The sequence below is a fragment of the Corynebacterium testudinoris genome, assembly GCF_001021045.1.
In the GTDB taxonomy this organism is placed as follows: Bacteria; Actinomycetota; Actinomycetes; order Mycobacteriales; family Mycobacteriaceae; genus Corynebacterium; species Corynebacterium testudinoris.
The window spans coordinates 2,511,793-2,627,135 of sequence record NZ_CP011545.1 but is presented as its reverse complement, the minus strand read 5'-3'; the positions used below and the strand labels follow the sequence as shown (position 1 = coordinate 2,627,135).

At 63.1% G+C, this 115,343-nt stretch carries 93 protein-coding genes, 1 tRNA gene, 3 rRNA genes and 2 pseudogenes (2 of these 99 only partly in view); 57 read left to right on the top strand and 42 right to left on the bottom strand.

Going from position 1 to position 115,343, the window contains the following annotated elements; all coding sequences use genetic code 11:
• The 5 genes from CTEST_RS12515 to rrf form a co-directional block, all read left to right on the top strand.
• Nucleotides 1-627, top strand: the 3' portion of a protein-coding gene (locus CTEST_RS12515; RefSeq protein ID WP_047254017.1) for an ATP-binding cassette domain-containing protein. It extends 270 nt beyond the left edge of the window; 627 of the gene's 897 nt are visible here — the last part of the coding sequence; its start codon lies beyond the left edge, outside the window; the stop codon is at nucleotides 625-627.
• Entirely contained in the window at nucleotides 624-1,658 is a 1,035-nt protein-coding gene (locus CTEST_RS12510; protein ID WP_047254016.1) for a hypothetical protein, read from the top strand. The genes CTEST_RS12515 and CTEST_RS12510 overlap by 4 nt, the downstream gene beginning before the upstream one ends.
• Before the next feature lie 621 nt (nucleotides 1,659-2,279).
• Nucleotides 2,280-3,809 (top strand): 16S ribosomal RNA (locus CTEST_RS12505).
• A gap of 463 nt (nucleotides 3,810-4,272) precedes the next feature.
• Nucleotides 4,273-7,370: ribosomal RNA gene (locus tag CTEST_RS12500) — 23S ribosomal RNA — on the top strand.
• 194 nt (nucleotides 7,371-7,564) lie between these two features.
• Nucleotides 7,565-7,682, top strand: a 5S ribosomal RNA gene (gene rrf / locus CTEST_RS12495).
• The 16S, 23S and 5S rRNA genes sit together here, the layout of an rRNA operon.
• Before the next feature lie 115 nt (nucleotides 7,683-7,797).
• Here the strand turns inward: rrf and CTEST_RS12490 are convergent.
• Nucleotides 7,798-8,856 carry a pseudouridine synthase gene (locus CTEST_RS12490; RefSeq protein WP_144413330.1) on the bottom strand — a complete coding sequence of 353 codons (1,059 nt, stop codon included), beginning with the start codon at nucleotides 8,854-8,856 and terminating at the stop codon, nucleotides 7,798-7,800.
• Between CTEST_RS12490 and CTEST_RS13770 the strand changes: the two genes are divergently transcribed.
• From CTEST_RS13770 to CTEST_RS12475, 4 genes are all read left to right on the top strand, one after another.
• Nucleotides 8,792-8,935: a hypothetical protein gene (locus CTEST_RS13770; protein WP_169748260.1), complete on the top strand. Its 144-nt coding sequence runs from the start codon at nucleotides 8,792-8,794 to the stop codon at nucleotides 8,933-8,935. The genes CTEST_RS12490 and CTEST_RS13770 overlap by 65 nt on opposite strands.
• 132 nt (nucleotides 8,936-9,067) lie before the next feature.
• On the top strand, nucleotides 9,068-9,964 hold the full coding sequence (locus CTEST_RS12485) for a universal stress protein (RefSeq protein WP_047254014.1): 897 nt from the start codon (nucleotides 9,068-9,070) through the stop codon (nucleotides 9,962-9,964).
• A gap of 291 nt (nucleotides 9,965-10,255) precedes the next feature.
• Nucleotides 10,256-10,510 carry a GlsB/YeaQ/YmgE family stress response membrane protein gene (locus CTEST_RS12480; RefSeq protein WP_047254013.1) on the top strand — a complete coding sequence of 85 codons (255 nt, stop codon included), beginning with the start codon at nucleotides 10,256-10,258 and terminating at the stop codon, nucleotides 10,508-10,510.
• A gap of 184 nt (nucleotides 10,511-10,694) precedes the next feature.
• Entirely contained in the window at nucleotides 10,695-11,327 is a 633-nt protein-coding gene (locus tag CTEST_RS12475; protein ID WP_047254012.1) for a TetR/AcrR family transcriptional regulator, read from the top strand.
• On the opposite strand, the gene yidC is transcribed toward CTEST_RS12475, so the two are convergent.
• Nucleotides 11,254-12,489 (bottom strand): membrane protein insertase YidC, encoded by a 1,236-nt coding sequence (gene yidC, locus CTEST_RS12470; RefSeq protein WP_144413289.1) that lies wholly within the window; start codon nucleotides 12,487-12,489, stop codon nucleotides 11,254-11,256. The two genes, CTEST_RS12475 and yidC, sit on opposite strands and share 74 nt — an antisense overlap.
• Nucleotides 12,490-12,602: 113 nt before the next feature.
• Between yidC and CTEST_RS12465 the strand changes: the two genes are divergently transcribed.
• Together CTEST_RS12465 and CTEST_RS12460 are read left to right on the top strand one after the other, a co-directional pair.
• Entirely contained in the window at nucleotides 12,603-13,916 is a 1,314-nt protein-coding gene (locus tag CTEST_RS12465) for a sensor histidine kinase (RefSeq protein ID WP_047254010.1), read from the top strand.
• Nucleotides 13,913-14,551 carry a response regulator gene (locus CTEST_RS12460; protein ID WP_047254009.1) on the top strand — a complete coding sequence of 213 codons (639 nt, stop codon included), beginning with the start codon at nucleotides 13,913-13,915 and terminating at the stop codon, nucleotides 14,549-14,551. Before CTEST_RS12465 ends, CTEST_RS12460 begins: the two co-directional genes overlap by 4 nt.
• Nucleotides 14,552-14,554: 3 nt before the next feature.
• Here the strand turns inward: CTEST_RS12460 and CTEST_RS12455 are convergent, their stop codons facing one another.
• Both CTEST_RS12455 and CTEST_RS12450 read right to left on the bottom strand, forming a co-directional pair.
• Nucleotides 14,555-14,893, bottom strand: a complete 339-nt coding sequence (locus CTEST_RS12455) for a histone-like nucleoid-structuring protein Lsr2 (RefSeq protein ID WP_047254008.1) — start codon at nucleotides 14,891-14,893, stop codon at nucleotides 14,555-14,557.
• A 241-nt stretch (nucleotides 14,894-15,134) separates the two neighbouring features.
• Complete coding sequence (locus CTEST_RS12450) at nucleotides 15,135-15,770, bottom strand: DUF6474 family protein (protein WP_047254007.1); 636 nt, start codon at nucleotides 15,768-15,770, stop codon at nucleotides 15,135-15,137.
• Between the two features lie 219 nt (nucleotides 15,771-15,989).
• Here CTEST_RS12450 and CTEST_RS12445 point away from each other — a divergent pair, with 219 nt between their 5' ends.
• Complete coding sequence (locus tag CTEST_RS12445; protein WP_236686180.1) at nucleotides 15,990-17,444, top strand: TM0106 family RecB-like putative nuclease; 1,455 nt, start codon at nucleotides 15,990-15,992, stop codon at nucleotides 17,442-17,444.
• On the opposite strand, the gene CTEST_RS12440 is transcribed toward CTEST_RS12445, so the two are convergent.
• Complete coding sequence (locus CTEST_RS12440) at nucleotides 17,374-18,573, bottom strand: MFS transporter (protein WP_047254465.1); 1,200 nt, start codon at nucleotides 18,571-18,573, stop codon at nucleotides 17,374-17,376. The genes CTEST_RS12445 and CTEST_RS12440 overlap by 71 nt on opposite strands.
• Nucleotides 18,574-18,638: 65 nt before the next feature.
• On the opposite strand from CTEST_RS12440, the gene CTEST_RS12435 reads away from it, so the two are divergent.
• The gene (locus CTEST_RS12435; protein WP_047254006.1) at nucleotides 18,639-19,526 is read left to right on the top strand and encodes a LysR family transcriptional regulator; all 888 of its coding nucleotides are present in this window, start codon (nucleotides 18,639-18,641) and stop codon (nucleotides 19,524-19,526) included.
• Nucleotides 19,527-19,696: 170 nt separating this feature from the next.
• Here CTEST_RS12435 and CTEST_RS12430 read toward each other — a convergent pair whose 3' ends face one another.
• The gene (locus CTEST_RS12430; RefSeq protein WP_047254005.1) at nucleotides 19,697-20,296 is read right to left on the bottom strand and encodes a superoxide dismutase; all 600 of its coding nucleotides are present in this window, start codon (nucleotides 20,294-20,296) and stop codon (nucleotides 19,697-19,699) included.
• 126 nt (nucleotides 20,297-20,422) lie between these two features.
• Between CTEST_RS12430 and msrA the strand changes: the two genes are divergently transcribed.
• Nucleotides 20,423-21,094: a peptide-methionine (S)-S-oxide reductase MsrA gene (gene msrA / locus CTEST_RS12425; protein WP_047254004.1), complete on the top strand. Its 672-nt coding sequence runs from the start codon at nucleotides 20,423-20,425 to the stop codon at nucleotides 21,092-21,094.
• A gap of 3 nt (nucleotides 21,095-21,097) precedes the next feature.
• Here the strand turns inward: msrA and CTEST_RS12420 are convergent, their stop codons facing one another.
• Entirely contained in the window at nucleotides 21,098-21,781 is a 684-nt protein-coding gene (locus CTEST_RS12420) for an HAD family hydrolase (protein ID WP_047254464.1), read from the bottom strand.
• A gap of 174 nt (nucleotides 21,782-21,955) precedes the next feature.
• Here CTEST_RS12420 and CTEST_RS12415 point away from each other — a divergent pair, with 174 nt between their 5' ends.
• Nucleotides 21,956-23,506 carry an alkaline phosphatase D family protein gene (locus CTEST_RS12415; RefSeq protein ID WP_052844441.1) on the top strand — a complete coding sequence of 517 codons (1,551 nt, stop codon included), beginning with the start codon at nucleotides 21,956-21,958 and terminating at the stop codon, nucleotides 23,504-23,506.
• Here CTEST_RS12415 and CTEST_RS12410 read toward each other — a convergent pair.
• Complete coding sequence (locus CTEST_RS12410) at nucleotides 23,496-25,328, bottom strand: alpha/beta-hydrolase family protein (protein ID WP_083985624.1); 1,833 nt, start codon at nucleotides 25,326-25,328, stop codon at nucleotides 23,496-23,498. The two genes, CTEST_RS12415 and CTEST_RS12410, sit on opposite strands and share 11 nt — an antisense overlap.
• A gap of 169 nt (nucleotides 25,329-25,497) precedes the next feature.
• Between CTEST_RS12410 and CTEST_RS12405 the strand changes: the two genes are divergently transcribed.
• From CTEST_RS12405 to CTEST_RS13930, 4 genes are all read left to right on the top strand, one after another.
• Nucleotides 25,498-26,454, top strand: coding sequence for an L-lactate dehydrogenase (locus tag CTEST_RS12405; RefSeq protein WP_047254002.1), 957 nt, complete (start codon nucleotides 25,498-25,500; stop codon nucleotides 26,452-26,454).
• A gap of 219 nt (nucleotides 26,455-26,673) precedes the next feature.
• Nucleotides 26,674-26,925 carry a helix-turn-helix domain-containing protein gene (locus CTEST_RS13990; protein ID WP_047254001.1) on the top strand — a complete coding sequence of 84 codons (252 nt, stop codon included), beginning with the start codon at nucleotides 26,674-26,676 and terminating at the stop codon, nucleotides 26,923-26,925.
• The gene (locus CTEST_RS12395) at nucleotides 26,922-28,367 is read left to right on the top strand and encodes a HipA domain-containing protein (RefSeq protein ID WP_047254000.1); all 1,446 of its coding nucleotides are present in this window, start codon (nucleotides 26,922-26,924) and stop codon (nucleotides 28,365-28,367) included. The genes CTEST_RS13990 and CTEST_RS12395 overlap by 4 nt, the downstream gene beginning before the upstream one ends.
• A gap of 124 nt (nucleotides 28,368-28,491) precedes the next feature.
• Entirely contained in the window at nucleotides 28,492-28,614 is a 123-nt protein-coding gene (locus tag CTEST_RS13930; RefSeq protein WP_269082320.1) for a hypothetical protein, read from the top strand.
• Nucleotides 28,615-28,882: 268 nt separating this feature from the next.
• Here CTEST_RS13930 and CTEST_RS12390 read toward each other — a convergent pair whose 3' ends face one another.
• From CTEST_RS12390 to CTEST_RS12370, 6 genes are all read right to left on the bottom strand, one after another.
• On the bottom strand, nucleotides 28,883-29,398 hold the full coding sequence (locus CTEST_RS12390) for a DinB family protein (protein ID WP_047254462.1): 516 nt from the start codon (nucleotides 29,396-29,398) through the stop codon (nucleotides 28,883-28,885).
• 802 nt (nucleotides 29,399-30,200) lie between these two features.
• A complete protein-coding gene (locus CTEST_RS13955; protein ID WP_330217653.1) occupies nucleotides 30,201-30,443 on the bottom strand; it encodes a hypothetical protein in 243 nt (80 codons plus the stop codon).
• A gap of 751 nt (nucleotides 30,444-31,194) precedes the next feature.
• The gene (locus CTEST_RS12385) at nucleotides 31,195-32,478 is read right to left on the bottom strand and encodes a 5-methylcytosine restriction system specificity protein McrC (RefSeq protein WP_047253999.1); all 1,284 of its coding nucleotides are present in this window, start codon (nucleotides 32,476-32,478) and stop codon (nucleotides 31,195-31,197) included.
• Nucleotides 32,475-34,076 carry an AAA family ATPase gene (locus CTEST_RS12380; RefSeq protein WP_158408169.1) on the bottom strand — a complete coding sequence of 534 codons (1,602 nt, stop codon included), beginning with the start codon at nucleotides 34,074-34,076 and terminating at the stop codon, nucleotides 32,475-32,477. Before CTEST_RS12380 ends, CTEST_RS12385 begins: the two co-directional genes overlap by 4 nt.
• Nucleotides 34,077-34,225: 149 nt before the next feature.
• Nucleotides 34,226-35,083: a DNA adenine methylase gene (locus tag CTEST_RS12375; protein WP_047253997.1), complete on the bottom strand. Its 858-nt coding sequence runs from the start codon at nucleotides 35,081-35,083 to the stop codon at nucleotides 34,226-34,228.
• The gene (locus tag CTEST_RS12370) at nucleotides 35,076-35,381 is read right to left on the bottom strand and encodes a hypothetical protein (protein ID WP_047253996.1); all 306 of its coding nucleotides are present in this window, start codon (nucleotides 35,379-35,381) and stop codon (nucleotides 35,076-35,078) included. Before CTEST_RS12370 ends, CTEST_RS12375 begins: the two co-directional genes overlap by 8 nt.
• A 121-nt stretch (nucleotides 35,382-35,502) precedes the next feature.
• Between CTEST_RS12370 and CTEST_RS12365 the strand changes: the two genes are divergently transcribed.
• From CTEST_RS12365 to CTEST_RS12350, 4 genes and pseudogenes are all read left to right on the top strand, one after another.
• Nucleotides 35,503-36,801, top strand: coding sequence for a site-specific DNA-methyltransferase (locus tag CTEST_RS12365; RefSeq protein WP_047253995.1), 1,299 nt, complete (start codon nucleotides 35,503-35,505; stop codon nucleotides 36,799-36,801).
• Nucleotides 36,802-37,050: 249 nt separating this feature from the next.
• Entirely contained in the window at nucleotides 37,051-38,901 is a 1,851-nt protein-coding gene (locus tag CTEST_RS12360; RefSeq protein WP_083985620.1) for a pyruvate kinase, read from the top strand.
• Nucleotides 38,902-38,906: 5 nt separating this feature from the next.
• Nucleotides 38,907-39,682, top strand: a pseudogene (locus CTEST_RS12355) (glycerophosphodiester phosphodiesterase).
• A complete protein-coding gene (locus CTEST_RS12350) occupies nucleotides 39,654-40,568 on the top strand; it encodes a DUF5926 family protein (RefSeq protein ID WP_047253993.1) in 915 nt (304 codons plus the stop codon). Before CTEST_RS12355 ends, CTEST_RS12350 begins: the two are co-directional and overlap by 29 nt.
• Nucleotides 40,569-40,572: 4 nt before the next feature.
• On the opposite strand, the gene CTEST_RS12345 is transcribed toward CTEST_RS12350, so the two are convergent.
• From CTEST_RS12345 to CTEST_RS12335, 3 genes are read right to left on the bottom strand one after another with little or no spacing between them, the layout of a single operon-like run.
• A complete protein-coding gene (locus CTEST_RS12345) occupies nucleotides 40,573-41,829 on the bottom strand; it encodes an LCP family protein (protein WP_083985618.1) in 1,257 nt (418 codons plus the stop codon).
• A 17-nt stretch (nucleotides 41,830-41,846) separates the two neighbouring features.
• The gene (locus tag CTEST_RS12340) at nucleotides 41,847-42,584 is read right to left on the bottom strand and encodes a CPBP family intramembrane glutamic endopeptidase (protein WP_047253991.1); all 738 of its coding nucleotides are present in this window, start codon (nucleotides 42,582-42,584) and stop codon (nucleotides 41,847-41,849) included.
• The gene (locus CTEST_RS12335; protein ID WP_236686100.1) at nucleotides 42,581-43,849 is read right to left on the bottom strand and encodes an amidase; all 1,269 of its coding nucleotides are present in this window, start codon (nucleotides 43,847-43,849) and stop codon (nucleotides 42,581-42,583) included. Before CTEST_RS12335 ends, CTEST_RS12340 begins: the two co-directional genes overlap by 4 nt.
• Here CTEST_RS12335 and pheA point away from each other — a divergent pair.
• Nucleotides 43,848-44,789, top strand: a complete 942-nt coding sequence (pheA, locus tag CTEST_RS12330) for a prephenate dehydratase (RefSeq protein ID WP_047253989.1) — start codon at nucleotides 43,848-43,850, stop codon at nucleotides 44,787-44,789. The genes CTEST_RS12335 and pheA overlap by 2 nt on opposite strands.
• 1 nt (nucleotide 44,790) lies before the next feature.
• Complete coding sequence (locus tag CTEST_RS12325) at nucleotides 44,791-45,453, top strand: histidine phosphatase family protein (RefSeq protein ID WP_047253988.1); 663 nt, start codon at nucleotides 44,791-44,793, stop codon at nucleotides 45,451-45,453.
• 9 nt (nucleotides 45,454-45,462) lie between these two features.
• On the opposite strand, the gene CTEST_RS12320 is transcribed toward CTEST_RS12325, so the two are convergent.
• The 3 genes from CTEST_RS12320 to CTEST_RS12310 form a co-directional block, all read right to left on the bottom strand.
• Entirely contained in the window at nucleotides 45,463-45,810 is a 348-nt protein-coding gene (locus CTEST_RS12320; RefSeq protein WP_047253987.1) for a metallopeptidase family protein, read from the bottom strand.
• A complete protein-coding gene (locus tag CTEST_RS12315) occupies nucleotides 45,807-46,814 on the bottom strand; it encodes a septum formation family protein (protein ID WP_047253986.1) in 1,008 nt (335 codons plus the stop codon). The genes CTEST_RS12320 and CTEST_RS12315 overlap by 4 nt, the downstream gene beginning before the upstream one ends.
• Before the next feature lie 65 nt (nucleotides 46,815-46,879).
• The gene (locus CTEST_RS12310) at nucleotides 46,880-47,650 is read right to left on the bottom strand and encodes a GntR family transcriptional regulator (protein ID WP_047253985.1); all 771 of its coding nucleotides are present in this window, start codon (nucleotides 47,648-47,650) and stop codon (nucleotides 46,880-46,882) included.
• Nucleotides 47,651-47,815: 165 nt separating this feature from the next.
• Between CTEST_RS12310 and serS the strand changes: the two genes are divergently transcribed.
• From serS to glpK, 4 genes are read left to right on the top strand one after another with little or no spacing between them, the layout of a single operon-like run.
• A complete protein-coding gene (gene serS / locus CTEST_RS12305) occupies nucleotides 47,816-49,075 on the top strand; it encodes a serine--tRNA ligase (protein ID WP_047253984.1) in 1,260 nt (419 codons plus the stop codon).
• 2 nt (nucleotides 49,076-49,077) lie between these two features.
• Entirely contained in the window at nucleotides 49,078-50,019 is a 942-nt protein-coding gene (locus CTEST_RS12300; RefSeq protein ID WP_047253983.1) for a lysophospholipid acyltransferase family protein, read from the top strand.
• 7 nt (nucleotides 50,020-50,026) lie between these two features.
• Nucleotides 50,027-50,854 (top strand): HAD family hydrolase, encoded by an 828-nt coding sequence (locus tag CTEST_RS12295; RefSeq protein ID WP_047253982.1) that lies wholly within the window; start codon nucleotides 50,027-50,029, stop codon nucleotides 50,852-50,854.
• A gap of 3 nt (nucleotides 50,855-50,857) precedes the next feature.
• Nucleotides 50,858-52,372, top strand: coding sequence for a glycerol kinase GlpK (glpK, locus tag CTEST_RS12290; protein ID WP_047253981.1), 1,515 nt, complete (start codon nucleotides 50,858-50,860; stop codon nucleotides 52,370-52,372).
• Here the strand turns inward: glpK and CTEST_RS12285 are convergent.
• Nucleotides 52,369-54,453 carry an N-acetylmuramoyl-L-alanine amidase gene (locus CTEST_RS12285; RefSeq protein WP_047253980.1) on the bottom strand — a complete coding sequence of 695 codons (2,085 nt, stop codon included), beginning with the start codon at nucleotides 54,451-54,453 and terminating at the stop codon, nucleotides 52,369-52,371. The genes glpK and CTEST_RS12285 overlap by 4 nt on opposite strands.
• A gap of 168 nt (nucleotides 54,454-54,621) precedes the next feature.
• On the opposite strand from CTEST_RS12285, the gene glf reads away from it, so the two are divergent.
• The 5 genes from glf to CTEST_RS12260 all read left to right on the top strand — a co-directional run bounded on the left by glf (nucleotide 54,622) and on the right by CTEST_RS12260 (nucleotide 58,258).
• Complete coding sequence (glf, locus tag CTEST_RS12280) at nucleotides 54,622-55,821, top strand: UDP-galactopyranose mutase (protein WP_047253979.1); 1,200 nt, start codon at nucleotides 54,622-54,624, stop codon at nucleotides 55,819-55,821.
• A gap of 99 nt (nucleotides 55,822-55,920) precedes the next feature.
• Nucleotides 55,921-56,550, top strand: a complete 630-nt coding sequence (locus CTEST_RS12275; protein WP_047253978.1) for an arsenate-mycothiol transferase ArsC — start codon at nucleotides 55,921-55,923, stop codon at nucleotides 56,548-56,550.
• Nucleotides 56,551-56,570: 20 nt separating this feature from the next.
• The gene (locus tag CTEST_RS12270) at nucleotides 56,571-57,023 is read left to right on the top strand and encodes a phosphatase PAP2 family protein (RefSeq protein ID WP_047253977.1); all 453 of its coding nucleotides are present in this window, start codon (nucleotides 56,571-56,573) and stop codon (nucleotides 57,021-57,023) included.
• Nucleotides 57,020-57,427 carry a VOC family protein gene (locus CTEST_RS12265; protein ID WP_047253976.1) on the top strand — a complete coding sequence of 136 codons (408 nt, stop codon included), beginning with the start codon at nucleotides 57,020-57,022 and terminating at the stop codon, nucleotides 57,425-57,427. Before CTEST_RS12270 ends, CTEST_RS12265 begins: the two co-directional genes overlap by 4 nt.
• A gap of 198 nt (nucleotides 57,428-57,625) precedes the next feature.
• Nucleotides 57,626-58,258 (top strand): three-helix bundle dimerization domain-containing protein, encoded by a 633-nt coding sequence (locus CTEST_RS12260; RefSeq protein WP_144413287.1) that lies wholly within the window; start codon nucleotides 57,626-57,628, stop codon nucleotides 58,256-58,258.
• 102 nt (nucleotides 58,259-58,360) lie between these two features.
• On the opposite strand, the gene CTEST_RS12255 is transcribed toward CTEST_RS12260, so the two are convergent.
• Nucleotides 58,361-59,788, bottom strand: coding sequence for a DUF5129 domain-containing protein (locus CTEST_RS12255; RefSeq protein ID WP_047253975.1), 1,428 nt, complete (start codon nucleotides 59,786-59,788; stop codon nucleotides 58,361-58,363).
• A 74-nt stretch (nucleotides 59,789-59,862) separates the two neighbouring features.
• Here CTEST_RS12255 and CTEST_RS12250 point away from each other — a divergent pair, with 74 nt between their 5' ends.
• From CTEST_RS12250 to CTEST_RS12200, 11 genes are all read left to right on the top strand, one after another.
• Complete coding sequence (locus CTEST_RS12250; RefSeq protein ID WP_047253974.1) at nucleotides 59,863-61,857, top strand: glycosyltransferase; 1,995 nt, start codon at nucleotides 59,863-59,865, stop codon at nucleotides 61,855-61,857.
• On the top strand, nucleotides 61,854-62,357 hold the full coding sequence (locus tag CTEST_RS12245) for a phosphatase PAP2 family protein (RefSeq protein ID WP_201774812.1): 504 nt from the start codon (nucleotides 61,854-61,856) through the stop codon (nucleotides 62,355-62,357). The genes CTEST_RS12250 and CTEST_RS12245 overlap by 4 nt, the downstream gene beginning before the upstream one ends.
• The gene (locus CTEST_RS12240) at nucleotides 62,354-63,334 is read left to right on the top strand and encodes a decaprenyl-phosphate phosphoribosyltransferase (protein WP_047253972.1); all 981 of its coding nucleotides are present in this window, start codon (nucleotides 62,354-62,356) and stop codon (nucleotides 63,332-63,334) included. Before CTEST_RS12245 ends, CTEST_RS12240 begins: the two co-directional genes overlap by 4 nt.
• Nucleotides 63,335-63,364: 30 nt before the next feature.
• Nucleotides 63,365-65,335, top strand: a complete 1,971-nt coding sequence (gene zomB, locus CTEST_RS12235; protein WP_083985615.1) for a flagellar motor control protein ZomB — start codon at nucleotides 63,365-63,367, stop codon at nucleotides 65,333-65,335.
• Nucleotides 65,336-65,523: 188 nt separating this feature from the next.
• Nucleotides 65,524-66,540: an alpha/beta hydrolase gene (locus CTEST_RS12230; RefSeq protein ID WP_047253971.1), complete on the top strand. Its 1,017-nt coding sequence runs from the start codon at nucleotides 65,524-65,526 to the stop codon at nucleotides 66,538-66,540.
• 380 nt (nucleotides 66,541-66,920) lie between these two features.
• Nucleotides 66,921-68,864 carry an alpha/beta hydrolase-fold protein gene (locus tag CTEST_RS12225; RefSeq protein WP_047253970.1) on the top strand — a complete coding sequence of 648 codons (1,944 nt, stop codon included), beginning with the start codon at nucleotides 66,921-66,923 and terminating at the stop codon, nucleotides 68,862-68,864.
• Nucleotides 68,864-69,361 carry a hypothetical protein gene (locus tag CTEST_RS12220; protein WP_047253969.1) on the top strand — a complete coding sequence of 166 codons (498 nt, stop codon included), beginning with the start codon at nucleotides 68,864-68,866 and terminating at the stop codon, nucleotides 69,359-69,361. Before CTEST_RS12225 ends, CTEST_RS12220 begins: the two co-directional genes overlap by 1 nt.
• A gap of 4 nt (nucleotides 69,362-69,365) precedes the next feature.
• Complete coding sequence (locus CTEST_RS12215) at nucleotides 69,366-70,280, top strand: cutinase family protein (protein WP_047253968.1); 915 nt, start codon at nucleotides 69,366-69,368, stop codon at nucleotides 70,278-70,280.
• Nucleotides 70,281-70,428: 148 nt separating this feature from the next.
• Nucleotides 70,429-72,279 carry a FadD32-like long-chain-fatty-acid--AMP ligase gene (locus tag CTEST_RS12210; RefSeq protein WP_047253967.1) on the top strand — a complete coding sequence of 617 codons (1,851 nt, stop codon included), beginning with the start codon at nucleotides 70,429-70,431 and terminating at the stop codon, nucleotides 72,277-72,279.
• A 152-nt stretch (nucleotides 72,280-72,431) separates the two neighbouring features.
• Nucleotides 72,432-77,240 carry a polyketide synthase Pks13 gene (pks13, locus tag CTEST_RS12205; RefSeq protein ID WP_047253966.1) on the top strand — a complete coding sequence of 1,603 codons (4,809 nt, stop codon included), beginning with the start codon at nucleotides 72,432-72,434 and terminating at the stop codon, nucleotides 77,238-77,240.
• Between the two features lie 25 nt (nucleotides 77,241-77,265).
• Nucleotides 77,266-78,816 carry an acyl-CoA carboxylase subunit beta gene (locus tag CTEST_RS12200; RefSeq protein ID WP_047253965.1) on the top strand — a complete coding sequence of 517 codons (1,551 nt, stop codon included), beginning with the start codon at nucleotides 77,266-77,268 and terminating at the stop codon, nucleotides 78,814-78,816.
• A 241-nt stretch (nucleotides 78,817-79,057) separates the two neighbouring features.
• Here CTEST_RS12200 and CTEST_RS12195 read toward each other — a convergent pair whose 3' ends face one another.
• The 7 genes and pseudogenes from CTEST_RS12195 to trmB all read right to left on the bottom strand — a co-directional run bounded on the left by CTEST_RS12195 (nucleotide 79,058) and on the right by trmB (nucleotide 86,479).
• On the bottom strand, nucleotides 79,058-80,359 hold the full coding sequence (locus CTEST_RS12195) for an HNH endonuclease signature motif containing protein (protein ID WP_052844399.1): 1,302 nt from the start codon (nucleotides 80,357-80,359) through the stop codon (nucleotides 79,058-79,060).
• A gap of 129 nt (nucleotides 80,360-80,488) precedes the next feature.
• The gene (locus CTEST_RS12190; protein WP_047253964.1) at nucleotides 80,489-80,866 is read right to left on the bottom strand and encodes a DUF3054 domain-containing protein; all 378 of its coding nucleotides are present in this window, start codon (nucleotides 80,864-80,866) and stop codon (nucleotides 80,489-80,491) included.
• A gap of 46 nt (nucleotides 80,867-80,912) precedes the next feature.
• A complete protein-coding gene (locus tag CTEST_RS12185) occupies nucleotides 80,913-81,572 on the bottom strand; it encodes a suppressor of fused domain protein (protein ID WP_047253963.1) in 660 nt (219 codons plus the stop codon).
• A 10-nt stretch (nucleotides 81,573-81,582) separates the two neighbouring features.
• Nucleotides 81,583-82,626: a lysylphosphatidylglycerol synthase transmembrane domain-containing protein gene (locus CTEST_RS12180; protein WP_047253962.1), complete on the bottom strand. Its 1,044-nt coding sequence runs from the start codon at nucleotides 82,624-82,626 to the stop codon at nucleotides 81,583-81,585.
• Between the two features lie 194 nt (nucleotides 82,627-82,820).
• Nucleotides 82,821-84,962, bottom strand: a pseudogene (locus tag CTEST_RS12175) (MMPL family transporter); the annotation flags it as partial.
• Nucleotides 84,963-84,989: 27 nt separating this feature from the next.
• The gene (locus CTEST_RS12170; protein WP_047253960.1) at nucleotides 84,990-85,667 is read right to left on the bottom strand and encodes an NYN domain-containing protein; all 678 of its coding nucleotides are present in this window, start codon (nucleotides 85,665-85,667) and stop codon (nucleotides 84,990-84,992) included.
• A gap of 29 nt (nucleotides 85,668-85,696) precedes the next feature.
• Nucleotides 85,697-86,479 (bottom strand): tRNA (guanosine(46)-N7)-methyltransferase TrmB, encoded by a 783-nt coding sequence (gene trmB / locus CTEST_RS12165; RefSeq protein ID WP_047253959.1) that lies wholly within the window; start codon nucleotides 86,477-86,479, stop codon nucleotides 85,697-85,699.
• Between the two features lie 121 nt (nucleotides 86,480-86,600).
• Between trmB and CTEST_RS13165 the strand changes: the two genes are divergently transcribed.
• From CTEST_RS13165 to CTEST_RS12150, 3 genes are all read left to right on the top strand, one after another.
• Nucleotides 86,601-87,812: a hypothetical protein gene (locus CTEST_RS13165; RefSeq protein WP_144413286.1), complete on the top strand. Its 1,212-nt coding sequence runs from the start codon at nucleotides 86,601-86,603 to the stop codon at nucleotides 87,810-87,812.
• Between the two features lie 26 nt (nucleotides 87,813-87,838).
• Nucleotides 87,839-88,222, top strand: coding sequence for a DUF6802 family protein (locus CTEST_RS12155; protein WP_047253958.1), 384 nt, complete (start codon nucleotides 87,839-87,841; stop codon nucleotides 88,220-88,222).
• A gap of 120 nt (nucleotides 88,223-88,342) precedes the next feature.
• Entirely contained in the window at nucleotides 88,343-90,166 is a 1,824-nt protein-coding gene (locus CTEST_RS12150; RefSeq protein ID WP_047253957.1) for a phosphoenolpyruvate carboxykinase (GTP), read from the top strand.
• A gap of 46 nt (nucleotides 90,167-90,212) precedes the next feature.
• Here CTEST_RS12150 and CTEST_RS12145 read toward each other — a convergent pair whose 3' ends face one another.
• On the bottom strand, nucleotides 90,213-90,980 hold the full coding sequence (locus CTEST_RS12145) for a class I SAM-dependent methyltransferase (RefSeq protein WP_047253956.1): 768 nt from the start codon (nucleotides 90,978-90,980) through the stop codon (nucleotides 90,213-90,215).
• A 42-nt stretch (nucleotides 90,981-91,022) separates the two neighbouring features.
• On the opposite strand from CTEST_RS12145, the gene CTEST_RS12140 reads away from it, so the two are divergent.
• Nucleotides 91,023-92,144 carry a glycosyltransferase family 4 protein gene (locus tag CTEST_RS12140; RefSeq protein WP_047253955.1) on the top strand — a complete coding sequence of 374 codons (1,122 nt, stop codon included), beginning with the start codon at nucleotides 91,023-91,025 and terminating at the stop codon, nucleotides 92,142-92,144.
• Here CTEST_RS12140 and CTEST_RS12135 read toward each other — a convergent pair.
• Both CTEST_RS12135 and CTEST_RS12130 read right to left on the bottom strand, forming a co-directional pair.
• Nucleotides 92,065-93,453 (bottom strand): hypothetical protein, encoded by a 1,389-nt coding sequence (locus tag CTEST_RS12135; protein WP_236686099.1) that lies wholly within the window; start codon nucleotides 93,451-93,453, stop codon nucleotides 92,065-92,067. The two genes, CTEST_RS12140 and CTEST_RS12135, sit on opposite strands and share 80 nt — an antisense overlap.
• A 101-nt stretch (nucleotides 93,454-93,554) precedes the next feature.
• A complete protein-coding gene (locus tag CTEST_RS12130) occupies nucleotides 93,555-94,727 on the bottom strand; it encodes a DUF3068 domain-containing protein (RefSeq protein WP_047253953.1) in 1,173 nt (390 codons plus the stop codon).
• Nucleotides 94,728-94,915: 188 nt separating this feature from the next.
• Here CTEST_RS12130 and CTEST_RS12125 point away from each other — a divergent pair, with 188 nt between their 5' ends.
• Nucleotides 94,916-95,983, top strand: a complete 1,068-nt coding sequence (locus tag CTEST_RS12125) for an acyltransferase family protein (RefSeq protein WP_236686098.1) — start codon at nucleotides 94,916-94,918, stop codon at nucleotides 95,981-95,983.
• On the opposite strand, the gene CTEST_RS12120 is transcribed toward CTEST_RS12125, so the two are convergent.
• The 3 genes from CTEST_RS12120 to CTEST_RS12110 are packed head-to-tail and all read right to left on the bottom strand — an operon-like array spanning nucleotide 95,899 to nucleotide 99,738.
• Complete coding sequence (locus tag CTEST_RS12120) at nucleotides 95,899-99,075, bottom strand: alpha-(1->3)-arabinofuranosyltransferase domain-containing protein (protein ID WP_236686097.1); 3,177 nt, start codon at nucleotides 99,073-99,075, stop codon at nucleotides 95,899-95,901. The genes CTEST_RS12125 and CTEST_RS12120 overlap by 85 nt on opposite strands.
• Nucleotides 99,047-99,244, bottom strand: coding sequence for a DUF2613 domain-containing protein (locus CTEST_RS12115; RefSeq protein ID WP_047253952.1), 198 nt, complete (start codon nucleotides 99,242-99,244; stop codon nucleotides 99,047-99,049). Before CTEST_RS12115 ends, CTEST_RS12120 begins: the two co-directional genes overlap by 29 nt.
• A gap of 20 nt (nucleotides 99,245-99,264) precedes the next feature.
• Nucleotides 99,265-99,738 carry a universal stress protein gene (locus CTEST_RS12110; protein WP_047254454.1) on the bottom strand — a complete coding sequence of 158 codons (474 nt, stop codon included), beginning with the start codon at nucleotides 99,736-99,738 and terminating at the stop codon, nucleotides 99,265-99,267.
• Nucleotides 99,739-99,834: 96 nt separating this feature from the next.
• Between CTEST_RS12110 and CTEST_RS12105 the strand changes: the two genes are divergently transcribed.
• From CTEST_RS12105 to CTEST_RS13160, 4 genes are all read left to right on the top strand, one after another.
• Nucleotides 99,835-101,001 (top strand): glycoside hydrolase family 3 N-terminal domain-containing protein, encoded by a 1,167-nt coding sequence (locus tag CTEST_RS12105; protein ID WP_376701806.1) that lies wholly within the window; start codon nucleotides 99,835-99,837, stop codon nucleotides 100,999-101,001.
• A gap of 52 nt (nucleotides 101,002-101,053) precedes the next feature.
• Complete coding sequence (locus CTEST_RS12100) at nucleotides 101,054-102,760, top strand: VanW family protein (protein WP_047253951.1); 1,707 nt, start codon at nucleotides 101,054-101,056, stop codon at nucleotides 102,758-102,760.
• 91 nt (nucleotides 102,761-102,851) lie between these two features.
• Nucleotides 102,852-103,193, top strand: a complete 342-nt coding sequence (locus tag CTEST_RS12095; protein WP_047253950.1) for a DUF2200 domain-containing protein — start codon at nucleotides 102,852-102,854, stop codon at nucleotides 103,191-103,193.
• A 53-nt stretch (nucleotides 103,194-103,246) separates the two neighbouring features.
• Nucleotides 103,247-103,684 (top strand): hypothetical protein, encoded by a 438-nt coding sequence (locus tag CTEST_RS13160; protein WP_144413285.1) that lies wholly within the window; start codon nucleotides 103,247-103,249, stop codon nucleotides 103,682-103,684.
• Nucleotides 103,685-103,709: 25 nt separating this feature from the next.
• Here the strand turns inward: CTEST_RS13160 and CTEST_RS12085 are convergent.
• Nucleotides 103,710-103,783, bottom strand: a tRNA-Gly gene (locus CTEST_RS12085).
• A gap of 92 nt (nucleotides 103,784-103,875) precedes the next feature.
• Here CTEST_RS12085 and dcd point away from each other — a divergent pair.
• Together dcd and CTEST_RS12075 are read left to right on the top strand one after the other, a co-directional pair.
• Nucleotides 103,876-104,439, top strand: a complete 564-nt coding sequence (gene dcd / locus CTEST_RS12080; RefSeq protein ID WP_047253949.1) for a dCTP deaminase — start codon at nucleotides 103,876-103,878, stop codon at nucleotides 104,437-104,439.
• A gap of 58 nt (nucleotides 104,440-104,497) precedes the next feature.
• Complete coding sequence (locus tag CTEST_RS12075; RefSeq protein ID WP_047253948.1) at nucleotides 104,498-105,820, top strand: UDP-glucose dehydrogenase family protein; 1,323 nt, start codon at nucleotides 104,498-104,500, stop codon at nucleotides 105,818-105,820.
• On the opposite strand, the gene CTEST_RS12070 is transcribed toward CTEST_RS12075, so the two are convergent.
• The 4 genes from CTEST_RS12070 to CTEST_RS12055 form a co-directional block, all read right to left on the bottom strand.
• On the bottom strand, nucleotides 105,817-107,040 hold the full coding sequence (locus tag CTEST_RS12070; protein ID WP_047253947.1) for a YibE/F family protein: 1,224 nt from the start codon (nucleotides 107,038-107,040) through the stop codon (nucleotides 105,817-105,819). The two genes, CTEST_RS12075 and CTEST_RS12070, sit on opposite strands and share 4 nt — an antisense overlap.
• A gap of 11 nt (nucleotides 107,041-107,051) precedes the next feature.
• Nucleotides 107,052-108,308, bottom strand: a complete 1,257-nt coding sequence (locus CTEST_RS12065) for a pyridoxal phosphate-dependent aminotransferase (RefSeq protein WP_376701804.1) — start codon at nucleotides 108,306-108,308, stop codon at nucleotides 107,052-107,054.
• 46 nt (nucleotides 108,309-108,354) lie between these two features.
• Nucleotides 108,355-108,996, bottom strand: coding sequence for a DUF1707 SHOCT-like domain-containing protein (locus tag CTEST_RS12060; RefSeq protein WP_236686095.1), 642 nt, complete (start codon nucleotides 108,994-108,996; stop codon nucleotides 108,355-108,357).
• Nucleotides 108,997-109,073: 77 nt separating this feature from the next.
• Nucleotides 109,074-111,920, bottom strand: coding sequence for a (Fe-S)-binding protein (locus CTEST_RS12055; protein WP_047253945.1), 2,847 nt, complete (start codon nucleotides 111,918-111,920; stop codon nucleotides 109,074-109,076).
• Between the two features lie 818 nt (nucleotides 111,921-112,738).
• Between CTEST_RS12055 and CTEST_RS12050 the strand changes: the two genes are divergently transcribed.
• Complete coding sequence (locus CTEST_RS12050; protein WP_047253944.1) at nucleotides 112,739-113,164, top strand: pyrimidine dimer DNA glycosylase/endonuclease V; 426 nt, start codon at nucleotides 112,739-112,741, stop codon at nucleotides 113,162-113,164.
• A 12-nt stretch (nucleotides 113,165-113,176) separates the two neighbouring features.
• Here the strand turns inward: CTEST_RS12050 and CTEST_RS12045 are convergent, their stop codons facing one another.
• Nucleotides 113,177-115,132, bottom strand: coding sequence for an ABC transporter ATP-binding protein (locus CTEST_RS12045; RefSeq protein WP_047253943.1), 1,956 nt, complete (start codon nucleotides 115,130-115,132; stop codon nucleotides 113,177-113,179).
• Nucleotides 115,129-115,343, bottom strand: partial view of an ABC transporter ATP-binding protein gene (locus tag CTEST_RS12040; protein WP_047253942.1) — the 3' end only. 1,519 nt of this gene lie beyond the right edge of the window; 215 of the gene's 1,734 nt are visible here — the last part of the coding sequence; the start codon falls outside the window, past its right edge — the gene reads right to left on this strand; its stop codon occupies nucleotides 115,129-115,131. The genes CTEST_RS12045 and CTEST_RS12040 overlap by 4 nt, the downstream gene beginning before the upstream one ends.

Here is a 115,343-nt window from a genome sequence, read left to right as displayed (position 1 = left end):
TGGAGCCTGGAGAAGGTGTTCGCCGTCGGCGCCGCCCGCCACCACGGTTGGCGGGCCGAACGCGCCGAGCACCTGGCCTCGCGCTTCGAGGTGCCCCGCCGAACCACCTATTCTCAGCTCTCCCGCGGCCAGAAATCCGCGGCATCCATCGTGTATGCCTGCGCGAGCGGCTGCGAGCTCATGCTCCTCGACGAGCCCTACCTCGGCTTCGACGCAGACAAGCGGGATGCTTTCTACCGCACCCTCCGTGAGGAAATGGAGACCCAGCCCCGCACCATCGTCATGTCGACGCATCACCTGCACGAATCGGAGCGCCTCCTCGACACCATCCTCTATATCGAATCCGGCCGCGTCCGCATCAACGGCCCCGTCGAAGACATTGCCGAGCGCATCATTGAGCTCGCCGGACCCGGAGAGGAGATCGATCGCATGCTCAGTCGCTTAGGCGTGAGGGAGCTATCTCGAACCGACCTGAGTCTGGGCAGTCGCAGCATCGTTGACCTCCGCCAGAAACCAGAGCTTATCGACGCCGCCTTCGACCTCGCCCGCCACACCGGCGGTCGCGTGCGCGTCTCCGAGGTCACCCTCGAGAAGGCTGTCGCAGCCTTGGGTAAGGAGATGCGATGAACTCCGTAGCCCACCCGTGGAGAATGACCCGCCTTCTCCTGCTCACTCCCCAGAACATCATCAACTTCCTCATCTTTGCCCCGGCAGTGACCTTCAATGCCTCCATCGTCGGTGGCTGGTGGGCGCTCCTCCTTGTCGTGATCTATCCCGTCCTGCGGCCGACGTGGGAGCCCTATGCGGCACTGGGCCTGACGAGGGCCACCTGGCGCCGACACCGCCGCCTGGCCGTAACTGCGGTGGTACCGCTGCTGCTCATAGAAGTCGCATTGCTATCCACTGCCGAGCCCCGCTGGGTCCTCCCCGCCAGCATCCTCGCCCTGTGGCTCATCGCTATGGTGTGGCCTGGGCAGCCCACCCGTAGCATGGAGGAGCTGATCGCTGCACCGGAAACTCGCAGGTCATCGGCGCGGGCGGCCATTATCTACCGGCCGCAGGCGCTCGCCTGGCTGGTGACGTGGGGTCTGGGCTTAGCGACGTTCCTGATTTTGGCTGTGCTCCTTCGTAGCGGGACCAGCTTCGTCAATGGGGAGATGCACGTCAGGTTCTTCGTGTGGGTGGCAATTATCGTCGGGTCGTGTCTATCCGGGATGGGCGCCATCGGTCGCTCATTGCGGGACTGGCAAAGCCTGGGCGGGACCAGGAAGGAGTGGGCTGGCTCCACCGCGCTAGCCGGACTTACGAGCGTCGCGTTCGGCGTTCTGATAGCCGCCTTCGACTACTTCCTCCTCCTGCCTGGGCACGCCGGCGGATCCCTCGGCTTCGTTCTCATGGGCTTCTTTGCACCCCTGATCGCCTGCACCTTGGAGCTATCCGACCGTCAAACGTGGTGGATCACGGTTCTGTTCCTTGCTGCCGCTGGCGGAGTGGTGTTGCTCGCGGTGCTCGGCCTCATCAACGTCTGGATAGGTGTGGCGGGCGCAGCGGTGCTCTACCTCGTCTTCAGCGCCCTTCTCCCGACCATGGCCCGGCGGTTCACACCCTACGGCGGGGGCATGAGCAATTGGCTCGGATTGAACGCAAGAACTGCGTGATTGTGCAACCGATTTCTTACGTCTGACCTGGGGAGTTGTGTTGGTCTGTGTGGGTGTGTAACTTTAATCAGGTCAGCGCGACCGACAGCGCCCCGCAGACAGACACTTGAGAAGAGAGTCTGGATTGCGTGCCGGCGAGAGGAAAACAGGCCCTGACCAAATATCTTCAGTAGCTCATCTGCTCATATTGTCTACCCCTCTGTGGTGGTAGGTGGTGTGTAGGGGTGTGGTGATGTTGTGTGAGAACTCAATAGTGTGCCAATGTACTTTTGTTTGTGATGATGATTGTGCTGTTGGCCAGCTGTGCCTGCCGGCGTGTTGTTGGTGGGTGTGGTTGGTGTGTGCCGGGTGGTACCTTTTTTTGGATCGGGTGCCACGGTAAATAACGCGCCATGTGCATGACTCTTGCCTGTGTGGTGGGGGTGTGTGGGTGGTGAGTGTGTCCGGTGCGTGCAGTGATGTGAATCGTTGTCGTATATTTTTTTAAGCCCACCTCTTGTTTTGCCCCGTCGGGTGTGGGGGTGGGTGTGAGCAGTTGATGATTTTTTTAGAAAATCGTTGGTTGTTTGTTTTTTGGTTGGGAATTTGGGCTCTGCCTTGAATTGTTTCTTCTGAAATTTTTTTATGGAGAGTTTGATCCTGGCTCAGGACGAACGCTGGCGGCGTGCTTAACACATGCAAGTCGAACGGAAAGGCCCTGCTTGCAGGGTACTCGAGTGGCGAACGGGTGAGTAACACGTGGGTGATCTGCCTCGTACTTCGGGATAAGCTTGGGAAACTGGGTCTAATACCGGATATAACCTTCCTTTAGTGTGGGGGGTGGAAAGTTTTTTCGGTACGAGATGAGCCCGCGGCCTATCAGCTTGTTGGTGGGGTAATGGCCTACCAAGGCGTCGACGGGTAGCCGGCCTGAGAGGGTGGACGGCCACATTGGGACTGAGATACGGCCCAGACTCCTACGGGAGGCAGCAGTGGGGAATATTGCACAATGGGCGCAAGCCTGATGCAGCGACGCCGCGTGGGGGATGACGGCCTTCGGGTTGTAAACCTCTTTCGCTAGGGACGAAGCCATCCTTTGGGGGTGGTGACGGTACCTGGATAAGAAGCACCGGCTAACTACGTGCCAGCAGCCGCGGTAATACGTAGGGTGCGAGCGTTGTCCGGAATTACTGGGCGTAAAGAGCTCGTAGGTGGTTTGTCGCGTCGTCTGTGAAATTCCGGGGCTTAACTCCGGGCGTGCAGGCGATACGGGCAATACTTGAGTGCTGTAGGGGAGACTGGAATTCCTGGTGTAGCGGTGAAATGCGCAGATATCAGGAGGAACACCAATGGCGAAGGCAGGTCTCTGGGCAGTAACTGACGCTGAGGAGCGAAAGCATGGGTAGCGAACAGGATTAGATACCCTGGTAGTCCATGCCGTAAACGGTGGGCGCTAGGTGTAGGGGTCTTCCACGACTTCTGTGCCGTAGCTAACGCATTAAGCGCCCCGCCTGGGGAGTACGGCCGCAAGGCTAAAACTCAAAGGAATTGACGGGGGCCCGCACAAGCGGCGGAGCATGTGGATTAATTCGATGCAACGCGAAGAACCTTACCTGGGCTTGACATATACGAGATCGCCGCAGAGATGTGGTTTCCCTTGTGGTTCGTATACAGGTGGTGCATGGTTGTCGTCAGCTCGTGTCGTGAGATGTTGGGTTAAGTCCCGCAACGAGCGCAACCCTTGTCTTATGTTGCCAGCACGTTATGGTGGGGACTCATGAGAGACTGCCGGGGTCAACTCGGAGGAAGGTGGGGATGACGTCAAATCATCATGCCCCTTATGTCCAGGGCTTCACACATGCTACAATGGTCGGTACAACGCGTTGCCAGCCCGTAAGGGTGCGCTAATCGCTGAAAGCCGGCCTCAGTTCGGATTGGGGTCTGCAACTCGACCCCATGAAGTCGGAGTCGCTAGTAATCGCAGATCAGCAACGCTGCGGTGAATACGTTCCCGGGCCTTGTACACACCGCCCGTCACGTCATGAAAGTTGGTAACACCCGAAGCCAGTGGCCCAACCCTTGTGGGGGGAGCTGTCGAAGGTGGGATCGGCGATTGGGACGAAGTCGTAACAAGGTAGCCGTACCGGAAGGTGCGGCTGGATCACCTCCTTTCTAAGGAGCTTAAGTATTTTTTTCCCGCGCACCGTTGGTGTGGGTGATGGTCACAGTTGTGGTTGTTGCTTGACATCTGGTTGTGGTGTGTGGGGTGGTGGTTGGTGGTCACGAGTGTTGACCCGCTGCCGTTTTATTAATCGGGTGGATCGCATGCCACGTGTGGTTGATGGTGTGGTTGTTGTCGCAAGCGTTGAAAGTTTTTGTGCATTGGCATGCTGTTGGGTGTCTGGGACAACATTGTTGTTTCGACTGTGATCATCCATGTTGTTTACTTCCCTTGTGCCTCCGTGTGGGGTGGGTGGTGGATGGGTGGGTGGTGTGTTGTGTGAGAACTGTATAGTGGACGCGAGCATCTTTATTTTTTGTTGTGCTGTGAGTCTATGGGCTTATAGTGTTGTGTTTTTTATGCTCCGCATGCTGCGTGCTTGCCTTTTTGGGGTGGGTGTGTGGTGTGTGGGGTGTGTGTTTGTGTAAGGGCGCATGGTGGATGCCTTGGCATGCTGAGCCGATGAAGGACGTGTGAGTCTGCGTTAAGCCTCGGGGAGTTGACAACTAAGCGTTGATCCGAGGATGTCCGAATGGGGAAACCCGGCCATCGTTATGGGTGGTCACCTCACGATGAATTCATAGTCGTGGTGGAGGTTGACGCGGGGAAGTGAAACATCTCAGTACCCGCAGGAGAGGAAAATAAATAATGATTCCGCTAGTAGTGGCGAGCGAACGTGGATGAGGCTAAACCGTGTGTGTGTGATACCTGACAGGGGTTGCGCATGCGGTGTTGTGGGATGCATCTTGGTGGGGCTGTCACCTCATCGCGCATTATCTCAAGTTGAGCGGGAGTGGTCTGGGATGGCCTACCGGAGTGGGTGAGAGTCCCGTACGTTAATAGCTTGTGGTGTGTGTTGGTGTTTTTCCCGAGTAGCAGCGGGCTCGTGAAATCTGCTGTGAATCTGCCGGGACCACCCGGTAAGCCTAAATACTCAGTGTGACCGATAGCGGATAGTACCGTGAGGGAATGGTGAAAAGTACCCCGGGAGGGGAGTGAAATAGTACCTGAAACCATGTGCTTACAATCCGTCAGAGCACCTCTTGTGTGTGATGGCGTGCCTTTTGAAGAATGAGCCTGCGAGTCAGCGGCATGTCGCGAGGTTAACCCGTGTGGGGTAGTCGTAGCGAAAGCGAATCCTAACGAGGGTGTTGTTAGTGGCATGTCCTGGACCCGAAGCGGAGTGATCTACCCATGGCCAGTGTGAAGCAGAGGTAAGACTTTGTGGAGGCGCGAACCCACTTAGGTTGAAAACTGAGGGGATGAGTTGTGGGTAGGGGTGAAAGGCCAATCAAACTCCGTGATAGCTGGTTCTCCCCGAAATGCATTTAGGTGCAGCGTTGTGTGTTGCTTGCTGGAGGTAGAGCTACTGGTTGGTTGAGCGGGACGACAATCTTAGCAATGTCAGCCAAACTCCGAATGCCAGTTAAGTTGAGCATGGCAGTGAGACTGTGGGGGATAAGCTTCATAGTCGAGAGGGAAACAGCCCAGATCGCCGGCTAAGGCCCCTAAGCGTGTACTAAGTGGAAAAGGATGTGGGATCGCGAAGACAGCCAGGAGGTTGGCTTAGAAGCAGCCATCCTTGAAAGAGTGCGTAATAGCTCACTGGTCGAGTGGTTCTGCGCCGACAATGTAGTGGGGCTCAAGTACACCGCCGAAGCCGCGGCAACAACCCATCCTTTGGGGTGGGTGTTGGGTAGGGGAGCGTCGTGCACTGCTGTGAAGCGTTACCGTGAGGGGGCGTGGAGTGTGTGCGAGTGAGAATGCAGGCATGAGTAACGATTGATGAGTGAGAATCTCATCCGCCGGATGACTAAGGGTTCCTGGGTCAAGTTCGTCTTCCCAGGGTGAGTCGGGACCTAAGGCGAGGCCGACAGGCGTAGTCGATGGACAATCAGTTGATATTCTGGTACCCGTGTATGTGCGCCCATGTGTGAATCAGTGATACTAACCACCCGCGATCATCATCGGACTGCAGTTTTGCTGTGGTTGGTGGTGGGAGTGCGTGGGGCCTGATCTGGTAGTAGCCAAGTGATGGGGTGACGCAGTGGGGTAGCCGCGCCACTTATTGGATTGTGGTGTAAGCGTGTGGCACGAGGGGAGTGGTAAATCCGCCCCTCAATGTGTGTGAGGCGTGATGCGTAGCCCTTTGTGGGTGAATGTGGTGATCCCGTACTGTCGAGAAAAGCCTCTAGCGATGTATGTATATGGCCCGTACCCTAAACCGACACAGGTAGTCAGGTAGAGAATACTAAGGCGTTCGGGTGAACTGTGGTTAAGGAACTCGGCAAAATGCCCCCGTAACTTCGGGAGAAGGGGGGCCACTGTTGGTGATAGAACATTTCGTTTTTGAGCTGGTGGTGGTCGCAGAGAATAGAGGGAAGCGACTGTTTATTAAAAACACAGGTCCGTGCGAAAACGTTGAAGTTGAGGTATACGGACTGACGCCTGCCCGGTGCTGGAAGGTTAAGAGGACCTGTTAGATCTCCCTTGTGGGGGTCGAAGCGGAGAATTTAAGCCCCAGTAAACGGCGGTGGTAACTATAACCATCCTAAGGTAGCGAAATTCCTTGTCGGGTAAGTTCCGACCTGCACGAATGGCGTAACGACTTCCCTGCTGTCTCAACCACAGGCCCGGTGAAATTGCAGTACGAGTAAAGATGCTCGTTACGCGCGGCAGGACGAAAAGACCCCGGGACCTTCACTATAGCTTGGTATTGGTGTTCGGTTCGGTTTGTGTAGGATAGGTGGGAGACTGTGATCATGTGACGCTAGTTGTGTGTGAGTCGTTGTTGAAATACCACTCTGATCGGATTGGATACCTGAACCTTGGCCCATGATCTGGGTTGGGGACAGTGCCTGGTGGGTAGTTTAACTGGGGCGGTTGCCTCCCAAAATGTAACGGAGGCGCCCAAAGGTTCCCTCAGCCTGGTTGGTAATCAGGTGGTGAGTGTAAGTGCACAAGGGAGCTTGACTGTGAGAGTGACAACTCGAGCAGGGACGAAAGTCGGGACTAGTGATCCGGCACCTACTTGTGGAAGTGGTGTCGCTCAACGGATAAAAGGTACCCCGGGGATAACAGGCTGATCTTCCCCAAGAGTCCATATCGACGGGATGGTTTGGCACCTCGATGTCGGCTCGTCGCATCCTGGGGCTGGAGTAGGTCCCAAGGGTTGGGCTGTTCGCCCATTAAAGCGGCACGCGAGCTGGGTTTAGAACGTCGTGAGACAGTTCGGTCTCTATCCGCCGCGCGCGTAGAAACTTGTGGAAGGCTGTCCCTAGTACGAGAGGACCGGGACGGACGTACCTCTAGTGTGCCAGTTGTTCCGCCAGGGGCAGGGCTGGTTGGCTACGTACGGAAGGGATAACCGCTGAAAGCATCTAAGCGGGAAGCCTGTTTCGAGATGAGGTTTCGTGTGAGGTCCCCTGTAGATGACGGGGTTGATAGGCCAGATCTGGAAGCATTGTAAGGTGTGGAGGTGACTGGTACTAATAGACCAACAAAACACACACACATTTGACTGCTGTGGTGGTTGGTGGGTGTTTTTTACGCAACGTAACAAAAAAAATGAGATCATCTGATTGCCCTTGTTGGGGTGGTTGGTGGTTCGCGTCCATTATGCAGTGTCTGACACAGCACACTCGTGTCACAGAACGAAGCATGTCCATCGCCTTGTGTGGGTGGTGGGTGTTGTTCTGGTGGGTGTGTCGGTGGTTGATGGCAGCAGGGAAACGCCCGGTCCCTTTCCGAACCCGGAAGCTAAGCCTGGTTGCGCTGATGGTACTGCACCTGGGAGGGTGTGGGAGAGTAGGTTACCGCCGACACTAAAAACTTAACAATAGTGAGCTAGACCCTAGAGGGGGTTTCGTAGCGCCGAGGATATCGGGGCTACGGGACCTCCTTTTTGGCGTGCCCACACGAGAATGGGTGTGGGTGGTTCTAGGTCATGGTGGGAAACAGGCGCGAGGGAGCAGCGAAGTTGCACTCCTCGCCACTCAACGGATCGACGAAGGCGAGCGAGCTCGCTCTCAAGTGCATGGGGACGCGGAAGTTCTCCTCGGCCTCGGTGTGGATGCGCGGATACACGGGGTCACCGAGGATCGGTACGCCGGCGGCCCACATGTGGAGGCGGAGTTGGTGGGTGCGGCCGGTTAATGGCTGCAGGAAGTAACGGGCCTGGGGCTCCAGGGGTCCATGGACGGACGCTAGGGTGAGGTGCTCGTCGGGGGAGACAGGCTGGACGTCGAGAAGCGTTGTATGCGCGTTTGGTTCGCCCGGAGTGATAAAGCCTTGGATGTCTCCGGGGGTTTTAGTCATATGGGAGGACCACGTCTGCGGGACCGGCAGGTCGCGAAGCGGGGCAATGGCCTCGTAGGTTTTGGTCACGGCGCGATCGGCGAAGAGCCGTTGGTAGGCACCACGGACTTCCTTACGGACCGTGAGGAGCAGTACCCCGGACGTTAAGCGGTCGAGGCGGTGCGCGGGCACGAGCTCGGGAAGATCCAGGGAACGCCGGAGCCGCACCGTCACGGTCTCGGTGATGTGCTTTCCGCGTGGCATGGTGGCCAGGAAGGGTGGTTTGTCCACTACAAGGAGGTTCTCGTCTCGGTAGAGAATGTCGATGCCGTAGGGAACGAGCGGTTCGGGGGCTGGCATTCGGTAGAAGAAGACGTCCTCACCAGGCTGGACCATCGTGTCCGGCTCGTAAGGATCGCCGGATCGACGGACGACGAGGCGGGCGTCGAAACGCTCTTGGAGTGCGGCACTGTCGTCGGCAGGGTGCCGGTGACGTTGAGTAGTGATGAGGTGCTGCACGAAATCCCATGCCCGCATCGCGGGCACATCAACCGGTAGGCGGGCGCGCGTGGACGTCAGCCCGTCTCGGACGGGCAAGGGCGAGCGCTGAACGCGTTGTTGGGATACCCTGTTATTCATGAACTTTGATGCCATCCTCGAACAGGCTACCGCTTTCTCCTCTGAGGGTATCGGTAAGGTGATCACCGACTTCGCTAAGGTCATCTACGGAATCCTCTTCCCCGCTAACTCTGACTCCGCAACTCCCGTCCCGATCGGCTAAAAAGCCGGCCCGCACGGGAGAAGTACCAGCTTATCTATCTGGTACTAACATCCGCCCAAGCTGGGATAATCGGCGCTACAATTGACATAGACACCGAAGAATATCGATCCTTAACATGAAAGGGCGATCGAAATGACTAAGGAAGACATTGTCGTCGTAGCAGTCGACGGCTCCGAGGCCTCACATAATGCTGTTCGTTGGGCCGCCAACACTGCTAACAAGCGCGGCATCCCGCTGCGTCTCGCGTCTTCGTACACCATGCCGCAGTTCCTCTACGCCGAGGGCATGGTTCCGCCGCAGGAGCTGTTCGATGACCTTCAGTCCGAGACGATGGAGAAGATCGACCAGGCTCGCGTCATAGCTCATGAGATCGCTCCTGGCATCAAGATCGGACACACGATCGCTGAAGGCTCCCCGATCGACATGCTGCTGGAGATGTCCAAGGACGTCACCATGATTGTCATGGGTTCCCGAGGCCTCGGTGGCCTGTCGGGCATGGTCATGGGTTCGGTGTCCGCCGCTGTTGTGTCCCACGCTGAGTGCCCCGTCGTGGTTGTCCGCGATGACAACCCGGTGCAGGAAGCCACGAAGTATGGCCCCGTCGTCGTGGGCGTGGATGGCTCTGATGTCTCCCAGCGGGCCACGGAAATCGCCTTCGCGGAGGCAGATGCCCGCAACTGCGAGCTCGTCACCGTGCACACCTGGATGGACATGCAGGTTCAGGCTTCTCTCGCGGGGCTCTCGGCAGCCCAGCTGCAGTGGGAAGAGGTGGAGCGTGAGCAGATTGAGATGCTCTCTGAGCGCCTCGCCCCGATGACGGAGAAGTACCCCAACGTTGAGGTACGCAAGGTGATCACCCGTGACCGCCCGGTCCGAGCGCTCGTGGAGAACTCTGAGGGGGCACAGTTGCTGGTCGTCGGTTCGCACGGCCGCGGTGGCTTCAAGGGCATGCTTTTGGGCTCCACGTCTCGTGCGCTGCTGCAGTCCGCACCGTGCCCGATGATGGTTGTTCGCCCGATCGATTCCTAAACTTTCAACCCGACTGTTACCCGTGTCCCCGCAAAGGGGGATGCGGGTTTCGTCTTTCTAGGCATCGGTACTCGAACTAGTTACGCCCACCAAAACAGATCATTTCGGAAGCGAAGTCACAACGATCCGGTCACGATGTCGGTGTGAGCGTGCATCTCACCGTAATTCATGCAAAGCTATACATGTGATCACTGAGTGTAACTTTCACAAGCTTCTTCAGTGAACAACAAAGCTCAATCTTGGCCGGCGCCTCTGTCGACTGAGAAAGATAAAAGTGAGAAGGAGAACGACATGCTCGGTTTGGGAATCTTCGGTTGGATTATCATCGGCGGCCTCGCAGGCTGGATTGCTTCCAAGATCAAGGGCACCGACGCCCAGCAGGGCCTCCTGCTTAACATCATCGTCGGCGTTATCGGCGGCCTGCTTGGTGGTTGGCTGCTTAGCTTCTTCTTCGACGTGGCCGGTGGCGGAATTATCTTCAGCTTCCTGACCTGCCTCCTCGGCGCAGTCATCCTGCTGTCGATTGTGCAGGCAGTCCGCAAGTAGAAGTCCATCTAGAACGGCTTGTATCGCGCCCGTTGCTCCCCCTGGGGAGTGGCGGGCGCGAGGCGTTGAGGGGGTCGCGCCACCACGAAGGGCGGGGGTGCACGCTTGCTATACGTACCGGTTTGTCTATATTGAGTAGAAGCAACCGCGCATTCCCCTCGACCCTTGGAAGGACGGCTATTCCGTGGCACCCAGCACGCCCAAGAAGAAGACCACCGCTACTCGTCGGCGCAACCGTCCTAGCCCCCGCCAGCGCCTGCTGGATTCGGCGACTAATCTCTTTTCCACTGAGGGTATCCGGGTGATCGGCATCGATCGCATCCTCCGGGAGGCGGATGTCGCCAAGGCGTCGTTGTATTCGCTGTTTGGGTCAAAGGATGCGCTGGTGATCGCCTACCTGGAGGCACTGGACGAGCAGTCCCGGCAGGCCTGGGTGGATCGCACCAAGACGATGGCGGACGCCGAGGACAAGATCCTCGCGTTCTTCGACATGGCGATCGCGGAGGAACCGGGGAAGGATTTCCGTGGGTCCTATTTCCAAAACGCTGCCAATGAGTATCCGAAGCCGGAGACCGACTCCGAGCGGGGCATTATCGTTGCCTGTTTGGCCCATCGGACGTGGATGCACCAGACGATGACGGATCTATTGACCGCCAAGAATGGTTACCCGTCGTCGACGCAGGCCAACCAGCTGCTCATCTTCCTCGATGGTGGTCTGGCTGGTGCCCGTTTCGTGCGGCACGTTAGTCCTTTGGAGACTGCTCGGGACTTGGCTCGTCAGATGCTGCTGGCTCCTCCGGCGGACTACTCGATTTAGCCGTCGTTTCACCATTCTTTTTGGCGAGGCGCTCTTGGCGCTTGCGCTCATTTTTATCTTTGATCAGCTGGGTACGCGCGGCGGATTGCTCTTTCCGGATCCGTTTCCGCTCAGCTTTCTCGGCGGTTGATTTCTCGCGCCGCTCCGCCTTTTCGGCGTTGAGCTCGCGGCGGATCTCGGGGATCCTCCACGGTTGGATGGCGCCAAGAGCTTGTCGACGCCGCACTCCGCGCCGGTAGGTGCGTCTCTCCCGCAGTTCGGTGAGGAAGGCTTCCTTCGCTTCGTTGGTGGACGCTTGGTGCTCTTCCGATAGCGGCATGAGTTGGTCGACTCGGATGCGGATGAGGGTGGTTTGGGCGAGCGTCCAGAGGTTGTTGGCAAACCAGTAGGCGATGATGGCCACGGGGGCCTGGCCGGTCAGGCCGAAGCTGATGAGCATGATCGGGATGAACGGGATCATGAACAGGATGATCTTGTTCGCCACACGGGAGATCTTCGAGGTCCAATCCATGGTCAAACGGTTGCGGCGCACCGTCTGGAAAAGGTTGAACATGGTGAAGAAGACCGCTAGCAGCAGCGTGGGCAAGACGAATTGCAAAACCTCGTCGCGGGTGGTTCCCAAGGCCGCTAGGTGTTCCTCCGACATGGCCACGTAGGCCGGCAGCGGGTAGCCGAAGAGCTCGGCGTTGATAAAGGAGCGCATCTCGGTGGCATTGAGCAGGCCTACAGAGGCGCCATCCGGTACCTCGAGGGTTTCGGAGGGCCGGGACATCTGCACGACCACCCGGTAGAGCCCGAAGAAGATGGGGATCTGGATGAGCATGGGCAAACAACCGGCCAACGGATTGTAGTTGTGGCGTTGGCGAAGCTCCTTGCGCTTCGTCTCCAGCTCGGCGACTGATTCTTTATCAGTCCGGGTCTCGTATTCCTTGTTCAAGGCGGCGAGCTCGGGGCGCATGACGATGGAACGCCGCGAGGACATGTACTGGATCCACGAGATCGGCGTGATGAGGCCTCGGACGGTGACCACCAGGCCCAGCAAGGCGAATGCCCACGCAGTGGAGTCGTTGACTCCGAGGACGTTGTGGATGAGGAGATGCCAGAGTTTCAGGACCCCGGAGACCACATAAATAAACGGTTCCAGCACAGTCGAGTCAACCATCCTCACAGAAGTCAGAAGCAAGGCCACCGCAGCCGTGCTCACTATGTCGCTTTACCGATCCTATCCATGCACCTTCTCACTCACGAATGCACGGGCTGAGTAGGCTCATCGTTATGGAGACCAGCCTAGATTCTCATCCACAAGATGTGGAGGATGAGTCCCGGGAGCGCACCCCTGCTCCCGATGAGGAAGTGTTGACCGATGGCGTCCACATTCTCACCGCATTGCTGTTGATCGTCGCGCTGCTGAGTTCCATTCGCCTGCCCTTCGGGGAGGCAGCGTTGAACCTGTTGCTGTGTTCCGGCTTCGCGGTGCTGTATTTCTATGGGTCGGCCCAGTTGCCGAAGTGGCGGGAATCGACCCAATTGCTGTGGTTGGTGGGGTTGACCACGTTGTGGATCTTGGCCATGTTGGTCGCCCCCGTGGGCATCTACTTGGTCTTTTCCCTGTTCTTTTTGTACCTGCGGGTGATGGATGATGTCCGGGGTGTGGCCTCGGTGCTCTTTGCCACCGCGGTATCGGTGATCACGCAAATTCCCAATGGGTTGACGGTCGGCGGCGTCATGGGGCCGGCGGTGTCGGCGGCGGTGGTCCTGGCCATTCACTACGCCTTCCGCACCATGTGGCGCATCAATCGGGAGCGCGAGGAGCTCATTGATCAGCTCATCGCGACCCGCACGCAGCTCGCGGAGACCGAACGGGCGGCAGGCGTGGTGGAGGAGCGCCAACGCCTGGCGCATGAGATCCATGACACCGTGGCCCAAGGGTTGTCCAGCATCCAGTTGCTGTTGCATTCCGTGGAGCGGGACATTCAGGGATTCGGCCTGCCGGACGAGCAGACCGCTAACCCCCGAAGGCTGTTGGAGCTCGCGCGCACTACCGCCGCGGAAAATCTCGGGGAGACCCGCGCGATGATCGCCACCCTGCAACCCGCCTCCCTGTCAGAGACGTCGCTGGAGGGTGCCTTAGAACGGATGTCCCGGAGTTTCGCGGCGGCCGCGGACGTGGACATCAGCGTCATCATGGAAGGCCAGGAATCGCAGCTGCCCATGCGGACGGAGACCTGCCTGTTGCGGATCGCCCAAAGCGCGGTCGGGAATGTGGCCAAACATGCCAATGCCAGTCGCTGCCAGGTGACGGTGACGTACGCGCCCGAGGAGGTGCGTCTCGACGTCGTGGACAATGGCGAAGGCTTTGACCCGACGGAAGTCGAGGAGCGGCCCGCCAGCCTCGGCCACATCGGCCTTGACGCGATGCGGCAGCGCGCCGCGGAACAGGGCGGCGTGCTGGAGGTCGAGTCGACGCCAGGATTCGGCACCGCAGTGTCGGTGGCCATCCCGGTGAACACCGTGACTCATACTGAGGCAACACTAACTACTACACTTGATGAAAACCCCAACGACGAAGAGGAAAGGTGGCAAGCATGATCCGAGTGCTGCTGGCCGACGATCATGAAATTGTCCGGATGGGGCTGCGGGCCGTCCTCGAGGACGCCGAAGACATCGAAGTTGTGGGGGAAGTAGCGACGGCGGAAGCCGCCATCGCCGCCGCTCAAGCCGGCGGGATTGATGTGCTCCTCATGGATCTGCGGTTCGGGGCCGGGGTCGAAGGCACCCGGGTGATGAACGGGGCGGAAGCCACCGCAGAGATCAAAGCCTCCATGGCGAAGCCGCCCAAAGTGCTAGTGGTGACTAACTATGACACCGATGCGGATATTCTCGGCGCGATCGAGGCAGGAGCTGTCGGGTACATGCTCAAAGATGCCCCGCCGGTTGAGTTGCTCGCCGCCGTCCGCTCGGCAGCCGAAGGCGATTCGGCGCTGTCACCGGTGGTGGCGGATCGGCTGATGACGCGCGTGCGCACCCCTCGCACGTCGCTGACCCCCCGTGAGCTGGAAGTGCTCAAACTCGTGTCGGAGGGTTCCTCCAACCGGGAGATTGGGCATACCCTCATGTTGTCCGAGGCGACCGTGAAGTCTCACCTCGTCCACATCTATGACAAGTTGGGCGTGCGCTCCCGCACCTCCGCGGTGGCGGCGGCGCGGGAGCAGGGCATGCTCTAACTCTTAGGAGTGGGCCTTGTCGTAGGCCTCGTAGACGTGTGCGGGCAGGGTGCCGCGGTCGGAAACGGCGATTCCCTCCTCGCGGGCCCATTCGCGGACCTTGCGGGTGTTGGAGCGCTTGACTCCACCGGTGCCCCGGCCGCGGCGGCCGAGGGCCGGAGCCGGGCTGGCGACCTTGATGTAGGGGGCCAGTGCCTCGCGGAAGGCGGCGGCGTTCTTGGCGGAAAGATCAACGACGTATTGCGAGCCATCGAGGGCGAAGCGAATGGAGTCGACGTCCTCAGCGGAGAGCGGAGAACCATCGATGTCGTCGTAGTACTGGGTGATTTCGCGGCGTGCCATGGGAAACTCCTCAAGGTGAAATGAAAGCCCGTACTGGTAGAACGGGGGATTATATTACTGTATCGACCATTATGCCGAAAGTAACCAAACTCCGCATTCGAACATAGGCGACTGAGTTCAGTTCTTCAACATTCACATTGCCAGATGGGCAGGTAACGGCACTATTTCACAAGCATTTCACATGAGAAAAGGAGGTGAAAGCCACTTTGCTTCCACCTCCTCAGGGCGCCATCTCGTCGTATTACGGTCGGCGAAGACGGTCCTGAATCTCCTGAGTTACCGCGTCAATATCGCGCGAGATAGTGTTGTGCGCGCGGCGGCGCTGCTCCGGGGTCATGAATTCCGCGTTGTCGACGGCTTTGTCCAGCTCATCGAGGCGATCCTTGACATCGCGGACAAACCCCGCCGAGTGCTGCTCTTCGCTCAGTGTCTGCCGCACGCCGTGGGTGCGAGCTTTGAGTTCGGAACCGTGCCCGGCAAAGCGGGCCAATTGGTCCACGGAAACTCCGACCTTTCGGGCCTTCGCTTCGGCGACCTGTTCACGGCCGGCGGTAATCGCGCGGTAGATCAGCGGCAGTAACAGGGGCAGCGCCAGGCGGGCGGCGCCAGCCCATCGCCGGACATTGGCAGAATTGATCCGACCCTGCTTGATTTGGGCCAGGGTGTTTTCGGCCATCTTGCGCTCATGCTTGCGGCGATCTTTGAGTCCGCGGGCCTCGCGCTTGAGCAGATCCTTTTCCGCTTTGGCGAGTAGCTTCTCGCGGCGCAGCTCAAGCTTGGCGTCTTCCTTGACGGCTTGACGGGCTCGGGCTTTGGCGGCCTTGATTTCTGCCTTAGCCTTTGTGCGGTTTTTGCGGATCGATTTCATAATGCCCATGTGATTGCGACCTTAACTTCCCGGTTAATGGCGATTCATCGGTGTTCGGGTTCAACACTACCTGGGATAGTGGGATATGCTCACGCCATTGTGAGTGCTTCGGAAACCTGCGCAACGGTGACGGCGTCTGATCTGGTCGGTTGCCGTTACCGGCTGGTTCAGCGTGCGCGTCACCCGGATGTCCCCCGAACTCGCACCGCGGAGGCGAGGCAGGCTCGGATGCTTGTGGCCCGGGAGGCGGTGCAGGCGTTGTTGCCGCAACGCCGCGCCCTCGGTGATGGCCGTTCGCGTCGGTTCTTAAGGGTCGACATTCCGGGGGAGGACGCGTTCGCCGCCGAGTTGGCCACGCTTGAAGCATTGGCGCAGCGGGCCACACTCATCACGGGTGCAGTGTTTAGCACTGCCCAGTGGCGCGTGGAGGTGGACATTCTGGTTCGGCGCCCGGATGGGTTGTACATGCCGGTGATTGTGAGCAATCATCGCGTGGCCCGGGCGGCGCAGGGGCACTCGACGCCGGTGCTGGCCACGGGTCGGCTGGGTTTGGGCGAGCCGGTGGAGGGGCAGTTCCGGCTGCGTCATCACGCTATTGATGGCTACCGCTTGGGGTTGGCGGCCCGCGCGCTGGCGGAGATGGATTTGGACAGTGGGTGGGGAGGGACGATCGGCCAGGATCGGACGAGGGCTTTCCTTGAGCGCACCGCGTCCTTCCAACCGGCGTTGGATAAGGCCCTGGACCTGCCGCTTCCGCGCCGACCCCGTCGCGTGAAGGAATGCGCCACGTGTCGCTTCCGCCCGCTCTGCGACGTGGAGTTGACCGAACTCGATGACATCAGTTTGGTCCTCCCGGGCGATCGCGCGGAGCCGTTCCGCGAGCAGGGCATCACCACCGTTCAAGAGCTTATCGACGCCCGCTGGCTCGGCGAGCCCGCCGCCCTCGCCAAAGCTTGGCGCGAGGGCATCCCCCTGCTGCGCAGGGTGGATGCCGTGGACGCCCCGCGGGCGGACGTGGAAATCGACGTCGATATGGAGGCCTACCTCGACCAGGGCGCGTACCTGTGGGGCACCTTCGACGGGCAGGACTACCGGGCCTTCGCCACGTGGGAACCCCTCGGTGGTGATGCCGAGGCAGAGAACTTCGCGCGGTTGTGGGCGTGGCTTGAGCAGAAACGGGAGCAGGCCCACCGGGACGGCGTGACCTTCGCCGCCTATTGTTGGTCCGCGCACGGGGAGAATCACTGGATGCGGATGAGCGCCCGGCGCTTCGGCGGGCGACGGTTCACAGACGTCACCGTCCCCACGGAAGCCGAGGTCGTGGAGTTCATTAGCTCGCAAGAGTGGGTGGACATGTTCGACGTGGTGCGCCGCCAACTCGTGGGACCCTACGGCCTGGGTCTGAAGGTCGTCGCGCCCGTGGCGGGGTACACGTGGGCGGACGGTGATTTCGACGGTGAGGAATCGGTGAATGCGCGCCGGGTGGCGCGGGGCGTCGATAAGCAGGCGCTGGAGACGCGCAGCCGTCTCCTGCGCTACAACGAAGACGACTGCCGAGCGACCGCGCGAGTCCGGGAGTGGATGCGGGCGGGCGCGCCCGGCACGCCGCTGATCAGGCAGTACCTCGACGATGAAGCGACAGGCTCACCGCAACGAGGAGAAGCAGAATCGCCGCGAGGGTGAGCGTGAACCCGAACCACGACAGCTGCGCGAAGACGAGCCCAGTCATCGCCCCGATGATCGAAGACCCCGCGTAGTAGCTGAATAGGTACATGCTCGACGCCTCGGCGCGGTGCTCGGTGGCCGCCAAGCCAATCCAGCTCGACGCCAGGGAATGCATGGCGAAGAAGGCGGCCGTGAACACCAACAGGCCACTCAGGGCGAGGGGGAGCCAGCCGGAGGCAGTCGCCAGCGTGCTCACGACCATGAGAATGGTGCACGTGACCAGGGTCGGGCCCCGGCCGTAGCGGGAGGCAATGGCGCCGGCGCGGGCCGAGCTCCACGTGCCGGAGAGATACATGATGAACACCAGGCCCACGAGCGCGGGCGACAGCCCGAAGTGATCAATCATGCGGAAGCCGAAAAAGTTGTACATGGACACGAACACGCCCATGCCCAGGAACGCGATCACGAACAGCGCCAGCAGGTGGGGATTGCGCAGGTGTCCGACCATGGCGGAAAACTCCGAGCGCACGCCGATCTTCTTCGGCACGAAACGGCGCTGGCGAGGAAGGAGGAAGGCCATAGCAATGGCGATGGCGAAAGTGATCACGGAGCTGATGACCAGGGACGTGCGCCAATCAACGATCTCCAGCAGCCCGGCTGGCATGAGGCGTCCGGTCAACCCACCGACGGAGGTGCCCGCGACGTAGATGCCCATCGCGCGCGGGAGATCCTCAGGATGGAGCTCCTCGGCGAGCCAGGCCATGGCGACGGCCGGGACGCCGGCGATGACCAGACCCTGGAGGCCGCGCAGGGAGATGAGCGATGCGCCGTCGGGGGCGAGTGGCAGGAGCATGCCGATGGAGGTGGCCAGCAGCGCGGAGAGAATGAGGATGCGGCCGCGGCCGAAACGCTCGGACAGGATGGACGCGGGCACGATACACAGGGCGAGCATGCCCGTCGTGGCGGAGACGGTGAGGGCGGCGACGGAAGGGGTGATGCGGAGATCGTCGACAAGCGTGGGCAGCAGCGCCTGCGTGGCGTAGAGGGCGTTGAAGGAGGCGAGCCCGGCGAGGAGCATGGCAAAGACCGCGCGGCGGTAGAGTCGGTCGCCGCGGCGTAATCCTTGCTGCTCGGGAGTCATGCTCATCATGGTGGCTCGGCAGGAGGCATGTGTAAAATGTGTGTTTTTAGCAATTTCGATACGATAAATGCATGAGTGATTTCACCTTCTCTGACCTGCGGGGACTGCTGGCCGTGGCGGAATCCGGCCACCTCACGGAGGCCTCCGAGCTCCTCGATGTGTCCCAGCCCACTCTCACGCGCCGCATCCAGCGCATCGAAAAAGCCGTCGGCGCCGACCTCTTCGACCGCTCCGGCCGACGCATCGCCCTCAACGCCCGCGGCCGCGCCTTCCTGCCCCACGCGCGGACCATCGTCGCCGAACTCGCCGCTGGCACCGCCAAAGTCGGCCGCCTCATGGACCCCGCCCACGGCACGGTCCGCCTCGACTTCATGCACTCGCTCGGCACCTGGATGGTCCCCGACCTCCTCCGCGACTACCGCGCGCTTTACCCCCACGTGGACATTCGCCTCCACCAAGGCGCCGCCCGCGAACTCGTTGACAGAGTGCTTATCGACGCCGCCGATCTCGCCCTCGTCGGCCCCCGCCCGCCCGAGGCGGGCACCGGGATCGGCTGGCACCAACTCCGCGTCCAGCGCCTCGCACTGGCCATCCCCGAAGACCACCCATTGGCCCAACCCGGCCCCATGCCCATTGATATCCGTGACGCCCGCGACGAGGGCTTCGTCGGCATGCTCCCCGGCTACGGCACCCGACTGCTACTCGACCGCGTCACCGAAGAAGCTGGATTCCACCCCCGCCTCGTCTTCGAATCGATGGAGCTGACCACCGTCGCCGGGCTCGTTTCCGCCGGCCTCGGCGTAGCACTCCTACCGCTCGATGATCCCTACCTCGCTCCCCGAGGCATCGTCCTGCGGCCCCTCGACCCGCCCGCCCACCGCGAACTGGGGTTGGTCTGGCGCGCCGGGGCGTCGGAGGCGCCGCCGGTGGACAAGTTCCGGGAGTTCATCGTGGGTTAATCCTGCTCCGGAGCGAGGAGGCTGAAACCCGCTCTATCTAACAACTCTGGGGTCAAACCTCCTTCTAAACCGGCCAAGTTGTTAGCGAGTGCGGGTTTTGGCCGACTCAGGGCGCCAAAAAGCCGCCGGACACTAGGTCCGACGGCTGGTGGGGTTCTAGCTAGGGGGAACTACTTGGCGGAGGCGTAGCGCTGTGCGACGTCCTCCCAGTTGAAGACGTTCCACACGGCCTTGACGTAATCAGCCTTGACGTTCTTGTACTGCAGGTAGAAGGCATGCTCCCACATGTCGAGCATGAGCAGCGGGGTCAGGTTGATGGAGATGTTGCCCTGCTGATCGGTGAGCTGCTCGATGACGAGGCGGTCAGCGACGTGGTCATAACCAAGCACGGCCCAGCCGGAGCCCTGGAGGCCCAGTGCTGCAGCGTTGAAGTGCTCCTTGAAGGCGTCGAAGGAACCGAAGTCGCGGACGATGGCGTCAGCCAGTTCGCCGGTCGGCTCGCCGCCACCGTTGGGGGAGAGGTTCTTCCAGAAGATGGAGTGGTTGGTGTGGCCACCCAGGTTGAAGGCGAGGTCCTTGGAGAGGGCTGCGGCGGCGACGCCGATGTAGCCGTTCTCGCGGGCATCAGCGAGCTTCTCCAGGGCGGTGTTGGCACCATTGACGTAGTTCTGGTGGTGCTTGGAGTGGTGCAGCTCCATGATCTCTGCCGCGATGTGCGGCTCAAGAGCGTCGTATGCGTAATCGAGCTCGGGAAGTTCGTAGACAGCCATTTCCTCTTCGTCCTTTCGTAGACTTCGCACCGTCAGGCGGCGCGCTGCTCCCCATGATAGGCAAGTTCGAGAAATCGGCAACGATTGTGTTCCCAAATTGGTTTCAACTGGTACTACAGTGGGCTCATGGCATGGATGTTTCAACGTACTCCCGAACTAGTTCCCACCGACCAAGCTCTCAAGGGCGGCCGAGCGCCGGTCCTGCCGCACCCCCGTCCGCATGCCGTCCTGGGCACCCCCATTACCGGCCCGTGGCGCGATGACCAGCGGGTTCTCTACATCGGTATCGGCTGTTTTTGGGGTGTGGAGAAGATCTACTGGCAGATGGAGGGCGTGGAATCGACCTCCGTTGGTTATGCCGGTGGCGCCACGGTCAACCCCACCTACCGGGAAGTCTGCTCAGGCCGCACCAATCACGCAGAGGTTGTCGAGGTCGTTTACAACCCGGCGGTCATCTCCCTCAAGGAGATCGTGGTCGCCGCGCTCGAAGCACACGACCCGACCCAGGGCATGCGCCAAGGAAATGACGTGGGCACGCAGTATCGTTCGGCTTTCTACACCACGGGCGAGCACGCCGAGGAAGAGAAGCAGGAAATCCAGGCGATCGTCGATTCCTATGCTGAGCAGCTCGCAGATCACGGCTATGGCGAGGTAACCACCGAGGTGAAGACCCTCGCGGAGACCGCGTCGGGCGCGTACTACCTCGCCGAAGATGAGCACCAGCAGTACCTGCACAAGGTGCCCAATGGCTACTGCCCGCTGCACTCCACCGGCGTGGAGTGCCGCATTCCGGATTAGAGATCAGGCCCGGAGCTGGTCAATCACGCCCACCAGGGTGTCCATGGCTGGCTCATCGGGCGGGGCTGCCGGGTCGCGGGGTTGATCCGCCCGCTGCAACAACAGGGCGTCGATGCCGACGGCGCGGGGACCCGCGACATCGTTAGCCCAGGAATCGCCCACCACGAGCGTTTCTTCGGCGCCCACCCCTAAGCGTTCCAGGGCGGCGGCGTATGCCGCCGGATGGGGTTTGGCGACGCCGAGCTCGACGGTGGCGATGAGTAGGACGGCGTCGATAAGCAATCCTGTGCGTTCAAGCTTCGCACGCTGCAGCTTTTCCGCACCATTGGTGAGGATGCCCACGCGCACCCCCGCGTCGAGCGCCGCTGTGAGGGCCGGCCGGGCATCGTCGTAGGCGCGCCACTGGGAGCGATAAACGCTCAGGTATCCCTCGTACAGCTCGAGGGCCTCGTCGTCGGTGAGCGAAGGGCGGCCGAGGAACTCCTTGCAACGCTCGACCCGCTGGCCGACGTGGCTGACCTCCCCGTTTTCGAAGCGGGTGAACCACTTCTGCTCGATCTCATGCCAACGCTGCCATTGGCCCGTGGGCAGACCCAACGTCTGGCACCAGGCGTCAACGCCGATGCGGGCGGCGCTGGCGTGATCGACGAGCGTGCCGTCGAGGTCAAAGAGAACTGCACGGTACATAAGGCCACAGCGTAGGCGAGCGCCACGTGAAGCGGGCATGAGATGTCCTTCATGTAGAGCCCGATCCGCCTGAGGGCGGGTGACAATGTGGCCGTGACTACCAATGATCAGCGCGGACAGCGACAACTTACCCGGCGAGGGCTGCTGCAGGGCACCCTCCTTGCCGGGGCGGCGATGGCAGTGCCAGGGGTGTCCACGGCGAGCGAGCCCCGGGCATTCCTCCATGGGGTCGCCTCGGGTGACCCGCTGCCGACGTCGGTAATCCTGTGGACACGGGTAACGCCCACCCCGGAGGCGACGCCCGGCTCCGGGCTGGGGCCAGCCGTCGACGTTGGCTGGGAGATCGCCCGGGACGAGGATTTCCGCGTGGTGGAGCGGGCCGGAACGGTGACCGCGACCGCCGCCAGTGATCACACCGTGCATGTCGATCCCTTTCACCTGGAGCCTGCGACGACGTACTTCTATCGCTTCACCGCGCTCAGCGGGGAGGTTGCCGGGGAGATGTCGGCGGTGGGGCGCACGCGGACGCACCCCAGCGATGACACCGACCCAGGCCAGTGGCGCCTGGCCGTGTGCTCCTGCGCGAACTACGAATCCGGCTACTTCGGCGCCTACGCGGACATTGCGCGCCGGGCGCACGCGGGGGAGATCGATGTGGCCGTGCACATGGGCGACTACCTGTACGAATACGCCTCAGGGGAATACGCCGGCAAGCACGGGGTCGTGCGCCCGCATGTGCCGGCGTGGGAATTGACCACCCTGGCGGACTATCGTTCGCGCTACGGCCACTACCGGCGGGACGCTGATCTCCAGGCCGCACACGCCGCCCTGCCCTGGGTGGTGACCTGGGATGATCATGAGATTGCCAACAACGCCTGGGCCGGTGGGGCGGACAAACACACCGGGGCGAAGGGCGAGTGGGGCGAGCGGCGTGATCACGCCATGCAGGCCTACCTGGAATGGTTGCCGGTGCGCGGGACGTCCCCCTCGCGCGGAGGTCACATCTACCGCACGCTGCGCTGTGGCACCCTGGCTGAGCTACATATGCTCGATCTTCGCTTCTATCGGAGTGCCCCTGGCCTGCATAATCCTCAGTCGCGCGGCGATGATCGCACGATCATGGGCTCGGAACAGTTCAACTGGCTGTCGGCACGGTTAGCCACAGCGTCGACGCGCTGGAACCTCATCGGGACATCGGTGATGATGGCCCCGCTCAACCTCATCGACCTCGCGCCTGAGGTGAAAAGCCATCTTCTGAGCTTGGTTGGTGTCGACCTGGCGGGCACCCCCATTAACGTCGACCAGTGGGATGGTTACCAGGGCGACCGCGATCGGCTGTTGACTCAGTTGGCGCAAGCACATGGGCATGGCCGGACGGTGTTCCTGACCGGCGATATCCATTCGGAGTGGGCCAACCACATCTGGGTTGGTGACCAGATCGTTGCCGCCGAGCTGGTTTGTTCTTCCGTGAACGCGTCGAACGTCGATGACCTGCTGAGGGTGCCGGCAGACAGCGCCGTGTCCCTGGCCGCGGAGGCCCACGTGCGGGCGCACAATCCGCATATCGCTCACGTGGATCTCGATGCCCACGGCTATTCCACTCTCCTCATCCACCACGACGCGGTGGAAATGTCATGGCAGCGAGTGTCCGATGTGACCGTTACCGGTTCCGGAGTATCCACCGCTCACACGATGCTTTACGACGCCGCGCACATCACCGCGTGATCGCATCCTTGATGATGAAGTCCGCCGCTTTCGCGGCGAGGAAAGGAGTCAAGCGCACGGCGGCATTCTCGCCCAAGACGGCGTCCCAGTACCACAGCATTTCCTCGTGATAGTTGTGCCCGTGGCCCCCGGCGGTGGCGTTGGAGCTCAACTGATCCACGCCGATCTGCCAGGACGTGATGAAGGGAATCCAGCGGATTCCGGTCACCACGTCGAGGCGTTGAGCCCGCGGGGCGGGGCGCCCCCGACTGCCGGGCTCCGTCAGCCAGGCTGGTCGACGCCAGATGAGCGGAATATCCCACCAGACAATTGGGTCCGACGCATGTTGGGCAATAATAACCTTTGTCTGTGACCAATTATTGCGATACTCCAGGCCCGAAAAGTCCCGGTAGAGATGGTCTTGGTGGGCGGTGAACCTCACGAACTTACCGCCCTCGATGATGGGCAGGCGCTCAGGAGATCCCGGATCACGCGACGCGGTGAGCTCTTGGGTTAAGCGGGTAAAGCGAGGCGGGCCGGAAAAGACGGCGCCATCCGTCGTGGTGAGGAGGTCCTCCAGACCGTCGAAGGCGGTCATCATGCCATAGGCTCCGAGGGATTCGCCCGCGACATAAAGCTTCGGGCGATCATCAGGATCCATCTGCTCGAGGCGGGAGATGATGGCCGCCAGCAAGATTCGGCTGGCGCGCACGGGAGTGTCCCGATCCAAGTAATAGGACACCGCGGAGGGAAGGTAGGAGTACTGCATGGACATCGTCGCGCAGTTGCCGCCGGTGAGGAACTCCACCGCATCGACCGACCAGTCAGTGATCCAGCCCGTACCGGTAGAAGTTTGGATGACGAGGGTATCGCGCCTAAAAGCGCCCGTCCGATCCATTTCCGCAAGGACGAGCCGCGCCGCTGAAGCCAGGGACCGGCCCTGGACCAGGCCCACGAAAATACGGATCGGCTCATGGACCTCCTCCAAGCCGGTGACCGCGGCAATATCCTGAGCGCGAGGGCCGAGGGACAGCACGGCCCGGCCCTGAGCTCCCACCCGTATCCAATTCTCTCGAGACCACGGGCTCCCAGAGCGCTCCGGCTCCCACGGCATCGCCGTACCAGGAAAGACAGATTGGTTGAGGTAGGCGGCCCGACGCGCCAGGCGGGCGATGGTGCGGCGCATGAGAAGCCGGTCGCTGAGGAGGAATGCTGCGCCACCAACGCCGAATATCGCCAACGGCCAACCCAGCCACGGGGGCATGATGCGCGACAGGCGGCGACCCAGCCTATCGACGCTGAGCTGCGCAGCCTCCCCCATGAGAAGAAGCGCACCGTACCCGGCGGTGCCCACCGCGGCACCCAGCGCCGCCTGCTTCGCCCCCCGCACATGGCCCAGGCCCACTAGCCGAGATTGCTGGTCCTGCCGCCGGAGGCTAAGCCCCGCCGCCACGACGGTGATGGAGGCAATGGCGACGTGCCCGGCGTGCAACGTAGCCAACGTGATGAGCCGCTGCGGGCGGTGCCCTGCCCGATCGAAGGCCTTCGATATGGTCCACGCCGTTCCCGTGCCCACCGCATGACCTACCCCCTGGCACACGGCCACGTTGGCAGCGATCGCCCACCACGGCCGGGGAAGAAGCGAAGGAGACACGGCCCACCAGGTAGCGATCTCCGCCCCCAGAATGCCCGGAAGTAGCCGCTCTGAGAGATGGCGCCGCTTAGTCAGCCGCAGGCCAGGTGTGATATCGGCTACCACGGCGAGAGCAAAGGCGGTGCCCTTGAGTGTCCCGACGGCACCCCGGGCAAGGCCTCTGAGCAGGAAGGAGCGGGTTGAGCCCATGGTGTTCAGTCTGGCAGAGGGTGGCCTCTTTTGCAGCCCGGTTGACGCTCATCTCGAGGGAAAGGCGACAAAGGGTAGTGCGCAAACGGACAAAAAGGGAGATAATAGGAAGTAATCAGACTGATCGTCTGGTGCCCGAATCCAACCCCCCACGGGAGGACAGTCGTCAATGCGGAAGACAATCGGAAACAAGGTCGTTCTCATCGGAGCCGGTGACGTGGGAGTGGCCTACGCCTACGCCCTGGTCAACCAGGGAACCGTAGACCACCTCGCCATCATCGACATCGACGCCAAGAAGCTGCGCGGAAACGTGATGGACCTCAACCACGGCGTCGTGTGGTCGAGCTCCCGCACCCGCGTCACCGAAGGCACCTACGCCGACTGCGAAGACGCCGCCATGGTTGTCATCTGCGCCGGCGCCGCCCAGAAGCCCGGCGAAACCCGCCTGCAGCTGGTTGAAAAGAACATGCGCATCATGAAGGGCATCGTCGACGAGGTCATGGCCAATGGCTTCGACGGCATCTTCCTCATCGCCAGCAACCCAGTCGACCTGCTCACCTACGGTGCATGGCGCTACTCCGGCCTGGATAGCCACCGCGTCATCGGCTCGGGCACCGTCCTCGACTCCGCTCGCTACCGCTTCATGCTCGGCGAGCTCACCCACACCGCCCCCTCCTCAATTCACGCCTACATTATCGGCGAGCACGGCGACACCGAACTCCCCGTCGTCTCCTCCGCCACCGTCGCCGGCGTTCCGCTGTCCGCCAACTCCGACAAGGACCCGGACTTCGACGAGCGCATCGAGAAAATCTTCGAAGAGACCCGCGACGCCGCCTACGACATCATCGACGCCAAGGGATCCACTTCCTACGGCATCGGCATGGGCCTAGCCCGCATCACCAAGGCCATCATCAAGAACCAGGACGTCGCCCTGCCGGTCTCTGCCTACCTTGACGGCCAGTACGGCGAGCACGACCTCTACATCGGTACCCCCGCCGTGGTGAACCGTGGCGGTATCGGCCGCGTCGTCGAACTGCAACTCAACGAGCACGAGAAGGAGCGCTTCGAGCACTCCGTGAACACCCTGCGCGAAATCAAGAACGAGTTCTTCCCCGACGCGCCTTAAGAGCTTTGCTTTGTGGCCTTAAGACCTGCCCTGCGGTATTTCGCGGGTCAGGTCTTTTGGTTTTTGATGCCGCGGATGCGGTGGGCTGGCTTTGGCTGGGCTTACGGGTAGCGCGTTGTGGGGTTCGTGGGGCACATTATCCTGCGCTAACCCTTGTGGGCGCAGGATAATGTGCGTACTCTAGTTTGCACATGATGCTGTGCAAATGAGGGGAGCCGGATGTTCGTTCAATCGCCGATGATGTTCGCGGATTTCGTACGCTCGCAACGGGTCCAACGTGGGATGACACAGCAAGATCTCGGGTCACAAGCGGGGATGAGTCGTAGGTGGGTGCAGGACCTCGAATCGGGCAAACTCGTGCCGTCCCTGGAAGCCACGCTGAGAGTGGCTTCGGCATTTGGCTACGAGTTGCATCTAGAGCCGATGCCGAGCGCGTCCCCTCTAGACGCCTTGTTTGATGAGCTGGCATGAGCGGGCTTCCAGACATTCTTGATCTCTGGCTCGACGGGAGGTTGGCCGGCTCGCTCATGCGCGGCCCTACTGATGAGGTGGAATTCTCCTACGACGCGGAATACTTCAATAGCCGAGGAGTGACTCCGCTGTCGGTGAGCATGCCGCTCGTCCAGCAGCACTATGGCCCCAATGAAGTGATGCCGTGGTTGTCGAACCTGCTGCCAGACGCTGTGGAGGTTCGGGACCGATGGGCAGCCAAGTTCGGGGAGACTCGAAACGACCCCTTCACCCTCTTGCGGCATATGGGTCAAGATGCGCCGGGTTCAGTACAGGTGGTGCCATGGGGTGCGCAGCCTTCTCAGCTCGGCAGCATGTCGCACATCACCGATGCACGTATCGCAGAGCGGATTCACGAGATCATCGAAGATCCCGACCATTGGGTGGATGACGGCGACGAGGACCAGAGCCGTTTCTCTCTCAGTGGTAACCAGGGAAAGTTCGCGCTCGCAAAGCTCGATGGACGGTGGTTCGAACCCAATGGGCGAACAGCGAGCACGCATATTGTGAAACCGGGGATGGTCACTGTTCAAGGGCACACCAATGCCGAGGTCCAAGCGGTCGAGTTCGTCTCAATGCGTGCCGCGCGCTATTTAGGGCTCACGACCGCCCTGGTCGACATCGAGGATTTCAACGGCCTGCCCGCATTCGTCACGCAGCGCTATGACCGCCGCATCGACCAAAACCGGACGGTCACTCGACTACATCAGGAGGACTTTTGTCAGGCCCTCACATTTTTACCTTCTCGGAAGTATGAGGAGGACGGTGGCCCGACGATGGCGGACATGGTCGCCGTCGTCGATAAGCACAGTTCTCCACGCTGGCGCGATAGCGATCGATTGGCTCTCGCCCGGCTGTTCGCGTTTAACCTGCTCACTGCCGGGGTCGACGCGCACGCGAAGAACCACAGCCTCGTCCTCAGCGGAAACCTGGTGCGCCTCGCGCCTGCCTATGACCTCATCTCAGCACACGGAATGTGGAACAAGGACCGAGTGCGGTTTAAAAGCTCAGCCGCTGTCCGCTATGGCAAAGCGCGACCCTACCGCCAAATCACGGGAAGGAACCTGGCCCGCACTGCCGACACATTGCGAATGGACCGCCGCGAGTTCCACGAACAGCTCGTAGACATGCAGCGCAGACTCCCCAGCGCCCTTGACAAGGCGGTGAACGAACTCCCAGAGGAAATGCTGACGGAACGGGTGAAACGTATGCCCGAACGCGAGACAGAATTCGGAACAGATGTCACCTCACGTATGACAATGGGTGATATCGAAGACACCCCCACATTCGATCCACCATCTAACCGCAACCACCGCAGTCGCAGCCGGGTGTGGACACCAGGACAGCTGAAAGACGGCGTGTGGGAGTTGGGGAGCTACCGAAATCGAGGCCACTCACGATAGGCATCCACCACAGCAGTCAAAACAGAATCCACATAGCCGCTCGCTTCACTGCGGCTGCGTAATTCTCGAGCCCCTCGTTGCCACACTGCTTATCGCCCAACATTCGAATGCTCTCAGGCAAAACGTGGACGCAAAGGAGCAAATTACCGGCAATCCTGAAGAGATGACTGATTCGATCTCAACGATGGAACCTATCGAGCGCCGGGAAGCTGCGCTCGATGGCCACCAGAATCTCGCCATCGACTAATACTCAATCCGTCGCTTGGTACTCCCCTTACCTGTAGCGGGCGAACTGCTTCCGACTTCGGTAGGCCACGCCGAGGGGGCGCGGCTGCGCACCCTAGACGCCGCTCACCCGATCACACCTGGGCCCCTGAGGTGATTTCCGGAGAGTTCAGCGCATTTCTCTCCGACGTGTTGTGAGGGCGGGGCCGCGCCTCACAACCCACCGCTGAAACTCGCCTCCTGAGAAAACTAGCTCAGCCTAAAGGCTACTTCTCGGTCCAAGTGCGATGCTAAGCGTGGCCGCCAGCGAGGATTCCAAGGGCGTAGCCCACCTGGCCGGCATGTTGGGCAGCATCATCGACGATGCTGACCAGCCGGGTAGCGCGCGTCACCGGCGGATACCAGTCCTCATCCACCACGTCGGCCAGCGTTTCTGGGTCCAGCGCACTGAGGTAACTGCTCAAGGCCTCACCGGCTGCGAAGACGTAATCAACGAGCGCTTGGGGATCCGTCACCACGATCCTCCGAGCCTCGTCGCTCGTTTGGCCGTAGCCGACACCGTCGCCTAGTTCACCAAGCCCGAGCCGTTTCGCAAAGCCCTGACTCGTCCAGACCTCCGGCAGACCTGAAAGTGCGCTCAATTGAACGTCGATCTCCCGGCCCATGTGCCACAGCAGCCACCCGATGGAATTGTCGTGCCCGCCCGGGTGGGCGGCCAACAGTTCAGGAGTCAGCTGGCCACGAATAGACACAATCGCGGCGACAGGCCGACGGGCAAAATCGAGCAGAACCTCAGTGGGAAGCATGCCAATAGCGTAAATCGTCACTAAGTAAAGTGTCACGAAACTGTCGGAAGCCGTCTGATTGAGACAACTTGCCCCGACAATCAAGATGTCGGAATACCGAATGAACGATGTCCCGACACTTCGCGTCGGGGTCATTTCGTTGCGCGTTCAGCAGTATTCCCCGTCGGACGAACACCCAGGTTTCCCAGTGATACAGGGGCTTGTACGAAGGTGCGAATCGGGCATCGACCCCTGCGGTGAAGGACCAGCTGGATTCGATGGTCCGGGAATCTAGATGACTCGAACACTTCTCGCTGCCTCCGAGGTAGGTCGACCGACTGTTCGAGGACTAAATACGGGTATGAACGTTCGTGGACTGGCGACGAAGTACGGCATCTATCGCGCCACGGCGTCTACGCATCCGAGCCGACGGAAGAATCCTCGACATCGTCCGGGGTTTGACATCAGACTGTGCGTGGACTTTTCGCCGTTCGTGGTCACTGGCACTCGCGACCTGGGTGAGATCCCTTCAATTCCCGTCCGACGCATCGCCTTGGACACCGTCTTGCGGTTAACAACGATCCCCTCATCATGCAGGCACTAGTGACTCTCGGCGCCCTGTAGGTGTGATGTGTGTCCTTCCACGACTCCCAGATCTTCTCATCGAGTTCCTCGCGGAACTGCTTCCGAGGATTGTTACCAGCAGCCTTGTTGCCCTGCTGGTAAGCCCATTTGTAGTACCCGGACCGGGAGACCTACAGTAGCTGGGCCATACGGGAAATGCTGTAGTTCGCCTTCTCCTGACTCATCAGCTGGAAGCACTCTATTTTCGTTGCCTCGATGCGAAGAAGGCTGCTGCTTTTCCCAGGAACTCGTTGTCGAGTTTCAGCTCGGCGAGTTCCTTGCGCAGCAGGTCTGATTCGGCGCGTTTATCAGTGTCTAGCTCATCAGCTGGGATCTGACCGGAGCGTTCGCGTTCAGCCTTAACCCAGCGACCTAACAGTCCCGTGCCGATGCCCAGTTCCCAGGCGACTGCTGCGGTCGGACGTCCGGTGTCGATGACCAGCCGGGCGGCTTCCTAGCAGTATTTCGGGGTGTATCTTTCCTCGTAGTCATATTGGCGGACATCTTTAGTGATGGGCTGGCGTCCCATCCTTATTGGGGCTCCCTCATTCGGGGTAACTTTACCGCAACCTTGTGACAGTGGATACTCCCTAGGAAATCATGGGAGAACGGGGACAGGCAGACGGGTTCGAGAACCTATGCCGTTGCTTCCCATACTGTGTGTCTCACCCTGATCTGAGGGAAGGGAGTCCGTTTTGTTTCATCGGAGAACGCAGGTCCACGGCCCAACTAATGGTCGAGAGGACTCTCCAGTTCCCACACACGGCGGTAGATCGGACCTCCGCCTGTCCGGATCGAAAGCGCGCGAGCCTCTTCGAGGGTGGCACATGGCTCAGACCAGACGCACCATGAGCGGTCGAATACGTGCCAGTCGATGTAGGGTTGCGGGATTTTAGGATCTTGGTTCCAAGGCGTCATGTGAAATGACGCTAGTGCCTCATCTTGATTCTGGCAGGTGGACAGGAGGTCAGTTTGTTAGCTCTCGGAGGGTTTCGGGCTCTCGCGCTCTGGAAAGTAGTCATCGGAGATCTTCCTCACCTGGCATGGACGCTGCCTAGAATGCGCAATACGCCGCTGCTGCTGAGTCGTGTTACAGCCCCGATCCCCTGACTCCGTCTGATCTGAAACGGAGCGATGCACAGACCTTCATTGACCGGCATAGCGAGGTTGAACTCTCAGGCAGAGTGTGTGGGCTAGCTCGGGAGCAGAAGATCAGAGATCTGCTGCGCACGTTCCGCTACCCCCGTGCGCTTCGAATAGGCATAGAGGTTGAGCCCAACCGCGAACACGCTCTTTACCGGCGTGCGGCTGTCGACTGTATTCCAGTGGATCGGCTCGGATAGCTCGGGATAGACCAAGATTGCCTGCGGGCTTCCCGCGTGTGCCGCCGTGGTGAGCAGCTGGTACATGTGATTTCGGATTGACTCTGGCTTTTTGGGCCGACTGTACTTTGCTTCGAACGACGCGATGGGCCCGTCGGGTCCTATGATTAAGTTCTCTGGATACGCCTTGCGAATGGAAAGAAGACGCGCGAGGGACGCGGCTTCTGATGGAGCGGTACTAGGTTGAAGGATCTGGACTGCTGGGTGGCGCTGGTTGTGCCAGTCGTATCCGTCGACCTTGCCCTTCCGTACGACCGCTCGCACAGTGCGATCGAGAAGCTCTTCTAGTAGCACCCAAGGTTCAAGCGCAACCTCGACTCCGGATAGGGTTCCGTGACGTGAAGCGAAGCGGGAGTTCGAGAGGACGACTTGTGCGATGGACCACGCCTCGTTATAAGCGGACCATTGTTGTGGGAGAGGGCGTCCAATGACGGAGGGGTCGACGCTCACAGTGTCGGGTAGCCCCGGGCGGACTTCGTGTGAGAGCTTCACAAGTGCGTTGCGGACGGTGCCGTCGGTGACCGAGCGCGACAGGATTGTGGCGGCCAGAGAGAGCGCCGCCGTCAACTCGTTGTTGGTGTCGAGCACGGATCTGTGGACCGGAAAAGTTAACTGGCGGAACGGCTTCTCCAGCAGCCACCGATCGACGTTAAGCCGACCGGTAAGGGCATTGCTGTGAGGGAACTCAGTATGCAACACCTCGATTGGCCCCTCGGCTCGCATGGCTCGTTCCAGTCGCTCTTGGAAGATGGCGGCGAGCCCCGCCTCTAGGCTGTTCCTGCCGCCGGAGCGGGAGGCTTGACGATGGCCGGCGATTGAGGCACGCTCAGGCAGCATCAGATCAATTGCGGCGCCCACCCAATCTTGGTCGTCGCCCACTTTCGGAACCACGCGTAGACTCGTCCGTGCGTTGATCGAGATAGTACCTACGACGTTGCGGGGTACGATCCCCCGGGCTGAATCCTTGAACAGGCTCAGCCGGGGTTTGAGCCGACCCTGTAGGCGCGCCCGGGCGCGTGTTAAGTCGACTAATTCGACACCGGACAACGCTCTTACCGGCTCTCCCTCGACGACCTCGATGACCCGACGTCTCATGGACCGACGAGCGTTCCCAAGATGGCCCACGCCTCGACGGGCTCGGAGCCCACCAGAGTCATAATGTGTAGGCTGCGGGGCGCGTACTGATCCAGGTCTGAGGGCGCGTCAACCCAACTGGCGAACCGCGACGTGTCGGGCACCCCAGCGCTGGCCTCGGGTGCCTTTAGGATCGCGCCGAGAGTTTCTGGATCGTCGCGGTATGACATGCGCAGGGTGGCGATGAGGCGCTGGTCTACGGCGTGGGCGAGCGAGTCCATTGCCGCATCGACGTTCTCGCCAGATACCTTCCAGACGAGAGAATGACCGAGCTCGAAGTCGGGACCCGAGACCGCGCGAACTCGTTCATTGAGCATTTGAAGGAGCCGAATCGCCATTAGCTTCACGTCGTCGGGTTCTGCCGGAGCTTCGGGGAGTGGGCTGGCCGGGTCGATGCCGAAGTGGTCTGCGAGTACGTCGTAGTCGGGAGCGACTTCGATAATCGAGAAGCGGCGGCGCATCGCGCTGTCGAGGACTGCGACGCTACGGTCGCTGCTGTTCATGGCGGCGACCAGCTTTAGTTGGCGCGGAAGAGAGAGCTGTGCAGGCACGCTGCCATCGTCTTGGGCGTCGTGGCGGAAGTCCTCGGAGACAGTCACCTTCTGAGTCGGGTAGCGACGGGTAATCTGGGCGCCGGCAATGCCGGTCGCCAGGTGGGAGCGCTTGTCCTCGTCTAGAAGGGCGAGCGTGTCGCCGAAGATCGCAGCAGCCTGTCCGCGGTTGAACTCATCCACGATGAGAAGGCCGACCCGGCCCTCGGCCTCGGCGAAGTGAGCGAGCTCTAGCAGCGGACCAGGAATCACTTGCACTCCTCCGGGTTCCTGGGGATGCGGGAACACGCCAAGGACGAAGTTCTCGTAGCTGTACCCGGGGTGGAAGACAAGGGAGACTGTCTGGACGCGCTCTGTCGGATTTGGCCTTCCTCGCCACGAGTCGTGGTTGCGTTCGGGGCTGAACTCCCACTGATCAAGCTGGCCTTCCATAACGGAGCGCAGATCCTCAAGAGCGACCGTCTTTCCGGTCCCCGGCGGGCCCGTGAGTAGGACATTGGGACCGTTTTGGAGGGCGTTCTGGATCTGATTTACAAGCCGCTGGGCCCGAACTGGCGGCCGAAAGACGTGGAGCAGGGCGGAATCTTTTCCGCCATGAATGAGAGTCTGGACAGCTGGCGGCAGTAGGTCAACTGAAGCCCATTCATACCCCGGAGGCGGGTCGACGAGGTACATGCGAGTGTGGACCTGGTGTTCTTCACCTTTTAGCTTTACCGCCACCGCCCACGCGTGGATGCCGGCGGAATTTGCGGCGTCCCATTGGCGGTTAACAGCGGCGGCGGCGTCAACCGGCTCCAGACCTTGTGTGAACACGTTAGGGTCGCCAGGGAAGGTCTCAATCGTGCCAGCGTCCGGTATGCGAGTGGCCCTCCACGGCCGGGGGGCGTTTCCATAAGGCCAGCTCATCCGCAGGCGCCGCTCGCTCGACGACTTGCGGATTTCGTCACTGAGTTTGCCGCCGGGCCAAATGTAGTCGATCTTCGCATTGGTGCTGCCGTCTCCGTCCATGAGAAGGCGAACAGTGTCGTCGTAGATCGAGCCGGGTATCTGGAAGTAGTCCTTTGTGAAATCCCCATGTCTGACGCGACCGTAGGATGCTCGGTAATTTGCCTTCGTGATAGGTATGCACCATATGGCTTCAGCTGGTCGCCAACTCATCAAGACCTCCCGATCACGATCGCTTCGAGCGAGTCGCTAGGCTCGACGTCTCGCTTATTTTGCGCCGCGACCGAGCGGCGCGTCGTCAGGCTGACGATCTCGTGCCCGGCGAATAGCTCCCGAACAAGCGGGGTGTCACGGTTAGACATCATCCAGGCGACTCCGCGCTCTGAAAGATCTTCGCACAATTCAGCCAGCTCTAGCAGATCCGGCGCGCGAAAGCGTTTTTCCGTGTAGAGATAGAACTTGGAAGTGTCACTGATCGGCAGGTAGGGCGGATCGAGATAGACGAAGTCGCCGGGCTGGGCAAGTGTGACTGCGTCACGGAAGTCTCGCATGCCAATGTCGGCTGTCTCGAGACGCAGGCTGACAGAGTCGATCTGATCGCGCGTCAGCCCTCGGAAGGGTCGGTTCCCCCAGGGAACGTTGAACTTACCCCAGCGGTTTACGCGCCACAGTCCGTTCCACGAAGTCTGATTCAAGTAGAGGAAACGCGCCGCACGAGGGACTACCCCGGTCGGCTCCATAGTGCGTACGCTGAGATAGAAGTCCTTGCCCCCAGCTACGTCCTTTATGCGATAGTCCTCCAGAGCTGCTTCCAGCTCGTCCCGGTGGTTACTCACCGCGAGCCAGGCATTTACAAGCTCTTCGTTGAGGTCGCTCAGATACGAGACTTTCGAGACGCGATCCGCCAGAGCGAAATACATGGCTCCACCGCCGAGGAAAGGCTCATGATAGTTCACGATCGTTTCGGGGACATATGGCAGTAGCTTTGCGAGCAAACGAGTCTTGCCTCCCGCCCATTTAATGAATGGTTTCCTAGCGGGCACGGCAGTGCTGAAAAGAGGTTCAGCCACGACTCCCCCTACGGGCGGGCTCCGTGGTTGCGTCATTGGGGACCGGCAGTATGTCGCCCACCTTGGCTTGTCGGTAGCGGATAAGCATGTTGCGCAACTGCACTCCTGACATGGCGTGGGACTCGACAACAAGAGAGGCCGTGAGCTCCCTACGATTGCAGTTAGTTCCCGCCTCGTTGGCACGCTTTACGAGAACGTCGAGCAGCTGATCGACTGCAGTGGGCCAGCGGATACCGATCTGACAGGGGGTGCCATCGCTAAGGCGCTCGTCCGGCGGCGGGCACTTGGGTGTCGACATAACAGTATGATAGCATGTAGATATCAAATAGATACCTTTCAACTCGGAGTACTGGCGCGTGGTGATGCTGCAAGCGTCCCGTAAGCGTCATTAGGTTGTGAAGGAACAGGGAGAGATAACGATGGCGGATCAGATTACACTCAGCTGGCCCGGCAAGGAGCTACTGCTAGCACCCTCGGGCGATAGCAAGTACGAGTGGGTCGACCCCAAAGCGCATCATCCTCGCCCTCTTGATGCACTCCACGTTGAGGCAGCAGTACCAGGCCAAAGCCATGGACTCGTGATCTGCGGAGATGCGCTTGACGTTCTGATGCAGCCGCCCTCGCTGATCGCTAAAAAGTCGGTGCGCCTCGTGTATGTTGACCCACCGTTCAACACTGGCTACACGTTTGGGGACTACGATGACGCGATGGATAGTGGTCAGTGGCTGTCCATGCTGAGGGACAGGCTCGCCGCAGTCAAGCCCCTCTTGCGAGACGATGCAAGCGTCTGGATCCACCTTGATGACTCTGAAAGTCACAGGGCACGGTGTGTGCTTGACGAGGTTTTCGGCACGAAGGCATACGTGGCAACCATTGTCTGGCAGCGCCGCACCACACGCGAGTCGCGCAGCGCCATTTCAACGAACCATGACACAATCCTGGTTTACGCGCCTGCGGGCCCCGTGTCGTGGAAGAAGCGTCGGAACTTGCTGATGAAGGGTACTGAGGACTTAAGGAACCGTGACCACGATCCCCGGGGCCCGTGGGCTGACGCGCCATTCACCGCACCAGGTTACCGAGCGAACCAGCAGTACACGATCGTCACTCCGACCGGGCGCAAGCTCTCGCCGCCGCGGGGCCGGAGTTGGTACGCGACCGAGGAGACGTATCGGCAACTCGTTGCCGATGACCGCATCTGGTTCCCCAAGGGCGGAGCAGGCTCTCCGCGGCTGAAACTGTTCCCACACCAGCTGCGCGGCCTAGTGCCGTTTTCGGTCTGGTCGGCCGCGGAGACCGGGACAAACGACGACGGGAAGCGGCACCTGCAGGCACTGTTTCCCGAAGGATTGGTGTTCGCCACGCCGAAGCCCGAGGAGCTGCTAGAGCGGATCATCCATGTGGCGACCGATCCGGGTGAGTTGGTTCTTGACCTATTCGGCGGGTCTGGCACGACCGGTACGACGGCTCACAAGATGTCGCGAAATTGGGTCCTTGTGGAGCGCAACCCCCGGACCGTGTCAAACGTGATGCTACCCAGGCTTGCTAAGGTGCTCATGGGCCACGACCAGGGTGGAGTTTCGGCGTACCACGGATGGGCCGGCGGTGGCTCCGTATCGGTATACCGAGCCAAACCAGCTAAGGGTAGAGGTGGAACTGTCAAGATCCCTGTCGAATTGCTCGCTGCGCGTACGAAGGTAGTCAGTCAGGCAACGGCCTGAGCTATGCCGCCTAATCTCAATGCTATCGAACTGAATCTAAGGACATTCGCTGTCTGCGATTTTTGGTAAGCCCCACTTTGCCCCCAGTTGGTTGAAACTCCAGACTTTGCAAATTCCATCGCTTTTGCACCCGGCAACTCGCTTATACAGGAGTGGGCTTGACCACCAATTCCTGGCTCTCCCAATGTGCCGAATCTCCCCGGCACAGGCACAATGTGGTGAGTAGTACTCACGAGGGAGACGAGGCACGTGGACGAGTCCAGGCTGCAGGAATTGATCACCAAGGTCGACAGGCTCATCGTCGATCTCAATGAGGATGCGAAGCTTCACGGAGAGGCGATTGCTCGGGTCGCTGATACGCATCGGGATGGTGCGCTTAACCTTGTGCACTATGCGGCTCTGCGGCAGCATGATATTCGTCCTATCCAGGGTGGATTGTCGTCGGTGGGGGCGACTCGTTTGACCACGACGGAGCCTTCTGTGTTGCCGCGCCTCCAGGCGGCTCGCAACGTTCTTTCGGCTTATGCGGGGGAGGAGTTGAAGTACACCTCCTCTGAGGTCGGAACAGCTTTTGCCCAAGCGGATGACATTTTGGAGCAGCACGCGGACACTCTGCTCGGTGAGACGTTGGAGGAGACGAGTTCGCGCATCATGGTCACCCTCCCGTCGGAGGCGGCCACTGACCTGGAGCTCGTCCGTGGGTTCGTTGATGCTGGCATGGAGCTGGCCCGCCTCAATTGCGCTCATGATGGCCCAGATGCGTGGGAGCAGATGATCGCTAATGTCCGCGTCGCCGCCAGCGAGGCGGGTCGTGAGGTCAAGGTTGCCATGGATCTCGCGGGTCCGAAGGTCCGGACGGGGGCTATCGTCCCGGGTCCCGAGGTGGGACGGGCGCGCGTCACCCGCACCGAGACCGGCCTGGTGACCACCCCGGCGAAGCTGTGGATCACCCCCACCGGCGCAGAATCACCACAGATGCCGGTCCTCGCTGGCCGCCCGGCGCTACCGGTGCAGGTCGATGAGGAGTGGTTCAATGCGTTGGAGGTGGGCAGCGAGATCACGCTGGTGGATAATCGCGATGCCAAGCGCACCTTCACCGTGACAATGCTTGTCGACGGCGCCGCCCTCGCCGAGGGCCAGCGCAACGCCTACATCTCCAATTCCACCCTCCTGCAGCATGAATGGCGGAAGGCCCGCGTCAGCGGCATTCCCGCCACGGAGCAGAAACTGCGGCTCCATGTTGGTGATCGCCTCATCCTCACCGATGATCCGGCACCTGCGGCGCCCGCGCCGGGCTGGACCCCGAGGATCAGCTGCACCCTCGCGGAGGCGGTCACATCCATCGATACCGGCCAGCGGGTGCTGTTTGATGATGGCTCGATTGGTGCGCGGGCCGTCGATAAGCATCGCACGGACGAGGGATTTACTGAGGTCGCCCTCGACATTGACTATGCCGGTGCCAACGGCACCAATCTGGCTGCGTACAAGGGCATTAACCTGCCCGACACGGACTTGCCGCTGCCCAGCCTCAGCGCGGAGGACATCGATGCGCTGCGTTTTGTGGCGCGCCACGGCGACATCGCCAACGTCTCGTTCATCCGCAACCCGGCGGACGTCGCGTTCCTCTTGGACACCCTAGAAAGCATTGCGCAGGAGTCCGAGGACCCGGAGCGGGTGCGCAACCTGGGCATCGTGCTCAAGATTGAGACGATTCCGGCTTTTGAAAACCTCGCGCTCATCCTGCTGGAGGGCTTGCGGCACGCCAACCTCGGCATCATGATTGCGCGCGGCGATCTAGCTGTGGAACTGGGCTTTGATCGCATGGCTGAGGTGCCGCGCCTCATTGCCCAGATGGCCGAGGCCGCGCACGTGCCCACCATCATGGCCACGCAAGTCCTGGAGAACCTGGCCAAGTCCGGCCTGCCCTCCCGGGCGGAGATCACCGACGCCGCGTACGCCCTGCGCAGCGAGGCCGTCATGTTGAACAAGGGCCCGCACATCACCGATGCGATTCGGGTTCTCAACGTCCTGTCCACCAAGCTGGGTCGCTCCCAGCGCAAGAACCGCCAGCTCCTCCGGAAAATTGGCAGCTGGTCTTAAAGGCCATGAAGATCATTGCTCACCGCGGCTATTCCGCGCGTTTCCCCGAACTGACCCGCCGAGCCTTCGAGGCGGCCCTCCAATTACCCATCCACGGCGTCGAGTGCGACGTGCGGCTGACCCTCGACGGCGAGGTGGTGGTCATCCACGATCCCATCATCGACCGCGTCGCCGATGGTTCTGGGCGGGTGTCCGCGCTCACTTTGTCACGGTTGCGGGACTTCAACTTCGGCACCGCCCTCGACCCGCAGGAGGTGCTCACCCTCGGCGACTTGCTGGACATGGTCACGGAGTACGACGACAAGCACATTTATATCGAAACGAAGCACCCCATGCGCTACGGGCGGATGCTGGAGGAGCAGGTCGTGCAGTGCCTACGGCACCGCGGGCTTGTCGACGACCCCCGCATCCACCTCATCACCTTCGCAGCGTCGGCGGTGGTGAGGATGAAACAAATCGCCCCCCAGATTGACCGCTTCCACCTGCGCCGCAAGATCGAACGCTGGCTTAACCCCATCGATACCCATCCTGGGGCGCCCACCGGGCTGGGATTGTCCCTCGCGCGGGCGCGAAGCAAGCCGGAGCTCATCGGCAAGAATGGCCTGCCCACCTACGTGTGGACGGTCAACAAGCCCAAGGACATGTTGTGGGCCCGGGACGCCGGCGTCGACATGATTGCGACGGACGAGCCGGAGCTGGCACTGAGGGTGTTGGGTCCAAGCTCGTCGTAGCGCCCAGGTATCTTGGACGCCATGGCCAAGAAGAACAAGAAGAATGCTGAGGTTCTGCCTGAGGGCATGAGCCGTCGTCAAGCCAAGATGGCTGCCCGCGCCGCTGAGCGCGCAGCCCTGGAGCCGGACCCGCGCCCCTATGGCGGGCTGGCGGCAGAAGCCGACCTGGTGGCGTTGCAGGAGTTCGTGCCCTCGGCCGTCGCCAAGCTTGATGTCACCGGCATCGACCGGGACGTATACGTGGCGACGGTGCTGCCCGGCGGCGGAGCCGCGCTGGTGCGGGAGACCGGCGAGGCCTTCGTGGCCCTCCAGCTGCCGATCCGCAGCGCCAACCCCGGCCGCGACCTGGCCAAGGCCCTAGCCTGGGTGAAGGGTGCCCAGCCTGGGCAGACCCTGGACAATGGTCAAGCCGACGGTACGGAGCCTGCTCTGAGCGAGCTCATCCCCGCCGACGCTGAGCTGGAGATCACCGAGCACCAGGACTTCAACTGGTGGATCCCCGAAGGAACCCAGCTTGACGCCGCGACTGCTCAGGGCATGCAGGCGGCGAACGACGCCGTAGTCGAGTCGCACCGCATCAACGTCGAGATCCCCGGCGCCGTGTGGTGGGTCGATCCGGGCAGCGGCAAGGCCCACATTCGCTGGGTCCGCCCGGTGGACAACGAAGACGCCCTGCTCAGCGCCTTGGCCCGCATCGCCGCCCGCGGTGAGCTCAACCTCGGCGAGGGAACGAAGTTCGCCGGGGTCTTCCGCACGCACGGCATCGTCGTGCCCGTGTTCGACCTCGACCCGGTGGTCACCCACCTGGAATACGACGAGGAACTGCAGCGCGTGTCCAAGGCCGTCGACGCCGAGCTGGACAACGATTCCCAGCTCAGCGCCGACGAGCGCAAGCAGCTGCAGAACATCAAGTCCCGCCAGGTGACCATCCGCTAGCGGACTACTTCATCGAGCTCCACAGCGCCTGCGCGCCGGCCTGATCCCACAGCACCACGTTGCCCACGGCGTAGTCGGCGAACCCGCCGACGGGAACGGTCTCCGTGGTGACGCCGCCGCGCATGGCCAGCGCCATCCGCGCCAAGTGCCACGCATGGTCGCCCTTGCCCACGGTGAAGGAGTTGGCCGTGTTGGACACGAGCGGGAAGAAGTCGAAGGGATTGAGCAACGTCGACGGGCGGGTGGCCTCGGACATGAGCGCCCCGAAGAACTCCCGCTGGCGATCCACCCGGTCGAGGTCACCCATGGCGGTGGCGCGAGTGCGCACATAACCCAAGGCGGAGGGCCCGTCCATCTCTTGGCAACCCGCGACGATGTTGAGGTTGGCCAGTGGATCATTGATGGGCTCGGTGGGGCAGAGCTCGACCCCGCCGATGGCGTCCACGACGTTGGCCAGCCCGCCCATGCCGATCTCTGCGTAGTGGTCAATTCGCAGGCCAGTAGCCTGTTCGACCGTGGACGCCAGCAAGGTTGGCCCACCGTAGGTGAAGGCGGCGTTGATCTTGTCCTCGCCGTATCCGGGGATGGAAACGTAGCTGTCGCGGGGCAGGGACACAAGCCGCGCCTGACCACCATTGGGGATGTGCAGCAGCATGATCGTGTCCGTGCGGCCGATGCCAATGTCACCGCCGGTACCCAGCCGGGCGACGTCCTCCTCGCTCATGCCCTGACGGGAATCGGAACCCACGAGCAGCCAGTTCGTTCCGGCGGTGTTGGCCACCTGCGGGGAAGGAGTCGCCTCGACGCGGGTGAGCTTGGAATCCACCCAGAAGAGCATCGATATGCCGAGGACCAACACCACCGCGAGTAGCCCGCCGAGCGAGCGGAGGTAACCACCCGGCCGGGGAGCCCGTCGACGCTTACGGGGTGCTGCGGCCGGTTGGGGGCGAATGGATCGCGGCACTGGCTGCCCTGATTGCGCAGGTTGGGGCCTACGGGGAACCTCGCGCGGGGGAATGTACTGCCGAGGAGCCTCGAAGCGGGTCGGCTCGGCAGCGGGAGGCGGGGCGTCGCGACGCGGGCGACGCTGCGGGGTGCTCCGCGCCTCCGGCCGAGCTTCCGGGCGGCGGCGAACGGGGCGGCCGAAACGATCGACGAGGGGACGGCCGTCGCGCCCACGGACGATGTCGCCCGAATCGCGTGGGTCGGTAGATCGCGGGCGGGGTGGCCTGCGGTCGTCTCGGTAGTCCCGTTCATCCATGGATTAGAGGTTACCTGTCACAGTCCCAGAAATGAGAGGTTGCCGGCCAGGAGGGAGTAGCCGACGAAGGCGAAGGCATCGATGAGGAAGTGAGCAATGACCAAAGGCCACACGCGGCCGGTGCGCCAATAGAACCACCCGTAGAGCAGGCCCATGAGGATATTGCCGAAGCCGGCGGATACCCCCTGGTAGAGGTGGTAGCTGCCCCGCAGCACACTCGAGGTAGCCAGCGCGGCGGGCATACCCCAGCCGAGACCACGCAACCGGGTGAGCAGGTAGAAGACGACGACGATTTCCTCGCCGAAGGCATTCGCCCCGGACCAGAGCAACTGCACGGGCACTTCCGTCCACGGGTGCGTCAACGTGGTGGGGATCACTTCCCGGGAGAGGCCGAGGTGGACCGCGGAGGCGTAAAAAACCAGGCCGGGGAGCCCAATGATCGCCGCCAAACCAGCGCCCCAAGCCACGTCGCTCCAGCGCGGGGGATGGAGCGTGATCCGATCAGCGGCGAGGAGGAACAAGGCGAGGCAACCGTAGGCGACGAGGACCCCGGCCGAGCACAATTGCAGAGCCAGGTCGATCCACGCCGACGAGGACATGGTGGTGTTGAGCGTGACCTGCTGCTCGTTGAGGGGAGTGGGGTCGAGGAGGGCATCGATAAGCCGGAGCGAAGCCCGCAGACCCGAGATGCCAAAGGTGATGGCCAGGACGAGCAGGATTTCCAGGCGCACCCGCTGCAGGCGTGGCGTAGTCATCGCTCCAGCTCCCCGGCCAGCTGCAGTAGGGAGGCATCATCGAGGGTGATCGACCCGAGGTGCACGCCCACCGGCGGTCCGCCTGCCACGGTCCACGGCACCGAGATCGCCCCGCGCCCGGACATGTTGAACAGCGAGCCCCACGGCGACCAGCGGGTCTGGGCGAGAAAATTCTCCTCGGGCTCCAGGTCGGTGAAGTAGCCGATGGGTGGGGGAGCGGCCGTGGTGGTCATGGGGGTAACGATCGCGTCGACGCCCCAGTTCACAGCAAGTAGTGATGGCAATGCCGCCGCGTGAGCCGTGGCCTCGGCGAACTGGGATCGGGTGACCGCGCGACCGTGGGCGCGCAGCCACGCCACGATGCCCTCGGTGGGGCCGCGCAGCCCGACGAGCTTGGCGGTAAAGATCGTGCGGAAGGCCGCGAAGGTCTCCGCCGCCTGCGGATACGGGTCCACCGCCACGACCTCGTGCCCCGCCGACGCCAACACGGACGCAGCTGAGGTCAACGCCGCCAGCATGAGGTCATCCACCTCTGCCTCGGCGAACAACGGCTCGGCTAAGACCCCGATCCGCCGGCGGGGACCCACGCCCACGGGATGACCGTGCAGAAACGCTGCATCATCGACGGTGCGCGTGATAAACCCCTGGGCGGCCAGCTGCGGGGCGGAGGGCTTAAACCCGACGACCCCGCAGGCGGCCGCCGGAACGCGGATCGAGCCGCCCCCATCCGACGCATGGGCGGCGGGAAGAATACCGCGCGCCACCAGCACCGCCGCCCCACCGGATGATCCAGCGGGGGTGCGCCCGGGCCACAGCGGATTATCGGGGAAAGCCAGCCCCGGCGGCTCGGTGTAAATGGTCAACCCCAGCTCCGCGGCAGCCGACTTGCCCGGGATAATCACCCCCTCGGCCAACAACTCCTCCACCACAACGTCGTTGTGGTGGGCCAGCCGGGCGCGCCGGGCCGACCCGGAGGTGGTGGGCATCCCGGCCACGTTGGACAGATCTTTGATGGGCATGAGCACACCGTGGAGGCGGCTGCGGTGGGCGGGAGGGACGGCGTCGATAAGCATGGCCGCCGAATAGGCGGCATCGAGGTCGAGATGACTGAGGCCATGTTCCGCAGGGGTGAGGCCGTCCAGGCGGCGCGCCAACTCCTCCACCTGGGAGGTGGCGGTGAGCTCACCACGACGAAGTGCGGCGACAGTCGCGCGGACGGAGGAAACCATGCCGACCACATTACGACTGGATAGGCTGTCAGTCATGACCACCACTGTCGCTTTCCTCGGACCCGCCGGAACTTTTACGGAGGCGGCGCTCCTGCGCTTCGCCGAGGCGGGTGCCTTTGGGGAGGCGGAGATCGTCCAACTGCCGGTGAGTTCGCCGCGGGAGGCGCTCGATGCGGTGCGAACGGGGGCCGCGAGCTTCGCGTGCGTGGCCATTGAAAACTCCGTGGATGGGTCGGTGACCTCGACGTTCGATGCCCTCGTTGATGATGGCGGAGTGCAGATTTACCGGGAGTTGGAGCTGGAGATCGCCTTTTCCATCATGGTGCGCCCCGGCATGGCGTTGTCGGACGTGCGGACCTTTGCCACCCATCCCGTCGCTCATCAGCAGGTGCGCAAATGGCTGGCGGAGAACATTCCGGAGGCGAAGTTTGTCCCGGCCTCGTCCAATGCGGCCGCCGCGGAGGCCGTCGCGGAGGGCAGAGCTGATGCCGCCGCTGCCCCTGACCGTGCCGCCGCCCTGTTCGGGCTGGACGTGGTGGCGGATAACGTCGCTGACCTGGCCGGGGCTCGGACGCGCTTCGTCGTCGTCGGCCCCCGCGGCGTCCCCACGCCGCGCACCGGGAACGATTCCACGACGGTCGTGTTCACCCTCCCCAACGAGCCCGGCACGCTCGTCGGCGCGCTCACGGAATTCTCCTTGCGAGGTGTGGACATGAGCCGCATCGAGTCGCGGCCCACGCGCCAGGAGTTCGGCACCTACCACTTCTATGTCGACCTCAACGGGCATATTGATGATGCGCCGCTCGCCGAGGCCCTCCGCGCCCTCTGGCTGCGCGCCGACGACATCACCTATCTCGGGTCGTGGCCGATCCCGCGGGAGGAGGGTCGCCTGGAGGAACTAGAAACCAACCTCACCCGCCTGCAGCTGGCAACGGATTGGGTGCTGGCGGCGCGCGAAGGCCGGGAGGGCATCTGACATGGCCGGACGCCTCATCCTCCTGCGCCACGGCCAGACCCACAGCAACGTCAATCGCCGCCTGGATACCCGCCCGCCCGGCGCCGAACTCACAGCCAATGGTCGCGCCCAAGCGCGCGAAGTCGGCCTCGAACTAGCCACCTACAGTCGCTTATCGACGGTCGCTTCCTCCGTCGCCCTGCGCGCCCAACAGACCGCAGTCCTCGCCGTCCGGGCCTACGAGGAGGCCTCCGGCCTCCCCGAAAACAGCCAACGCATCGACGTCGTCCCAGGGATCCATGAAGTCTTCGCAGGGGACCTCGAGCTGCTCAGCGACGAAAAGTCCCACCTGCACTACTTCCAGGCCCTGCGGGGATGGCTGGCCGGGGACGAGCTCGCCGCCACCCCCGGCGGCGAGACCTTCGTTGACGTGGTGGGCAGGTTCCGGCCGGTCCTGGAAAACCTCGTGGCAGAAAACCTCGCTGACGGTCAGGAGGGCGATGTCCTCGTGGTCAGCCACGGGGCGGCGCTGCGGACCGTGGCCACCCATGCCACCGGGGTCGACCCCGACTACGCTTTCGCCGGCTACCTAGGCAATTGCCGCTTCATCGTGCTCGACCCGGTGGGCAAAGAATTCGGGCAGTGGGAGATCCTGCGTTGGGCGGATGGGGATCTGCCGGGCTGAGATGGTGGGCTAGCCCCAACCGAGTTCGTGCAGCTCGTGTTCTTCCAGCCCGAAGTAGTGCCCGACCTCGTGGAAGACGGTCACTTTGATCTCCTCCGCTAGCTGCTCCTCGGTGTCGCAGAATTGCTGAAGCGCGCCTTTGTAGATGGAGATCGTGTCGGGCAGGAACCCGGTGTGATCAAAGGTGCGCTCGGTGAGCATCACGCCCTCATAGAGCCCGAGGATGCCCGGGTTGGCCTCGTTGAACTCTTGGACCAGGAAGACAACGTTGCCCAGGTGGCGGGCGAATTCCTCGGGGATGAGGTCAATGGCGTCGTTGACCATCTCCTCGAAGACGGAATCGGAGACCTCGATCACGGGGTTGCGGCGGACTCTCGGAGGGGGTCACGCTCCGGCGGGGCGGCCGGGGTCTGGCCATCAACCCTCAGAGCGTCGCGGCCATCCTTGGCGGAACCGGTGACGGTGGCAAACGCTCCATCCTCGCGGGCGAAGGTGAGCGCGCAGTTCACCGAGCGGGAGCCGCCGATCCACGAGGCCTGCTCCAGGGTTCCCCAATACGGCTGCAGGGTGGATTGGTAGAGCTGTTCCTCCCCGCCCAGATAGTCCATCGCGGCTTGGGTGCACACGCCGGAGAGGTAGCGGTCCTGGTCTTCTACGGAGGGAACGCCCTCCGGGAACTGCGAGCTGAGATCAACCACCTGGGTCACTTCGAGGTTGTGGTCCTCGGAGCAATTCACTGTCCGCAGCGATGCGGAATTATCTACGAACACGCACTCCCCGGGCTTGGATACGCGCGCTTGATCCTGGGTGGTGGCACTGCCGACGGTGAGCATGGGCATGCCGGAGGAATCCGTGGACTGCAGCCCGCACAGCATGGTCCGATCGCCGGCTTCCCAGGCGGCGGCCGGGGGCAGGATCGGGGCGATGGAGTAGCGACCCACCGGGTCAAAGCGGCCATTGAGGAACCGCAACGTCGGGGCCTGGCACAACTCCTCGCGCAGCTGGGCTTGGCGGGTGAGGTCCGGGCGAGGGGCCTCATCGCCGAATTCAGACGAGGGGTAGGTGCCCAGGTTCTCCCGGGCAGAGACCTCAAAACGGTGCTCGCTCTCGCACGGGGTCTGTTCGAAGTTGGTGACCTCGCCCGACTCGGCGACGTTCCACGTCAAGCAGGCGCCGACATCGGCCGTGGTGAAGGAGGCGGGCTCGTCGGCGGACGCGGACACGCCACTGCCGTGCGTGGCATCGCCGCCGACCGGGTGGCCCGTGAAGTAGCCGTAGGTGCCGATCGCCGTGGCGGCGCACAACGTTGCCACGAGGCCGGTGCGCACGGCTATCGCTGATCGAGCGGATCGCAGGTTCATAATTCTCCCATTGTGCCCAGTTGGAGTTGACGATACCAACGCGCCACGCGATCTTAAGGAGAATTTCAGAGGCCTTCCGCCCGCACAACCCGGGTATTCAACCGGTAGCGGTCAGTGCGGTACACCGAGGAACACCACTCGATGGGCAAGGAATTGGAGCGGGAAAAGCGCACGATGTGGAGCAGCGCGGTACCCGGAGGAACTTCGAGGAGCTCGGCCTGGTGGTCGTCGGCTTCGATCGCGGTGACGATCTGGTCCGCCTCCGTGATGGGCAGGTCGTAGTCCCGTTCCACGATGGCATAGACGGAGTTGTAGACATCGTTTTCCAATAAATTGGGTACGTAGGCGGCGTTGTACCAACCATCATCAATGGAATAAGGCTCGCCGTCGCCCAACCGGAGGCGGCGCAGGTGCGTGTGCAGCAGGCTCGGGCTGACCCCGAAGAAGCTGGCGACGTCGGGCGGGGCGCAGGCCCGCCCGGCCATGAGGATCTTCGATGAGGCAACGACGTTCTGGGATTTCATCTCGGAGCTGAACGAAGCCAAGTGGAGCCTGGACACCAGGGGGCTGGGCGCGACGAAGGTGCCGCGCCCGCGGACGCGACGCAGGCGATTCGACGCGACGAGGTCGCCGATGGCCCGGCGGACAGTAATCCGGGAAACTCCGTAGGCCTCTTCTAGTGCGCGCTCGCCGGGCAGGATGTCGCCGGGGCGCAGCTGTGTGGTGCACATTTCTTCCAAAATCGACCTGAGCTGAGCGTGCTTGGGAATCGGTCCATCGACGATGATTCGGTTCGGGAGCTCGGGCGGAGGTGACTTCCGAGAAGAAGTTGGCATAGTCCTATTCTAGAGGAGTGGTTATGACCAGTGTTCATTTGGGACCCCGGAAACTATGTACATCATATGAATGAGAGTGGGTTTTAGCTCAAAATAAGATGAGAGGGACGCAGACCCGGCGGCTGCCTTCTCCCGATGGCCCCAGCGCGCGGTAGGCTCGGGAGCGTGATTGATCTCAAATTCCTTCGTGAGAATCCCGATGTTGTCCGCGCGTCTCAGGTCACCCGCGGCGAGGATCCCGGGCTGGTCGACGAATTGCTGGCTGCGGACGAAATTCGCCGCGAGGCCATCCAGGCCGCCGATGGCCTTCGCTCCGAGCAGAAGTCCTTTGGCAAGAAGATCGGCCAGGCTGCGCCGGAGGATCGCCCCGCGCTGCTGCAGGGGTCCAACGAGCTGAAGGCCAAGGTAAAGGAAGCTGAGGAGGCTCAGAAGTCGGCCGAGGAGAAGGTCAATGACATTCAAATGCGGCTGTCCAACGTCGTCGCTGGCGCTCCAGCTGGCGGCGAGGATGATTTCGTCGTCCTCGACACCGTCGGCCAGCCCACCACCTTCGATTTCGAGCCTAAGGATCACTTAGAACTGGGCACCAGCCTCGGGCTGATTGATATGGAGCGCGGTACTAAGGTCGGCGGCTCCCGCTTCTATTACCTCACCGGCGACGGCGCCTTCCTGCAGCTGGGCATGATGCTCCTGGCCGCCCAAAAAGCCCGCGCGGCTGGGTTCCAGCTCATGATCCCCCCGGTGCTCGTGCGCCCAGAAATCATGCAGGGAACCGGGTTCCTGGGTGACCACTCGGAGGAGATCTACTACCTCGAGCGCGACGATCTCTACCTCGTCGGCACCTCTGAGGTGGCCCTGGCTGGCTACCACAAGGACGAGATCATCGATCTGAGCAACGGCCCGCTCAAGTACGCCGGTTGGTCCTCGTGCTTCCGCCGGGAGGCCGGTTCTTATGGCAAGGACACCCGCGGCATCATTCGTGTCCACCAGTTCGACAAGGTGGAAATGTTTGTCTACTGCAAGCCCGAGGAAGCGGAAGCACAGCACCAGGCCCTGCTCGCCATGGAGCGGGAGATGCTCGCTGACATGCAGGTTCCCTACCGCGTTATTGACATCGCCGGTGGCGATCTCGGTGCTTCGGCCGCCCGCAAATTCGATACGGAAGGCTGGGTGCCCACCCAGGAGACCTACCGTGAGCTCACCTCTACGTCTAACTGCACGACGTTCCAGGGCCGTCGGTTGCAGACCCGCTTCCGGGATGAAAACGGCAAGGCGCAGGTCGTGGCCACGCTCAATGGAACCCTCGCCACTACTCGGTGGCTCGTCGCCATTCTGGAGAACAATCAGCAGGCTGACGGCTCCGTCGTCGTCCCCGAGGCGTTGCGCCCGTTCGTGGGCAAGGACGTCATCGAACCGAAAAGGTAGTCATGAGCGGAAACAAACGATTTGAACGCCGCAGCGGCTTCTATGTCCCGCGTGGTCTGCCCACCGTGCCGGACCACCCGCAGGAGGCGAAGGAAGCCCCCTATAACCGAGTGATGATTCCCCTGCTGCGCCGCATCATGTCGGCGCAGGGCCTGACCATCACGGTGTTCGGGGCGGAGAACATTCCCACCACCGGGCCTGCTTTGCTGGCTATCAACCACACCGGTTTCTATGACTTCATCTTCGCGGGCATTCCCGCCTTCCTGCGTGGCCACCGGTTGGTTCGGTTCATGTCGAAGCAGGAAGTGTTCAAGGTCCCGGTCATTGGCAAGCTCATGCGCTCGATGGATCACCTCCCGGTTGATCGTGCCGCCGGTGGGACCTCCCGCACCGAGGCAGTTGAGCGGCTCCGCCGTGGTCAGCTCGTGGGTATTTTCCCGGAGGCGACGATTTCGCGGGCCTTTCAGCTCAAGGACTTCAAAAACGGTGCCGTCCGCATTGCCGATGAGGCCGATGCCCCGCTGTTGCCCGTCGTCATCTGGGGTTCGCAGCGCGTGTGGACGAAGGATCTGCCCAAGCACCTCGGCCGGAGCAACACGCCGATCTTCATCCGCGTCGGGGAGCCGGTGGCTACGTCGGGGGATCCGGATGTTGCCACCGAGCGCCTCAAGTCAGTCATGAGTGAGCTGCTGGACGTGGTCCGCGATGACTACACCCGGACCTACGGTCCGTTCCCGTCCGGGGAGCCGTGGATTCCTTCCGATGAGGGTGGCAGCGCACCGACGCTTATCGACGCCGCGCGTCTCGACGCCGAGGAGCGTGCAGCGCGGAAGGAACGCAAGGAAGCCAAAGTCTCGGAGCGGTTGAACAAGCGCGCGGACGCCGCCCTCGGCAACGCCCGCACCTTCAGCGCTCGCCTTAAAAACCTGCTCAGGAAGCGATAACACGATTATGGATCACGCACCCAAACTGGTCGCCAGCGATGTCGATGGAACATTGCTCAACTCCCAGGACCGGGTTACCCCCCGGGTGCGTGATGTCATTGTCCGGGCAGTCAACGCGGGAACCGAAGTCGCCCTCGCCACCGGCCGCCCGCACCGCTGGATTTTCCCGGTGCTGGATCAATTGACGGTGCGCCCGGTGTGTGTGACCTCCAACGGGGCGGTCCTCTATGACTCGGCTACCGACCGGGTGCTGCGCTCTCACGTCCTCGACCCGGAGACCATGGGTCAGGTTCTGGAATCTGCGCAGGAAGCGTTTTTCGACGTCGGCGGGGTCGCCGTCGGGTGTGAGCGGGTCGGCCAATCCGCCTTCGACCCCGAAGAAGAGATGTTTGTTATCTCTCCCGGATTCCTCCAAACCTGGGAGGAGCAGGGCTTCGGCGTGCTGCCCGAACACGAGGTCATCTCCCAGCCGGCTGCGAAGATGATCCTGCGCCACGAAGGTCTCACCGCGCCGGAGATGTTCGAGCGGATTTTCCCCTTCATTGATCCCCTGCTCGCCCACGTCACGTATTCCATGAATGACGGGTTGCTGGAGGTCGCCGCCCCCGGCGTCACCAAGGCCCTCGGGGTATCCACGCTCGCCGAGCTCCACGGAGTCGATCAATCCGAGGTCCTCTGCCTGGGCGATATGCCCAATGACATTGAGATGCTCCAATGGGCCGGACTCGGGGTAGCCATGGGCAATGCCCGCGATTCAGTGAAGGACGCCGCCGACTTTGTCACGGCAACCAACAATGAAGAAGGCCTGGCACAGGTCCTCGAGCGCTGGTTCTGAATCGTGAACGCAACACCGGACAAGCCGTACGTTGTCGCCATTGACCAGGGGACGACATCGACACGCTGTGTCATCGTCAACCAGGCAGGTGACGTCGTCTCCTCCGCTCAGTTCGAGCATGAACAAATCATGCCCCAGCAGGGCTGGGTCGAGCACGACCCGATGGAAATCTGGTCCAATACCCGCCTCGCGGTCTCTGAGGCGATGGTCAGCATCGATACCTCGCCGGAGAACTTCGCCGCCCTCGGCGTGACCAACCAGCGGGAAACCACGGTGGTGTGGGACAAAGCGACGGGGCGGCCGATCTACAACGCCATCGTGTGGCAAGACACCCGCACCGAGAGCATTGCGGGGGATGACCCGCGGCGCTGGCTCGAACGCACGGGCCTGCTGGCCAATTCCTACTCGGCGGGGCCAAAGATCGCCTGGATCCTCGACCATGTCGAGGGCGCGCGCCAACGCGCTGAGGCGGGGGAGTTGCTCGCCGGGACGATGGACACGTGGCTGCTGTGGAACCTCACCGGTGGCGCGCGCGGCGATGAGGGCCAGCCCGCGGTGCACGCCACGGATGTGACCAATGCCTCCCGCACCCTGCTCATGGACTTGCGGACGAGGCAATGGGACCCCGATTTGTGCGCCGCCGTCGGCGTTCCCCTCCGCATGCTCCCCGAGATCCGCCCATCGGTGGGACGTTTCGGCCAGGTCCGCCGCCGCGGCACCCTGCGCGCGGTCCCTATCACCGGCATCCTCGGGGACCAGCAATCCGCCATGTTTGGGCAGGGCTGCTTCACGGAAGGCGATGCGAAAAACACCTACGGCACCGGCCTGTTCCTCCTGCTCAACACCGGCTTGGAGCCGATGATCAGCCAGCACGGCCTGCTGAGCACCGTCCTGTACGAAATCGAGGGTGAGAAGCCGGTCTACGCCTTGGAAGGATCCGTCGCGGTCGGCGGTTCGCTGGTCCAGTGGTTGCGCGATCAGCTGCGCATCATCCGCTCGGCCCAAGAGATCGAAACGCTGGCCGCCCAGGTGGACGACAACGGCGGGGTGGTCATCGTTCCGGCCTTCTCGGGGTTGTTCGCTCCGCGGTGGCGCCCCGACGCCCGCGGGGTCATCGTCGGCCTCACCCGCTTCGCCGACCGCCGCCACATCGCCCGCGCGGCACTCGAAGCCACCGCCCTGCAAACCAAAGAAGTAGTGGAAGCAATGGTGGCGGACTCGGGGCTCTCACTCAATGAGCTGCGGGTCGACGGCGGGATGGTGGCCAACGACCTTCTCATGCAACTGCAGGCCGACATCCTGGGATCGAGCGTCGTGCGGCCGGCCAACATCGAGACGACCGTCATGGGTGCCGCCTACGCTGCGGGCATCGGCGCCGGTTTTTGGAGCTCGCTGGACCACGTCAGGTCGCTGCAAAAACAAGATCGCTCCTGGTCCCCGACGTGGGGGACACAGGAGCGGGAGCAACTGGTGGCCTTGTGGAACAAGGCCGTTGATCGATCCGTCGACTGGGCCTAAGTCAGCTTGACATCGACTGCGCCGGTGGCGGGATCGTAGGTGATGTAACCGCCCTGGAAATCGACCCGGAGGGTGTTGCCGGAGGCGTATTCTTCGCTGGTGGGCAGGCCGAGCGGGCCGAGGTCGAAGCCCTGGCCAGCCCACGTATCGGCGATGACTCCCCAGATGGCCTTGGTGCCCACCTCTTGGTTGTTGAGGATGATGCCGTTGTCGAATACGGCGTAGTCGGTGCTGCCGGTGCCGCCGCCGGCGCCTTGCAGGAGGCCGTCGATAGCCGAGATGCCGGTGGTGGCCCCGGTGTTGCTGATGCCGCCGCGGGAGGCGCCCAGCACCGGGCCGAGTGTGGTGGAAATGCGGTTCCACGTGGTCTCGATGTCGGAGTTGCCCGACAGGGAGATGGCGGTATCGGCGAAAGGCTTGAGGTCTGCGATCTTGAGGCCCTGGATGACCTCGACATCGCCGACCTTGTTCACTCCACCGGGCAGGGAGCCGTTGGCGACAGCCGCGCCGATGGCGATGGCGGCGAGGGTACCCACGATGCCGGAGATGGCAGCGGTGTCACCGTTGATGGCGCTGCTCAACTGGGCAGGCAGGGTCTGCGGGGCGGGACGGTTCGGGTTAGTAACCACGGGATTGCCCGGAACCGTCGGGTTGGTGATGATCGGGTTGGAACCAGTGCTGGCTGTTCCGCCCTTGATCTCCTGGTACTTCTTCTCCGCGATGCTGCGGATGTTGCCCATTTGGGCGTAGCCGTACTGGCCCGGGCAGGCATTGGCCTGCGCATCGCGGTGCGCGAACACGTTGGGCAGGGTCATGGGCCTGCCGGCGGGGTACTTGTTACCGGAGAAGGCTCGCGGGGTGTAGGACTTGCTTCCCATCGGGCTGAAACCGGAGACGGCGGCCTTCCAGCCGATCATCTCGCCCACTGAGTTGATGAGGGCGGTGGACGGCACGGCGGTGTCGTAGTTACCGATCATGGAGATGCCGAAGGTGTTGTGGTTGTATCCACCGACGTGAGCGCCCTGCACGGACTTGTCCAGGCCACCGGCGCGGCCTTCGTAGATCGTGCCGAACTTGTCCACAACGGCGTTGTATCCGAGGTCGCACCAGCCGAGAGTCTTGGCGTGGTACTCGTACATGCCGCGCATCATGCCCGCCGCTTGTGCCTGGGTGTAATTGTTCGATCCGGCGGTGTGGTGGACGGCGACAGCCTGGGTGAAGCTGTCGTAGGACGGGGAGCTGCACCGGACGCTCTCGTTAGCGCCCCAGCCAGCGCGGCTGACGACATTGGGCATGCCGTAAGTCGTCGAGTTGGTCGCGAGGGCGATACCGCCCTCCTCGGCGTTACCGTCGATGAACACCACGCTCAGGTCGTCTTGGCCGGCTACATCAGCGACGGGCTTGATGTCGCCGTAGTTGGTGGGCAGCGGGGCGAGGCCCGGGGCGTTGTTGTTGTCTGTGGCAGCGACCTGAGCAGCAGCGGGAGCGGGTGCAGGTTGAGGAGCCGACTCGGGGGCCGACTCGGGTGCCGGTGCCGGAGCAGCGGCTTCGGCCTGTTCGGCGTTGCCTTCGCCCGGCACGGTGACGTCGACGGTTTGGTCGCCGATGATGTCAACACCCGCGACGGAGACCTGGACCTTGTTGGTCGGCTCGACGTAGATGAGGTCGGTGCCATTGGCGGTGCTGCCGTCTTCGAGGCCGATGGGTTCGGCGCTGTACCAGGGGCTCCAGGAGCCGTCGGCGTTTTCGGCGCGGATGAAGGCGGCGATGTCGCGGTCGCCTTCCCAGGTGACGGCGAACATGGAGAACTGGTCGTCGCGGGCGAATTCCTTGACGGTGCGCGGTCCGGGTTCACCTGATTGGGCGGAGATCGCGGCGTCCTCGACGACCACGTTGGCGCCGGAGGCAAAGGAGTCCGTGGCCGTGGTGGCGTCGATGGGGTTGCCGCCTGCCTCTTGGGTCTTGAGGATCTGGTTGCCGCCGAAGGCGGCGGATACGACCAGTGCGAGGGACAGGACGATAGCCAGCGTCGGATTGACGCTGGCTTGCCGGGACGTGGCGATTCGGCGTCGTTGCTGCACGGTGGGGCTCCCTAGGATTGCTGATACAGGTGTTACATGATGGGTCGCTAGTAAACTCTAGTACATAGTAGGGGCAATTGGTACCAATGTGACTGGAGTGTCGCCGCACGGCGACCTGGACGGTGTCGCATTGCGCGGGGCAGGCGGGCGTCGATTAGCCTGACTTCCATGACGGAAACCTATGACCTCATCGTTGTTGGCTCGGGCCTGTTCGGCCTCACCGTGGCCGAAAGGGCGGCGACTCAGCTGGGCAAGCGCGTGCTCATCGTCGAGCGCCGCGAGCACCTCGGTGGCAACGCCTACTCGGAGGCCGAGCCGGACACCGGCATTGAGATCCACAAGTACGGCGCGCACCTGTTCCATACCTCTAATAAGAAGGTGTGGGACTACGTCAACCAGTTCACGGAATTTACGGGCTACCAGCACCGCGTGTTCGCCATGCACGACGGCACCGCCTACCAATTCCCCATGGGCCTGGGTCTGATTAACCAGTTCTTCGACCGTTACTACTCGCCCGATGAGGCGCGGGAGCTGATCAAGGAGCAGGCCGCCGAGATCGATTCTGCCGATGCCACCAACCTGGAGGAGAAGGCGATCTCGCTCATCGGCCGCCCCCTCTACGAGGCGTTCATCCGTGATTACACCGCCAAGCAGTGGCAGACCGATCCCAAGAACCTCCCGGCCGCGAACATCACGCGCCTGCCGGTGCGCTACACCTTTAATAACCGCTACTTCAATGACACCTACGAGGGTCTGCCCGTCGATGGCTACGCGGCCTGGCTGCAGCGGATGGCGGATCATGAGCTCATCGATGTCGTGTTGGACACCGACTGGTTCACCGTCCGGGAAGAGCTGCGCGCGGCCTCGCCGGAGGCGCCGGTTATCTACACCGGTCCGCTCGATCGCTACTTCGATTACTCCGCTGGCGAGCTTGGCTGGCGCACCCTCGATTTCCAGACCGAGGTCCTGGAGACGGGCGATTTCCAGGGCACCCCGGTGATGAACTACAACGATGCCGAGGTTCCCTACACCCGCATCCACGAGTTCCGTCACTTCCATCCCGAGCGTGAGGGGGTGTACCCCAAGGACAAGACCGTCATCATGAAGGAGTACTCCCGCTTCGCCGAGGAAGGCGACGAGCCGTACTACCCCATCAACACTCCCGACGACCGGGAGAAGCTCCTGGCCTACCGCGAGCTCGCCGCTGCCGAGGCCCGGGATCAGCGGGTGCTCTTCGGCGGTCGCCTGGGCACGTATCAGTACTTGGACATGCACATGGCCATTGCGTCGGCCCTGACGATGTTCGAGAACAAGCTGGTGCCATTCTTTGATGAGGGCGTGGCTCTTGAGCAGGAGCGCGGGCACTAAAAACTGCCTGTCGCGACTTGTCGCAGCCCCCGGGGTGCACTAAAGTTAACAACAGGTTAACAACATAGAAACAGCACTCCCCGGGAGGCGTGACACACCATGGGCACCACCAACGATCGCTATGCCATCGTCCGCGAAGACATGCACCGCCGCTACGGGCAGTACTTCTACGCCGGCACCATCGATGACCTCGTCGACCGCACCATCGCGGAGGCCGAAGCCCGCGCCAAGATCGACACTTTCCTGCCCGTCATCGTCGAGCGCGAAGTCTCCGAGGAGTTGGAAACCCGCGCCGAAGCCGCTGGTCGTAGCGGCACCGCCCGCCCCGAGGTCCTCTTCGTGTGCGAGCGCAACGCTGGCCGCTCCCAGCTTGCCTCCGCCATCATGAACCAGGCAGTCGGCGATCGTGTCTTCGTCCGCTCCGTTGGCCTCAATCCCACCGGCGGCATTGACCCGCAGGTCATCGAGGTGCTCGAGGAGCGCGGCATCCCCAATGCCCACCTGTACCAGAAGGAAATCGTGCCCCGCACGGTTCACCGCTCCAGCGTCATTGTCCTCATGGGTGTCGATGAACTCCCCGGCATTCCCGGTGACCGCATCGAGCACTGGGACATCGCTGACCCCGCTGGCAAGTCCCTCGACGAGGTCCGCGCCATCGCCGATGACATTGAATCCCACGTGCGGGAACTGGTCGTTGAGCTGGGAAAGTCCAACGTCAACGCTGGGTAACTAGCTAATCGACGTCCGCGGTGCTCACCCTCCTCAGTCACCTCACCGGTCCCACCGCGATGGCCCTGCTGGCCATCGCCATCGCGGCCGTCTGCATCCTGCGCACCCGCCAGCTGTGGTGGGTGGCCGCTCCGGTGGCTGTGCTCATCGCGAATCTGTTGAGCCACGTGCTCAAAGCGGTCATCGGGCGGGAGCGCCCTCCGGTCGCCGGCCGCCTCATTGAGGAAACCAACTTCGCCTTCCCCTCCGGCCACGCCACCGGCGCCGCCGCCTTAGCCATGATGCTCACCCTGTGGTGGTGGCCGTGTCACCGCTTCGCCACGGCCCTGGTGTGGTTCGGCGTCCTTGCCATCTGCTGGACCCGGCTTTACCTGGGGGTTCATTGGGTGACGGATCTTCTCGGCGGAGTGATCCTCGGCAGCGCGGTTTCTGTCGCCACCTGGCGATTGTTTCGGCCTAGAATCACACCATGACAACGTGGATCAATCCCTACCTCCAGTTCCTCGGCACTGCCCGTGAGGCGATGACCTTCTACCACTCCATCTTCGGTGGCAAGCTCGACATCGCTACGGGCGCCGACTTTGGCGTCCCGGACGATGATGAGCGCATCATGCACGCCCACCTGGAAACCGCCGACGGCTGGACCTTCATGGCCTCCGACTGCGATGACACGGATGGCGAAGGTGACGGCAACCCCTCCCGCAGCCTGTGCATCGGATCTGACCAGCCCACGCCTGCTGCCCTGGAATGGTTCGAGGCGCTCGCCGAGGGCGGTGAAGTCCACATGCCCCTGGAAAAGCAGGTGTGGGGCTCCCTCTACGGCCAAGTGCGTGACCGCTTCGGCGTGCTGTGGATGTTCAACCTCGTCGCCGAATAGCCGGGATTTCGGGTCCGACACGCCCGTAAGTTAACAAAAGATGAACCGCTGTGACCTGCGGTGATGGCTTCCTGTATGGAGAAAGCGCTGGAAAGTGCTTGTAGTGCTCGCCTAACCTGACGTAAAGTGAACGAAAGGTTAACAAATGGGGTGGAGGAATTAACCTTCCGCCCCCGCACACGAAAGCGAGCACTCGCCATGAACAACACCTCTTTTGCCCCCGTCCGCCGCGACCTCTACGCCCGTTTCGGACACGCCTGCGACGTCCGCGTTATTGACTCCATCCTCGACGAGATCATCGCCCGCCACGTCTCCACCGCGAAGGTGACGGACTTCTTGCCCGTCCTCGTCGCTCGCGAGGCCGCCGAGCAGATCGAGGACCACGCCTGGACCCACGGGGATGTCGGAACACCGCGGAAGAAAATTCTCTTCGTTAGCCGCAGCACCGCCTCCGTCGCCGTCCTGGCCGCCGGCCTTGCCCGCAGCCTCAGCGGCAACGGCGTTCTCGCTTCCGTCGCCGCCACCCACCCGGAAAACCGCGACGACAACCTCATTGAGTGGGTCATCTCCGAACGCGGCCTTGCAGGCGCCGCAGTGAGCGCCCACGACCGCACCCTCGACGCCCCCGACCTGGTCGTCTACCTCGGAATGGACGAGGACGCTGATCTGCCGGGCCGCCGCTACGTCCACTGGGACGTCGCCACCACCGACGGCATGGACCTCACCACAGCCCGCCAGCTGGCCTCCGAGCTCGAAGCCGCCGTTGGTCGCCTCCTCGAGGACCTCGACATCCGTCCCCTCGCCCACGACGCGGAGCCCCTGGCGGCTTAACCGCAATACAGGTGCAAGAATTCTCTAGAATGCGTGTGCCCTCCTGACGTTTTACCAGGTCGCGAGCGATGGGCTGACGCATTCTAGAGAATCTGTGTACCCCTAGAACCCGCGCGAGCCGCCCCCGCCGGAGAACCCGGAGCTGGAGTAGCCGGTCGTTGCCGAAGACGAAGACGTGGCGGCAGTGTGCGCCTGGACGTCCTGGTGGTGCCACGAGCTGGTGATGAGGAAAGGCACGTAGCCCTGGAAGCCATACCCCGGCCGCCACGAAGACTCCCACAGGGCCGGAGCGTGATGTTCGTCGGAGGCCTCGACGTCGGAAGCGTCGTAGAGGCGCTGAGTAGCTGCCTCGACGAGGACGCGATGCCTGGTCAGCAGGTCGGCGAAGCGGTCCATGAAGTTCGGCGCCTCCAGGTCCTCGCGCAGCGCAAGGACATCTCGGCCAAGTTCCTCGAGCTGGGGAACCAGATCGGACTCGGGTTCGGCGGCGAGCGCCTCGAGGATGTCCTCGTGGAGGGTGCTCAACTCTTGGCGGCGGACGGAAGCGTCGCCGTGCTCCATACTGGCCAGTGTGTCGATGTTCTCTTCGGCCATTGTCAGGCGGGTGAGCTTCTCGTGGGCGCTGGAGATCTGTGCTGCGTGGGAGCGGAACTGCTTGTCATCGGAGGAGGCGCGGAGATCGCCGAGGGAGTCCATGTCGGAGTGTACGGCGAGGAATCCGTCGCGGACTTCTGCCCACTGGCGCCTCAGGGCATCGTTGGCCAGGGGTGAGGTCAGTGAGTTGGCGCGGACGTCGATGGCGGGGAGCTCTTGGGCTACCCGGCCGTAGTCGCGTTGCAGGTCATCGAATTGGGAGCGGGCGGTCGCGGCTTTCTCCCTGCGGGTGCGGGCGACCAGGGCGCCGCCGAGGCCGAGGGCGGCGACGCCGCCGACGCCGGTGAGCCCGGCAGCGAGGTAGAGGCCCGTGTTGTCGCCCGAGCCGCCACCGTCGTTGGTGCGGGTGGCTGTTGGATCACCCGCCGCGATCGCACCTTGCAGCAGGCCGGCGGCCCAGTTGCCATCCTTGAGCGGGGGTTCCATGCGGTCGAGGATGCCGTCGAGGCGGCCGGAATCGTAGAGGCCAATCGCGGCGCATACGTCATCGCCGCAGTACACGCCCATCTTCTTTGGATCCAGGCCCACGGCGACGATGAGGTGGCCCGGCGCCCACTTGGCTCCGTCGGCGGACATGAGGTCGGGGCGTTCTTGCTTGGCGTAGTCCAAGACGGTGTCATTGAGCAGCTCGTCGTTGGTGGCGAAGAGCAGGTAGTCCACCGCGGTGACCTCGGCGGGGAGGGTGATGTCGGCGGTTTGGGTGGTGAGCAGGTCCACATCGCCGGGGGAGAGTTCGCCGGCCAGGTCGATGATGTCGACCTGTGCGGACGTCGAGGTGGACTGGGCGGTGGCGGGCGGGGCGGCGTCGATAAGCAGGGGAGAAGTAGCCACGATAAAGCCCAAGGCCACGAGGACGAGCAGGATTCGGCTTCTCATGAACGCGATGGTACGCAGGTACGGTGCGTGTGTGACGCGAAAAGTTGGTCCCGCGCACTACCCTTAGTCGGGAGATGAATAGTCGAAAGGCAGAGTTGACGGACGTGAACCAGACCGGAACCCAGAACGTGCGCGAGATGTTGCAGCGAATTTTGCTGCCCAAGCGTGGCGAGCCACATGATGTGCGCAGCCTCTACCTGCTCGAGGCGGAGCAAAACAAGGATCGCCTGACCTGGTCCGATCGGGTGACCGTCACGGTCCCGGCCGGTGCAGAGGCTTCTTTTGAGACCTATTTCAACGCTTTCCCCGCGAGCTATTGGCGCCGCTGGTCGCAGCTGGATCATGTGCTGCTGCGGATGAAGGTGGCCGGTACCGCGAGCGTGGATGTGTATCGCTCGAAGATTGATGGCACTCGGGTGTCCGTCGATGGCCAGTTGGTTGTTGATGATGTCGTGGAGTTTTCCATCCCGCTGTCCCATTTTGAGGATGGTGGCTGGCTGTGGTTCGACGTGACGGCGGAGACGGATACGACGATCACTGAGGCCGGCTGGTACGCCGACCAGGAGCCGGGCCCGCAGACGATGCCGGATGGCACGCAGGTTGGCCCCTTTGAGAAGCGCGCCACCGTCGGTATCCCGACGTTTAACCGTCCGGCCGATGCGGTTGCCGCCTTGCAGGCGTTGGCGGAGGATCCGCTTGTCGACGCCGCGATTGATGCCGTCATCATGCCCGATCAGGGTAATCAGCATCCGGCGGATTTCCCCGGCTACGACGAGGCTGTCGCCCACTTCGGTGAGCGTTTCCACGAGTTCCGCCAGGGCAACCTCGGCGGCTCGGGTGGCTACTCGCGCATCATGTTTGAGGCACTGGGTGATGGCGCGGCTGGTGCGGCGCAATCCCCGTTCATTTTGTACATGGATGATGACATCGCCATCGAGCCGGAGTCGATCCTCCGCGCGATCCAGGTCGGCCGTTACGCGGCCAGCCCGATCATCATCGGCGGTCAGATGCTCAACCTGCAGGAACGTAGCCAGCTGCGCACCATGGGTGAGATCGTCGGCGGCACCGACTTCATGTGGGGCAAGGCCCCGCACTCGGTGGAGGATCACGATTTCGCCACCTACCCGCTCAACTACCTCGGGGATCCGCGTGACGCGAAGGATCCGGACGCGATTAACTCCCGCGACCTGCACCGCCGCATCGATGTGGATTACAACGGCTGGTGGATGTGCATGTTCCCCCGCGTCGTCGCGGAGGCGAACGGCCAGCCCCTGCCCTTGTTTATCAAGTGGGACGACACGGAGTATTCGCTGCGCGCCGCCAAGAAGGGATTCCCGACGGTGACGTGGCCGGGCGTGGCCATCTGGCACATGGCCTGGACCGATAAGGACGATGCGATTGACTGGCAGGCGTACTTCCACCTGCGCAACCGCCTCATCGTCGCGGCACTGAACTTTGATGGCCCCATCGAGGGCATCATCACGAGCCTGCGCAAGTCCACCTTCAAGCACCTGATGTGCATGGAGTACTCCACGCTCGCGATCCAGTTGGAGTCCATGCGTGACTTCCTCGCGGGCCCGGACCAGCTCTTCGACATCCTTGAGACCTCGTTGCCGCGCATCGCCGAAATCCGCAAGAACTACCCGGATGCCGTCGTCATTTCCTCCTCCTCTGAGCTGCCGCCGTCCTCGGGCGCGCCGGGCGTGCCGATGAAGGATGTGGGCGGGCGCCTGAACAAGGTGCGCAAGCTGAACTGGCTGATCAAGGGCCTCAAGCATTCACTGAGCCAGGAGGATCCGCGCCACCACGAGGTGCCGCAGGCCAACCTCTCCCCGGATCAGGCACGCTGGTTCACGCTCTCGCGTCTCGACGGCGCGACGGTCACCACCGCCGGCAACAACGGCGTCGCCTACCGCAAGCGGGATCGCGCCCTGGCGAAGGAGCTGCTCAAGGAGACCTGGGAGCTGCAGTCGGAGATCGAAGACCGCTTCGATGACCTGCGCGAGCAGTACCGGGCCGCCGAGCCACGCCTGGTCAGCCGCGAATCCTGGGGGGAGATTTTCCGGTGAAATCCGAGGTAGATCTGCTCGTTGACCTCCAGGAGGTCCTCGTCGACCGACCCGGCGTCGTGCCAGGTGCCCGCACCCTGTCGCACTTTGGCGAGCACGCGCTGGGGTGGATGGCTGTCGCCGCACTCGGTGCGGCGGTGGATAAACGGCGGCGTCGACAATGGGTGGGCGTGGGCGTGTCCGCCTTCGCCTCGCATGCGGCATCGGTGGTGATCAAGCGGGTCGTGCGGCGTAAGCGCCCCCATGATCCACGCATTCGCGTGGGCGTGGGTACTCCGTCGCGGCTGTCGTTTCCTTCGTCACACGCCACGTCGACTGCCGCGGCGCTGACCTCGCTGTCCAGCCTTAGTGGTTCGGCGATGCCGCTGGCGGGAATTCCGGTGATGATGGTCTCGCGTATGGTCCTGGGGGTGCATTACCCGACTGACACGCTCGCGGGCGCCCTGCTGGGCGTGGCCACGAGCCGCGCAGTCACCACGATGGAGAGGAAGATAGCGTGACCGAGGAAAAGACGGGGATCTTTCAATCCGAGCCCCATACCGAGGGCATTGACAACACGCGCAAGCGCCAGCCGCCGAAGAACTTGCCCGATGCAATGATCAAGGCGCTGCGGCCGAAGCAGTGGGTCAAGAACGTCCTCGTCGTCGCGGCCCCCGCCGCGGCCGGTGCGGAAGCGCTTCTCGACGGTCGCACGCTCGTCGACGTCATCCTCGCCTTCGTCGTCTTCTGCCTCGCCGCCTCATCGATCTACCTGGTCAATGATGCTCGTGATGTCGATGCCGACCGCGAGCACCCGACCAAGAAGTACCGCCCGATCGCCTCCGGCATGCTGCCGATCAACCTGGCGTATGCCATGGCGGTTGTGCTCATCATCGCCGCCATTGGCCTGTCCTTCCTGGCTTCGTCTGGCTGGGGCCTGGCGGTCGTCGTGGCCGTCTACATTGGCCTGCAGTTGGGCTATTGCTTCGGCTGGAAGCACCTGCCGGTCATTGATATCGCGCTGGTGTCCTCCGGGTTCATGCTGCGCGCCATGGCCGGTGGCGTGGCCGCGGGCATCGAGCTGTCCCAGTGGTTCCTGCTGGTAGCCGCCTTCGGTTCGCTGTTCATGGCCTCGGGCAAGCGCTACTCTGAGCTGCTGCTGGCCGAGCGCACTGGCAAGAAGATCCGCAAATCCCTCCAGGGGTACACCCCGACCTACCTGCGCTTTGTGTGGACGCTGGCCGCCACGGCCGTCGTCATGAGCTACGCCCTGTGGGGTTTCCAGCTGTCCAACGCCGTCGAGGGTGCCGCCGCCGTGTGGTACCAGGTGTCCATGGTTCCGTTCACTATCGCGATCCTGCGCTACGCCGCCGACGTTGACCGCGGTGCCGGTGGCGCTCCGGATGAGATGGCGTTGTCGGACCGCGTCTTGCAGGCCCTGGCCCTGTTGTGGGTGGTGTGCATTGTCCTCGCGGTGTACTTGGTGCCTGCGTTCTAAGCCAGTTTCACCCTGGTAACATCTGCCACCATGACCACAGCTGTTCGGGAGGGTTCCCGCCGATCACCGAGCTCACTCATCGGCCGCGGAACCATCACCGGATGGTCGGCCCTCGCGGGAGTGCTCGTCTTGGGGGTCCTCGCCTTCATCGGCGGGTGGACCCGGCGCTGGATGAGCGATGACGGACTCATCGTCCTGCGCACCGTGCGCAACCTTCTGGCTGGAAACGGCCCCGTGTTCAACGCAGGCGAGCGCGTCGAAGCGAATACCTCGACCCTGTGGCAGTACCTCATCTATCTGGTCGCCCTGGTCTCTGATGCCCGCCTCGAGATGATCGCCATGTGGCTGGCGCTCATCTTCACCACCGCGGCCCTGGCCATCGGCGCGTGGGGGACCTCGCGCCTGTATCGCCGCCACCGCGCTGTCCTCCTCGTCCCAGTCGGCGGGCTGATCTATCTGGCGGTTCCCCCCGCGCGCGACTTCGCCACCTCCGGCCTCGAATGGGGCCTGAGCCTGTTCTGGATCGCCGTCCTGTGGTGGCTGTTGGTGTCCTGGGCAACGCCCACGGTGGCCTCCGGCCGCCACCACGTCGCGTCCCGCGTCGACGGCATTGTCTACTGGCTGGCTTTCTGGTGCGGGCTGTCCTGGCTCGTCCGCCCCGAGCTTGCGCTCTATGGCGGGCTCGTCGGCTTGCTCATCCTTATCGGCACGCCCAGCTGGAAGGGGCGCGCGCTCATCATGGCCGCCGCCCTGCCCGTCCCGCTCGGCTACCAGATTTTCCGCATGGGCTATTACGGGCTCATCACCCCACATACTGCCGTTGCCAAGTCCGCCAGCGACGCGCAGTGGGCCAACGGTTGGGCTTATGCCAGCGATCTTTCCGAGCCGTATCACCTGTGGATTGCGCTCGTCGTGGCCTTGCTCATGGCGGCGATCGTTCTGTGGCGCTTATCGACGTCCCCCGTACCCGATCCCGCAGGCCGCCGCGGGGTCGTGCGCGTGGCGCGCACTCCCGGTGCGGCCACCGCGTTGATTCTGCTCGCTGCCGCCCTGCACACGACGTACGTGTTGCGCGTCGGCGGCGACTTCATGCATGGCCGGATGCTCCTGCTGCCCTTGTTCGCGGCACTGCTCCCTGTGCTCGTCGTGCCGTTGCTTGACCTCGCGCGCCCCTCGTGGGTCTTCGATACTGCGCTCGTTGTTTCATTCGTGGGCTTGTCGTGGTGGGCGTGGAGTGTCGTCGCTGACGGACACACCCTCAACTGGGAGGAAGAATACGCCGACGATCTCGGTATCGTCGACGAGCGTGACTTCTGGACGTTTGCTAACAATCGTGAGCAGGGTGACCCGCCGTTGCTCGCGAGTGATTTCACAGATAACAAGGGCTTGCGCGACTTCGCCCCGATCATGGAGCAGGCAGAGGCGGAGGATGCGGCGCTCATGTCGCAATACCTCACCGGCGATCCGGCGTACTTCTCGTGGATGACCAACCCGCGCCAAGACCCCGCGGCGAACGCCCTCGACGGATCTGGTCTGGGCAATCTGCGCCCGACGTTGTACCACACCAATTTGGGCATGACCAGTATGAATGCCCCCCTCGACTTCCGAGTACTAGACACCGTTGGCCTCACCACACCGCTGGCGGCCCGCCTGCCGCGCGATGAGGACGGCCGCGTTGGCCACGACAAGTGGCTGCCTTTCAGCTGGCAGGCCGCCGATACCGATGCCGACATCGACCTGCTCTACGGCTGGTACCCACGCGAGGAGACCCGGGTGGCGCGGGAGGCTCTTCAGACGCCGGAGATTTCCGAGCTCTTGGCCACCTCCCGCGAGCCCATGAGCTGGAGCCGCTTCCTCGCCAACATCCGCTACTCGCTCACGGAGGGCCGCACGCTGCAAATCGCCTTCGATCCAGAGGAAGCGATCAAGGAACTGGGACCCCCTGATTCGGGCAGGCCCATCGCCTGGCCGACAGAAGTTTCCTTAGATACTCCCAGGTAGTAGCAATTTAGTCACGAACTGATAACAATCGGATGAGTAAATCATCACGGCGTGGTCTAAGCTATGTCCGAGCGAAGTATGCGCGTGCGTCCTAGAACGGTTATCAGCGGCTGTTGTTAACGAAGTTGCGGGGCGCGCCGATAAACCAATCAGTGCCATCCAGAGCCACTGTAAAGCCGAGGAGAACAATGACCTTCCTGACCGGAGCCCGACGTTTGAGCCGAAAGGCCATCGTCGTCCTGACCGCATTTGCCACCGCCCTAGCACTCATGGTGTTTGTCAATGCTGGTGAGGCCAAAGCCCAACTCCGCGGTGACGCGACGGGTACCTGCGACTGGGACGGCGTTGGCTGGGGCGTCCAGCGCTGTGACGTGTGGTCTGCTGCCACGGGCCGCAACATCCCCGTCCAGATCAAGCCGGCCGCACGCGGCGGCAACGCAGCTCTGTACCTCCTGGATGGCCTGCGCGCCACCGAGCACGCCAACGCCTGGACCGTGGACGTCAACGCCCCGGCCGTGTACGAAGGCACCAACATCACCCTCGTCATGCCGATCGGCGGCGCCGGCTCCTTCTACGCTGACTGGGAGGGTCCCGCTACCTACGACCTGAACAACCCGGTCACCTACCAGTGGGAGACCTTCCTGACCTCGGAGCTTCCCGCTTACCTGGCCAACAACTTCGGCGTTGCCCCGAACAACAACTCCATCGCTGGCCTGTCCATGGGTGGCACCGCCGCGCTGAACCTCGCTGCCAAGCACCCCGGCCAGTTCCGCCAGGCTCTGTCCTTCTCGGGCTACCTCACCCCGACCCTGCCGGGCATGCAGACCATGCTCCGCGTCGCCCTGCTGGATGCTGGTGGCTTCAACCTCAACGCCATGTACGGCAGCATCGTCAGCCCCCGTCGATTCGAGAACGATCCGTTCTTGAACATGAACGGCCTGGCTAACTCGGACGTCTACATCTCCGCCGCCACCGGTATCCCCGGCCCGGAGGACGCTAACTTCCCGGCCAACCTCAAGCTGTCCGGCGCCCCGCTGGAGATGCTGGCTCGCGTCACCACCCGCCTGTGGGAGGGTAAAGCCCGCGCTGCTGGCCTGAACGTCACCACTGATTACCCGATCACCGGCATCCACAACTGGACCCAGTTCGGTTCTCAGCTGGAGAAGTCCCGCAACCGCGTCCTCGACGTCATGAACGCCTGGTAATCACCACGCCTTCTTTTCACTCGCAGCCCCGCTCAACCTGACCAAGGTTGGGCGGGGCTGTTTGCTATTTCCATGACCTTCCGGTGTGTCTCGCCCCCAAAAGTCTCAAGTTCAACTTAAACTTGACCGTGACCTACGGAGACGGTTGTCTACCTGGCCCACACCAGGCAGTCGATCCCTCCGCTCGGGCGACACAACGACATATACTCCCGGCGGCCGTTCGCACACCGGGGTTGACCGATACGCAAGGCTTGCACCAAGCACGATCCCGAGGGCGGGGAACCCCCGGGGTGGCGCTGCAGGCCCTCAGATCGGCGACCCGCCAAACGGCCACCGGGGGACCATCCGTACCACGACACGAGAACAAGGACCACAACTCCATGCGCGACACCGCATCCCGTTCCCCACAGCGCGTTGGCCGCTTCCGCCACGCCTGCTTGGCAGCTGCCGTCATTCCCACCACCGTCGCCCTCGGCCTGAGCCTTGCTCCGGTCGCGAACGCGCAGAGCTCCGGCTCCAGCCTGTCGGATCAGATCCGTCCCTCGGATCCGCCCGCGCGCACGCCGATCAGCACTGAGTACCCGAGCATCGATAACCTACCGGCCGGTGTGTCGGTCAACCGCGTCGAGTGGCTCAGCGATCGCCGCCTCGCCATCTTCATCGACTCCGCCGCCATGCCGGGTGAGCCGATCCAGGTGCAGATGCTCCTGGCTCGTGACTGGCACTCCAGCCCGAACCGTGACTTCCCGGAGGTGTGGGCCCTTGACGGCCTGCGCGCCCGCGAAGACGAAAGCGGCTGGACCATCGAGACCAACATCGAGCAGTTCTACGCTGACAAGAACGTCAACGTCATCCTGCCCGTCGGTGGCGAGTCCTCCTTCTACTCGGATTGGCAGCAGCCCAACAACGGCAAGAACTACCAGTGGGAGACGTTCCTCACCAAGGAGCTCGTCCCGATCCTGGACAACGGCTTCCGCTCCACCAAGCAGCGCGCCGTCTTTGGTCTGTCCATGGGTGGTACCGCCGCGATGAACCTCGCCCAGCGCCACCCGTACCTGTTCTCCTTCGTTGGTTCCTTCTCCGGCTACCTGGACACCACCTCCTCCGGGATGCAGGCCGCGATCACCGCTGCCCAGCGCGATGCCGGTGGCTACGATTCCCAGGCCATGTGGGGACCCTACGGTGACCAGGACTGGATTGATCACAACCCGCGCTTCGGCATCAGCGCCCTCAAAGACATGACCGTCTACGTCTCCTCCGGCTCCGGCACCGATGACTTCGGTCAGGCCGGCTCCGTGGCTACCAGCCCGGCAGCGGCGGCCGGTATCGGCCTGGAGATCCTGTCCAACATGACCACGCACACCTTCGTCAACGAGGCGCGGGCGGTCGGCATCGAGCCGATCTCGCACTTCCGCCCCTCAGGCGTGCACGCCTGGCCGTACTGGCAGTTCGAGATGACGCAGGCGTGGCCGCACATCGCCAACTCGCTCAAGCTGTCCGAGGAAGATCGAGGTGCCAAGTGCACCGTCGGTGGCGCCATCGCCGTGGCCGTGGAGCAGACCAAGCACATTGGCTCCTGCGTCAACGACGAGTATGAAGCGGGTAAGGACAACGAGGGGCGTCGTCAAGATTTCCGTTCGGGCACCGCCTACTGGTCCCCGAGCACTGATGCGCACGCGCTGTTCGGTGCCATCAACGCCCGCTACAACGCCCTCGGGGGACCGTCCGGATGGCTCGGCTTCCCGATCTCGGGTGAGGCCGCGACCCGTGACGGCGTTGGCCGCTACGTCCACTTCCAGAACGGCTCGATCTACTGGAGCCCGTCCACCGGAGCTCAGGAGATCCCGCGCGACATCTTCGACGAGTGGGCCACCACCGGCTACGAAAACGGTGACTTGGGCTTCCCCACGGCACCCGCCAAGGAAGTCAACGGCGGCTTTGTCCAGCAGTTCCAGAAGGGCTACGTCGTCCGCACCAAGGACAACAAGAACTACTGGCTGACCGGGATCATTGGCGCCAAGTACGCAGAGCTGGACACCGCCAACTCCGTTCTGGGCCACGCGAAGTCCAACGAGATCAAGGTCAACGGCGGTGTCTTCCAGGAGTTCGAGCACGGCAACATCTACTGGTCGCCCTCCACCGGCGCGAAGCTCATCAAGTACGGCGCGATCTTCGATGCCTGGGGTGCCAAGGGCTGGGAGAAGGGCGAATTCGGTTGGCCCACCGCTGACCAGGCCGGAATCCCGGCCGGTGGTGAGGTCGTGGAGTTCCAGCACGGCAAGATTAGCCAGATCAACGGCGCCATCAAAGAGGAGCGCAACTAATGAGCGCCCGCGTGAGGACCCGATTCGGGCTGGCCATCACCGCGCTCGCCACCGCCGGCGTGCTCGCCGCCTGTGGCGGCGCGACGGTGGACGAGGACTCCACGACGGCCACCTCGGTGGCCCCGCTGGAGCGCGCACCGCAGTCGACGACGGCGTCGGAAAGCTCTTCTGCCACTGCCCGCCCGACCCCTACTGAGGCGCAACCTCAAGACCAGGGCGCCCGGGAAGTTGAGGAGGTGCCGGAGCAGTCTGTGCCGCGCACCAAGGAAGACCTCGACTACCTGGAGGATCTGGGTGGTTCCGGCATCGACGTCAAGGGCGTGGAGAGCCAGATGATTGGCACCGCGGTCACCGTCTGCCGACCGGAGGATTCCGGCATCGATGCGGTCACCGTTCCGGCGGTGGCGGGCCAGCTCGTGGAGCAGGGACGCAGCGACAAGTCGCCGGAAGAGATTGCGACGCTGATTGAGAACGCGGCGCGGAAGGCGTATTGCTAGAGCGATGAGAAAGACACTCACCATCCTGGCGGTCATCGTCCTCGTTGTGGTGATTGGCGCGGGCGCACTGAGATTCATGCGCACGACCGATCAGATCCCGACTCCACCGCTCGGGCAACAGCCAACCGAGGATGTGCAGCAGCCAGAATGGTGTCCTGCCGTGGAGTTCATCTCCGCGCCGGGCACCTGGGAATCCGCCCCCGGCGATGACCCGGTGAACCCGACTGCGAACCCCTGGAGCTTCATGCTCTCGATTACGCAGCCGCTGCAGGAGCGCTATGCCCCCGACAACGTCAAGGTGTGGACGCTGCCGTACACCGCGCAGTTCCGCAACATCAACGCCCAAAACGAGATGAGCTACGACGATTCTCGGCAGGAGGGCCTGGCAAAGCTGGAAGAAGAGCTCGTGCTCACGCACAGCGAGTGCCCGCTCACCGACTTCATCATGGTTGGTTTCTCCCAGGGCGCGGTGATTGTCGGCGATGTGGCCAACAAGATCGGCAAGGACAACGGCGTTGTGCCCGCCGAGCGGATCAGGGGTGTCGCCCTGATCGCCGACGGACGCCGGGAACCTGGTGTGGGCCAGTTCCCCGGCACCTATGTCGATGGCGTCGGAGCCGAAGTGGCTCTCGCCCCGCTCAACCTGCTTGTCCAGCCGATCGTGCCGGGCGCGACGATGCGCGGTCCGCGTGACGGTGGCTACGGCTCCCTGCAGGATCGCACCTTCGACATCTGCGCCCCGAACGACAGCATTTGCGACGCCCCGCTCAACGTCGGCAATGCGCTCGACCGCGCCCTGGCGCTCGTGGCTGCCAATGGCATCCACGCCCAATACGCCACAAACCCCGACGTTATCCCCGGCACGACCGTCAACGCATGGGTGGTCGACTGGGCGATTGGGCTTATCGACGGCCGCTAGGCGCCCCAGCGCGCATGTAACGAAAGTGTCACGGCGGGGGAATAATAAGAGGTATCCCGCCTCTGATACGTTGTGATGTAAAAGCATTTTTCGTATGCCACATACGTACTGAAGTGTCCCAACCAGGGGGCCAACCTTAAGGAGAAGCATGGACCTGAAAGCGGCGATGAGCCAGTTCTTCAACGAGAAGGGTGAGATCGTTCTAGCACCGCAGCTCACGCTCGCGGGCCTGGCCGAGCTGACGTACCAAGCCGATCTCCAGTACGGCGGCGGCGAGCGTCAATGCCTCCGCTTCTGGGATTTCTCCGAATCCCGTGAGGGCACCCCGGTGGACTACAACCGCACCGAGATCAACACCCGCATCAAGGCCGTCGCCGCACGCCTGCAGCAAGTGGGCAAGATCGGTGACCGCGTTGCCATCCTGGCCAACAACTCCCCGGAGTACATTTTCGGCTTCATCGGCGCCCTTTACGCTGGCATGGTCCCGGTGCCGTTGTACGACCCGAACGAGCCGGGCCATGCGGATCACCTCAAGGCTGTCTTCGCGGATTCGGAGCCGGCTTTCGTCTTGACCAACTCCACCTCTGCCGCGGCCGTGCGCGAACACTTCTCTGAGCTGCCCTCCCGCGAGCGTCCCCGCATCCTCGCGGTGGACACTCTGCCGGATAGCCTCGCCCCGTCGTACGTCAACCCGATGATGACGTTGCAGGGACAGCAGCTCATGGCATCGGCCACGACCATGCCGGTGGATCAGATGGCGTTCTTGCAGTACACCTCCGGATCCACTCGTACTCCGGCTGGCGTGCAGTTGACCAACCGCTCCATCCTCACGAATGTGCTGCAGATTTTCACGGCGATTGGTCTGCGTACCCCGCTGCGTCTGGTGTCGTGGCTGCCGCTGCACCACGACATGGGAATCATTTTGGCCACCTTCGTCACCATTTTGGGCCTACCGAACGAGCTCATGACCCCGCGTGACTTCATTCAGCAGCCCAAGCGGTGGGTAGACCAGCTCAACCGCCGCGAAGGCGAGGACAATGTCTCTATCTACACCGTCGTGCCGAACTTTGCCCTCGAACTGGCTGCCCGCTACGGCAAGCCAAAGGAGGGTGAATCCTATGATTTCTCGGCCGTCGACGGCCTGATTGTTGGCTCCGAACCAGTGACGGAAAAGGCGATCGAGACCTTCTTGGAGACTTTCGGCGATTACCAGCTCGATCGCCATGCTCTGCGGCCCTCTTATGGTCTGGCGGAAGCCTCGTTGCTGGTGGCCACCCCGCAGACCGAGGAGCGTCCGCTCGTCTCGCACTTCGACCGTGACAAGCTGGCCGAGGGCATCATCGAGTTCGTTGACCGTGACTCCGACAAGGCCGCCGCATTCACCTCGAATGGTCAGGTCGTTCGCCCCCAGACCCTGACGATCGTCGATCCGGCCACCCGCGCCGAGCTGCCCGACGGCAGGGTCGGTGAGATGTGGGCTATTGGTGAGAACATGGCCGCCGGCTACCTCGGTCGGGAAGAAGAAACCGTTGCTACCTTCCGCAACACGCTGGGGGAGCGCCTGGCTGAAGGCTCTCGCGCTGATGGCCGTCCGGATGAAGGATGGATGGCTACCGGCGACTTGGGTGCCTTCGTCAATGGGCACCTGTACATCACCGGCCGCCTCAAGGACCTCATTGTCATCGCGGGCCGTAACCACTACCCGCAGGACATCGAGTACACGGTCATGGCCGCGTCCGACCATGTCCGCCCGGATTCCCTCGCTGCCTTCTCCATTGAAGGCGATGATGTGGAAAAGCTCATCCTCGTCATTGAGCGTGACGAGAAGGCTGATGCCGCTAACGATGCCGCTGCCGTGGAGACCATCCGCGCCGCAGTGACCAACGCCCACGGCGTCACCCCGGCGGATATCCGCTTCGTCGGCCCGAACGAGATCAACCGTTCCTCCTCCGGCAAGATTGCTCGCCGCGTCGTGCAGAAGGCCTACCTGGCCGGTTAATATTCAGTCGTTGCTCTCAGCCTGGACGTTGGTAACGTTGCGGGCAGGAGCAACGATTTAGTTCTTTATAAGCATGCCCTTGAGTAAACGCTTAAGGGTCTGCACTGTTTCTTTACTGCTTAAATCCCCTGCTGGAAAAGGATAAACACCGAATGAGTGTGAGCCAGACTCCCACGACTGTCGAGCACATGACCGTCGAACAGCTCCGTGAATGGCTGCGGAAATGGGTCTCGTCCACTTCAGGTGTCGCCCTCGAGGAGATCTCTGACGCGAAGCCGATGGAAAACTTCGGCCTGTCCTCCCGCGATGCCGTGGTCCTCTCCGGTGAATTGGAGAACCTCCTCGGCGTCCAGTTGGATGCCACCATCGCCTACGAATACCCGACGATTGATGCGCTGGCGCAGCGACTCGTCGATGGGGAGCCCGCTACCCGTGAGCGCACCCGGCCGGTGACTCGCCATGGCGGTTCCGGGGAATCGACCCCGGGTACCCACGACATCGCGATCGTCGGTATGGCCGGTCGTTTCCCCGGCGCCCCGAACCTCCCCGCGTACTGGGACATGCTGGTTGAGGGCCGCGACGGCACCGGTGAGCTGCCGATCGGCCGCTGGGCCGAATACGTGGCAGACGATGTCATGTCGCAGAAGATGGCCGAGCAGAACCTCGTCGGCGGCTACCTCAATGACCTCTCCTCCTTCGATGCGGAGTTCTTTGGGCTCTCCCCGCTGGAAGCGGCGAACATGGATCCGCAGCAGCGCATCATGCTCGAAGTGACGTGGGAGGCGCTGGAGAATGCGCACATCGCTCCGAATGAGCTGCGCGGAACCCCGGTCGGTGTTTTTGTTGGTTCCTCGAACAACGATTACGGCATGCTCATCTCCTCGGACCCCGCGGAGGCGCACCCCTACGCGTTGACGGGAACCGCGAGCTCCATCATCCCGAACCGGATTTCCTACGCCTTTGATTTCCGTGGGCCGTCCGTGTCGGTGGATACGGCGTGTTCTTCCTCCATCGTGGCGGTGCACCAGGCGGTCCGCGCGCTCCGCGAAGGCGACGCCGATGTCGCTGTCGCCGGTGGCGTGAACATCCTGGCCTCGCCGTTCGTCTCCACGGCTTTTGGTGAGCTCGGCGTTATCAGCCCCTCGGGTCACATCCATGCCTTCTCCGATGAGGCTGATGGCTTCGTCCGTGCGGACGGCGCGGGCGTGGTCATTCTCAAGCGGGTCGATGATGCTTTGGCCGACGGTGATGAGATTCTCGCTGTTATTAAGGGCTCGGCAGTCAACTCTGATGGCCATTCCAACGGTCTCACCGCCCCGAACCCGGACGCGCAGATCGATGTCCTTTACCGAGCCTACGATGATGCCCGGGTTGATCCGCGCGAGGTCGACTACGTGGAGGCACACGGCACCGGAACCATCCTCGGCGACCCGATTGAGGCCACGGCCTTGGGTGAGGTGCTGGGCCAGGGCCGCGAGGCATCCCGCCCGACGTTGCTCGGTTCCGTGAAGTCGAATATTGGTCACTCCGAGTCGGCCGCCGGTGCCGCAGGTCTGATCAAGGTCGTGCAGGCCATGAACAACGGCGTCATCCCGCCGTCGCCGCACTTTGAGGCACCCAACCGGTACATCGATTTCGATGCCGAACACCTTGAGGTCGTGGAGGATCCGCGCGAGTGGCCCGAGTACTCCGGGCGCAAGGTCGCCGGTGTTTCCGGCTTCGGCTTCGGTGGCACCAACGGCCACCTCGTCGTGTCCTCCTTCGACCCGGCTGACTACGAGCACAAGCCGCAGGAGCGCGACGCACAGCTCATCGATCCGGACCGCCCCAACGCAGTGGCGTTGCCGGTGTCCGGCTTGCTGCCATCGCGGCGTCGGCAAGCAGCCGCCGACTTGGCGGATTTCCTCCAAGAGCGTGACGACGCCGCACTCATCCCGCTGGCGCGTTCCCTCGCCCACCGCAACCACGGGCGCTCCCGCGCCGTGGTCATGGCCACCGACATCACCGAGGCCGTCAAGCGCCTGCGCCAGGTCGCGGACGGCAAGGTGTCCGTTGGGATCTCCGCCGCCGACGCTCCCGCGGCCCTCGGCCCGGTGTTCGTCTACTCCGGTTTCGGCTCCCAGCACCGCAAGATGGCCAAGGAATTGATCGGGGTCTCGCCGATGTTCCTCGCTCGCCTGGAGGAATTGGATCGCTTCGTCGATCACGAGCTCGGCTGGTCCGTCCTCGACATCATCCGCGATGACGAGCAGACCTACGACACCGAGACCGCGCAGGTCGCCATCACCGCGATCCAGATTGCGCTGACCGATTTCCTGGCCACGTTCGGCGCCAAGCCGGCCGCCGTCATGGGCATGTCCATGGGTGAGATCGCCGCGGCCTATGCTGCCGGTGGCTTGAGCGACCACGACGCCATGCAGATTGCCTGCCACCGCGCCCGCCTCATGGGCGAGGGGGAGAAGTCCTTGCCCGAGGATCAGCTCGGAGCGATGGCCGTGGTCGAGATGTCCGCCGACCAGCTCACCGAGCTCAACGAGCAGGACACCTTCGCCAACATCGAACCGGCCGTGTACGCCGGCCCTGGGATGACGACGGTGGGCGGGCCGCGCGCGCAGGTGACCGAGCTCGTCGACAAGCTGGAGGGCGAGGGACTGTTCGCCCGGCTCCTCAACGTCAAGGGCGCGGGCCACACCAGCGCCGTCGAGCCGCTGCTCGGCGAGCTTGGCTTCGAGACCGCAGGTATCACCCCGCAGCCGCTGCACACCCCGCTGTTTAGCTCCGTCGATCGTGGCGTCATCCACGAGCCGGGCACGGTTGTCCACGACACCGACTATTGGCTGCGCATGACCCGCCAGCCGGTGTACTTCCAGGACGCCACCGCCGCCGCCTTCGCGCAGGGCCACACGACGTTGGTGGAGATTTCCCCCAACCCCGTCGCCATCATGGGCATGATGAACACCGCCTTCAGCGTGGGCATGCCCGATGCGCAGTTGCTGTACGTGCTCAAGCGCAAGATCGATTCGGCGATCTCCATCCGCGATCTGCTGGCCAAGCTCTACGTCAATGGCGCGCCGATCGATTTCTCCGTGGCCTACGGCGATGGGGAGATGCTTCCCGCCCCGAACATCACCTGGAAGCACCAGCACTACTGGACCAACGCCCGCCCCTCCAGCAACCGTTCCGCGGATCTGCCGGGCGCGCGCGTCAACCTGCCCAACGGTGCGGTCGCGTTCTCCACGAACGCCGATCAGGTGCCGTCCTCGCTCGCTCTCCTCGAGCGCGCTGCCGAGCAGGTCCAGCCCGAGGCCCAGCTCATCGCCGCCGAAGAGCACGCGATGCTGCCCGCCAAGGGGGAGATCACCACGCTGGTCAACCGCACGATTGGCGGTCTGTCCCTCGAGGTCCACTACATCGCGCCCTCCGGCGTGACCTCACTGGTTGCGGAAGGTTTCGCCACCACGCTGCAGCTCGGCGCCCCCGCGTCTGCACCGGGCGTCCAGGCACCGCGGGAAACATCGCTTATCGACGACCCCGCCACCGACGAACTCACCATCGAAGAGGTCCGTTGGGACCCGGCGTCCGGCGAAACCGTCGAGGAGCGCCTGCGCTCCATCGTCTCCGAGTCGATGGGCTACGACGTCGATGATCTCCCGCGCGAGCTGCCGCTCATCGACCTGGGCTTGGATTCGCTCATGGGCATGCGCATCAAAAATCGCGTGGAGAATGACTTCCAGATCCCGCCCCTGCAGCTGCAGGCGCTTCGCGACGCCTCCGTGGCCGACGTCGTCCGCATCGTCAAGGAAGCCGTCGACGGCAAGTCCGTCGGTACCCCGCTCATCGAGCCGGTCGTCTCCGCCGATGACGTCGCGGAAGCCTCCCAAGGAGTTGGCGTCGCTCCCCGCGATGCCTCCGAGCGCATGGTGTTTGGTGTGTGGGCCGGTCTCACCGGCAAAGCACCGGCTGGCGTGACGAGTGTGCTTCCGGTGATCGACGCGGACGTCGCCAAGCAGATTGCCGAGCGGCTGAGCGAGCGTTCCGGCCTGGACATCTCCGCTACGCAGGTAGCGGAGGCCACGACCCTGGAACCGCTGGCCAACCTCGTGCGCGAGGGCCTAGAAACCGAGGTCGAAGGCAACATCCGAGTCCTGCGGCCCCGCGCGGAAGGCTCCACCGCCCCGAGCGTGTTCATGTTCCACCCGGCCGGCGGATCCTCGATCGTGTACCAACCACTCATGCGCCGCCTGCCCGAAGCCATCCCGGTCTACGGCGTCGAGCGCCTGGAGGGCACGCTCGAAGAGCGAGCCGCCGCCTACATCGACGAGATCCGCACCTACTCCGATGGCCGACCCATCGTCCTCGGCGGCTGGTCCTTCGGCGGCGCACTCGCCTACGAGGTCGCCTACCAGCTCAAAGACACCGACATCGACGTCGCGTTCATCGCCCTGCTGGACACCACTCAGCCCTCCGAGCCCATCCCCGACACCATCGAGGAAACCAAGGCACGCTGGGGCCGCTACAGCGACTTCGCCAAGCGAACCTACGGCCTCGACTTCCCCGTTCCCTACGACATGCTGGAAACCGCCGGCGAAGAAGTGATGCTCACCATGCTTGAGCAGTTCCTCGCCACGACGGATGCCTCCGAACACGGCCTCGCCGCCGGAGTCCTGGAACACCAGCGCGCCTCCTTCGTGGACAACCGCATCCTGGACAAACTCGACTTCGAACGCTGGGCCGGACTCGGCATTCCCGTCCTGCTGTTCCGCTCCGAGCGGATGCACGACGGCGCGATCGAACTCGAGCCTCGCTACGCCACGATTGACCCCGACGGCGGTTGGTCCGCTATCGTAGATCAACTGGATATTGTTCAGCTCTCCGGCGACCACCTCGCGGTCCCTGACGAACCCGCCATCGGCGTGGTCGGCGCGCACATGGCCAAGCGCATCGAGGGTCTGGACAGCTAACGAACGATAAAGCGAGTGGTGATCAGTGACTGAGAACTCCACGGCGACTAAGCTCGCCGACCTTCGCGCCCGGCTCGACAAAGCCCAAGACCCGGGCAGCGAACGTGCCCGGGAAAAGCGCGATGCCGCGGGTCGAACGACCCCACGGCAACGCATCAACGCGCTCCTCGACGAAGGCAGCTTCGTTGAGGTCGGCGCCCTAGCCAAAACACCCGGCGACCCCGACGCGATCTACTCCGACGGTGTCGTCACCGGCTACGGCATGATCGACGGCCGCCCCGTCGCCATCTACGCCCACGACAAAACTGTCTACGGCGGCTCCGTCGGCGTGGCCTTCGGCCGCAAGGTTGTCGAAGTCATGGACATGGCCATCAAGATCGGCTGCCCGGTCATCGGCATCCAAGACTCCGGCGGCGCCCGCATCCAAGACGCCGTGACCTCGTTGGCGATGTACTCCGAAATCTCCCGCCGCCAGATGCCCCTATCGGGCCGCAGCCCACAGATCTCCATCATGCTGGGTAAGTCCGCCGGCGGCGCCGTCTACGCGCCTGTCACTACCGACTTCGTCATCGCCGTCGACGGCGAAACCGAAATGTACGTCACCGGCCCCGCCGTCATCCGCGAAGTCACCGGCGAGGACATCACCTCAGCCGAACTCGGTGGCGCCCGCCAGCAGGAACTCAACGGAAACATTTCCGCGGTTGTCGATAGTGAAGACGAGGCCTTCGACTTCGTCCGCGACCTCCTCGACCACCTGCCGACCTCGTGCTTCGATGCCGCCCCGGTCTTCGCGGCCCCCACCGACGACGACGTTGCCCAAGCGCCCGAGCTCGACCTGTTCATGCCCGACGATTCCAACGCCGGCTACGACATGCTCGACCTCCTCGGACACCTCGGCGACGACGATAACCTGGTGGAGATCCAGGCCAACTACGCCCCCAACCTCATCACCGCTTTCGGGCGTATCGACGGCCGCGCGGTCGGCTTCATCGCCAACAATCCCATGCACTTCGCCGGGTGCATCGACGCCGACGCCGCCGACAAGGGTGCCCGCTTCGTCCGCATCTGCGACGCGTACAACATTCCGTTGGTCTTCGTTGTGGACACTCCCGGCTACCTGCCCGGCGTGGAGCAGGAAAAGGCCGGGCTCATTCACCGCGGAGCCAAGCTCGCCTTCGCCCTCGTCGAATCGACCGTGCCGAAGGTTACCCTCATCGTCCGCAAGGCCTACGGCGGTGCCTATGCCGTCATGGGGTCTAAAAACCTCTCCGGTGACATCAACCTCGCGTGGCCGACCGCGCAGATCGCTGTCATGGGTTCCGCCGCCGCCGTCGTCATGATCCAAGGCAAACAGCTCGCCGCCGCTCCTCCCGAGCAGCGCGACTACTTGAAGAAGGTCTTCATGGACTTCTACGACGAGAACATGACCAGCCCTTATGTCGCCGCCGAGCGTGGTTACATTGACGCGATGATTCAGCCGTCCGAAACGCGCCTGGCCCTGCGCCGAGCTCTGCGGCAGCTGTCCACCAAGGACGAACACGACCTGCCGAAGAAGCACAACATCATGCCCATGTAACCCGTTGTGTAACGAACTGATAACCTCCGCACGATGTAGTTCATGTACAAGCCTCAAATAGTCTCTAGGAGTTAAAACCTATGTTCAGCAGCATTCTTGATCTGTCCGGTGACATCCTCAACTACATCTACATGATCATCAACCAGATCATGGGCGCCAAGTAACAGCTCTTGGAGTGAGGTAAAGCCGCCACACACCCCCGCGGTCGGGGAGTGGCGGCTTTAGTGATTCGAGAGGCCAGCTAGAACGGTGGTGGTTCTGGTTCTGGCGGGGGCGGTGGTGGTCCTTCCCGCTCGAGCTCTTCGCGTTTTTGGGCTTGGGACTGCGACCTGATCCTCGCCCTACGTTTGGCTATCCGCTGGGACACGGTCTGCATCCACCGGCGCTGACTGGCAGCTAGCGGGCCGTCTCCTTCTGACTCGGTCCACGTGCCATCAGCAAACAGGAAATACTTCCGCCTCGTGATGGGGTCCATGACGTAGAAGACCCGACGATCCGTTTTCATCGCATGATGCCTGACACACAATGCTGCGAGGTTGGCTGCTGTCGTGGGCCCACCATCAGCGTGATTAATCCGGTGATCCATCTGTGCTTTATGGGCTGGGCCATCACACCCACCCATCGCACAGGTCCCATCCAAACCAACCACGAGGGAGCGGATATCAGCGGGGGTGGCATACGCCGAGGAGACTTTCGTCCCGATCGCATCCATATCAACCTGACTGTCCGCTTGGTTCAGGAGGTGTTGGGTTTTAGAGCGGGGCAGGAATCCTAGTCCGCTGACCCACGCAGGAGCGTTCGGGATGTCACAGGCTTGGTAGAGATTGATCGTGACGGTGGTAGTGCCGTCTCCTTTGATCAGTGCTACTAGTGCTTGGGCCTGACTGACCCCGTGGGTGGTGGCGTAGTTGCGGACTCGTTGGTCAATCTCGTGGGCGGTGAGGTCATCAACATCAGCTCTGATCATTCCTCTACCGTCGGTGAAAGAGATGGAGAGGCTATCGGCCGGGGCTGGGGCAGGATCGTCGGCGGAGATGGACTCATCGAGCATGATGATGATCGCGTTGAGGCGTTTTTTGATGGCCCCTACGGTGGGGAGGGCTTGGTTGGTGCGGGTGGGGGTGAGGAATTCTGCGAGTTCGGTGTCGATGAGGTCGAGGTGTTTGTCGATGGTGGTGTCTGCTTTGCATAAGACACTGTCGATGGCTTTTAGGCGGAGGAGATCGAGGTGGTAGTAGTGTTCCTGGATCTCCTTGAGGGCGGGCAGTTCCTGCAATCGTTGGTGGGCGCTGATCGCGGACATGAGGTAGCCATCGCCGCGGCCTAATGACCGGCGCAGTCGAGCAAGGACGAGGTCGATGTCGTCGTTGCTATCGGGGAGGATGGATTGCCAGAGGTGGTGGTCGTCTCGTCGTAGTTGTGTTCCCTGGCGGGCGATGGGGTCGTGGGGTGAGCTGACGGTGTAGTAGTACTTCAGGCGGTCTAAGTAGCGTTGGAGTGCTGCTTCTATGGGTGAGTGGTAGGTGTCGGTGGTGGTGGTCACGGGTGCTCACCCCCCTTGTGGTGTCGCTTGCGTGTTCTAACACCAATGTTAGAACAGACCAGCGAACCCCGCAAGAGGGAGAGCCGACTTTCTTCAGCTAACGGCTCACGTAAGTAGCGCGAACTGGAGCTATTGTCTAGCGCGCATGCCCGGAAGAAGGCGAACAGCTATCCGCCAACCGAGAAGGAGCAGGCCGGACATCACGGTGGCGACGATGATGAAGGACCAGTGCGGCATCTCGCCGTGGCGCAGAGCCCAGATACCCAGGCCGGCGACGGCAGTGGAGAGCCACACGATGATCCCGCCCGGGACGACCGGGAAAGCGGGCTTCTTTAACCCGAGGCATATCGCGTGACCAGCTATTCCGCCGAGGAGGAAAGGCCAGAAGGTCCCCAGCACGGTGAGAACGGTGAAGGGGGCATCTGGGGTGTTGTGGGCTAGGCGGGCGAAAATTGCAAACGCGAGGATGGCGACGGCGTCTGCGATGAGGACACGAGAGGGGGACACAAGGTTCTCCAGTTATATGGTTAAGGGGAGTTCTTCTACCGCCACTTTATCCCTGTGGTGAGACCACGCTGGGACGGTGGGGGAACACGCCCTCGTGGATGCCGGCGGCGTCGAGACGCTCTAGTAGTTCTTCGGGGCTGTGCTCTAGGTGGAAGGCCGTTTCTTGGGGGTAGAGGAAGTACAGCCCCCAGAATTGCACGGTCACTCCGCCGACTTCGAGCTCGAAGATTCCGGTGTTTTCCACGGATGTTGGCCCGCCGAGGATCAGGCCGGAGAATTCGGAGCCTTCGTAGGTTTCATCGATCGTTTCGCCAGCTTGCAGGGTGGATCCGTACCCCAACCACGTGTCCATGAGGTAGGGGACAACGGCGGTGAATTTTAGTTGCTGGAAGGGCCAGCTATTCCGCTGCTCTTCCTCGTCGGGCACGTCCCGCGATTGGATGAGGGGTGTCCAGTCCGCGGGGAGGGTGATCATGAGCTCTGCCCGGTCGAGATTTTTCAGGCTCCGAGGAACGTTCATCTGGTGCAAGGACATCCCGCAGGTGACCAGGGTCCACAGGGGACGCTCGGGCGTCGGTGCCCAGCAGTAGACGTCGATGCGCAAGCCATTGGGCACTATTTCGTGCCACACGGTCGGTTCCCCGGGGAGGTAACGGGAGAGGTGTTCGGGGATGGCCTCGAGGAGGGTCCCGGGGAGGTTGAACATGGCGCCCAGCCTATTCGGAAGTAGGCAGACCGCGACGTGCGTAGTGGGCGAAGTAGATGATCCAGCCGATGACGGTGACCAAGGCGAAGGAGATGAGCCGGTAGATGAGGGCGGCTCCGGTGGCGTCGACAGCTGTCATGCCGGAGGCGACGAGGGTGGCCAGGATGGTGGCTTCCACTGTGCCGAGTCCGCCTGGGGTGACCTGGGCGGAGCCGGCGATTTTGGCGGTGGTGTAGGCGAGGAGGACGCCCATGATGGTGGTGTGGTCGGGGGTTTTCTCCAGCCAGGGGGCGGCGTCGGTGATGGCCCAGATGCTGGCCCAGAGGACGACGGCGTCGAGAAGCCGGTTGGCTAGGGACCAGAAGGCGGCGGCGGCAAAGCTTCGTTTGTTCAGGTGAACGGTGTCGAGTTGGTGGATGTGTTTGACTACCGATTCGATGCCGGCGGTTTCTTCGCGGCGGAGCAGGCGGTTGATGGGAGGCATCCATGACCTAGCCCAGTGTTCGAGGTGGCGGGGGTTGTTGGCGGCCCAGTAGACGGCCCAGGACAACGCGACCATGGCGATGAGCGATCCGACGAGGGACCAGATGCTGATTTTCGCGCCGAGGAAGAACACTCCGCAGGCGCCGATGAGGACGAGCCACATGGTGGAAATCGCCGAGGACAGGACGAAGAACCAGCCGCAGAGTACGGGGGAGGCGCCCCAGCCGCGTTGGACTTGGTAGGTGAAGAAGGCGGAAAACGCCGGGCCTCCGGGCAGGGTCGTTGACCACGAGTTGGAGGCCATGGTCACGGCGGTGGCTTCGCGTAGGCGGACGGCGGTTCCGCCGGCGCGCATGAGGAGGCGCATGACTTCGGCCATGGCAAACAGGGACGCGAAGGCGGCGGTGACGGCGAGGATGATGCCGGGTACGTGGGCGTCGCTAAGCCTGCGGACACCTTCCCCGAAGAAGGGGAATTGGTCGCGGAAGATGACGGCCAGCACCACGAGGACGGCGAGCGGCGCGACCCACCTCACCCACTGGTTGGCCGCAGCCTTCTTCAGGAACTCCATTATTGTTCCAGCTGACGCTGCTCGTCCTCTTGAAGGCGTCGGAGCAGCTCAGCGAAGGGGACTAGCTCGTCGTCTTGACGGGTGGTGCGGCCGCCGCGCACGGCTTCTTGCTCGTCGACGATGACAGCATCGTGGATGGAGAGTTCGGCGGTGTCCTGCGCCGACGGCGCCTGAAAAGGCTTATCGACGACCGCGGGGGTCACCGTCGCACCATGTCCCAGCTTGGCGTACGCCTTCTTGATGAAGCCGGGCGCCCACCAGTTGTCTTCCCGCAGCAGGTGCATGACGGCGGGGACCAACATCATGCGGATGATCGTCGCATCGAGCGCGAGGGCGGCGATCATGCCGAAGGCGATGTACTTCATCATGACGATCTCGGAGAAGCCGAACGCGCCGGCCACGACGATCATGATGAGCGCCGCCGCGGTGATGATGGAGCCTGTGTGCGCGGTGCCGTATTTGATGGCGTCGTCGGTGCTGTCGCCTCTGTCGCGGGCTTCGACCATGCGGGAGACGAGGAAGACCTCGTAGTCCGTGGATAGGCCGTAGACGATCGCGACGATGAGGACCAGCACCGGCGACATGAGCGGGCCTGGGGTGAAGTTGAGCAGGCTGGAGCCGACGCCGTAGACGAACATCGCGGTGAGGATTCCCAGCGTCGCGCCCAGGCCCAGGATCGTCATGATGATCGCCTTCGCGGGCAAGATGAGCGAGCCGAAGACTAACGCCATGAGAATGAACGTGGCCACGATGATGTACAACGCCATCCAGGGCAGCTTCTCCATGAGCGCCTCGATGGATTCGATCTCCATCGCTGGCGTGCCGCCGATGTAGGCGTTGACGCCGTCGGGGATGGTGATGGCGCGGAGCTGATCGACGACGTCGCCGTTGAGTGAGCGATCCTCGATGCCTGCAGAGAGCACCGTGGTGCCATCGACCGTGCCGGAGTCCGGCGTGAACGGCGAGGACAGGCCGGTGATCTCGCGGGTCTGCAGGTAGATGTCGACGAGTTGCTGCTCGCTGGCGTTGGTCACGACTAGTTTGATCGGCTCGGTGCGGAAAGCGGGGAAGCTTTCGTTGAAATCATCCTGGGCCACGCGGGTGACCTGGTCGGGCGGCAGGTAGGTCTCGTTGATGCCGCCGAACTTCACGCCTGCTAATGGCAGGGTGAGCGCGAGGAGCAGGCCGACGATGGCGACGGTGACCAGCTTGGAGTGGCGCATCGCCCAGGCCGGGAAGCGGAACCAGATGGTGTCTTCAAGGCGGCGGGCCTTGCGGCTGGCGCGCCGGACCGACAGCTTGTCGATGTTCCGGCCCAGCATGCCAAACACCGCGGGCAGGACCGTGACCGAGAGTAGGGCTGCGAGCCCGACCGCGGAAATGGCGCCGTAGGCCACTGACTTGAGGAAGGCCTGCGGGAACACCAACAAGCCAGAGAGTGCTACGGCGACCATGAGGGCGGAGAACACCACCGTCTTGCCCGCGGTGGCGGTCGTGGTGGTCACCGCCGTTTCTATATCAGCGCCCTTGTCTAACTCTTCCCGGAAGCGGGAGACCATGAACAGGCCGTAGTCGATGGCCAGGCCGAGCCCGAGGAGAGTGACCACGGACTGGGCGAACACGTTGACCTGGGCAACCCCAGCCAAGATGGAGAGGATGCCCAGCGAGCCGGCGATGGACAACACGCCAACGAGCAGGGGCATGAAGGCCGCCATGACGGAACCGAACACCACGAGCAAAAGGATGGCTACCACCGGCAGGGCCACGACTTCGGCGCGGACGATGTCACCCGCCATGCCGTCATCGAGGGCGTCGGCGACGGCGGTGGCGCCAGCGACCTGGACGGTGACCCCCTCCGGCAGCTGCTCGGAGACGAGTGAATCCTCGATGGTGCGGAAGTCCTTGAGGGTTTGTTCGCCATCACCCACGAGGCCAATAGCGGCGAAGGCCTTGGTTCCATCAGCGGTGATCAGTTGGGAGTTGCGGGTATCGAAGTAGCTGGTGATCTTGTCGATCTGTCCCGGATACTGCTCCTTGAGCTGCTCCAACTGGCTGGCCACGGCGCCAAACGTGGCCGGGTCGTTGAGGGTGCGCCCCGATCCCTCTGCCGTTTCGTAGAGGAGGATGACATCGCCGTTATTGTCCCGGCCAAATGTCTCAAGCTCGATCTTGGCGGCGGCGGTGGAGGAGGAACCGGGGTCGTCCCAGCCTTCCTGGCTCATGCGCTCGCCGAGGCGGAGGCCGAAGATGACATAGATGGCCAGAATCGCGGCGATGACGATCACCGGGACTATGCGGCGGTGTCGATAGGAAAAGTGACCCCATTTGAGGAACACGGCAATCCTCCTTTCCGGGAACGAGGCTTAGTGGTTGCGGCTGGATAATAGCGCCGACAGTGGGCGGAAGGGCTGCAGCCACGCGCCCTCGGAGGGGAGAGAATCGAGGCTGATGCGCGGCAGCGGCTCGCGGAAGACGCCGGGGATCTCCTCCAGGTCGACGAAGGTGATGGAGTCGGACGCCACGGCCCAGGAGGCGTGCTCGTGGAAACCGAGGACGGTGACGGGCAGGCCCTCAGCGGTCAGCTCGTCGATCGTCTCTTTGAAGTTTTGCCCATCGGCGGAGGCGACGACCAAGCCCTTGAGTACGCCTTCTGCGTGGCGGCGGCGAATGTGGGCGAGCATGTCCGGATCGACATCGGAATCTTCATCAGTCTTGGGCTTGGCAAAGACCGCGAAACCGACGTTGCGCAGGGCCTCGACCCACGGGCGGATGACGTCAGCGCCGCCGGGGGTGACGTTGGTGAACACCGTCGCCTCGGCCTCAATGCGGTGGCCGGTCTCGTGCGCCAGGCGGCCGGCTTGGGCAAGCATCCACCGGCCGATGGCGTCGAATCGTGGGCGGTAGGCGGCGGTGGGGCGGCCTCCCAGGATGGCGCCGAGGCCCATGTCCAGGTTCGGGGCGTCCCACACGAGCAGCAGGCTTTCGGGCCCGGGTGCCGCCGCTGCCGTGTAATGGTGGGTGGATTCGTGAAGATCGCTCACGGAGGGGTTCTCATTTCGGAAAATAGGAGTTAAGCAGGCGTGTTAGTGCGCTGCCAAAGAAATTCATTGATGGTGTGGTCTTTTTGCAGACCCTTGCCCTCAAACTTAGTGATCACCTGGCGATCGGTCAGCTGCGGGCAGTCAACCCACGGCCAGCCCCGGTAGTCCAGGAGCGGTTCCACGTCCACGAGCTCGGAGATCCATTCGGCATAATCCGCATGGTCGGTCGCGACGTGGAGGACGCCACCCGGCTTGAGGCGGGTGGCGATGAGGTGCAACGTGCCGGACTGGATGAGGCGGCGCTTGTGATGGCGGGCCTTCGGCCAGGGGTCGGGGAAGAAGATGCGCACGCCGTCGAGGGAGGCGGGCGCGATCATCCGGGCGAGGACTTCGACGCCATCGCCGCGGACCATCCGGACATTATTAATGTCCCCGCGCACGACCGATCCGAGCAGTTTCGCCAGACCGGGCTTATACAGTTCGACGGCGATAACGTTGGTGTCGGCTTCCAGCGGGGCCATCGCAGCGGTGGAGGTTCCGGTGCCGGAACCGATTTCCACGATGGTGGGGGCGCCTGCGCGGCCGAACCACGAATCGACGTCGATAAGCTCATCGCTGAGGACGCGTCCCAGGTGAGGCCAGTTTTCCTCCCAGAGTTTTTCTTGGTTGTCGGTGAGCGTGCCGCGCCGAAAACTCACGGCGCCGAGGCGCGGGTAGGCGCGACCGTCATCGCCAAAGTCGGTTTGCGGGGGACGGCCGGCGGGCAGGTCTCCGAGCGGGCGGGCGTTATCAGGGAAATCAGAAATAGACATCCTTTATATTGTCCCCTTGCGATGGGCAAACTTCAATTCTCTTGGCACCATAATCGCTTGAAGTTGCGGGATTGATCGCGCCGGGTCATCATGTGGGCGACAGCATTCAGGGGGGATGCGAGTGGAGACTCCGGATATGTTCCTGCGCGCCGCGGATTGGGCGCATGAGCGTGACTTTGGCTGCCCGGTGGGCATGGATTTGCGCCGGATTCTCACCGAACTCACCGGCCCACCTCGCGTGGGGGCCTGCACCATGGAGGGCAGTGTGCCGTTGCCTGCCGGGCACGGGGTTCGGGAAGTCACCGTCTCCTGGCCCGCGCTGTCGCTGGGTAGTGATGCCGCTGTGCTCGTCCACCCCTCCCCCTTGCCGCCCGCAGCCCGGGCGCGGATTCATCACGCCGCGCCCCTCGTGCTGGTGATTCCGGTACTCCATCGACAGGCCTGGGACGCCGCCTTGGCCCAGGTAGAAGCCCAGTTAGTGACTGTCCGCCTTCGCTTGTTGGCGGCGCAGCTGCGCCTGCTTGCCGCGCGCCATCCTTCGGTGGCTGAGGAGTTGGTGGCGATAGCGAGCGAGGCTGAGCCGCGTCGCCCGCGGGTCGCGATCATCGGCCCCGATCCGCGTGCCCGAGCTCACGCGGCCGCGCTGGCGCAGGGGGTGGAGGTGGTCGAGCATGCGGATGTGGAGGCGGTCCTGGCGGTTGCCCCGCCCTCCGGGTGGAGCCCGGACGATGTGCCCACGCTTATCGACGCCGCCCGCCGCAGCGGCCGCCTCATCAGCACTACCCCACTCCCGCCCGGGGTCGACGGAATCGTCGCCGCGCCCGGCGAGCTCGCCCAGGCGCTCACCCGCCCGCGCGCGGGCGTTCTCCCAGCTCCCAGGCTCGGGGCGTGGCAGCGGGCGGTCGAGCACTGCGAGCGTCGGCGTCGCCTGCTTATCGACGCCCACCTGGCCCACCTCACCGCCCACGCCGACAAGCAACCCGCGGCGACGATCGCGGGTTTGCAAGCGGTGGCCCGCAGTTATCAGCTCCCGGAACCCGTGCCGCCGCGCCTGGGTTCACTTGCGGTGCAAGCGATGGTGTTGGGCGTGGCGGCGGGGGCCGCCCTGGGGCGGGTTGTGTGGTGGTGGCACCCGGTGGCGGGGGCCATTGTGGGAGTAGCGGCGGGCGTGGTGGTGGGCTGGCTGCGGTGGGTGCGGGGGCGTAGAGAAGTACACGTGCTGTGGGCGGAGCGGGAGGCAGCCCGCGTGCGCCGGGCGGTGGCGGCTGGGGGCGGTCAGCGGGACGGCCCGCAGCGCTGGCTCCACCGCACTTGGACGTTGGCGCGCGACTAGGTCGCGATGAGTGAAGGAGACCGGACATGGATCTGCACGGATTGGCAGGATTGGCGGGGGAGGGCGAGGGGCTCCGGTTGTACCTCGGCGACCAAGAATGGGGAGTGGGAGGGGTGGCCGGGGATTCGGTGACGCTGTGCGATGCGGAGGGCATGACGGTCTACGCTGACCTCGACGGCGATGGAGACGTCGATCACATTTCCACAGTTCACGGCGATGGTCGCTTCGAGGTGTATTCGGCCGACCCGCACCGCGCAGTGTGGGGTTTGCCCGACTTTGACCCCCTCTGTGACCAACCTAACATGGTCGTGGCCTGCGAAGATTCTTCCCAAAACACCCCCGAAATGAGGCAAAGAAAAGGTTCGCATGATGAGCAAGCGGACATGTGGATTCGTATAGAGCATGGATAGGGCACATGTAGGGCCTCGGAGGGGGGTGAGGGCGGTGTGAGAAGCCCCCGCGAGCGGGCTCAAGTCGATAATCTAGGGGGAGGAAACTCTATCTAGTGACGCTTATGTCAAGGAGAACACATGACCACTGCCATCAAGGGCCTTGTTGGCCCCGCCCCGACCGACAATGAGAAGCTCCTCACCTGGATTGCTGAGGCAGTGGAGCTGTTCCAGCCGGAGACCGTCGTCTTCGCGGATGGCTCGCAGGAGGAATGGGATCGACTCACTGCTCAGTTGGTTGAGGCTGGCACCCTAATCAAGCTGAACGAGGACAAGCGCCCCAATAGCTTCCTTGCTCGCTCCAACCCGGACGACGTCGCCCGCGTCGAGTCCCGGACCTTCATCTGCTCCGAGAAGGAGGAGGACGCCGGTCCGACCAATAACTGGGCAGACCCGGCAGCCATGAAGGCGGAGATGACCGAGGTATTCCGCGGCTCCATGAAGGGCCGCACCATGTACGTTGTGCCTTTCTGCATGGGCCCCATCACGGACCCAGACCCCAAGCTGGGCGTCCAGCTCACCGACTCCGCTTATGTCGTGCTGTCCATGCGCATCATGACCCGCATGGGCTCTGAGGCCCTGGCCAAGATCGGTACCAACGGCGACTTCGTGCACGCGCTCCACACCGTGGGTGCCCCGCTCGAACCGGGAGAGGAAGATGTCACCTGGCCGTGCAACGACCTCAAGTACATCACCCAGTTCCCGGAGACCAAGGAGATTTGGTCCTTCGGTTCCGGCTACGGCGGCAACGCCATCCTGGCCAAGAAGTGCTACGCCCTGCGTATCGCCTCTGTCATGGCTAAGGAAGAGGGCTGGATGGCTGAGCACATGCTCATCCTCAAGCTCATCTCCCCGGAGGGCAAGAGCTACCACATCGCCGCGGCCTTCCCGTCGGCTTGTGGCAAGACGAACCTCGCCATGATTACCCCGACCGTCAAGGGTTGGACCGCCGAGGTCGTCGGCGACGACATCGCTTGGCTCAAGCTGCGTGAGGACGGCCTCTACGCTGTTAACCCGGAGAATGGTTTCTTCGGCGTCGCGCCGGGCACCAACTACTCCTCCAACCCGATCGCCATGAAGACGATGGAACCGGGCAACACCCTGTTCACTAACGTCGCCCTCACCGATGACGGCGATGTCTGGTGGGAGGGGATGGACGGCGAGAAGCCTGCTCACCTCATCGACTGGCTGGGCAACGACTGGACCCCGGATTCCGGCGTCAACGCCGCTCACCCGAACTCCCGTTACTGCGTCCCGATCGAGCAGAGCCCGGCCGCCGCACCGGAGTTCAACGACTGGCACGGCGTCAAGATCGATGCCATCCTCTTCGGTGGCCGCCGCGCTGACACCGTCCCGCTGGTCACCCAGGCCTTCGACTGGGAGCACGGCACCATGATCGGCGCCACCCTGTCCTCCGGGCAGACCGCCGCCTCCGCTGAGGCCAAGGTTGGTTCCCTGCGCCACGACCCGATGGCCATGCTGCCGTTCATGGGGTACAACGCCGGTGACTACCTGCAGCACTGGATCGACATGGGCAACGAGGGCGGTGACCGCATGCCGGCCATCTTCCTGGTCAACTGGTTCCGCCGCGGTGAAGATGGCCGCTTCCTGTGGCCGGGCTTCGGCGACAACTCCCGCGTTCTCGCCTGGGTGGTTGACCGCATCGAGGGCAAGGTCGACGCCGATGAAACCGTCGTTGGCTACACCGCCCGCGTCGAGGACCTGGACCTGTCGGGTCTGGATACCCCGGTGGAGGATGTCAAGGAGGCACTGAGCACTTCGGCTTCCGATTGGCAGCGCGACGTGGAAGAGAACGAGGAGTACCTCGCCTTCCTCGGCCCGCGTGTCCCCTCCGAGGTTCACACTCAGCTGGCTGCGCTCAAGGAGCGCATCGCCAAGGCTTAAACAGCCCGCTAGCCCTAAAGCCCACCGTCCTCAGTGACGGTGGGCTTTAGGCTTTGCGCACCACAATGACCAGGTTGGACACTAGGAATTCGCGCAGCCCGGGAACGCGCACGAGCCACCAGGCCCACGAGGGGTGGTAGCGCGGGAAACAGATCTCGACCTGAGCTACGCCTCGTTGCTCCAGCGAGCGCGCCCACCGCAGGCCCGCGGCGCAGGAGACATCGAAAAGCGAGGTGCCGAAGCTGTTTTTGGGCGGGTGGCCGTGGCGGCGGGCGTAGCGATCACGGGCGAACGCCCCACCGACGTAGTGCTCCCACATGCCGGTTTCATGCCCGCCGAAGGGACCGAGCCACACGGTGTAGCTGAGCACGCACAACCCTCCGGAGGCGGTGACGCGCAGCATGTCCTCGCCCATGGCCCAGGGGTCGGGGACATGCTCGGCGACGTTGGAGGAGTAGACGACGTCGAAGGAACCTTCGGTGAAGGGGAGGTGCGCGCCGTCGCCACGCACGGCGCCGGGGACGGCGATACCGGCGGCAGCCATCTCGCCGACATCGGGCTCAACGGGAACGTAGTAGGCGCCGCGGGCCTGAAAGGCGGCGGCGAAGTAGCCGGGGCCGCCACCGACGTCGAGGACCCGCCTGCCGTGCAGGGGGGTGCCGGTGACATCGCGCAGGAGGGCGTCGATAAGCATGGCGGTGTCCTCGGCGAGCGGGCGATAAAACAAGGCGGGCGTGGTCTGCTCGTGGCGGATTGCTCGCAGCAGGGACCAGGAGCGCCGAAGGGTCGCGAGGTGACGAGTGTGGGCGGGCACGAATCCATCGTGCCATGGCGCGGCAGGTAGGCTGGCGGCGCTATGAAGATCCTTCTGTTGTGTTGGCGCGATTCGACTCACCCCCAGGGTGGCGGCTCGGAACGCTACCTGGAACGCGTCGGCGAGTACCTGGCGGCCCACGGCCATGAAGTGGTCTATCGCACCGCCGGGCACACGGATGCCCCCCGCCGTTCGCAGCGCAATGGGGTGCGGTTTTCCCGCAGCGGCGGCAAATATTCGGTCTATCCCAAGGCGTGGGCGGGGATGCTGCTTGGGCGGATGGGCGTGGGGACGCTCGCGGGGATCGACGCCGTCGTGGATACCCAAAACGGCATCCCCTTCTTCGCTCGCCTCGTCTCCGGCGCGCCGACGGTCCTGCTCACGCACCATTGCCACCGCGAGCAATGGCCCGTCGCTGGGCCGATCATCGCGCGTATTGGCTGGTTGCTGGAGTCGCAGGTGGCCCCGCGCGTCTACCGCGGCGCGCCTTATGTGACGGTGTCCCAGGCCTCGAAGGATGATCTGGTTGACCTTGGCGTGCGGGCCGATGATATTCGCATCATCGAAAATGGCATCGATCCCGTGCCCGCGCACGTGCCGCAGCTGGCGGAGGATGGGGCGATCCATCTGGTCACGCTGTCCCGGCTGGTCCCGCACAAGCAAATCGAGCACGCGATGGATACGTTGGCCGCGCTCGCGCCGGGTCGCACGCTGGTGCTCGACGTCATTGGTTCCGGCTGGTGGGAGGATGAATTACGGGAGTATGCCATCGCCCGCGGTATCACTGAGCAGGTGACTTTCCATGGCCAGGTCACCGAGGATTACAAGCATGCCCTCCTTGCGCGCGCGGCCGTCCACCTCATGCCTTCGCGCAAGGAAGGCTGGGGCCTGGCCGTCGTTGAGGCGGCGCAGCACGGCGTGCCGACGGTGGGGTATCGCACCGCCGGTGGCCTGCGCGATTCCATCCAGGATCACATCACTGGCCTGCTCGCCGACAGTCCGGCCGATCTCACGCGCCTCACGGCGCTGTTGCTTGACGACGCCCCCCTGCGCCGCTCACTGGGCACCACCGCGCGGCAGTGGGTCACCGATTTTTCGTGGGCGACGACGGGCGCGCGTTTCCACGAGCTCCTCGTTGAGCACACAGCACAACGACGGGGATGAGCAGCCAGCCGAGGAGCATGATCAGACCCGGCCACGTGGAGGAGGGACCTTCGCCGGTCTCGTGAATGGTGTCCCCGTCCACGATGAGGCCGATGCCGAGGAAGGCCAGGCCGTCGATGTCGTTGTCGGCCCAGGCCTGCCCGGCTTCTACCCAGCGCATCGTGGGCGCATCCACGACCTCCCCATCGACGACCAGTGCCCCAGACTGCACGGTGGACAGTGCTTTGTTGAGGGGATTGAGCGCCAGCCGACCATCGGGCAGGAACACGATGTCGGGTTCGTCGACGAGGTACACGTCACGCCCAGCAGCCTGGTTCACTAGCTCCTCCGAATACAGGGGCGCGGTTGTCGGGGTGAGTTGTTTGAGGGCAAGCGGGGCGTCGGGGACCTGGAGTAAGGCCAACACAACGGCCAGGCCTGCGGCCCAGGAACGCAGGGATGCCGCGGCCATCACGTAGGCGGGCAGGGCGAGGACGACGAGCTTGCTGCCATCGCGCAGCAACCCGGCGCCCGGGAAGGTGACCACGGCCCAATTGAGGACACTGGGAAACAGCCACGTCGCACACGCCCCACCCAGTCCCAGCCCGGCCAAGATGAGCAGCGGGGTGGGAACGTGGCGGGCACCGAGCAACAGCACGCCGAACAGGGCAACCCCGGCGAGGGCGAAGCCGACCTCCCGGGAAGCGGGCACCGCATTGGCGTTCCAGATCCCGCCCAGCCCCACGAGGGAACCCAGCGTGCCCACCCACTTCTCGGCGCGGGGGATGAAAGCCTCGACGGAATAGCCGAAGCTACTAGAAGTCAGCAGGATACCGGGAACCAACCAGGGGAGGGACACAACGACGCCGACGACTCCCGTTACCCAGCGCCCGCGCCCCCGGGTCACCGCTAGACCCGTGGCCACAGCAAATATCGCCCCGGTGGGGGTGAGGGAGGCGGCCCACATGGCTAGCCACATGAGTGTGCGGCGCCCGCTCAGGCCAGCGGCGGCGATGAGCAGCAGCAACCACCCGGCGAGGACCAGTGACCAGTGGCCCTGGAGGAGCCGCTCCACGACGAAGGGATTCCACAGCGCGATCGTCACCGCGGCGCATTGGCCGAGGACCCCGGCCCCAGCCATCCGCGCCAGCCACAGCGCCCCGACGACCCCGGCGATCGCGGCGGCGACGATGAGCGCTCGGGCAATCCAGGATGCGGGGGCGATGAGGCCGACGAGTGCGAGGAAGCCATCTTGGGGGACGTTGCGAGCCGGGAGATCTCCGATGCCCAAGGCCCCGGGGGACAGGGCGGGGGAATCGAGGACCAGCATGTCGCGCAGGGCCAGTTGGCCCGGAAGAACCAGTGGCCACAGCAGCGCCGCGATGAGGAGGGCGGCGGTGAGCCACGGGAGCTTAGATAAGCGCGATGTGGTCAGGGTGTCTCCTTAGCGCGGCGACGCAGCAAGACGAGCGCGACTCCCCACGCGGCGAGGACGAAGGCCACCGCCTTAGCCAAGTAGGCGAACCCCTGGAGCAATGTCAGGCGCTGCAGGCCTTGCTCGGCGAGGGCCGTCTGCGCCGACGTGGTCGCTTCGTCCCACTGCAGCTCGGAATAGTAAAGAGTGTAAGCGGTGGCGGGTTCGGTGCCGAAGATGCGCGCCTGCGCATCATCCTCGGCGAAGAAAATGTGCGGGCGCTCGGAATAATCGATGACCGTGCCCGTATCGGGCTGGACCCAGAACGTGCGGGTGATGGTGAAATACGAGGTCACGGACACGAGGTCGGTGGGGCTGTGGCCAAAGCGTTGGAGCTGCTCGGGGGTGTAAAACCACTCGGCGAGCCCCGTCAGATCGACGGAGGTGGATCCGGTCTTGCTGCCGGGGATAAAGGTCTGGGACATGCCGGGGGTGAGGCGGCGCGGCTCGACGGTGTGGGTGAACTCATAAGCCTTGAGTCCGTTGTGCTCGTACTCCCCGACATAATCAATCGGCTCCGTCTCCTGAGTGAGGCGATCGAAGAAGTCATAGGATTTACGCTCAGCCGGGAAGGGGAAGAAATACTGCAGGCCCTGGCGGGTAAACGCGGAACCATCGAAACCCGAATCGGCGTCCGGGATGACCAGCCGCATGGAGCTCACCGGCTCGGGAACGGGGTAGGCCGTCGAACGGTTGATGCGCACATGGTCTTGGATCTCCGCGACGGGGGCATCGAACATGAACATGGTGAGCGCCGAATCGACGTTGACTTCCGAGCGCTTATCCGTCTCGCTCGTCGTTGTGACCTGCCGGTAGAAGGAGGTTCCCTCGATGACCAGGCAGGAGTAGGGCACCTCGAGGATGCTCTCGCCCTGGCACTCCGGCCGGTCAGCATTCTCCGCCGGGATGGTCTGATCCCGCCACGCCGTCGGGTCCAAGCCCAGTGTCGGGCCAGGGTTGGTGGCAAAGGACTGCGACTGGCCCACCGGCAATGGTCGCATGAGGTTAATCACCAGCGGGGGAATGGTGGAGCCGGCGAAAAACAGCAGGCCGGAGATGAGGAAGATGATGAGGATGGCTCTGCGGCCACCTAGAGGCGACTCTCCTCGCGCTGGGGCTGGGTGAGACACAGGCATCCTTCCACTAAGCTCGTCCGCACTGGAGAAAATTCTCGGGAGGTGGCGGGGCTGTGGTTCATTCGCCGGACAGTTCACCGAACAGCTTACCGCGGCAAACGAATCGATTGCAGCTCACACAGCCAGATATTTCTCCATCCTACAAAAGGAACCATCTCCCGGCCCTCGAGGGCCTGCGAGCCGTGGCGGCCGTGGGAATTGTGCTCACCCACGTTGCCTTTCAAACCGGAGTGGACCCCACCTCCGTGGTGGGTTCGCTCCTCGCCCGCTTCGACTTCTTCGTCGCGGTGTTTTTCTTCCTCTCGGCATTCTTGCTGTGGCGGCGCCACTACGCTGACCGCACCGTCCCCGCCATCGGGCGCTACCTGTGGAAACGGGCGGGTCGGATCCTCCCCGGCTACCTATTGTGCGTTGCGGCGGTCATCCTCTTGCTTCCGGAGGCCTCCCGGATGAGCTGGTCGCAGATCCTGGCCAACCTCACTCTCACTCAGGTCTACGTGCCGAATGCCCTCGCGCCGGGCCTCACCCACCTGTGGTCGTTGAGCGTCGAAGTGGGGTTCTACCTCGTCCTTCCCCTCTTGGCCCTGCTCATTGGCGGGTTCTCCCGCAGGACGCGCATCCTCGCCATTGTCGCTCTGGCGGTGCTCAGTCTCGGTTGGGCCTTCCTCCCCTTCGTCTCCTCCACCCCGGCAGAAGGCCTGCCGAACCGGCAGATCTGGCCCCCCGGTTTCGTGCTGTGGTTCGCCCTCGGGATGCTTGCCGCCGAGGTTGAGGGCCGAGTACCGGCGTGGGCCGGGCGGTTGTTGCGGGTGCGGTGGCCCTGGTGGATCGTCGCACTCGTTGTCGCGTGGGTGGCCGGGCAACCGTGGTTTGGGCCGGTGGGGCTCACTCACCCCGAGCCCGCGGAGTTCGTTCTCCGTGTCCTGGCCGGAGGGGTGTTCGCGTTCGCCATCGTCGGCCCCGCGGCGCTGGCCCCATCCGAGCGAGGGTGGTTGTGCAGCCCGCCGATGCAGGCATTGGGGCGCTGGTCCTATGGCATCTTCCTCTGGCACGTGGCCATGCTGTCCGTGGCGTTCCCACTGCTCGGGGTGAGTCCCTTCCACGGGGCAACTGTGCAGGTGTTGGCGGTCACGCTCGCCCTCACCATCCCCGTCGCGGCCGCCAGCTACGTCTTCATTGAGGAGCCCGGCAACAGGCTGGCCAGGCAGGCCGCACACAGGAGGGCGACGACGAGGGAGTCTCCCGCGTAGTCGGCGCTGGGCCACGGTCCGCGGGCGAGCCAAGCACCAGAGATAAGGAGCGGGACTGTTGCCAAGACGCTGGCTGGGAACACCGTCACCCGCCTGATAAGCAACGCCAGGGCACCGGCTAATAGGCCCGGCCAGCCGACGGCGAGCCCGATGCTCACCGCGGCGAGCACGAACAATCCGCGCCCCGAACCGCTGGGCGTAGACAGCGCAGGATCGGACTCCCACTGGCCCCGGCGCGCCACCATCCCGATGGCCGTGAGTAGTGCCAGCACGCCGATGATTGCCCCACCGAACAGTGACCACCGGTAGGTGGCTTCGCCGGCGAAGCTGATGTGGACGACCCCCGCCGTGCCGGCGGGGACCTGGAAGGCCTGGGTGGCGGCGTCGATAAGCACGGGTGTCAGCTCCTCATCCCCGAGGTGGGCGCGCAGACCCGGGTTGGCCGCGCGGCCGGTGATGAGGAGGCGATCAGAGTCGTCGGTCATGAGTGCCCGCCCGGTCAGCGACCAGGCTGGGGAGGGGTTGAAGCCATCTTCGGTGAGGGTGATCCACTGGGCGCGCGTTTCCACGCGGTGCGGGCCCGCGGGCAGTTCGATGAGGTCGCCGCGGGAGTAGTCGACGCCGTCGATGGTCACGGGTCGGCGGTTGGGGGCGTCGAGGCGCATGGTGAGCGGGCGGGGTGCGGTGAAGTCGCGGATGAGCACGCCGGTGTCGACGAAGAGGCGCTGGAAAAGGAATTGTCGGACGTCAGGGGAGGTATCGGGCACGGTGACCACGCGCGAGATGTCGTGGCCCGCGATGGATACTTCCGAAAGGCCGACGGGCTGGCTGGCGGTGAGGGTCACGCGCACGGCGTCCACCGCTCCCTGCAGCTGCACCTCGGTGGGCTCGCTGGCGGCCAGTTCCACGGTGAGTCCGTTGACCTCGACCACCGTGTCATCGGTAGCGGTGATGCTGACCAGGGGATGGTCCACCGGTTCCGTCGGCGTGAGTTCCAGCCACTGCCCCCTCGCCCCGCCGGGGCTCGGCCACCACGCGGTGTCGGTGCGCTTATCGACGCCCGCCGTCAGCGAACGCCGCGCGTCCGCCCCACCAAAGCTCGTGGCATCCGCCGCCGAACTGCTGGCGGTCACCGCCCCGCCGCGGGTCTCGACCTTTGTCAGCGGCCCAGCGCTGGGGTAGTCCGGGACGGCGTTGGTCACATCCGCCCCCTCCTCCCGGGTGGCCAGCGGCGCGCTGACCGCCCGGTCCAGGGTGCCGTAGTTGCGCACCACCAGCATCGGGGTATCGGTGACCACCTCGGCATCTGCGTCGACAAGTTGGCGGGGCCCAGGACCTGAGAGGGCATCGAGCAGGGCGAGAGATTCGCCTCCCCCGGCAACCCGGATGGGAGCATCGCTGATCATGAGGTCGGCGTTGGGATCAAAAAGCACCACCTCGATCTGCTCCTCCGCGCCGAATGAAGTGAGGGTGCCGCCTGTGGCCTCGGCGAGGGCGCTGGCATCAATGGTGGCGGGCGAGCCACTAAGGTCATGGCGGATGAGCACCGCGCCGATGCCCAGGCGACGAAGCGACTGGTAGCCGCTGGTGGGATCCTCGTTCAGCACCGCCATCACCCCATCGAGCCCGCGGATCGCCTCGGGATTAATGAGCGGAACGGCGTCGCGCACCGCCCAGGGAACCTCGAGCAGTGGCTGGGCGGGCTCGTCGCGCGTCCATCCCCAACTCTGGCGGGCGAAGGAGGCCTGCGGGGTGATGAGAGTTCGAGTGCCCTCCGTGTGGGTGTTGAGGTAGTTCGCCGCCTCCTGCCAGTAAGACGGGACATGCTCATAGGCCCCGCGGGGGAGCAGGCGGCCCGACCACGCGGGCGCTATCGAGACTGCGGCGATGAGGACGACGAGGGTGCCGGCAACTGCCCGCCGCCCGGTCTGCGCTGGGGGCACAGTAGGCATCCGCAGCGTAGCCCCCAACCCGGCCACTCCCACCAGCAGGGGAATGCGCACGAGGAGATCGAACTTGTGCAGGTTACGCAGAGGGGCGCCCGCGCCGTCGAGGAAGGCCAACCACGGTGCGGACAGCGGCCCGTGGGCGGCGCCGAGGATGGCGATGCCGACGAAAAGCATGCCCACCCACAGACGTCGCAGCGGGAGATCGCGCCGGGCTAACCCCCACAGGCCAAGGGCAGCAACGGCAACGGTGGCGAGGACGAACACGGGCGAGGAGACGAGCGTGGTCCCAGCGATCCGTTCGGTATCAACGAAGGGCGCCCAACTCGTGGTGCCGCGAAGAATTTCCACCAGATTGAGCCAGCGGGTGGTGACGAAGGAGGACTCGATGAAATCCGTGAACGGTGCGGAATAGCGGCCCAGGACCAACAGTGGTCCTATCCACCAGAGGCTGACCAGCACGCACCCGGCCAGCCACCCGGAGAGGGTACGTCCGGCGAGGTGGTCGCGGCGCAGCAGCCGCCAGATCAACACCAGGCCCGCCGGGGTGCACGCCGCGAGGGTGGCGGTGGCGTTGACCGCCCCCATGAGGGCGACGGGAATCGTGGCCGCCGCCACGGCCCGCCAGCCGAGCCGGCCCACGACCGCCACGATGACCCACGGAGCCAGCATGATCGGCCAGGTCTCCGAAGAAATCGACGTCAGCGTGCTCAGCGAGCGGGGAGACAGCGCGAATAACAGCGCCGCCAGCACCTGGAAGGCGGGGCTGCCGATGCGCAGGCGCTGCACCAGCAACAGAAACCCACTGAAACCTACGCCGAGCACCAGCGTCCACCACATTCGCTGCGCCACCCAACTCGGCAGTGAGTCCGTGAGCAGGAAGAAAGCTCCCTGGGGGAAGAGGTAGCCGTAGGCCTGGTTTTGCAACTGGCCCAGGGTGAAGGTGTCCGTCCAAGCGTGCAACGCGCCCGCCAAAAAGCCCGCCGGGTTGGCCGCCAGGTCATGCTTCGTATCCGCAGAGGTGTGCCCCGGCGATTGGGTCCACACCAGCAGGGCGAGAAACAGCCAGCCGAGCAGGTGCTGGACGGGCAGGCGCCGGAGCATCAAGGAGGTGGGGCTATCCGCGCGTGCCGTACTCCGGGCCACCCAGCAGGGCATCCTCGGCGGGGACCGCGTTGCCCTGGGGCACGGTGTCCTGCCCGGAGAAGGTGGCGATACCGATGATGGAAATAATCCCCAACGCCACACCGACGACTGCGCTGGCTACCACGGAGCTCAACGCGCGGCGGCGAGTGGAATCGGAAGAGTTGGCCATGGCTCGGAATTCTAGCAGGACTATTCGCCAGAATCCTCCGGCTCATCGGCCGGTGGGACGATGAACACAGGGATGCCCGCGTTCTGCAGCACCGAGCCCGCGGTCGACGGCTGCCACAGGGAGCGCCACCCGCTCATTGCTCGCGTGCCAGCGACGATGACGTCAGGGCGTAGTTCCTGGGCGGCGTCGACAATCGCACACCACAGCGCGGTCTCGGCCTCCACGAGGTGGGCCCGCGCCGTCAACCCCAGCGACTCGGCCAGTTCCATGCCCTCGCGGCACGTTGCGCGGGCTTTGGAATACGACGGATCATCATCCTCCGCACCCGGGACCCATTCCGCCTGGTGCAACCCCGACATCCCGATGGTGCGCGCGGCCGTGCGGTGCATGGGCTCCCACGCGGTGATGACTTCCACTTCGGTGGGCACGAGCAGCCGGGCAGCGTAGGCCATGGCGCGCCGGGCTTCGGCGGAACCGTCATAGGCGATGAGCATGGTGGACACGGCGAGCTTCCTTTCCTGCCGGTGGCATGGTGGTCCCAATCTTATCCCTGCCGAGTCGGCGGCCGGTCGGGCAGACTAGGGGGTGTGTTGAACAAGCAGGTGAAGTCAGTGGTGGTCATCATGGCGGCGACCTGCCTCCTGGGCTTGGTGGGGTGCGCAACCTCGCCGACGGTGCCCGACCCGGCGGCGTCGACAAGCTCAGTGGCAAGTTCGGTGACAAGTTCGGTAACAAGCACCCTGCCCCCGCCCGATCCCGCGCGGGAGCGGGTGCCGCAGGACCAGCGGGCCAAGGTGGCCTCGCTCATGGTGGTTGGGGTGACGGATTTCGATGATGCTCTGGCAAAACTCCAGCAAGGAGCCGGTGGCATTTTCATCTCTAGCTGGGCGAATACGGAGCTGCTGGCCACCCCGGGGCGCGATATCGCGGAGCTGCGCCGAGTCATGGGGAGGCCGTTTTCGGTATCCATCGACTTCGAGGGCGGCCGGGTGCAGCGGCATGCGGAAGTGTTGGGTTCGCATGCCTCGCCGCGAGAGTTGGCTGATACGCAAAGCGTGGATCAGGTTGAGGAGCACGCTTATCATCTGGGCCGCACCCTGCGTGAGCATGGCGTGACGGTGGATTTTGCCCCGGTCATTGATGTGGATACCGCCGCGCTGGACGTGGTCGGCGACCGAGCTTTTTCCACCGACCCCACCCAAGCGGGGGAGTACGGAGCGGCCTTCGCGCGGGGCCTGGAGGCGGCGGGGGTCACGCCGGTGTACAAGCATTTCCCCGGTCATGGGCAGGCGAGTGGGGATACTCACCACGAGTTGGCCACGACCCCGCCTTTGGATCAGCTGGTCGGCCACGATCTGGTGCCGTACACGATCGCGCTGCGGGAGAAGAACGCCGCCGTGATGGTCGGTCACATGGTCGTGCCGGGTCTGGGGGATGCGTTGCCCGCGAGCCTCAATCCGGCGGCCTACCAGCTGTTACGCAGTGGCGATTATCCCGGTGGCATCCCGTATCGAGGGCTGATTTACACCGACGATCTCTCAGGCATGCGGGCGATCACGGACCAGCATCCGCTCCCGCTGGCCGTGGCCATGGCGATTGCCGCCGGCGCGGACCAAGCCCTGTTTTCTTCGGTCTCCGATTTTGAGGAGGTGATCAGTGCCGTCGACGCGGCTGTCACCACTGGTCAGATTCCTCCGCAGCAGATCGAGGATTCCGCTTATCTAGTCCAAAAGCAGTTGCTCACCTCGGGGGTTTAAGCGTGCGCTGTGAAGTATGTATTTCACCGGCGGGCCGGTTAGTGTGTGACGTGTGAGTAAGTCAAACAGCCACGCCAAGGGTGGTAGCCGCCGAGCCACCCGGATCGTTGGGGGCGTTCTCGTCGGCCTCATCGCGGTGGGTGGCATTGCCTACGGTGTCGATTACGCGCTAACCCAGGGGAAGATTCCTCGTGGCACCACGGTCGGCGGCATTGAGATTGGCGGTATGGAACCGGCGGCCGCGCGTGGCGTGCTGGAAACCGAGCTTGGCGACGTCCCGACCCGCGCCGTCGAGGTCCGCGCCGGCGAGATGTCCACCAGCTTCGTCCCCGCCGAGGCCGGCATGGTCATCGATTGGCAGCAGACCGTCGAAGACATTGGCACCGAGTCCGCCAACCCGTTGGTCAAGCTCAACGGCCTGTTCGGCGGCAGCTCCGAGGCACCGATCGTCTCTCATGCCGATGAAGCGCTGCTCGCCCCCCAGCTTGAGAACGTGCAGGCTCAACTCACCCGCGATCCTGTCGATGGTGCCGTTTCGCTTATCGACGCCCGCGTCAACGTCACCGATCCCATCAACGGCCAGGCCGTCGACGGTGCGCAACTGCGCACCGTTGTCACCGCCGAGTGGCTCAACCCCTCCGGGGTTGAGGCGGAGGCCGCGATTACGCCCCCGGCGATCGATACCGACGACGTCGATAAGGCGGCTAAAGGCGACGCCGCCGACGCGCTGACCTCTGCCATCTCCGTCAAGGGCCGCAACGACGTCACCGGCGTCATCGAGCCCGCCCGCATGGGTGAGGTGGTCACCTTCGTCCCCGATGCCGGCGCCCTGCGCACCGACATCAACCACGAAGTGGCCCAAGCAATCCTCACGGAAGCGCTCGGCGAGACCGAGAAGAAGAAGCAGAACGCCCAGATTGCTTTCTCCGGTTCCTCCCGCACCGTCACCCCCAGCGTCGACGGCGAAAAGATCAACTGGGAGACCACCCTCGGCGAACTCAACGAGCGCATCCTCTCCACCAGTGAGCCCAATCGCACGTGGGAAGCCGAGTACGAGGACGATCCCGCCACCTTCACCACCGAGATGGCCCAGGTAGCCACCTTCAACGAGACCGTTGGTAGTTTCACCACCTCCGGCTACTCCGCTTCCTCCGGCGTCAACATCTCCCGCGTGGCGTCCGTGGTCAACGGCGCCATCGTGGCCCCCGGCGACACCTTCTCCCTCAACGGCTACACCGGCCCCCGCGGTGCTGCTCAGGGGTACGTGGATTCGGGCATCATCATCAACGGCCGGGCCGGCGAAGCCGTCGGCGGTGGTATCAGCCAGTTCGCCACCACCCTCTACAACGCCGCGTACTTCGCCGGCATGGAAGATGTGGCCCACACGGCCCACAGCTACTACATCTCCCGCTACCCCGCCGGACGTGAAGCCACCGTCTTCGAAGGCGCCATCGACCTGAAGTTCCGCAACAACTCCAACTACCCGGTGCGCATCGATACCTCCGTTGGTGGCGGCGATGTCACGGTCACGTTGTCCGGCGTGAAGACAGTCACCGTCGAATCCGTCAACGGCGGACGCTGGGCGCCTACCCAGCCACGAGAGCAACGAGTCTCCGGCTCGGACTGCATTCCCTCCGGTGGCGCCCCCGGCTTCACCACGTCTGATACCCGCATCATCCGCAACCTCTCGGGCGGCGAAATCTCCCGCGAGACCCAGACCACTGTGTACGACCCGCAGCCGATTGTCCGCTGCTCCTAAGCCTTTGCGCGCAGCTGCGCGCGCGAAAGTTTGATCCTGCGCGTACGAAAGTATGACCGTGCGCGTACGAAAGTTTGATACGAGGAGACCCATGTCCAACGAACGTGTCTACGCCTATCCCTTTTCCGACATCTACACCCTCTACGTGGCCAAGGTCGAACGCAAGGACCGAACCGTTGCCGAGCTGGAAGAGGTTTTGACCTGGTTAACGGGCTATTCCAGTGCGCAGCTGCGCACTTTCGAGGGAGATCTACGGGACTTCTTCGACCAAGCCCCGGCGATGAATCCACACACCGAATTGATCACCGGCGTCGTGTGTGGCGTGCGAGTCGAAGAGATCGAGGACCCCCTCATGCAGCAGATCCGCTGGATGGACAAGCTCGTCGACGAGCTGGCCAAGGGAAAGAAGATGGAGAAGATTCTCCGCGGGTAGCGCACCCCTGCACTAGACTCCCGTTCATGTCTGTGCATTGCAGAGGAAAGACAGTGGGTGCTCCTCCTCACACCGGAGTGAGGAAGAAGCTGATCGTCGGCGGATTGTCGGTCGGCGTGTGCCTAGTGAGCGCGTGCAGTAGTGAGGACCCATTGCTCGCCGAGCTGGAAGGCAGCAATGCAGGGCGCACGGTCGTTTCCTTGCGGGACGTCTATGGGAATGAGTGGGAGAAGTTTGCCCTAGCGTGTCCGAACATGCCTTCCGCGGTGACCGCGTCCACGCTCGGCATCGCACCTGAAGGACTGCCGGATTATTCAGGGGCGGATCATCTCAACGCGATCGTGCGATGGAACTCTGAGACTTTAGAGGTATCGGAGTTCCCAGTAACGCAGGTGCGACTGTGCACGTCAGATTCCTCGTGGTCGCCGGAAATCTCTGACCCCGTCGTCGTCTTTCAGAGCACAACCGATGGGGGATGGGTGCTGCAGTAATCGCTTCGTTGCTGCGTGTCTGCCGTGGAGCCGGCGACGAGAATCGAACTCGCACTCTCAGCTTGGGAAGCTGATGTTCTACCACTAAACTACGCCGGCATTCGCTCACGATGAGCTACCGGATGAGTTTAGCACTCAGTGGAGTGTGGGGAGCAAAACGGCCGGTTCCCTCTGTGACGTAGACTGACGACGTGCTCCTTTCCGATCGTGACATCCGTTCCGCCATCAGCTCTGGCGAGCTGGGCATCGAGCCTTTCGCCGCCGAGAACGTCCAGCCGTCGAGCGTCGATGTGTGCATGGACAGATTCTTCCGAGTCTTCAACAACTCCAAGTACACCCACATCGATCCGAAGCTTCAGCAAGATGAGCTGACCAGCCTCGTCGAGGTGGAGGAGGGGGATCCATTCGTGCTGCACCCGGGCGAATTCGTTCTGGCCTCCACGCTGGAGAAGTTCACCCTCCCCGCCAACCTCGCAGGGCGACTTGAGGGTAAGTCCTCGCTCGGGCGTCTGGGGTTGCTCACGCACTCCACCGCCGGGTTTATTGACCCGGGCTTCTCGGGCTACATCACCCTCGAGCTTTCCAACGTCGCCAACCTGCCGATCGTGCTGTGGCCGGGGATGAAGGTCGGGCAGCTCGCCTTGTTTAAGATGTCTTCTCCGGCGGAAACTCCCTATGGTGCCGGTGCTCTGGGGTCGAAGTACCAGGGTCAGCGTGGCCCGACTCCGTCAAAGGCTTACTTGAACTTCTCTTAAGGTTTAAGAAAACAGCAGGTAACGGTACGTTCATGTCGCTTAAGTAGGATGCCTCCTTATGCGGATGACTGTGATTGGTACCGGCTACCTTGGCGCAACACATGCGGCCTGCATGGCGGAGTTGGGCCATGAGGTTCTTGGCGTGGATGTGGACACCGCGAAGATCGACACCCTTAAGTCGGGCAAGGTCCCGTTCTATGAGCCCGGTTTACCGGAGGTCTTAGCCCGCAATCTCGACGCCGGGCGCCTCGACTTTTCCACCGACTATGCTGCGGCCGCGGAGTTCGCTCATGTGCATTTCCTTGGCGTGGGAACTCCCCAGAAACGCGGCTCCTACGCGGCGGATCTGCGCTATGTCCGTGGTGCGGTGGAAGCACTGGTTCCCCAACTCCGGGGTGAGCACTTCATCTTCGGCAAGTCGACCGTTCCCGTCGGAACGGCGGCGGAACTGCAGGAACTGGCTGATAGTCTTGCCAGTCCGGGAACGAGCGTCGAAATCGCCTGGAACCCCGAATTTCTCCGCGAGGGATACGCCGTCAAGGACACCATCACGCCGGACCGCATCGTGTTGGGGGTCCGCGCTAAGGACACCCGCGCGGAAGAGGTTGCTCGTGAGGTGTACGCCGCTCCCATCGGCCAGGGCACCCCGTTTTTGGTCACCGATCTCCCTACCGCTGAGTTGGTGAAGGTTTCGGCTAACGCCTTCCTGGCCACGAAGATCTCGTTCATCAACGCCGTTTCTGAGGTGTGTGAGGCCTCCGGTGGTGATGTCACTCAGCTGGCGGATGCCATTGGCTACGACGAACGCATTGGCCGCAAGTTCCTCGGTGCTGGTTTGGGGTTTGGCGGCGGTTGCCTGCCCAAGGACATTCGCGCGTTCATGGCTCGTGCGGGTGAATTGGGTGCCGATGACGCGTTGACCTTCCTCCGTGAGGTTGATGCCATCAACATGCGACGCCGCGATCGGGTCTTGCAGCTTACCCGCCAATTGGCCGGGGGAAACGTGATGGGCAAGCGGGTCACCGTCCTCGGTGCGGCGTTCAAACCCAACTCCGATGATGTCCGGGATTCCCCGGCGCTTTCCGTCGCGGGCCAGCTCTCCCTCGCCGGCGCAGACGTAAGCATCTACGACCCGGAGGCGATGGACAATGCTCGCAAGGTTTTCCCGACACTCAACTACTCGGAGTCATTGGAGGAGGCGTTGTCGGAAGCAGACATTGTGGTCCTCGCGACGGAATGGAAGCAGTTCCGCGAGCTTGATCCAGTGGCCACAGGGGAGCTGGTCCACGAGCGGACCATCATTGATGCTCGTAATGTTTTGCCCCCGCAGGAGTGGAAAGACGCCGGGTGGAATATTCAGGCGCTGGGGCGAAACCTTTAGTCCTGCTTGATGCGGTCGGGGACAGTCCAGGCCGCGATGAGCGTAGTCAGGGGAACAGCCAAGGTGAGGGCCAAGGCGCCGATGCCGGAGCGAAGCAGCTCGGTGGCGACGATATCGCTGGTCAACGTTTGCATTAGTGGCCGGTTGGCAACGCTGATGAGCAAGAGCATCGGCAGCGCCGCGCCCGTGTAGCTGAGCACCAGGGTGTAGACCATGGAAGAAATGTGGTCACGGCCCACCTTCATCGCGCCGAGGAACAGCCGCCACGGCGAGGCATCGGGGTCGAGCTCTGAGAGCTCATTGACGGTCGAGGCCTGCGAGATGGTGACGTCGTTGAGCACGCCGAGCGCACCGATGACGAAACCGCACAACATGAGGCCGAGGATGGACACCCCGGGCAAGTACAGCAAAATGTTGAGGTTGTCTTCCGCGCCGAGGCCCCGCAGATGGGCAGTGTCGATGGCTAGGCCAGCTAGCCCCGCCGCGATGACCAGGGCGATGAGCGTGCCGCCCAAGGCCGAAGCCGATTTCCAATTGAGCCCATGCACGAGCGGCACCACGATGATGAGGATGGCAGCACCGGACACCAAGGCCAGAGGCAGTGCGGGGCCACCATGCACGAGACCCGGGATGAGGAAAATGGTGATTCCGATGAGGGTGATTGCCAGGCCGATGAGGGCGCGGATGCCTCGCCAGGCGGCGAACAAAGCAATGGTCACCGCGATAACGATGCCCCACACAATGAGAGGCGTGGAGCGTTGGTAGTCCCCGAAGGAATACGTCAGCTCACCTGACTCATCGGCAGCCTCGATGAGGAGAATCTTCGCGCCCTCGTGCAGTTCCGCCTCGCCGGGTAAACCATAGTTCACCAGCATCGTGGTCTTGCCAGCGTTATCCCCCGATTCGATTCGGACCAGGGAGCGCTGACAAGGATCAGTGACTTGCCCGAGGGGTGCCCGCGGTGCGCCCTCGAAGGCGCGACCGATGTCGGGTGAGGAACAGACGGCGGCGTCGACAAGCGTGACGGTGCCGGGCACCTGAGTGTGGTTGAGGCTGAACGTCGTCTCGAACTGCGGAGAGACCTCTGGTCTCTCCGACGACGGCCACAACCACCACACCCCAAGTGTTGTGACGATGATGGACAACCCGAGAAAGAGTAGCAATGCGGAACGCCACATCGACCTCGGAGCGGATTCGGCTGTAGTACTGTGGCGACCCACGCGGATTAAGGCTACTGCTTGTAGCTGACGAGGAAGTTACCCAGCCGCTCGATGGCGTTCTCCAGCTGCGATGCCCACGGCAACGTCACCACCCGGAAATGGTCCGGGGTAGGCCAGTTGAAGCCGGTGCCCTGGACCAGGAGAATCTTCTCGGCGCGCAAGATGTCCAGCATGAGCTTCGCGTCATCGTGGATCTCATAGACGTTGGGGTCCAGATGGGGGAACGCATACAGCGCGCCCATCGGTTTGACGCAGCTGACACCAGGAATCTCGTTGAGTTTTTCCCAAGCAATGTTGCGCTGCGTGTACAGACGCCCGTTCTCGTGGGTCAGCTCATAAATCGACTGCCGACCACCCAAAGCCACCTGGATCGCGTGCTGCGCAGGGACATTCGGGCACAGGCGAGTGCCGGCCAGCAGCTCCAGGCCCTCAATGAAACCGTGAGCCCGATCCTTCGGGCCCGTGAGAACCATCCACCCCGCGCGATAACCGGCAACACGATAGGCCTTGGACAGACCGTTGTACGTGATGGTGAAAAGGTCCGGAGCAAGGGTCGCGATGGAGATGTGCTCAGCGTCATCATAAAGAATCCGGTCGTAGATCTCGTCCGCGAGAATGAGCAGCTGGTTCTCGCGGGCAATCTGGACAATATCCATGAGCACCTTGCGGGAGTAAACAGCACCCGTCGGGTTATTCGGATTGATGATAACGATGGCCTTGGTGCGCTCAGTGACCTTAGCCCGGATGTCCTCGATCGACGGGTTCCAATCATCCTCCTCATCGCAGAGGTAATGCACCGGCTTACCACCCGCCAACGACGTGGCGGCCGTCCACAGTGGATAATCCGGGGCGGGAATGAGAACCTCATCGCCGTCATTGAGCAACGCCTGAGTGGTCATCGTGATCAGCTCGGAGACACCATTGCCCAGGAAGACATCATCAACATCGAAATGCGGGAAACCCTCAATGAGTTCGTACCTGGTGACGATCGCACGCCGAGCCGGAATAATTCCCTTCGAGGTGGAATACCCCTGCGACGTCGGCAAAGCAGCAATCATATCCCGCATGATGACGTCAGGAGCATCAAAACCAAAGGTAGCGGGGTTGCCCGTATTGAGCTTGAGGATACGATGCCCATCCAGCTCCAGGCGCTCCGCCTCCGCCGCCACCGGCCCACGGATCTCGTAGAGCACGTCCTTCATCTTGTCCGACTGGTCAAGAATACGGGGCGCGCGGCGAAGCGGGCGGGGCGAATCGTTCTCGGTCATGGAGACCATGTTGCCACTCAGCGTGGCCAGTGGAAAGCAGGAACCACTATTTCCGACGATTCTCCAACGTCCGGTTCACAAAACCCATGGCCTTATTCGTCAGCTCCGCCGTCTGAACCTTGCGCTCCGCCCGCAACTCCGCCAATCGATCCTGCTCCGCCAGGCGCAACTCCGTCGCGCGCAGCTGCTCCATCGTCCGCAACTCCCGGATGCGTTGCCTATCGACGGCCCGCGCACTCGGCATATGCCACGATTCCGGACCGACCTTCATCACATAAAGAAGGATGAACACAGCCGGAATGAGGAAAAACAGCAACGTCGACGCGCCCGACGTCAGTGGAGCGAAAGCAATCGCCGCCGCCGTTGCACCCACAGTCGTCAGCCCGAAAACACCAAACCGAGTCCGGCGCCCCTCCCGATAAGCGGTCTCAATCTCCTGCGCACTGTACAGCGTGCTCATCGCCGTCGACGTTGCCTGACGGTGCTGCGGCAAATCAACAAACAACGGCTCCAGCTCCCCATGGAACTGGGCGCCCGCGATCTCCTGGCAGCGCTCATCGTATTCATCGATGGACAAACGGCCCTCTGAGAACGCGCGCCCGAGTGCCGCCATTGCAGACTGACGCTCTTCGTCGCTAAGCCGGACTCGTCCGTTGCTAAAACCCTGAGACTGATAACTACCGTTCACGACGACCAGTCTACTGAGCTTGTCCAGCATGTCCCTCCGGGTTTCCCCTGATCTTTCGGGGTGCTAGCCAGTGGGACTCAATCGTCATTGGGGGCCGGCGGTACCGCTTGTCCTGGGGCAGGAGGTACGGCTGTGCCGGGCGCTGGAGGTACCGAAGTTCCTGGGGCAGGTGGCACGGCTCCGCCCGGGGCTGGAGGTATTGCTACACCTGGTGATGCCGGAGGCACGGACGTGCCGGGTGCCGTAGGCACAGCACTTCCAGGAGCTGGCGGCACGGCTACACCTGGTGCCGGAGGCACAACTGCGCCCGGAGATGGAGGTGCCGAAGTTTCTGGTGCAGGAGGCACAGCGGCACCTGGAGCTGGCGGTACGGCTCCGCCTGGGGCTGGAGGCGCTGCTCCACCTGGTGATGCCGGCGGCACGGACGTGCCGGGTGCCATTGGCACGGCACTTCCCGGAGCTGGCGGCACGGTTCCGCCGGGGGCCGGCGGCACGGCTACACCCGGTGATGCAGGTACGGCTCCGCCCGGGGCTGGAGGCATTGCTACACCCGGTGCCGGAGGCACGGCAGTCCCGGGGGCCGGGGGTACGGCAGCGCCAGGTGCAGGCAGCACAGCCGATCCGGGGCCCGGGGGCACTGCAGCGCCAGGTGCCGGTACCGCATTGGGTTGCGCAGGTGGAACGGCTGCCTGCATAGGCTCCGTGTTCTCTCGTGGGGGTGTGGCGGGAGTGCTTTCAGAGGTATCGATAGGCCGGGCGGGTTTGATCGGCAGGGAATGCCGACGTGGTGCCTCGAGGAAGGCGGGCTCGCGTGCGGGAGGGAGGGCGCCGTCGATAAGCACGGAGTCACGCAGCATCACTGCGACGTCCCTGACCTGTGTGGAACCGGGGTCTTCAGGGGAGAGGGCTTTGAGGCCGCCGGTGAACATCGTGTTGCAGAAGGGGCAGCCGGTAGCGATTTCGGTGGCGCCGGTCGCGAGGGCTTGTTCGGTGCGAAACTCGTTGACGCGCTGGCCGATGGTCTCTTCCATGAACATCCGTGCGCCGCCAGCACCACAGCAAAATGCTTCGGCGCGGTTGTTGTCCATTTCGCGCAGCTCGACACCGGTGCCGGCGAGGAGCTCGCGAGGCGGATCATAAACCTGGTTGTGGCGGCCGAGGAAACAAGGATCGTGGTACGTGATCGGCTGGCGATTGTCCGGCGTGCGCGGCACGGGCGTGAGCAGGCCCTCGCGCACGAGGCGGTTGAGCAGCTGGGTGTGGTGGAAAACGTCGAAATGCCCGCCGAAGTCGGGGTACTCATTGCGGATGGTGTTAAAGCAGTGGGGGCAGGTGGTGATGATCTTGCGCTGACCTGCGGGTACGCCGTCGAAGGTCTCGTTGAGCGTGGCGATGTTCTCCGTCGCGAGCATCTGGAAGAGGAATTCGTTGCCGGCGCGGCGGGCGGGATCACCGGTGCACGTCTCGCCGGTGGAGAGGACCGCATACTTCACGCCTGCGGTCTGCAGCAGCTCGATGACGGCGCGGGTGGTGCGCTGACCAGCGTCGTCGAAGGCTCCGGCGCAGCCGACCCAGAAGAGGTACTCGGTGTCGGAGAAGTCGTCGAGGTCGTCGCCGATGACGGGCACGGTGAGGCCGTCACGGCGAGCGGCATCGACCCAGGAAGCGCGCTCGGAATTATTGCGGCCCCAGGGGTTGCCCTTGGTCTCGAGGTTTTTGAACAGGCCCGTGAGCTCGGACGGGAAATCAGACTCCGCGAGGACACGGAAGCGGCGCAGGTCAGCCACGTGATCGAGGTGCTCAATGTCGACGGGGCACTGATCGACGCACGCGCCACAGTTGGTGCAGGACCACAGGACATCGTCGGGAACGATGCCGGTCATGCTCAGCACATCAAGGTTGGCATGCTTATCGACGGTCGCATCCCTCAGCCCCGTCATCAACAACTTAGGGTTGAGCGGTTTCCCGGTGTTCCACGCGGGGCAGAGGTCCTGGCAGCGGCCGCAGTCGGTGCAGGTGGCGGCGTCGAGAAGCATCTTCCACGAAGCATCGGCCGCCGTGCCGACACCGAGGGTGTCCTCATCCTCGACATTGTCGAGGGTGAGAACCTTCGTACCGGACGTCATGGGCTTGAGTGCGCCGAGGGCCTTGTGGCCGTCAGAATTGCGCTGGAAGAAGATATTGACGGGCGCGAGGAAGCGGTGCCAGCCGACACCCCAGGTCAGGTGGTAGCCCATGAGGATGAGGAAGACCATGCCCGCCAACAGCTTGATGAGCGCCATGGCAGACACGAGTACCGGGGAAGCCGGGAGCAGGGTGGCGAGGTGGATGGAGAGGAAATCCGCCCATGGGGACCCTCCGCCATAGGTGGCGATTTTGGTGGCCTTGACCAGCAGCATGCCAAGCCCCTCCACGAAGACAATGGTCTCAATCGCGCGGGCCGCAGTGGCGTTGGATTCGAAGAAACGCGAAGCACGGCTGGTCGTGCCCTGGCGGATTCGGATGATGATCAGTGCCACAATGCCGACCACGGTCCCAACGGCCAGGACCTCCTCGACGAAATGGTAGACCGGCCACTCGGACAGGAGCGGCCAGCCACCGGCGGGGTTGAAGGTCTGGATGAAGGCTTCGAACCACACGAGGATGCCGATGAGGAATCCGACCATGACGAGCCAGTGCGCGACGTTGACTACCGGGCGCCCCTTGAAATGGGTGTGTCCGAAAACCTCGATGATGACCTGCGCGACGCGCCGTGCGGGATCATTGGTGCGAGTGCCCGGGGGCAGGGGCTGGCCCTGGCGGACGTAGCGCAGCATCCGATATGCGGCGGTGAGGAAATAGAGGAATGCGGGGACAGCGAGTCCGATGCCGATGATTCCTAGCACGGTCGTTGCTGTCGACATGGCTTGATCTGCCAAAATCATCTTCGCGCCCTTCTTTCACTGCCCCTTGACAGGTTCAGCATAGAGGTAGGGGCGGACACAGAGACAATGGTCGGCGGGGATCCATTCATGGATGGGCGAGCACAGGTGAGGGTTAGGAGCTAAGTGGTTCCTGACGAATATCGTCACCTGAGAGGATTGCCGCTGGGCCCTCCCGCAAGCCGCTATCCGGTGATAAAGTCGAACTCGCACGGTGGCTTGGGTTAGTGAAAGTCGAGGTCATCGAGTCTGTTCCCCGCGTCAGCGGGGGTGAGCCCAGACTGAGCGCATGAAATGCTGCCGAGTCTGCTGTTCCCCGCGTCAGCGGGGATTTTTTGGGTTAAGGGACAAAAAGTGTGTCTTTGCGGCGTGTCGCACGAGGCAAGTGGGAGCGGGCGCTAAAAGGGCAATTCGAGTAGACCCATTAATCGAGTGGCGGGATTCGGCCACTCGATTAACTGGTGAAGTCATATCGTACTTTTGAGGCTAGGTGGAGAAATTCGGGGTGGGATCAGCGGCTGACCCGTTCTTGCTGGATGCCATGGTGAGGAGACTCGGGCCCCTACTGCGGTCAAGATAGTCGCCGAGCTGCTCCTAGAACGCTGTTGGTGCGATTGAGTGGAAGATGCGAGGAATGGATGCAGGAGAGCAAGTTTTCCAGCGTTCAAGGGTGGTGAACTGTGGTTATTGAGGAAGGCGGACACGTATTTTGCTATCTAACCCGAGCCTGCCACAGCGAGCTCTAGACGAAATGCTGGTCCCAGCACCCGCCCGCAACCTCGATGCATAAGGCCATAGCGATATCCGGGTAGTCTCACTGCATGCGTATTTGGTCTGTGCACCCTCGGTATCTTGATCAGAAAGGTCTGGTCGCTTGTTGGCGGGAGACGTTGCTAGCGCAGAAGGTTTTGCAGGGGCTGACCAAGGGGTATACGAATCATCCGCAGTTGGAGCGCTTTCGGGCGCACCAAGATCCGCTGGCGGCGATTGGGGTTTATCTGCAGGGTATTCACGCGGAGGCGGTGAGCCGGGGTTATAACTTTGACGGTTCGAAGATTGTCCATCCGGGGCCGGCCGAGATCATCGATGTCACTGACGGCCAGATGGTTTTTGAGCGGGGTCATCTTCTGACCAAGCTCACCGTGCGTGATCCCGAGCGGGCTGATGACCTCCCGGAGGGAGCGCTGGATCCGCATCCGTTGTTCCGGGTGGTCGTCGGTGGGGTCGCGAGCTGGGAGCGCCCCTAGCGCCAGGAACCTCTAGTCGTCCTCCGAGAATTGCGATTGGTGGAGGCGGTAGTAGGCACCTTCGGCGTCGATGAGCTGCTGGTGGGTGCCTTGTTCGACGATGCGTCCTGCTTCCATGACGAGGGTGAGGTCGGCGTCGCGGATGGTGGAGAGGCGGTGGGCGATGACGAAGGAGGTGCGGTCGGTGCGCAGGGCGTTCATGGCGCGTTGGACGAGCACCTCGGTGCGGGTGTCCACGGAGGAGGTGGCTTCGTCGAGGATGAGCAGGGCTGGTTGGGCGAGGAAGGCGCGTGCGATGGTGATGAGCTGGCGTTCGCCGGCGGAGAGGGAGCCGCTGTCCTGGTCGATGACGGTGTCGTAGCCGTCGGGGAGGGCGTGGACGAAGCGGTCGACGTAGGTGGCAGTGGCGGCGGCGATGACCTCGTCGTCGGTGGCGTCGAGGCGGCCGTAGCGGATGTTGTCCATGATGGTGCCCTCAAAAAGGATGGCGTCTTGGAGGACCATGCCGGTTTGGGAGCGGAGGGCGTGTCGGGACATGGTGGCTATGTCGACATCATCAAGCAGGATCTCACCGGAGTCGAGTTCGTAGAAGCGCATGATGAGGTTGACCAGGGTGGTTTTTCCGGCGCCGGTGGGGCCGACGATGGCAACGGTCTGGCCAGGTTCGACCTGCAGATTGAGGTCGCGGATGAGTGGTTCGTCCTTTTTGTAGCTGAAGGTGACATCGCGGAATTCGACGCGGCCGCGGGCCTGTTCCGCGGGCACCGGTGACGAATCGTCGGGGGTTTGGGAGGGGGCGTCGAGAAGCTCGAAGACGCGCTCGGCGGAGGCGACGCCGGATTGGACCATCTGCAGCATGCCGGCGACCTGGCCGAGGGGCTGGTTGAATTCGCGGGAGTATTGGATGAAGGCGGTGGCATCGCCAAGCGTCATCTGACCTTGGGCGACGCGGAGGCCGCCGACGACGGCGATACCGACGTAGGACAGGTAGGAGATGAACTGCATGATCGGCATCATCGTGCCGGAGAGGAACTGGGCGGAGGCGGCGGAGGTGTAGAGGTTGCGGTTGCGCTCGTCGAATTCTTCGACCATGACTTCGCTGCGGCCGAAGATTTGCACGATGTCGTGGCCGGAGAATGCTTCCTCGACGTGGCCGTTGAGGTGGCCGGTGGCCTTCCATTGGGTGGCAAAGTGCTTTTGGGAGCGGGTGCCAATCACGGCGATGACCAGCCCGGTTAGCGGCAGGGAGAGAAGTGCGAGCAGGGCGAGCTGCCAGGACACCGAGAACATCATGATGATGATGCCAATGATCATGAGCACGGAGTAGAACAACTGCGACAGCGCTTGCTGCAGGGCCTGCTGGATGTTGTCCACGTCGTTGGTGGTGCGGGAGAGGATGTCTCCGCGCTGGCGCGAGTCGAAGTAGCTCAAGGGGAGGGAATTGATTTTGTTTTCGACATCGGTGCGGAGGCCGTAGACAACCTTCATCACCAGGTCATTGAGAATGCGCCCCTGGAACCACATGAAGAGGGACGAGCCGCTGTACATCGCGATGACGGCGATGATGAGCATGCCCAGGCGATCGAAGTCGATGCCGCTGCCAGGGGTGAGCGTCATGGCGGAGGCCATATCGGCAAACGTGTTCTGGCCCGCGGCGCGCAACCCGGCGATAACTTCTTCCTGGGTGGCCCCGGCGGGAAGCTGAGCGGAGATGACGCCGCCGAAGATGACGTCCATCGCCTGGCCCATGACCTTCGGTGCCCACACAGCGAGGACGACGCAGATGATGACGAGGAAGAACACGACGGCCAGCGCGAAGCGGTGGGGAGAGAGCAACCCGATGAGGCGCAGGGCCGAGGGCCAGAACTGCTTGGCCTGGCGGGGAGGGGCGTCACCCCATTCAGAGTTGCCGACTTTGTCCTCGAGTTCCAGGATCTCCTGGTCGGTCAATTGTGGTTCGGTGCTCATGGCGCGACCTCCGGGCTGATCTGGGATTCGACGATTTCTCGGTAGGTGGGTGAGCTGTCGAGCAGTTCACCATGGGTGCCTCGGGCGACGATGCGCCCGGCCTCCATGACGAGGATCTGGTCGGCGTGTTCGATGGAAGCCACCCGCTGGGCCACGACGATCATCGTGGCGTCCTTCATACGCGGGACAAGTGCTTCGCGGAGGTTGGCGT

Bases quoted from the DNA above. Each gene is read 5' to 3' on its own strand.
- CTEST_RS12510 (WP_047254016.1), top strand. From the start codon at position 624: ATGAACTCCGTAGCCCACCCGTGGAGAATGACCCGCCTTCTCCTGCTC.
- CTEST_RS13770 (WP_169748260.1), top strand. From the start codon at position 8,792: ATGAACTTTGATGCCATCCTCGAACAGGCTACCGCTTTCTCCTCTGAG.
- CTEST_RS12485 (WP_047254014.1), top strand. From the start codon at position 9,068: ATGACTAAGGAAGACATTGTCGTCGTAGCAGTCGACGGCTCCGAGGCC.
- CTEST_RS12480 (WP_047254013.1), top strand. From the start codon at position 10,256: ATGCTCGGTTTGGGAATCTTCGGTTGGATTATCATCGGCGGCCTCGCA.
- yidC (WP_144413289.1), bottom strand. From the start codon at position 12,489: ATGGTTGACTCGACTGTGCTGGAACCGTTTATTTATGTGGTCTCCGGG.
- CTEST_RS12465 (WP_047254010.1), top strand. From the start codon at position 12,603: ATGGAGACCAGCCTAGATTCTCATCCACAAGATGTGGAGGATGAGTCC.
- CTEST_RS12460 (WP_047254009.1), top strand. From the start codon at position 13,913: ATGATCCGAGTGCTGCTGGCCGACGATCATGAAATTGTCCGGATGGGG.
- CTEST_RS12455 (WP_047254008.1), bottom strand. From the start codon at position 14,893: ATGGCACGCCGCGAAATCACCCAGTACTACGACGACATCGATGGTTCT.
- CTEST_RS12450 (WP_047254007.1), bottom strand. From the start codon at position 15,770: ATGGGCATTATGAAATCGATCCGCAAAAACCGCACAAAGGCTAAGGCA.
- CTEST_RS12445 (WP_236686180.1), top strand. From the start codon at position 15,990: ATGCTTGTGGCCCGGGAGGCGGTGCAGGCGTTGTTGCCGCAACGCCGC.
- CTEST_RS12440 (WP_047254465.1), bottom strand. From the start codon at position 18,573: ATGAGCATGACTCCCGAGCAGCAAGGATTACGCCGCGGCGACCGACTC.
- CTEST_RS12435 (WP_047254006.1), top strand. From the start codon at position 18,639: ATGAGTGATTTCACCTTCTCTGACCTGCGGGGACTGCTGGCCGTGGCG.
- CTEST_RS12430 (WP_047254005.1), bottom strand. From the start codon at position 20,296: ATGGCTGTCTACGAACTTCCCGAGCTCGATTACGCATACGACGCTCTT.
- msrA (WP_047254004.1), top strand. From the start codon at position 20,423: ATGGCATGGATGTTTCAACGTACTCCCGAACTAGTTCCCACCGACCAA.
- CTEST_RS12420 (WP_047254464.1), bottom strand. From the start codon at position 21,781: ATGTACCGTGCAGTTCTCTTTGACCTCGACGGCACGCTCGTCGATCAC.
- CTEST_RS12415 (WP_052844441.1), top strand. From the start codon at position 21,956: ATGGCAGTGCCAGGGGTGTCCACGGCGAGCGAGCCCCGGGCATTCCTC.
- CTEST_RS12410 (WP_083985624.1), bottom strand. From the start codon at position 25,328: ATGGGCTCAACCCGCTCCTTCCTGCTCAGAGGCCTTGCCCGGGGTGCC.
- CTEST_RS12405 (WP_047254002.1), top strand. From the start codon at position 25,498: ATGCGGAAGACAATCGGAAACAAGGTCGTTCTCATCGGAGCCGGTGAC.
- CTEST_RS13990 (WP_047254001.1), top strand. From the start codon at position 26,674: ATGTTCGTTCAATCGCCGATGATGTTCGCGGATTTCGTACGCTCGCAA.
- CTEST_RS12395 (WP_047254000.1), top strand. From the start codon at position 26,922: ATGAGCGGGCTTCCAGACATTCTTGATCTCTGGCTCGACGGGAGGTTG.
- CTEST_RS12390 (WP_047254462.1), bottom strand. From the start codon at position 29,398: ATGCTTCCCACTGAGGTTCTGCTCGATTTTGCCCGTCGGCCTGTCGCC.
- CTEST_RS12385 (WP_047253999.1), bottom strand. From the start codon at position 32,478: ATGAGACGTCGGGTCATCGAGGTCGTCGAGGGAGAGCCGGTAAGAGCG.
- CTEST_RS12380 (WP_158408169.1), bottom strand. From the start codon at position 34,076: ATGGACGGAGACGGCAGCACCAATGCGAAGATCGACTACATTTGGCCC.
- CTEST_RS12370 (WP_047253996.1), bottom strand. From the start codon at position 35,381: ATGTCGACACCCAAGTGCCCGCCGCCGGACGAGCGCCTTAGCGATGGC.
- CTEST_RS12365 (WP_047253995.1), top strand. From the start codon at position 35,503: ATGGCGGATCAGATTACACTCAGCTGGCCCGGCAAGGAGCTACTGCTA.
- CTEST_RS12350 (WP_047253993.1), top strand. From the start codon at position 39,654: ATGGCCAAGAAGAACAAGAAGAATGCTGAGGTTCTGCCTGAGGGCATG.
- CTEST_RS12345 (WP_083985618.1), bottom strand. From the start codon at position 41,829: ATGGATGAACGGGACTACCGAGACGACCGCAGGCCACCCCGCCCGCGA.
- CTEST_RS12340 (WP_047253991.1), bottom strand. From the start codon at position 42,584: ATGACTACGCCACGCCTGCAGCGGGTGCGCCTGGAAATCCTGCTCGTC.
- pheA (WP_047253989.1), top strand. From the start codon at position 43,848: ATGACCACCACTGTCGCTTTCCTCGGACCCGCCGGAACTTTTACGGAG.
- CTEST_RS12335 (WP_236686100.1), bottom strand. From the start codon at position 43,849: ATGACTGACAGCCTATCCAGTCGTAATGTGGTCGGCATGGTTTCCTCC.
- CTEST_RS12325 (WP_047253988.1), top strand. From the start codon at position 44,791: ATGGCCGGACGCCTCATCCTCCTGCGCCACGGCCAGACCCACAGCAAC.
- CTEST_RS12315 (WP_047253986.1), bottom strand. From the start codon at position 46,814: ATGAACCTGCGATCCGCTCGATCAGCGATAGCCGTGCGCACCGGCCTC.
- CTEST_RS12310 (WP_047253985.1), bottom strand. From the start codon at position 47,650: ATGCCAACTTCTTCTCGGAAGTCACCTCCGCCCGAGCTCCCGAACCGA.
- CTEST_RS12300 (WP_047253983.1), top strand. From the start codon at position 49,078: ATGAGCGGAAACAAACGATTTGAACGCCGCAGCGGCTTCTATGTCCCG.
- CTEST_RS12295 (WP_047253982.1), top strand. From the start codon at position 50,027: ATGGATCACGCACCCAAACTGGTCGCCAGCGATGTCGATGGAACATTG.
- glf (WP_047253979.1), top strand. From the start codon at position 54,622: ATGACGGAAACCTATGACCTCATCGTTGTTGGCTCGGGCCTGTTCGGC.
- CTEST_RS12275 (WP_047253978.1), top strand. From the start codon at position 55,921: ATGGGCACCACCAACGATCGCTATGCCATCGTCCGCGAAGACATGCAC.
- CTEST_RS12265 (WP_047253976.1), top strand. From the start codon at position 57,020: ATGACAACGTGGATCAATCCCTACCTCCAGTTCCTCGGCACTGCCCGT.
- CTEST_RS12260 (WP_144413287.1), top strand. From the start codon at position 57,626: ATGAACAACACCTCTTTTGCCCCCGTCCGCCGCGACCTCTACGCCCGT.
- CTEST_RS12255 (WP_047253975.1), bottom strand. From the start codon at position 59,788: ATGAGAAGCCGAATCCTGCTCGTCCTCGTGGCCTTGGGCTTTATCGTG.
- CTEST_RS12250 (WP_047253974.1), top strand. From the start codon at position 59,863: ATGAATAGTCGAAAGGCAGAGTTGACGGACGTGAACCAGACCGGAACC.
- zomB (WP_083985615.1), top strand. From the start codon at position 63,365: ATGACCACAGCTGTTCGGGAGGGTTCCCGCCGATCACCGAGCTCACTC.
- CTEST_RS12230 (WP_047253971.1), top strand. From the start codon at position 65,524: ATGACCTTCCTGACCGGAGCCCGACGTTTGAGCCGAAAGGCCATCGTC.
- CTEST_RS12225 (WP_047253970.1), top strand. From the start codon at position 66,921: ATGCGCGACACCGCATCCCGTTCCCCACAGCGCGTTGGCCGCTTCCGC.
- CTEST_RS12220 (WP_047253969.1), top strand. From the start codon at position 68,864: ATGAGCGCCCGCGTGAGGACCCGATTCGGGCTGGCCATCACCGCGCTC.
- CTEST_RS12215 (WP_047253968.1), top strand. From the start codon at position 69,366: ATGAGAAAGACACTCACCATCCTGGCGGTCATCGTCCTCGTTGTGGTG.
- CTEST_RS12210 (WP_047253967.1), top strand. From the start codon at position 70,429: ATGGACCTGAAAGCGGCGATGAGCCAGTTCTTCAACGAGAAGGGTGAG.
- pks13 (WP_047253966.1), top strand. From the start codon at position 72,432: ATGAGTGTGAGCCAGACTCCCACGACTGTCGAGCACATGACCGTCGAA.
- CTEST_RS12185 (WP_047253963.1), bottom strand. From the start codon at position 81,572: ATGTTCAACCTCCCCGGGACCCTCCTCGAGGCCATCCCCGAACACCTC.
- CTEST_RS12180 (WP_047253962.1), bottom strand. From the start codon at position 82,626: ATGGAGTTCCTGAAGAAGGCTGCGGCCAACCAGTGGGTGAGGTGGGTC.
- trmB (WP_047253959.1), bottom strand. From the start codon at position 86,479: ATGTCTATTTCTGATTTCCCTGATAACGCCCGCCCGCTCGGAGACCTG.
- CTEST_RS12155 (WP_047253958.1), top strand. From the start codon at position 87,839: ATGGATCTGCACGGATTGGCAGGATTGGCGGGGGAGGGCGAGGGGCTC.
- CTEST_RS12150 (WP_047253957.1), top strand. From the start codon at position 88,343: ATGACCACTGCCATCAAGGGCCTTGTTGGCCCCGCCCCGACCGACAAT.
- CTEST_RS12140 (WP_047253955.1), top strand. From the start codon at position 91,023: ATGAAGATCCTTCTGTTGTGTTGGCGCGATTCGACTCACCCCCAGGGT.
- CTEST_RS12135 (WP_236686099.1), bottom strand. From the start codon at position 93,453: ATGCTGGTCCTCGATTCCCCCGCCCTGTCCCCCGGGGCCTTGGGCATC.
- CTEST_RS12115 (WP_047253952.1), bottom strand. From the start codon at position 99,244: ATGGCCAACTCTTCCGATTCCACTCGCCGCCGCGCGTTGAGCTCCGTG.
- CTEST_RS12110 (WP_047254454.1), bottom strand. From the start codon at position 99,738: ATGCTCATCGCCTATGACGGTTCCGCCGAAGCCCGGCGCGCCATGGCC.
- CTEST_RS12095 (WP_047253950.1), top strand. From the start codon at position 102,852: ATGTCCAACGAACGTGTCTACGCCTATCCCTTTTCCGACATCTACACC.
- CTEST_RS12075 (WP_047253948.1), top strand. From the start codon at position 104,498: ATGCGGATGACTGTGATTGGTACCGGCTACCTTGGCGCAACACATGCG.
- CTEST_RS12065 (WP_376701804.1), bottom strand. From the start codon at position 108,308: ATGACCGAGAACGATTCGCCCCGCCCGCTTCGCCGCGCGCCCCGTATT.
- CTEST_RS12055 (WP_047253945.1), bottom strand. From the start codon at position 111,920: ATGATTTTGGCAGATCAAGCCATGTCGACAGCAACGACCGTGCTAGGA.
- CTEST_RS12050 (WP_047253944.1), top strand. From the start codon at position 112,739: ATGCGTATTTGGTCTGTGCACCCTCGGTATCTTGATCAGAAAGGTCTG.
- CTEST_RS12045 (WP_047253943.1), bottom strand. From the start codon at position 115,132: ATGAGCACCGAACCACAATTGACCGACCAGGAGATCCTGGAACTCGAG.